Consider the following 101,464-nt stretch of genomic DNA (forward strand, 5'->3'; position numbering starts at 1 on the left):
GGTGTCGGATTGTGCGCCCGCGTTTCGCGGGCGCACAACGGAGGTTCGGGTAGTGCGGTTGCCGGCGAGCGTTTTCGGGTGGGTTCCACGGTGCGCTGTACCAGGCAACCGGTTGAGGTGACGGGGATCGCAGGTTGGGCCGTTCGTCGGGTCATCGCGTGCAATGGGGTGGCCGGCGGGTGGAGGTGCTGGTCGGCAGGGGGGTTGTACGGGCGGGGTACTCCGCTCGTTGGAGCGGGGGGCGTTGAAATCGTCTTGGGGGGCGACTCGGGGGGCGGGTCGCGTCCGAACAATGGGGGCATGGGCGACTTGACGGCGCTTGTGCGGCGCACGGCGGACGAGCTTGCGGCCGATCGGGCCGGTGTCGTGGTGGCCGGGGTGCGGGGTGGGGAGACCGCGTTCGCGGGTGCGGGGCGGGTGGGCGGGGACCATGCGGGGGACGACGTTCCCGGGCCGGACACGCTGTTCGAGATCGGGTCGATCACGAAGGTGTTCACCGCGCTGCTGTTCGCGCGGTTGGTCGGACGCAAGACGGTCGCGCTCGACGAAGCGCTCGCGGACGCGCTGCCCTCGGGCGCGCGTGTGCCCGAGCGCGGTGGGGTCCACATCACGCTGCAGCATCTGGCGACGCACCGCTCTGGCCTTCCCCGGCTGCCGAAAGGCATGCTGCTGAAGGCGCTGCTCAAGCCCAACACGCCGGATCCGTATGCGCACTGCACGGCCGACCACCTGATCGGCGGGCTAGCCCGCACCCGCCTCGGTGCCCCTCCCGGCCGGCGGTTCCGGTACTCGAACCTCGGCGGCGGGCTGCTCGGCATGGCGCTCGCGCACCGCGCGGGCACCGACTACGAGACGCTGGTCCTGCGGGAGATCGCCGCCCCGCTCGGCATGGTCGACACCGTGGTGGCCGTCGACGCGGCGCGGGCCAAGCGCACGGCCGCCGGGCACAGCCGCACGGGCGAGCCGGTCCCGTCGTGGCGGCTGATGGACCTGGTCGGCGCGGGCGGCCTGCGGTCGACGGCCGCGGACCTCACGCTGTTCGCGCGGGCGCACCTGGCGTTCGCGGAGGAGGGCCCGCTGGACACGGGTGAGCTGGCGGACGCCATGCGCCTCGCGCGTACCGTCGACGAGCCGATGCGCGGCCCGGCCCGCGTGCACCTGGGCTGGATGAGCCTGCCCGCGGGCGGCCCCGGCGGTCCGCGCATGTACTGGCACAACGGCGGCACTGGAGGCTTCTCCTCTTATATAGGGGTCGATCCCGCGCACGACGCCGCCGTCGTGGTCCTCAGCAGTTCGAGCCGCTCGGTGGACGCCCCCGCGACCGACCTGCTGCGCGGCCTCGCCTTCGACGATCGCTGACAAACCGTCAGAAAGATCCCCGTGCGCTCTGGAGATCGTTGGCCGATGCACGCATGATGCGGTCAGCGCGCCCCGGTCGGCGGGCGCCGGCGTCGCGGGTGAGGAGCACAGCGTGGAGATGGCGGAGCTGTTGGACGGTCACGACGCGGTCGGCCTCGCCGAGCTCGTGCGCACCGACCAGGTCAAGCCGGCCGAGCTGCTGGACGCCGTGGTCGCCCGCCTCGAGGAGCGCAACCCGGTGCTCAACGCGGTGGTGTCGACCCGCCTCGACGAGGCGTACCGCGACGTCGCCGCCGGCCTGCCGGAGGGTCCGCTGCGCGGTGTCCCGTTCGGGGTCAAGGACCTGGAGTGCGACGTCGCGGGGATGGCGTCGACGTACGGCAGCCGGCTGTTCGCGGACAACGTCGTCGACCGGGACGGCGTCCTGGCGTCCCGCTACCGCGCGGTCGGCCTGGTGCTGGTCGGGAAGACCAACACGCCGGAGTTCGGCAAGAACGCGAGCACCGAGCCGCTGCTCTTCGGCCCCGCCCGCAACCCGTGGAACACCGGCTACTCGACGGGTGGTTCGAGTGGCGGTTCGGCGGCGGCCGTGGCCGGCGGCATCCTCCCGGCCGGGCACGCGAACGACGGCGGCGGGTCGATCCGCATCCCGGCGGCGTGCTGCGGCCTGTTCGGGCTCAAGCCGTCGCGCGGACGCGTGCCGCACGACGGGGCCGACGGTGCCTTCGCGAGCCCGCTGTCGATAGCGAACGCGGTGACCCGCACGGTGCGCGACAGTGCCGCGCTGCTGGACGCGGTGGCCGGCCCGCTCCCGGGCGACCCGTCCCTCGTACCCGCGCCCGCGGGCTCGTTCCTCGCCGCGCTGGCCGAGCCGCCGGCCCGGCTGCGGATCGGCTTCGCGACGGTCAGCGCGGACGGTGTCGCCGCGCATCCCGCGGCGGTGGCCGCCGTCGAGCGCACGGCCGCACTGCTGGCGGAACTGGGGCACGACGTCTCCGAGTCCGCGCCCTCGTGGGACCCGGCCGTGGTCACGAACGCGCTGCGCGTCCTGATGGGCGCGGCGACCCGAGCCCGGATCGAGGACCGGCTGGCCGCCCTCGGGCGCGACGTCGCGGTCGACGACCTCGAGCCGATGCAGCGCTTCGCGTACGACGCGCTGGCCTCAGTGCCCGCGGCGGTGCTGACCCGCACGCTGCGCGAGACGGAACTGTTGGGCCGTCACATCGCCCCGTGGTTTGCCGAGTTCGACGTGTGGCTGACACCTACGCTCGGCATCGGGGTGCCGCAGCTGGGCTGGATGGACACCACGCGCGTGGAGACGATGGGGAACGCCGGCCAGATGACGTGGTTCACGTCGGTGTTCAACGCGACGGGCCTGCCCGCGGCGTCGGTGCCGGCCGGCTTCGACGGCCAAGGGCTGCCCGTGGGCGTGCAGTTGGTCGGGCGGATGGGTGCCGAGGCGACGCTGCTGCGGGTCGCGGCACAGCTCGAGGAGGCCGCGCCGTGGCCGTGGCAGGCGCCGTGGCCGGTGGCCGCGCGGGATTGACCGGGCACGGGACCGGGCACGGGACCGGGCACGGGACCGGCGCCGCCGGACCGGACAAGGGAACAGTCCGGCGGCGCCTCCCGGAGGCCAACCCCCGTGGCCCGCACCGGTGTCGACGGTGCAGGCCACGTGTCCTCCGGGGCCGGGAGCCGGCTAGGCGGCCTGGGCGCCGCCCTGCGGGACGGGGCTGATCGCCGTGCTGGAGCGCCCGTCCACGCCGACCGGCACGTCGCCGTCGACGGTGGTGCGGTGCAGGACGCGCTTCGCCGTGCCGAAGTCGGACACGGCGCGGTGCTGGGTGGCACGGTTGTCCCAGATCGCGACGTCGCCCGGCTGCCACGTCCAGCGCACGGTGTTCTCGATGCGCGTGACGTGGCCCTGCAACAGGTCGATGAGCAGCTTGGAGTCGTCGCGCGAGTAGCCGGCGATGCGCTGGACGAACCCGCCCAGCAGCAGCGTGCGTTCGCCGGTCACCGGGTGCACGCGCACGACCGGGTGCTCGGTCTCGTACTTCGTCGAGGCGAAGATCTCCTGGTAGCGCTTGAACGCCTCGGCGTCGCGGTCGGGGTTGACGCCCGCGTAGTCGTAGACGTTGGTGTGGACCGCGCGCAGCGAGTTCGCCAACTCCTTGAGTTCGGGGGTCAGTTCGTCGTACGCGGCAGCGGTGTTAGCCCACACGGTGTGGCCGCCCGCCTCGGGGATCTCGATGGCGCGCAGGATCGAGGCGAGCGGGTAGGCGGGGACGAAGGTGACGTCGGTGTGCCACTGGTCGGCGGCGCCGCCGTACTCGCTGGTGATCGGGAGGACCAGCTCGCCCTCGGTGTTGACCGTGGGGTGGCCGATCGGATCGCCGAGCAGGCGGGTGAAGTCGAGCTGGATCTCGTCGGTCAGGTGGTCCTGACCGCGGAAGAACACGACCTTGTGGGCGTGCAGGGCGTCGCGGACGGCGTCGACCGTGGCGGGGTCGAGGTCGCCCGAAAGGCGCACGTTGCCGATGACGGCGCCGATGCGTCCGGCGACCTTGGTGACGGTGATGCCCTCGATGGCGGTGGCGGTCACAGCTTTTCCTTCCGATGCATGGACATGGCGGTCCGCGCCCAGGCGTGTCGGAGCGGACGCCGAGAAGGGCGTCGGCATGCCGTACGGGCCTTGAGAGAACGAGAGAGAGGTCGCGCGACCGCCGCGCGAATCGGGCGCGGTCAGGACAGGCGGGAGAGGCGGCGCGCGTCGGTCAGCGACAGTGCGCGCCGGGCGGCACCGGCAGGTGCGTGATGCGGTGGAGAACCAGCATGCGCACGATTCTGGGGTGGGATAGGTGCAGGGGTCAACTATTAACGGATGACCATACTGCGACACACCCGGATGAGTGCGTCCAATTCCTCATCAGATGGTAAAGATCGCCGTACGGTGAAGGTCCGTCAGGCCGCCGCGGCGGCCTCCCACCCCTCCCGACGAGGTGAGTCGTGCGCTCAGCCCGTGCTGCAGCCGTGCTCGTGGTCGTCGCCGTCCTGGCCGCCGTGGGCTTCGTGTTCCTGGCCAAGGACACCGACACCGCCAAGAAGAAGTCCCCGACGGCCGGCTCGGGCGGCGGCACCGACAAGCGCGTCCAGGCCGCGCCGCCGCCCGCCGCACAGCCGCTCACACTGATCGGCGACGGCTCGACGTCCGTCACCCCCGGCACCCAGCCCAACCGGCACCCCGTCGACAAGCTGCAGCCCGGGCAGCAGCCGCCGCAGTTCGTGGTCTTCTCGTGGGACGGCGTCGGGGAGGACAACCAGAAGCTGTTCTCGCACTTCCGGCAGGTCGCCCGGGAGTCCAAGGCGAACATGACGCTGTTCCTCAGCGGCATCTACGTCCTGCCCGGCAGCCAGCGCGCGCAGTACCACGGGCCGAACAAGCCGGTCGGCCAGACCGACATCGGCTTCCTCGACGCCAACGAGGTGCACGACACCATCGAGCAGCTCGGCCTGGCGTGGCAGGACGGCCACGAGGTCGGCACGCACTTCAACGGGCACTTCTGCGGCCCGAGCGGCGGCGGCTCGTGGACGCCCGCGGACTGGGTCAACGAGACCGAGCAGGCGATCAAGTTCGTCCAGACATGGAAGACCACGACCGGCATCAACGACCTGCCGCCCCTGCCGTTCGACTACAAGAAGGAGCTGATCGGCGGCCGCGCGCCGTGCCTGGAGGGCCAGAAGGCGCTGCTCCAGGCCGCGCCGCAGCTGGGCTTCCGGTACGACTCCAGCTCGCCGGGCGCCCGCCAGGTGTGGCCGGCCAAGTCCAACGGCATCTGGGACTTCGGGCTGCAGTCGATCCCGCTGCCGGGCCACTCGTTCGAGGTCCTGTCGATGGACTACAACATCATGTTCAACCAGTCCCGCACGGTGAAGGGCGACCCGGCGAACTTCCCCGCGTGGGAGGAGCAGGCGTACCAGAGCTACACGGCGGGCTTCAACCGCGCGTACACCACCAACCGCGCGCCGATGATCATCGGCAACCACTTCGAGAGCTGGAACGGCGGCATCTACATGAAGGCCGTCGAGCGCACGATGCGCGAGGTGTGCGCCAAGGACGGCGTGCGCTGCGTGTCGTTCCACGAGCTCGCCGACTGGATGGACGCGCAGGACCCCGAGGTGCTCGCCAAGCTCCAGAAGCTGAACCTGTCCGAGAAGCCGGACTGGACGACCTACCTCGCCCCGGCTCCCGCGGCTCCCGCGGCACCGGCCGCCCCGGCCGCTCCCGCCGCTCCCCCGGCGGCACCCGCCGCCGCCCAGCCCGCGGCGCTGCCGCCGGCCCGGCAGGGGTCGTAACCGGCCCGGGTTCCCTCGAACCCGAACGCGGGGTGCCCGGCGGCTCCGAGCCGGGCACCCCGCGGTGCTTTCGCCAACAGCCCTACCGCGCCAGGTGTTCCCGCAGGAACCGCGCGGTGGCGTCGACCGCCTGGGTGACATACGGCTCGCCGTCGTACAGGTCGACGTGCAGCTTCGCGTCGAGCCACACGATCTCCTTCGGGTCGGCCATCCGCTCGTACGCCTCCTTCGCCCCCTCGGGCGAGCAGTACGCGTCCTCGACCCCGTGCACGATCAGCCCGGGCGTCGGCCCGAGGAAGTCCGCGCCCGCCATGTTGTCGACGGTGACCATCTCGCGCACCGACGCCCGCGTCACCCGGTTGCGCCAGTGCTCTGCCGCGCTGCGCTCCGTGCCGTAGTACGCGAACGGCTCGGCCCCGCCCATCGCCGCCTCGCCCTCCTCGGCGACCGCCGGCAGGTACTCGACGTCACCCCCGCCGTCCTGCCGCTCAAGCGTCTCGACGAAGCCGGCGAGCGCCTGCCGATAGCCCTCGGGCCCGAAGCCCGCGCGCATCGCGTACGGCGAGTTGTACGCCCCGGCGATACCCGCGAACGCCTTCACCCGCGGGTCGAACGCCGCGAACTTCAGCGCGTAGCCGCCGCCGAGGCAGATCCCGACCGCCCCGATCCGCGCCGCGTCCACCTCGGGCCGCGACCGCAGCAGGCTCACCGCCGCCCGCAGGTCCGCCAGCTTCCCCTGCGGGTCCTCATGCTGCCGCGGCGCCCCGCCCGACTCACCCCAGTTCCGGTGGTCGAACGCCAGCGTGGCGAACCCGAGCTCCGCCAGCCGCGCCGCGTACGTCCCGGTCACCTGCTCCTTCACCCCGGTGAACGGTCCCGTGAACACCAGACCGGCCACCGGCCCGGTGCCCCCTTCGGGCAGGCGCAGCACACCGGCGATCTCGATCCCTTCGACAAAAAAGGACACCCGCTCCACAGTCGTCATCCCCGCAGCAAACCACGCCCCCCACCCTGCCGCGCCGCCCCGCCCCCCGGCATTCCACCTGAATCCGGCACGGCCGCCCAGCATTCGAGACTCGAACACACTTTGTATGACAGCGAGTTCAGGCGCTAGGTTCACCTCCAACCAGTTTGTCACTTCGGGGGAAGACGGCACCCATGGCACCCGATCCAGGCGCTCCCAATCCGTATCCGAACCTCGGGTTCAATCCCGCCCCAGGCGCGATACCGACGATTTCCCACATGGTCGACATGCTGCGCGCCGCACAGCGGGCTCTCGACGACGCCAAGCAGTGCGTCACGACGATCTCCCAAAGCAACAGCGCCGTATGGAAGGGCGATGCCGGGGACGGGTTCCGCAAGGACATCAGCGAAAAGCTGCCCGGCCGCCTGACCAAGGCGGCCACCTCCATCAGCCAGGCCGCCGACCACCTGACGCAATGGCAGACCGACCTGGCCGGCTTCCAGGACGAGGCCAAACGCCTCGAAGGCGACGCGGCGGCAGCGAGGCAGAAGCGCGACACGGCCGCACAGAGCGAGCAACAGGCCTCGGGCAACGTCGACTTGCAACTTCTCAACCAGCGCTTCGACTCCGATGCGGCACTGACGAACGCGCAGCAGCGATACGACACGGCGGCGAAGTCCCTCATCGACGCCCGCACCGCGGCGAACAACGCGGTGGAGGAGTTCAACGCCATCATCAAGCGCGCCGAGGAACTGCAACACCGCCACGAGTCCGACGCGAAAGCCGTGGCGGGCAAACTGGACGACGCGGATGACATAGCCCCGCACAAGCCGAGTTTCTGGCAACGGCTGAAAAACCAGTTCACCGACCTGAAGAACCTCGGCGACATGCTGGCCTTCGTCGGAGCCGCGGCCGGCCTGGCGGCCTTGACGATCCTCAGCGGCGGCACCCTAGCCCCGTTCCTGCTCGCGGGTGCGGCGGCGCTGAGCGCGGGCGCACTGGCCGCACACCTCGCGGATGACGGCATGTGGAAGAAGGTTCTGACGGGGAAGGCCGGGTTCCAGGGCTACGTGTCCGTCATCGGCGACGCGATCGGTGCTGTGCCAGGAGCGTCGGCAGTCGTCATGGCCGGGCGCGCCAGCGTGCGAGCTGCGGTGGCAAGTTCGGCCCAGGCTGTCAGGTGGGGCGGACAGGCGGCCACCAAGAGCCAGTTGCTGGTCGAAGCAGCCAAAGACATGACCAGGACGTTGCCGGCGGCAAACGCCGCTGTATTCGGCGGTACGCAAGTAACCATCAACACCCTGGTCCAGGCGACCCGGGAGGGAACTGCGGCTGCTGTGGCGGCGATGCCTGCCGCGTCGACGGCGACCAAGGTGATCCAGGGCCTCACAACGGCCGGCACCGGCTACGACGTTGCCAGCAACCTCGGGCTGACCCCGAACATCGACCACTCCCCGGTGGACTTCCTGTTGACCGCCCCAGGGGCCAAGCCCGCGTTCGACGCCGGCAGGGCCGCCTTCCAGCGAATCCCGTGAGCGCCCAAGATGAACATCGACTTCAATCTGCCCGAGGGGTTTCTGGCCATCGACCTGGCCCCCGACCCCGACCGACTGAGGGTCCTTTGGGAACATGCCACGGGCGCCCTGACCGACGACGAGTTGCAGAGCGCCGCAGCATCATTCGCCACCATGTACGTGGTCCTGGACGAGTTGCGCAGTCGACAGACCGTGCACATATCCGTGGGCATACACCCCTATGGGGATGACTCATTCTCCCGTGCCCTGTTCACGGTCTCGCTGCGAGACAGCGAGATACCCGACAGCAGCCTCGCCCTCCACGCAGTACGGCGCGTCCTCGACGAACGGCCGAGCATGGAAACGGTCACCGATATCGACCTATGGAAGTCCGGACCGGCGATCCTGATGGACGGGGAGCACACGCCCGACCCGTCCCTGCCCGACGTCAAGCTGCGCCAGAGCCGACTGATCGTCCCGTTCCCGGACGGTGACTCTCGTCTCGCCGTGATGGACATGGCCACGCCGGACCTGCGCAGCGGGGACGACTACCGTGACCTGCTGATACTGATCGGCGAAACGCTGAGCTTCAGGGAGACCCGACAGGCCGCCCCCGAGCCTCCCGCACCCGCCGCGGGGCCAGGCCTGATCGCCTCTGTACTCGGTTGACGGGGAGGAGCAAGCATGCAGGTGGCGGGTAACGCACCGCCCAGCGGAGCCGAGTTCGAAGCAGCAGTGCGGCGCGCGGATCGGCGCAGAGCGTGGCGGATGGCTCCGTGGGTGGTGCTGATCATCATCGGAACGGTGCAGGCGAACGTCACTCGGCACCCGCACTTGGGGACAACGGTCGCTTTCGTCTCGGGTTTTGCGCTGTTCTTCCACGCCATCGTCTGGTCGGCACGTCGAGGCCTGTCCACCGAGGCGATGACCGTGATCCGGACGTACCCATGGACGCCGGTCACCCTTGCGACAGGCACTGGGCCTGGTGCTCCTTATGACGACACCCGGCTGATCGCGCCGGACGGCGGCGTTCTCGTGCTCATTTCCTCGCCGTTGAAGAAGCCCGAGGCCGGCAGCATGGCGGTCTGGTTCGCAGGAGACCTGCGTGTGGGCGGCTACTACGTGGTGCCAGGACAGGGTCTACGGCCGCGCCGCATCCAGGCCCTCGCGCCGGCCTTTCTCGAGCCGTCGTCGCCTGAGACGGATCGCAGGGCCGTCGAGACCGGCCTCGCCGAGCCCGGCGACTTCGTCGCCGGTGCGCAGCGCACTGACGTGGAGTTCGACGTCGTTCCGTCGTCGCAGACACCGACCCCGTCGGCCATCGAGCTGCCCCGGGTCTACAGCGGGATCACCGCGCCCGCTCGGTTCGACGAACAGGGCCGCGTCCGGCTCCCCCGCGTCGAGCGCGATCGCCTCGGTCAGACAACCGGCTTTTTTCGCGTGTCCGTGTCCGGGTTCGAAACCTCATGTGGCGGGAACGCCTTCAAGATCGCCTGGTCCGAGCTCACCCACGTCGTCCTACGCGACGGTCGGATCACCGGGGTGCACGGTGACGGTCCAGTGGTGCCCAGCTGGGATCCCATCAGCCTGCGCGCGCAGGGACAACTGCGCACTATCTGGCTGAGCGCTGAGGCGGAGCTCGGTTCGGTGCCCGGTGGGCTTCCCGCGGTGGCGGCGGCGTTGATCCACTATGCGCGTGAGTCCGGGGCCGGGACTCGGGTGCTGTTGGGTGTCGACCCGGCGTATGTCACCTCGCGCGGATGATCCTTGACATTGCTAAGGATCTGGACAGGGCCCGTCGGCGCACCTAGCATCGACCGACCTTCGGGCCCGGCGAACGCGAGGCGGCGCATTTCATGACACCGACACCTGAGCACACGTCACCCTCCGTCGAAGGCAAGGCGGTTCTCGTCACCGGCGGGTCTCGCGGGATCGGGCTCGCGATCGCGGAGGCGTTCGTCAGGGCCGGGGCCGACGTGTGTGTGACCGCGCGTAAGCAGAACGAGCTCGACGAGGCGTTGGGGCACCTGGCGAAGGTTGGAGGCGGGCGGGCGGTCGCCTATGCCGGGTCGGTCGGGGAGCCGGAGCAGGTCGAGGCGGCGGTCGCGTATGCGATGGCCGAGTTCGGGCGGGTCGACGTGTTGGTGAACAACGCGGCGACGAACCCGGCGTTCGGCCCGTTGATGGACGTGTCGATCGGTGCGTGGCGGAAAACGTTCCAGGTCAATCTGGAGGGCCCGCTGCTGTTCGCGCAGGCGTGCTGGCGCGCGTGGATGCGGGAGCATGGTGGCGTGATCCTCAACATCAGTACCGAGGGGACGTACGGCGTCGCGCCGATGATCGGGGCGTACGAGGCCGGCAAGGCGGCCCTCGCGCACCTCACACGCCAGCTGGCCGGCGAGCTCGCGCCGGGCGTACGGGTCAACTCGATCTCGCCGGGGCTGGTGAAGACACAGATGGCGCGGGCGATTTGGGAGCCCGACGAGGCGCGGGCCGCGTCCGGGATCCCGCTCGGGCGGATCGGGATGCCGGACGACATCGGGGCCGCCGCGCTGTGGCTGGCGTCCGACGCGGCGCAGTGGATCACCGGCGCCGACCTGATCGTGGACGGCGGTTCGCGGGTCCGCGCCGCCGCGACCGGCACCGGCGGCGCGTCGGACAAGGGCGGCATCGTCGCGAACCTGCGCGAGGCCGGCCGGTGAGCCCGCTCGTCGACGAGGCCGCGCTCGCCGCGTGGTTGGACGAGCGCGGCCTGGCCCCCGGGGCCCCGCTCGCCGTCGAGCCGTTGTCCGGGGGCAAGTCGAACGCGATGTTCACCGTCCGGCGCGGCGGTCAGGCGTGGGTACTGCGCCGCCCGGCCGGGGTCGCGATCGACCGCGCCGAGGACGGCCTGCGCCGCGAGTTCCGCATCCTCGACGCGCTGAACGCCACGGACGTCCCGCACCCCCGCGCGGTCGCGCTGTGCGACGAACGCACCGTCCTCGGCTCGGTGTTCTATCTGATGGAACGCGTCGACGGCGCCGCCCCGCTGCCGAACGCGCTCCCGGAGCCGCTCGCGGACGAGGCGGGCCGCCGCGCGATCGGGCTGGCCATGGTGGACGCGTTGGCCGACCTGCACGCCGTCGACCCGTACGCCGTCGGCCTCGGCGACCTCGGCCGCCCCGAGGGCTTCCACGAACGCCAGGTCGGCCGCTGGTTGAAGCAACTGCACGGCTACCCCGACCCGCACGCGCTCACGGGCATCGAGCGCGTCGCGGAGTGGCTGGCGACGCGTCTGCCACCGGACTTCACCCCCGTACTGATGCACGGGGACTACCACTTCGGCAACGTGCTCGTCGCCCCCGATGAGCCGGCGCGGGTCACGGCGATCGTCGACTGGGAGACGGCGACGCTCGGCGACCCGCTGCTCGACCTCGCGGGGTTCCTGCGCATCTGGTTCGAGACGGGCCCGCACGAGGGCACGTCGTGGGACGAGATGGCCGAGCGGTACGCCCGGCGCAGCGGCCGCGACCTGCCGGACCTGACGTACTACGTCACGCTGTCCCGCTTCCGCCTCGCGGTGCTGTTGGAGGGCATCCACCAGCGCTCGCTCTCCGATCCGAACCGCGAGCCCCAACGGGAACTCGGCGACTACGCACGCCGGTTGGTCGCCGACGCCGTGACCGCGCTGGACGACGGCTCGGCGGGCTAGCGCGCTACCTGGGCGTACTGGTGTGCGGTGAGGCGGTCCTGGCCGCCCCCGTCGGTCCGCCGGAGTGCGACGGAGGCGCGGCGGGACGGGTCTGCTTGCCCGTCGGCTTCGGGCTCGCGGGCAACCCGAGCTCGGTCCACGGGTTGCCGCAGGGCAGTTCGGCCAGGTCGGACATCCGCAGCGCGGACGGCGGGTTCTCCCGCTCGGTCATTCCCGCGGCGCTGTGGCAGTAGTCGGGGTCGGAGAGCCGGTCGGAGTGCGGCTCCTCCGCGGCGACGGCGCCGCCCAGCGGCGCACCCGACGCGTTGAACGCCTGCAGGGTCACCTTCTGCCGGCCCGACGCCGGGATCAGCGCCGTGAAGAACGAGATCTCGCTCGACGTGGCCGTCCGGACCGCCGGGACCACGACGGGCTCCGCGCCCGACTCCAGACTGACGCGAACGGTCGCCGCGTCGCGCGGGGCGATGCCGAAGACGCCGAACTCGTGCTCCTTGCCGTCCGCTTCGACGAACGGCTCGGTGGCCTGCCACTGCACCTGCTGCATGCCCACCTCCTGGTCGAAGCACACGCCGACCGCGTGGAGCAGGTAGTTGCGCGAGACGATGCAGGGGGCTCCGCCCTTGGTGCCCGCCCCCACCGATCCGGCGGCCCAGTCGACGTCCTTGTAGCGGCCGGACCCGATCGCGTACACCGGTGCGCCGGGCACCCTTTCGTACCCCGGGAGCGCCGAACCCGCCGGGATACGCGGCACGTTCAGGGCATCGGGCGACGCGTTCGCAGCGGACGGCACCCCGGCCGTGTTCGCCTCGCCGGCACCGCCCCCGTCACCCAGGCTCAGCGGCACCGCGATCGCCAGCGCCGCCACCGCCGCGACCCCGCCGGTCGCCATCGCGACGCGCCGCCTGCGCCGTGCCCTCGCCCCGGTGGCGATCCGGCGGTACGGGTCTTCGTGGGGCGCGTACTCGTCGGGAAGGCCGCCCACGGCGTCCTTCAGAAGGTCCGGAAAACCGGTCATGCGTCAGCTCTCCTCGTGGCAAACGTGACAAACGTGACAAAGAAGTACCTGGGATGCGGGTGCAGGGCGCGCCGGAGCCCCGTGGTCAGTTCGCGAACGCCGACCCGTGCGCGCGGGCGCCGCGCGGCGCCGGGCCGTCCTCCGCCTCGGCGCGGGCGAACGCCGGCAGCTTGCGCAGCCGGGCGAGGCCGCGCGAGGCCTGGGACTTCACGGTTCCGGCCGAGCAGCCCATGAGTTCGGCGACCTGCTGTTCGGACAGGTCCTCGACGTACCGCAGCAGCACGACGATCCGCTGCTTGTAAGGCAGTTGCGCGACGGCGCGGCGCAGCAGGTCGCGGTCGGCGGTCGCCGCGGCGGGGCCCTCGACCGCGTCGCGCGGCCGGTCGGCGATGTACGCGACGGCGGTCTCGCCCCACCATTTGCGGCGGCGCCAGGACATCGCGACGTTGACGAGCGTGCGGCGCGCGTACGCGTCGGGGTGTTCGAGCCGGACGCGCGGCCACACCCGCCACATCCGTATCAGCGCCTCCTGGACCAGGTCCTCGGCGCGGGCCTCGTCGAGCGCGAGCGTGCGGGCGAGCCGCATCAGCGGTGTCCAGCGGGCGCGCGCGAACTCGGCGAAGTCCTCCTCCTCGGTGGCATTCATGCCGTGCGTTCGTCCCCTCTCGTTCCGGGCGGTGCCGGCCGTCCGACGCGCTGCGGCGGATTCCGGCGCGGCCACCCTTCAAACGCAGCGGGGCACAGGAGAGGTTGAGAGGTGTTTTCCGGCCCGGTCAGCCGAGGAGCAGGTCGCGCTCCATGGCCTTGAGCAGCGGGGCGAGTTCGGCGTCCACCGCCGCCCACTCGGCGTCGGAGATCCGCAGCGAGCCGGGTTCGGCGGGCGTCTCGAGCAGCAGGCGGCGGCGCAGGTAGGTCGGCGGGTGGGAGGAGTCGACGGACGCGCCGGAGCGTTCGTCGAGGAGCCGCAGGCGCTCGCGCTCGTGGTCGGGCACGGCGTCGGCGTAGGCGCGCAGTTCGTCCCAGAGGTCGACCTTGCCCCGGCGGGCGGCCTGGCGCGAGACGAAGTTGTCGACGACTCCGACGAGGACCAACGTGTCCGTGAGCCTGGCGGTCGCGTCGGTGCCCGCGGCCTTGGCCGCGAGGCGGTCGGCGAGGTACTCGGCGCGCGGCTTGGTGGCGAACCACACGCGCTCGTGGAGTCGGCGCAGGCCGAGGAACGTCAGGTAGAACGGCAGGAGCATGACCGGGACGAGGAAGGCGGCCACCTGCATCACGAAGCCGACCTCGTCACCGCCACCGCCGCCGGTACCCCGCCATCCGCGCGGGTTGAGCAGGACCGCCCACTCGTCGAGGCTGCTCTGCGCGCTGGCCGCAAGCACGGTGTTCGTGCTGTCGCCGTTGACCTGGTGGGCGAGTTCGCGGCCGAGGAGCGCGACGCGCTGGTCGCCGGACAGGACGGTCCACAGCGGCACGCCGAGGATCATCACCTGCCTCTGCCGCAGGCCGCTGCGCGCGGTGCTCGCGTTGACGCGGGCGTTGAACGCGACCGCGTCCGGTGCCTGTGCGCCGACCGCGTCGGCGACCTTGTCGAGGACGCCGAAGAGTGCCGGGAGCTGCGCCCTGCGCAACCAGCCGCGTCCGCGCGGCGCCCGACCGACGCGGGGCCGCACCACCATGGCGATGACGAGACCGAGGGCACCGAGGAACCAGGCCACCGGGTTGCCGGGCGTGGTGGCGACCCAGGTCACGACACCGGCCACCATCAGCACGAAGGGTATGTGAACGGCGACGCTGAACACCGCGACCGCACGCCGTGTCCGGGCGTGCGGGCGCGGGTCGGCGCCCGCCTTGAGCTCTTCGAAGAGGGCCAGCGCGCGGGCGCTGTTGGCCTGTGCCTCGCGGGCCAGCCGGTCGCGGGCGCGGTCGGACAGTTCGGCGTCGGCGTCGGCCGGGGAGGGGTCGGCGCCGTGCCCGCAGCTGCGGCACCACGCCACGAACGCCGCGTCGAAGTCGCCGGTCCACCCGCAGTCGGGCTTCGGGCAGGTGTAGGAGCGCGGAGGCGCGGCAGGCGCGGGTGTCGTCGGCACCGCGACAGTGTGGGGTAACCGTCATGTTGGCGCAAGACGGATTCGGTGCCTGGGCGGAATCAGCCGCCTATCCCGCCTTCGGCTCCTCGCGCAGCGGCTTCGGCAGGTAGAGCGCCCCCGAGCCGAAGCGGGCCGCGGTGTCGTTCGGGTTGGAGATGGCGCAGCGCTGGAGGGAGAGGCAGCCGCAGCCGATGCACGAGTCGAGGCCGTCTCGGAGCGTGGTCAGCGCGGCGATCTCCGCGTCGAGCCGGGCCCGCCAGCCGCGTGAGATGCGCGCCCAGTCGGCCTTGGTGGGGGTACGGCCCGACGGCAGGGTCTCCAGCGCGTCGCGGATCTCGTCGAGGGACAGGCCCACGTGCCGGGCCGCGCGGATGAAGGCGAGGCGGCGCAGCACGTGCCGCTCGTAGCGGCGCTGCCCGCCGCTGGTCCGCTGGGCCGCGACCAGGCCCTCCCGCTCGTAGAAGCGCAGCGCGGACGCCGCGTAGCCGCTGCGTGTGGCGACCTCGGAGACCGTCAGCAGGTCGGTGTCCTTCATGGTCGCGGCCCCTTTCCCCGCCTCGAGCGGAAAGCTTGACCTCAAGTCAACTTTAAGTTGCAGCATAGGCGGTAGTGAAGGACTTTGACGACCCATCACAGCTCAAGGTCCCAGATTTTCAGGAAACGAGGATGATCCCGATGCCCGTCGCCCTCATCACCGGCGCGTCCCGCGGACTCGGACTGTCGCTCGCGCACGGCCTCGCCCAGCGCGGCTGGACGCTCGTCGTGACGGCCCGCGGCGAGGACGAGCTCGCCTGGGCGGCCGAGGACCTGCGCACCGACGGGGCCGAGGTCACCGCCCTCCCCGGCGACGTCGCCGACGCCGCGCACCGCCGCGAGCTGGCCGCCGCGGTCACCCGGGCAGGCGGGCTCGACCTGCTGGTCAACAACGCGGGCACGCTCGGCGTCAGCCCGCTGCCGCCGCTCGCCGAGTACCCGCCGGCCGCGCTCGAGGAGGTCTTCCGGATCAACACGGTCGCCCCGCTCGCGCTCGTCCAGCTGCTGCTGCCGACGCTCGCCGCGTCCGGCGGCACGGTCGTGAACGTGACGTCGGACGCCTCCGTCGAGTCGTACGAGGGCTGGGGCGGCTACGGCGCCTCCAAGGCCGCCCTGGACCACGTCACCGGGACGCTCGCCGCCGAGAACCCGGGCATCCGCTTCTACGCCGTCGACCCGGGCGACATGCGCACGGCGATGCACCAGGAGGCCTTCCCGGGCGAGGACATCTCCGACCGCCCGGAGCCGGGCACCGTCGTGCCGGCGCTGCTGGAACTGCTCGACCGGCAGCCGGTCAGCGGCAGGTACCGGGCCTCGGACTTCGCCGTGAAGACCGCCGTATGACCCCTGTGACCCCTGTGACCCCTATGACCCGGACGACACCGAAGCCGCCGCGGCCGGCCACGCCGCCCTCCCCTCCCCCGCCCGACGCCCGCACCGCTCGACCTTTCGCCTCGACACGAGGAGACCCCATGAACGTGCTGGACCTCGCCGCCGCCCGGACCCGGTTCATCCTGCCCGACACCCTGCACGCGTCCGAACCGCCCGAGGCCCGCGGAGTCCCGCGAGACGGCGTACGGCTCCTGGTCAGCGCCGGGGACCGGAACGGCGCCGAGGCCGACGCGGTGCGGCACGCGCACTTCCGCGACCTCGGCGCCTTCCTCCGGGCGGGCGACCTGCTGGTCGTGAACACGTCCGCGACGCTGCCCGCCGCCGTCGACGCGCAACGGGCGGACCGCCGTGGGGTCATCGTGCACTTCTCCACCGAACTCGACGACGGCCGCTGGCTCGTCGAGATGCGCCCCGAGGGCAACCCGGGCGGCCCCGTCCCGGACGGCCGGGTCGGCGAGACCGTCGACCTGCCGGGCGGCGTCGGCATGACGGTGGAGGAGGCCTACCCCGACCCGTCCGTGGTCGAGGGCAGCCGGCTGTGGGTGGTGCGGGTAGACGCCCCGGACGGCGTCGTGCCGTACCTCCTGGAGCACGGGCGCCCGATCACCTACGGCTACCTGCGCGGGCGTTGGCCGCTGTCGCACTACCAGACGGTGTTCGCTCGCGACCCCGGAAGCGCCGAAATGCCGAGTGCCGCACGGCCTTTCACCGAAGACCTGGTCCTCGGCCTGATCGCCCGAGGAGTCGTGGTCGCGCCGGTCACACTGCACACCGGGGTCTCCTCCCTGGAGGCCGGCGAGTTGCCGCTGCCCGAGCGGTACCGGGTCCCCGAGCAGACGGCGCGGCTGGTCGAGCTGACCAGGCGGAACGGCGGCCGGGTCATCGCCGTGGGCACGACCGCGACCCGCGCCCTGGAGAGCGCCGCGCTGCCGGACGGGACGGTGCTCCCGAGCGAGGGCTGGACCGAGCTGGTGCTGTCCCCGGCCCGCCCGGCGTACGCGGTGGACGGCCTGATCAGCGGCCTGCACGCCCCCGACGCCTCGCACTTGCTGCTGCTGGAGGCCGTCGCCGGGCCCGAGGTGGTCGGGAGGGCGTACGAGGCGGCGCTGGAAAAGGGCTACCTGTGGCACGAGTTCGGCGACTCGAGCCTGCTGATGCGGTGAGCGGCCGGCGTTCGCGGCGCGAACCCACTCGAGCCGGCCGATTAACGCGACGAGGGCGGGGCGGAACGACGGCCCCGCCCTCGCCCGCGCGCTGACGCAGGTGGGTTGCGGACCTGACCGTCACGACGCCCTAGGTGTATTGATCACGAGCGTTGTTGACGGTGATGGGTCTTGATCATGACGAAGACCTCCGGTGTGGTGGAGGTGTCTAGGCTTCACCGCACAACGGAGGTCTTCGTGTCCCACCGTAACGCCCGGCTGACCGTGCACGGACGTCGGATCCTGGTCGAACGCGTCGCGTCGGGTCGTCCGGTCGCGCATGTCGCCGCGGAGATGGGCGTCTCACGGGCGACCGCGCACAAGTGGGTGCGCCGCTGGCGCACCGAGGGCGAGTCGGGCCTGCACGACCGCTCGTCACGACCGCACGGCACCCCGCACCGCACCGACGCCGAGCTGGAGGCGCGGGTGTGTCGGCTGCGGGCCGAGCGCAAGCTCGGCCCGGCCCGCATCGGCCCGATCCTGGGGCTGCCGGCCTCAACCGTGCACCGCATACTCGTCCGCCACGCTCTGAACCGCCTTGCGTGGATGGACCGCCCCACCGGCCGGGTGATCCGCCGCTACGAACACGCCGCCCCAGGCGACCTGGTCCACATCGACGTCAAAAAGCTCGGCCGGATCCCCGACGGCGGCGGCCACAAGGCCCTCGGCCGCCAGGAGTCCCGCCCGACGAAGACCGGCGTCGGCTTCGACTACGTGCACTCCGCCGTCGACGACCACACCCGCCTGGCCTACAGCGAGATCCACCCGGACGAGAAGATCGCCACCTGCGCGGGCTTCCTCACCCGCGCCGCCGCGTTCTTCCACGCCCACGGCATCCCACGGGTCCGGCGGGTGCTGACCGACAACGCCTGGTCCTACCGCAAGGGCTTGGCCTGGAAAGCCGCACTGGCCGACCTCGGCGCCACCGGCAAACTCACCCGGCCCTACCGACCGCAGACCAACGGCAAAGTCGAACGCTTCAACCGCACCCTGCTCGACGAATGGGCCTACATCCGGCCCTACACCAGCAACCAGGAACGCGCCGAGGCACTCGGCGCGTTCCTCCACACCTACAACCACCACCGCTGCCACACCGCACTCGACGGCCACCCGCCGATCACCCGGCTAAACAACGCTGCGGGTCAATACACCTAGGGCGTGTCTGGCGGGTCTTTGCGCCGTTCGCGGTGTCTGGTGCCGTGCATCGCAAGGCGCAGGCCCGAAGCTCGTACTCGGTCGTACTCGCGAGGGCCTGCAACGCGGCGCTTGGGAGGGCCGCTAGGCCGCAGGAGGGCTTGGGAGGGCCGCCAGGCCCGGGACAAGGCCCGGCGTGCGGTGCCAGGTGCCGTGAGCGGTGTGAAGACCGCCCAGACACGCCCGAGGCCCCCGACCACCGCGTCCCATGCCATGAGAGCCTGACCCCGTGGCGCACGCGGGCGAACGTCGAGGCACGGGTCTCGGCTACGCACTGGGAAGCCAGGTCGTCTGGGGCGTCCAGCCGCTCTTCTGGCCGCTGTTGTCCGGCCTCGGCACGACGCTGACCATCGCGTACCGCATCGTCTGGTCGTGCCTCGCCGCGCTGGCGTTCGTCGCCGTCCGCCCCGTCGCACGACGGGAGTTGGCCGCGCTCCTGCACCGCCCGCGCGACCTGGTGTCGCTCGCCTGCACCGGGTTGCTGCTCGGCACGTCGTGGGCCGCTTACGTGTACGCGGTCGTGTCCGGCCGTGTCGTCGAGGCGAGCCTCGCGCTTCTGATCTCACCCTTGGCCGGCGCGCTCCTCGGGGTCACCGTGCTGCGCGAACGGCTGCGCCGCGCACAGTGGTTCGCCTGCGCGGTCGCAGCCGTCGCGCTGGTCGTCCTCGTGATCGGCTACGGCCGCGTCCCGTGGTCGGCCTGCACCATCGCGTCCACGGTGTCCGTCTACGGCCTCGTCCGCAAACGCCGTCCGCTGCCGGCCGCGGCGGGCACCGCGATCGAGCTGACCGCCGTGCTGCCGATCGGCGCCGCGGTCATCGTGTGGTCCGCGGCCGGAGGCCAAGCGGTCGACTACCACCCGGCCCTGCTGCTCCTGTTGCCCGCGGCCGGGCTGATCACCGCCGTCCCCAGCGCGCTGCGCTCCGCGGCGCTAAGCCGACTTCCGCTGTCCGTCTTCGGGTTGCTCATGTACATCAACCCGGCCCTGCAGTTCGCCATCGGCGTCGGCGTTCGGCACGAGCCGATGTCCGCGCTGAGTTGGACCGGCTTCGCGCTCGTCTGGGCCGCGCTGGCGGTCTTCGCCGCGGACGCCGTCAGCGCACGGGCTCCGGCCCGCGAGACGCGCCGCACGTCGCGCAGCACGCGCACGAACTCCGCGCCCTCGTCGACCCGATGACCGCGATCGCCGCGAACAGCGCGGCCAGCGGTATCTCCGCGAGGACGGCGCACGCCAGCGCGGTGTACCAGTCCGTGCCGGCCAGTGCCGTCATGACGTCGAACCAGGCGTCGACGCCGAACAGCACGGCGGTCGCCGCCGCCACGGGTGCGAGGTGGACCGAACGCGAGCGCAGCAGGAAGGCCGTCCCCAACAGGCCGAAGACCTCGGCGATGTCGAGCCCGATCCACGACGTCGACCAGTTCCGCACCTCGGCGTGACCGCTCGGCGCGGCACCCATCTGGAAGATCCAGACGACGAGGACCGCGGCGAGCGCGACGATCACCCAGCGCAGACGGCGCACGGTCTGGTCGCTCAACATGTCTGGGAGGCCTTTCCGTTCGCGGGGCGGGACACCTCGAGTGTTCCGCCTGCGGGTACGCCGGGTCCTCCTCCTCGGAGCCGGTCCGACCCTGGGGTCGATAGGGGGCGACCCTGACCTCCGGCCAGGGTGCGCCCGGCCGTTGCCTAGGGTTGGCCGCGGGACGATCTCCCCGACGAAAGGGCCACGGTCATGGGCACAACCCTGGCGGACATCCTCGACGGTGCGGCGCGCGGCGAATTCCCGCCGCCCGACGGGGCGGTGACGGTGGTGCCGCAGCCCTGCGCGCGGGACGCGGGCGTCATCGCGTTCACCGCGCACTCGGTGGTGTTCACCGACGAGGACCCCGCCTGGGTGCACGCCGCGCTCGCCGCACTCGACTGCGACGCGTTGGCCGCCACGATGAACGCCCGGTTCCTCACCGCGCTGCTCGACCGCACCGGCCGCCGCACGGACACGATCGACCTGCTCACCGTCGCCGACCCGCTGCCCGGCGAACCGCCCGTCCGGCTCCGGGAGGTCGAGGACCGCGGGCACCCGCGGGTGGTGACCGCGCAGCGCCGGCGGGACGAGGTCAGGGTGTGGGAGGCGGACGGCGGGGTGCTCGTCCTCGGCCGCGGCGTGGCCGGCCGGTGGGAGGCCGCGATCGAGGTGGACGAGGACGTCCGCCACCGGGGCCTCGGCCGCGAGCTGGCGCTCGCCGCCCGGCACCTCGTCCCGGACGGCGGCCCCATATGGGCGCAGCAGGCGACCGGCAACGCGCGCAGCATCCGCGTGTTCCAGGCCGCCGGGTACCGCCCCGTCGGCGCGGAGTCGCTCCTGATGCTGCGCTGAGCCTCTGGAGGGACGCCGCGCGAAACGCCGAGCGCCCACCACCCGCGGCTCGGGCCACGGCGGCGGGCGCTCGCACGGCGGCGGGCTCAGACGCCGTAGCCGCCGTCCACGTCCAGCTTCTGGCCGGTGATGAAGTTCGCCCGGTCGGAGGCCAGAAAGCACACCGCCTCGGCGATGTCCCGCGCGACGCCGAACCGGCGCAGCGGGATGTTGCCGCGCGCGACGTCGAGGGCACGCTCGTCAAGGTCGCCGTTGCCGATGAGTTCGGCGGCCATGCCGTCGGTCAGCATGCCGGGGCCGACGCAGTTCACCCGGACGCCGAAGCGCCCCTCCTCGGCGGCCAGCCCCCACGCGACCTGCTCGACGGCGCCCTTCGGCGCGGACGACAGCCCGTCGCGGACGGGGAACCGGCGGGTGGCGGCGGTGGTGACGGCGACGATGCCGCCCTTGGCGGCGCGCAGGTGCGGCAGCGCCGGGTGGACGAGGTTGAAGAACGCCACGGCGTCGTTGTCCATCTGGTACTTGAACTGCTCGGGGCTGACCCGGCTCAGGTGCACCATCGGGATGTGCGGCCCGGAGGCGTAGACGACGGTGTGGACGCCGCCGAACTCCTCCGCCGCGGCGTCGACGAACGCGGCGACGCCGGCCGCGTCGGTCAGGTCGACCTGCCACGTCTTGGCCCGGCGCCCGAGTGCCGCGGCCTCGGCGGCCAGCTCGTCCGCCGCGCCCGCGCGGCTGCGGTACGTCAGGGCCAGGTCGCTGCCGCGCTCCGCGAGGAGCCGTGCGATCGCCGCGCCGAGCCCGCCGCTGGCGCCGACCACGACCGCCGCCCCGGGCCTGCCGGTGAAGTCCTCCGCGAAGCCGGTCATGCGCCCACTCCTCACCCGCTCGTAGATCTGATTACCCGTCAGATCTACGCGGGACGGGCAAGCATGTCAATCGCCGGACGGCCGCCCGCCGGGACCGCCCGAGGCCGGTTTCGAAACCGAGGTTTATCCGGTGTGAAGCACCCCCACGGATCAGGTACTATTTTTCTCGCAGCAAGCGCCGCTAGCTCAGTTGGTTAGAGCAGCTGACTCTTAATCAGCGGGTCCGGGGTTCGAGTCCCTGGCGGCGCACTTCGCGACTAGGCGACCTGTGTCCACGGAAAGCGTGGACCCAGGTCGCTTCGTTGTTTTTGTGCGCGGCTTCGCCGCGTGGCGGGGGCTTCGCCACCCGCACCCCCCTGGGCCGCACTGTGGTGGGGCTGCGCGGCGGGCGGGGGCTGCGTCGGTCGCACTTCCGTTGAGCCGAACGGGTGTTGGCCCGGCGGGTGGGGCGTGAGCCACGACACATCAGGCCCTTTGTCGCGTTTTCAGCCATTGATGCGCTTCGAAGTGCGATGTCACGAACGCCCGCTGATGATGAGTGAGGCGCCGCGGGTCTCATGCGGTCACCGCCGTGTGCGCCCGCCGCGAGGCCGGTGTACGCGGCGGGCTCTTCGGGCACCCGCAGCCGGACCCTTCCGCGAGCCCCCGGAGCCGTCGTGACCAGTGCCGCGCCGCAGCCCGAACCGTCCGACGCGCCCGACCGGGCCCGGCCGGCCGAACCGGCCGAACCGGCCGAACCGGCGGAACCGGCGGAACCGTCCGAGCCCGCCGTCTCCACCGCGCCGGCCGCGCCCGCCGCCGACGCTCCGCGGTCGTCCGGCGCGCCCGAGGGTCACCCGTCCGGCCCCACGGACCCGCCCGGTCCGCCCGGCGCGGCGACCGCTGCCGGGCCGCCGGCCGGCGCGGACGAGCCTCCGCCCCCGCCGCCGGCTTCGGGCCCCGGCACCCGCACGCTGCTGATCGCCGCGCTGGTCGCGGTCCTCATCAGCGTGGGCCTCGTCTACGGCGCGCGCGCCGGCCTGGACGGCGCGCAGCGGCCGCCCGCGGAGGCCGCCCGCCCGATGGTCTCGGTCGCCCCGGCGACGCCCGGGTCGACCCCGGCGGACGCCGCGCAGCGCGCCGTCGCCGCGACGCTGCCGCCGTCCCCGCCGGTGCGCGTCACCATCCCGAAGATCGGTACCAACGCGCCCCTGGTCGGCCTGTCCCTGAAACCGTCCGGCGAGCTCACCGCCCCCGACCCGACCAACCGCAACCTGGCGGGCTGGTACAAGGGCGGTGTCACGCCCGGCTCGCCCGGCAGCGCGATCGTGGTCGCGCCCGTCGACACCAAGACCGGACCCGCGGCGTTCCACCGGCTCGGCGACCTGCGTCCCGGCGACATCGCGGAGGTCACCCGCGCGGACGGCATCGTGGCGACGTTCCGGGTCGAGTCGGTCGAGATCTTCGAGAAGAACGACTTCCCGAGCGCGCGCGTGTACGCCGACACACCCGACGCCGAGCTGCGCCTGGTCACCAGCGCCGGCGTGGACGACAAGGACGCGGGCGGCTACCCGTCCGGCGTGGTCGTGTTCGCCACGCTGGTCGCGACCCACAGGGCGTGAACCGCAGGGCGTGAGCCGCAGGGTCCGAACCGCAGACGAAGGGCCCGGCCGAGCGCGTCGCTCGGCCGGGCCTTCGCGTTGCTGTCCGCCGTCAGACCGCGATCGCGCCGGTCGCGTCAGGTGGGTTCCCCCGCGTCGCCCCGTTCGCCGTACGCCGCGGAGGTCTCGATCTGCTCCTCCATGTCGTCGAGCGTGGCCTGCGGCAGCCGTGTGTACGACAGCAGCCGGCCGCCCGCCTCGCGGATGCGCACCGCGACCTCGCGGGCCCACACGTTCTCGACGAAGATCACGACCACCAGTGAGTCGGCGGGCATGATCAGACCGATCTGCTCGACGTCGTTCTCCCCGGCCAGGCCCAGCATGCGGCGCGCCGCGACCTCGGCGGCCATGTCGCGCAGGTCGTCGTACTCGCTGATCTCGTGGTGGGTGATCTCGCCGTGCGCGTCCTTGACCACGATCAGCATGTCGATGACGCGGACGTCGCCGCGCGCCTCGACCTCGTCGACGGCCTCGAGGACCGCAGGCGTGAGGCGGTGCCCCGGGAACCCGAGCACGATCGCGTCGACGGGCCCCAGCTCGCCCATGTGCACTGTCTCTTCAACACCCGGCATGCAGTCCACGCTAAGCGGGTAAGCCCGGCGCCGCATGCGGAACGGGACCCGAGCGGACGCATCGGCGGACCGCCGTGGAACCGCGCTGGAACCGGTCTGGAACCGCGCGGAGGCACGATCGTCCAGATCTGATTCACCGTCAGCTCGCCGCGCGGCCGACTCCCCTCGACCGCCGGACCCGCCGCACGGAAGGCACCCCCATGCTCCGCTCCAGGATCGGCAAGGCCCTCGGAATGCTCGTCGCCGCCGTGGCCCTGATCGCCACGGCGCAGTCGCCGGCCTCGGCCGCGACCGTCGCGTGGAAGACCTCCAACCCCAACCTCGGCAACATCGTGTGCTCCGACCCCCGGGCGCTGACCACCGACTCGGGCGTCTTCGACTGCCTCACGTGGGGCGGCGGCAAGGTCCGCGCCTACGCGATGGTCTACAACACGAGCAACGACGCCCGGTACCTGCCCAACGTCACCCACGTCTCGGTCTACGACGGCACCCACGGCCAGGACAGCAGCGCCAACGCCTGTGCGGCCAGCAGCCTGCCCGGCCAGAGCACGCGGTACTGCTGGGGCCCCGAGCAGTACGTGACCTCCGGCTGCATCAACGTCTTCGGCCTGCTCAACTACTACTGGTACAGCAACCAGGTCATCTGGTCGCCGTCGAAGGTCGTCTGCGCCTGACCGACCCACCCCCCGACGCGGGGCCCGCCGCCCCGCACCCCCGGCCGGCCGGCCCCCCGGCACGAACCCCCCCGAGGCCCAGCGCGTGCACGCGCCGCGCCTCGGGGCCCGGCTCGATGCCGAGGCCGTCCACCAGCAGGGCCCGCAGCCGCTGGTACGTGTAGAGCGCGTCCGCGCGCCGCCCGCAGCCGTGCAGCGCCAGCATCAGGCGCGGCCACCACGGTTCGTGCAGCGGGTCGCGTTCGACGAGCCCCGCCAGTTCGTCGACGACGCCGCGGTGCCGCTCCAGGACGAGGTCCGCGTCGATCCGCGCCTCCAGGGCGCTGACCCGCAGCCGCGCCAACTGCGCGCTGTGGCAGGCCACCAGCCCGGCCGGGTCGCCGAACTCGACGCCGTCGTACGGCTCACCGCGCCACAGCGCGAGCGCCTCCCCGAGCAGCGCCGACGCCGCCTCCGGGTCGCCGCACGCGAGCCGGGCACGGCCCTGCTCGACCAGCAGCCCGGCGATCACGGCGTCCACCTCGACACCCGGGAGCCGCAGTTCGTACCCCTGCGGCCGGGTCGCGATCAACACGCCGTCCCGGTCGCCGAGCAGCCGCCGCAGCCGGTGCACCACTTGCGCGACCGCCTTGGCCCGCGTCGCCGGGGTCTCGCCCGGCCACACCTCGGACAGCAGCCGCTCCGTCAGGACCACGCGGCCGGCCGCGGCGGTCAGCCGGGCCAGCAGCGACCGGGGCCGCACACCGCTCACCGGCGCCCACGCGCCGTCGCCACCGCGCACTTCCAGCGGGCCGAGGACACCCACACCCGCACCGGGTAACCCGTCCGACGCCCCCACGACGCCCGTCCACCGCACCACCGCCGAACCTCCTCCCAGCCGTGTCCCCCCACGGCCGTGAGGGCAGGGTAGGCAAGGCGACACGTGACACCGGCGCGGGCTATCCCATACGCGCGACCGCCCTCGCCGCGCACGGCCGGTGTGCCTGCCCGCGCCCGTCGCGGCCCGGTGACCGAATCCCCTTAACCCGGTAGCGCGCGTGCCCCCGAATGTCCCAGGCTTGTCACGGTCGACAAATGTCCTCCCGGTGTGCGCGTCGCTCGGCCCAACGGACCGGGTGCTGGCATACAGTGCGGTCGAGTGGAGGACAAAGAGATAGCCCGGACGGGGCCGGGCCGAGCGGAGAGGGAGATGCCCATGGGCGCATTGCGCAAGGCCGGCTCCTGGCTCGGGCTCGGATCGGGGGACGAGGACGACGACATGTACCGCACCGGGAGCAGGGGCGCGTACGACACCGGGTCCTACGACGAGGACGACGACGTCGACGCGGGCTGGGTCTACGACGACGAACCCGAGGACCGCTCACGCCCGCTCGAGGGCAGCGTGGTGCCGGCCTCGGAGATCTTCGCGGCCCGCGCGGCCGCGGTCGCCGAGATGGTGAAGCCCACCTCGCGGATCGCCGTCGTGCATCCGAAGAGCTACCACGAGGCGCGCGCCATAGGCGAGTACTTCCGGCAGGACATCCCGGTCATCATCGACCTGACCGCGATGGACGAGTCGGACGCCAAGCGCGTCGTCGACTTCGCGTCGGGCCTCACCTTCGGCCGCCGCGGCACCATCGAGCGGCTCGCGAAGCGGGTGTTCCTGCTGCTGCCGGGCGAGGTCGCGCTGCTGACCGGCGACCCGGGCAGCAACAACCACGACGGGTTCTTCAACCAGGCGTAGCGTCGACCAGGCGCAGGTTCGATCAGGCACAGCGCTACCGGAACGCGGAACGGGCCGGGCGGAGGAATCCGCCCGGCCCGTTCGCCGTTTCCGCGTACGCGCGCCCGCCCGGGTCAGCGCCCGACGGTGCCGCGCTGGGCGCCGCCCGTCGGGGTCGGCGTCGGCGTGTCGAGGCGCGAGTCCGGGGTGTCGCCCTGGTCCTTGCTGTCCGGCTGGCCCGGGTCGCGGCTGTCCGGCTTGCCGCTGCCGTTCGCCGGGTTGTCCTTCGGGTTCTGCTTCTCCATGGCGCTCTCCGGCAGGCCCTTCACGTTCGGGTAGTACGCGAGCTCGGTCTTGGAGCCCGGCGTGCTCTGGACCGCGGCGCGCAGCTCCCGGTAGATGCTCGGAGTGAAGACGACGATCCGGAGCGGCTCCTTGTTCTGCTTGATGAGGTAGACGAGGTTGCCGGTCCAGTCCCACGTGACCGCGTCCATCTCACCCCACTCCAGCTCCTTGCCCGCGAACTTCTGCGGCTGCGACTTCACCATGTCCATGGCGGTCGTGTAGAGCCAGCCGAGGTCGTGGTTCTGGATCGAGTACTGGATGCTCATGAGGCCGTTGGACCAACCGGAGTCGGACACCGCGGCCAGCGTGCGCTTGTGGTCGTTCATCGTGCCGGTGTTGTACAGCGGCGGAACCCACTCGGCGATCGTGGTCTGGAACTTGCCCCACGCGTACATGCGGGCCCACGTGGTGTCCGGGCCGGGGCGGCCGGTCGCGTAGGTCGGGGTGCCCCAGGCCAGGCCGCCGGCCATCACCAGCGCGAGGCCCGCGGCCAGGCCGTTCACGCCGACCGTGCGCAGGCGTCCCGACCAGCCCTGGCTGCGGACCTTCGCGGCCCCGGTGCGGTCACCGCGGAACATGAGTCCGACGACGCCCGTGCCCATGAGCACGACGATCACCCAGCCGTGCAGCGCCTTCTCGAAGTAGTACCCGGTGTGGCCGATGACGCGCCACTGGTACATCGCCAGGCCGAACAGGACCACGGTCGCCGCGACGAGCTGCCCGCCCATCGCGACCATCGCCGTCGAGCGGCGGGTGGCGCGGCGCAGCGCGTAAGCGACCAGGATGGCGATCACGACGCCGATGAGCACGGTGCGCGGGTAGCGGCGGAAGAAGCCGTCCAGTGCGAACTGGTTGCCCTCGGCGAGCGCGCTGTTCAGGAGGTGCGGGATGACCACGGGGAACAACGCGATCGGCGCGGCCAGCACCACGATCGTCGCCATGCCGCGCCACTTGGGCAGCAGCCGCTTGCGGTAGACCCACAGCGAGACGAGGGCGCCGGCGGCGAGCGTCGGCACGAAGAGCTGGTAGGTGAACGCGACGATGATCATCGCGGACATGACGGCCAGCGTCTGCTCCAGCGGCCGGTTCGGGAACCGGGCGAGCACCGCGATGCCGTACGCGAGGCCGGCGAGGCCGAGCACCTCGGAGTCGAAGCCGTCGAAGGCCAGGTGCATCATCATGCCGGTCGACAGGTACACGCCGACCGCGGTCAGGATCAGCGTGCGCTTCCAGCCGCGCAGCACGGGGCCGGCGATCCAGCGGGCGCCCCAGACGACGAACAGCACCAGCAGGCCGTAGCCGAGGAAGGTCAGCCAGGCGTAGCGCTGGTACTCGGCGACGCCTCCGCCGCCGTTGGTGTTCGAGCGCAGGAAGATGTCGAAGAAGCCGTAGAAGAAGCTCGCGCCGTTCGGGTACTGGTCGGCGAAGTCGGGCGCCAGGAACTTCTCGGCGTGCGACACGTCGAAGTACGTGTAGCCGCCCACCTGGTGGATGGCGTCGAACATCGTGAAGTGCCGCTGCCGGTCACCCGTGTGGTTCGTCAGGAAGAACTGCAGCCTGCGCGCGGTCGACGCGCCCAGCACCGGGTAGGCCAGCATGAACCAGCCGAGGAAGCCCGAGCCCAGCACGACGAGGTCGCTGCCGACCACCTTGCGCGGCAGCTTGGGGCGGCGGTTGGAGATGTAGCCGATCGCGATCAGCGCCGTGAAGAGGGTGCCGGCCACCGGGATCGGGTGCAGGCCCCACGGCCACAGCGAGAACAGCAGCCCGCCGGTGAGGATGCCGGCCATCGAGATACCCAGCGCGACCATCATGCGGTCGAGGAGGGTGCCTCCGGTGCGGAGCAGCGACGCGACACCGGCCCAGAACAGCGCGAGCAGAAGGATGTCGAGCTTGACCAGGTGGGTGAGGATCGGCAGCACCCACGCGGCGGCGAGCAGCAGGAGTACACGTACCGGTTTGGGTCGCGCGCCGCCGGATGGATTGTTGGGCGCTCCCGACGCGTCCACCCGAGACTGAACCAGCGTCGCCATCCAGCGCACTCCCTATCCGCATGCCGTGAGGTCGTCGTATGGATTGACGTCACCGTCCGCAGTAGCTTCCCGCTGCTGTGAGACGTCACACAAAGCGCACGGCGTTCGAGTCGCACGGAGGATGCCGCCGGTGGCGGGGGACCCCCCGAGCCTCTTCACCCGGTACCGCGCGGCGGCCCGACGTGTGAGCGCGCCCAGCGAACTCTAACAGCCAAGTTGATCCCATTATCGCTGAGGCAAGGCCCCCCGGCGCGGGCCTCCACGGCCTGTTCACACCGACCCAAACCTTTAGTTCATCCGGGGTGGCGATGCATCCGGCTATTTCGGACCTCTTGCGGTTCGCGGGCTCTCACCCCAGAATGCCCCCGCCTCAGCGCAGCCGCAGGGCCAGGAAGAAGTCCACTTTGTCCTCAAGCCGGGACAGGTCGCGGTTGGTCAGCTCCTCGATGCGCCCGATCCGGTAGCGCAACGTGTTGACGTGCACGTGCAGCCGCGCCGCACAGCGCGTCCACGAGCCGTCGCAGTCCAGGAACGCCTCCAGCGTCGTGACCAGCTCGGCCTGGTGCTTCGCGTCGTACGCCGTCAGCGGGCTGAGCAGCCGGTCGCGGAAGCCGCGCCGCACGCCCTCGGGCGCGGCCGCCAGCAGCAGCACGTGCGAGGCGAGCTCCTCGTGGCCCACCACCTCGAACGCGCCGGGCCGGCCGTCCGCGATGCGCGCCGCGTGCCAGGCCTCCTCCAGACCGCCGCGCAGCCCGTCGGCGCGGGCGACGGGCGCGCTGACGCCGAGGCCCAGGCGGACCCCCTCCCCCGCGGCGCTCTCCAATCCGCCGAGCCGGGCCTTCAGCAGGCCCGCCACGTCGTCGGCCGGCCCGGGGATGAGCGCGACCGCGCCCTCCCCCGCGGTGCCGACCAGCGCGGGAACCGGCAGGTCGGCGAGCGCCTCCTCCAACAACGCGCGCGCCATACGGCCGACCGCGGGACCGGCCTGACCCGGGACCGCGACACCGGCCGCGGCGAGCTGCCACGTCACCTCGCCGCCGCCGTCGGGCTCGGCGACCCGCAGCCGCGCGGCGATCTCACCGGGGTCCGCCCCGGAGACCACCAGCTGCAGGACGTCCTCGGCCAGTCGGCGGCCGAGCCGGCGGGCGTCCTCGACCCGGTCGGCCTCGACGGCGATCAGCCGGGCCAGCTCGTCGAGCAGCGCGCGCCGCTGGTCGGGCCAGTCGGCGACGTCCTCCTCGACGACCAGGCACCACTCGCTCCACACCGCCTGCTCGGCCGCGGCGCCGCCCGCGCCGCCGGAGTCCCGGTCGATCGGCAGCATCGAGAACACCCGGCCGCCGACCCGCTCGCGGAACGGGGGCCGGGCGCGGCGGGCGCGCGCGGCCAGGTGGCCGCGGGCCAGGATGGTGCGCAGGTCGGCGTCCAGCGGCCCGGCGCCGGCCGCGACCTGCCGGCCGGTCAGCGACAGCACCCAGCAGCGGATGTCGATGTCGGACGCGACCAGGCCGAGCACGCCGTCCAGTCCCGCCCCGCCGGTCGCCGCCTGCACCAGGCGCCGGTGCCGGTCGACCACCGCGGTCAGGTCCGAGGCCCGCTCGGTGGAGACCCGGCGCACCACGAACTCGGTCAGCCGGGCGAAGGACATCTCCTCGTCGACCATGAACAGCGGCAGCCGGTGCCGCGCGCACGCCTCGACCAGGTCCGGCGGCACCGGTCCGACCTCGGTGATGCCGGCCGCGAGACCCGACGCGCCGGCCCCGACCAGGACCCGGACGAAACTCTCGGAGTCCTCGGGGCGGGTCCGCCACAGCATGCCGGTGAGCACCAGCTCGCCGCCTGTCAGGTAACGGCTGGGGTCGTTGAGGTCCGTGGTCATGACCCCGCGCACGCCACGGTCGAGCTCGTCCTCGCCGGTCAGCAGCCGGATCCCCGGCACTCCCGCCTCGAGCAGCGCCCGCAACCGCACGTTCTCGCCTCCCGCCGCTCCTGCCCTAACCATGATCCCCTACGTCCGCACGCCGTGACCTGTTCCGAACTGTCATATCGGCAGAGGGGCCTGGTGAACATCTGTAGAAACCTACGGGAACAGGCGGACGATCCGGCGCGTCGCTTCATGGTTTCCGTGGCTACTGCGAAGGTGTTTCCGCTGTGTGTACTGAGTCACATCGTCGGTAAAAGACCCAGCGGCACAGCGGCGACGTCCGGAGCAGGTGCACAGCACGGCGCCCCCTCCCCCCAACGCAGCACCCAGGCACAACCCAGGAGGAGACCCCCCGTTATGGAGTTCCTGCGCCCCTCCACGTGGGACGAGGCACTCGCCGCGAAGGCGGAGTACCCGTCCGCGGTACCGATCGCGGGTGGCACGGACGTCATGGTCGAGCTCAACTTCGACCGGCACCGGCCCGAGGCCCTGATCGACCTGAACCGCGTCCCTGAGCTGCACACCTGGGAGATCGACGACGACGTCGTCCGTTTGGGTGCGTCCGTCCCGTACACGCGCATCATCGACCACCTGACCGACCGGCTGCCCGGCCTCTCGCTGGCCGCGCACACCGTCGGCTCGCCGCAGATCCGCAACCGCGGCAGCGTCGGCGGCAACCTCGGCGCGGCGTCGCCCGCGGGCGACGCGCACCCGGCGCTGCTGGCGTCCGGGGGCCGGGTCGAGGTGGCCTCGGTGCGCGGCACCCGGATGATCCCGATCGACGACTTCTACCTGGGCGTGAAGCGCAACGCGCTGGAGGAGGACGAGCTGATCCTGGCCGTCCACATCCCGTCCGCAACCGCGCCGCAGCAGTTCTCGAAGATCGGCACCCGCAACGCGATGGTGATCGCGGTGTGCTCGTTCGGCATCGGCCTGCACCCGGAAACCGGAACGGTCCGCACCGGCATCGGCTCGGCCGCGCCGACCCCGCGCCGGGCGACCGACGCGGAGGAGTTCATCGCCGCCGAGCTGGCCGACGCCGGCCTGTGGGCGTCGCGCGGGGAGCTGGCCGCGTCGACCGCGCAGCGCTTCGGCGAGCTGGTCGCGCAGGCCGCGTCGCCGATCGACGACGTCCGCGGTTCCGCGGCGTACCGGCGCCACGCGCTGTCGGTGATGGCCAGGCGCACGCTGACCTGGACCTGGAACGAGTACCGCACGGCCGGGAGGGCAGCGGCATGAGGATCACGTTCACCTGCAACGGCCGGCTGACCGAGGCCGACGGCGTCTGGGAGGGCGAGAGCCTCCTGTACGTACTCCGCGAGCGGGTCGGCCTGCCCGGCTCGAAGAACGCCTGCGAACAGGGCGAGTGCGGCAGCTGCACGGTCTACCTCGACGGCGACCCGGTGTGCTCGTGCCTCGTGGCGGCCGGCCAGGTGCAGGGCCGCGAGGTCCGCACCGTCGAGGGCCTCGCCGACGGCGACGAGCTCGACCCGGTCCAGCAGGCGTTCGTGGAGGCGGGGGCTGTGCAGTGCGGCTTCTGCACGCCCGGCCTGCTCGTCCAGACCCACGACCTGCTCGAGCGCCAGGCGCAGCCGAGCGACGCGGAGATCCGCGAGGCGCTCTCCGGCAACCTGTGCCGCTGCACGGGCTACGAGAAGATCATGGACGCGGTGCGGTTGGCCGCGGCCCGCAGAGCCGAGTCGGCGGAGCGGGTGAACTGACATGGCCGACCCCTATATAGCGACGCAGTGGCTGCGCGTCGAAATGGTCGCGGCGATCCCCGACGTCCCGCCGATGCGCAGCGACGCACGAGAACTCACCGACCCGCCCGAGCCGTACGGCACGCGCGGTGTCGGAGATCCGGTACGACCGGAACACCCCACCGGGACCTGACGGCCACCAGCCGCGCACTTCCCGATCTGCAGTACCGCGTCCATGCATAAACGCGGCTGAATCGCGCCCCCGAACGCACAAGGCCCGCACCGTACGGGCACGCCGAGCTTCGGTGTGCCCGCACGGAGCCGGTCGCACCACCCCAACAACACCTCAGACACTTGGGAGTGGTCCATGAGCCAGATATCTGTGCACTCGGACTCAGAGCAAGGCCCCAGAGACACCGACCGCGTGACCCCGCCCGCCCCGCCGGGCGGCAAGGCCGGACTCCTGGACGCGTACTTCAAGATCAGTGCGCGCGGCAGCACCGTCGGCCGTGAAGTACGCGGCGGCCTGACGACCTTCATGGCGATGGCCTACATCCTGCTGCTCAACCCCATCATGTTGGGCGGCGCGGACTCCAAGGGCCACCACCTGGACCCCACGCAGGTCACCACGATGACGGCGCTCGCGGCGTTCATCACGACCGTCGCGATGGGCCTGATCGGCAACGCGCCGCTCGCGCTGGCGGCCGGCCTGAGCGTGTCCGGCACGCTCGGCACCGGTGTGATCGCGAAGATGACCTGGCCGCAAGCCATGGGCATGTGCGTGATCTACGGCGCGATCATCGTGCTCATGGTGGTCTCCGGGCTCCGCGAGACGATCATGAACTCGATCCCGATGGCTGTGAAGCACGCGATCACCATCGGCATCGGCCTGTTCGTGTGCTTCATCGGCCTCATGGACGCCGGTTTCGTGCACGAGAACCCGGCGCCCGGCGGCGGTCCGGTCACCCTCGGCCCGGAGGGCGAGCTGGCCGGCTGGCCGGTCATCGTGTTCGCGGTCACCGCGTTGACCATCTTCATGCTGATGGCCCGAAAGGTGCGCGGCGCGATCCTGATCGGCCTGCTGTTCGGCACGCTGGTCGCGCTGGTCGTCAACGCGGTCGTGGACATCCCCGCCAAGGCGTGGGGCGGTGGCATCCCCGAGCTGCCGGACAAGATCGTCGAGACCCCCGACTTCGGCCTGTTCGGCGACGTCGACGTGTTCGGCGGGTTCAGCTCGGCGGGCGGCATCAGCGCGTCTGTCCTGCTGTTCACACTGGTCTTCGCCGGCTTCTTCGACGCGATGGCGACCATCATCGGCATCGGCTCCGAGGCCAACCTGGTCGACGAGAAGGGCCGCATGCCGGGCCTCAACCGTGCGCTCGCGGTGGACGGCGCGGGCGGCATCGTCGGCGGTGTCGCCGGCGCGTCCGGACAGACGGTCTTCGTCGAGTCGGCGACCGGCGTCGGCGACGGCGCGCGTACCGGCCTGTCCAGCGTCATCACCGGCGCGGTGTTCGGCCTGATGCTGTTCTTCACGCCGATCGCCGGCATGGTGCCCAGCCAGGTCGCCGCGGCGGCGCTCGTGGTCATCGGCTCGATGATGATCACGCAGGTGCGGCACATCGACTGGGAGGACATCTCCTCGTCGGTCCCCGCCTTCCTCACTATCGTGATCATGCCGTTCACCTACTCGATCACCGCAGGTGTCGCGGCGGGTGTGATCAGTTACACACTGATCAAAACGGCACAGGGCAAATGGCGGGACCCGGGTCTGCTGATGTGGATCCTGAGCGTCGCCTTCGTGGCGTGGTTCGCCCTGCATCCGATCAAGGAAGGACTCGGGGTCAGCTGACCGAGCGGAGGCTCGGGTGCTTGATCCACGGGGGATTCCGAGTCACCGTTGGGAGATGACGATGTTCGACATCGTGTCCGAGCTCACCGCTTGGCGGGCCGAAGGCAGGTCCTTCGCGCTGGCCACGGTCGTCGACGTCTCCGGCAGCGCGCCCCGGCTCCCCGGGGCGGCGCTGGCCGTCAGCGCGGACGGCGAAGCTGTCGGCAGCATCTCCGGCGGGTGCGTGGAAGGCGCCGTGTACGAGCTGTGCCGCGAGGCGCTGGAGACCGGTGAACCGGTGCTCCAGCGCTTCGGGTACAGCGACGAGGACGCCTTCGCCGTGGGGCTCACCTGCGGCGGCGTCATCGACGTGTTCGTGCAGCCCCGTCCCCCGGTCGGCGACGCGCTCGGCGCGATCGCCGACCGCGAACCGGTCGCCGTCGCCCGCGTGGTGGCGGGGCCGGGGCACCGCATGGGCGACACCCTCGTGGTCACGCAGACCCGCGGCACCGGCCCCGGGGATCCGGCCCGCCCGGTGTTCGCCGGCGGCCTGGGCGGCACGCCCGTGTTCGAGGAGGCGGTGCGGCTGGAGACCGCCGCCATGCTCGACTCCGGACGGGGCGGCATGCTCACGTTCGGCCCCGACGGGCGGCGCTGCGCGGCGGGCCCGGACACCGCGACGGTGTTCGTCGAGGCCTACACGCCGCCGCCCCGCATGATCGTCTTCGGCGCGGTCGACTTCGCCGGCGCGGTCGTCAAGGTCGGCAAGTTCCTCGGCTACAAGGTCGTGGTGTGCGACGCCCGCGAGGTCTTCGCGACCCGCCGCCGCTTCCCCGACGCCGACGAGGTCGTCGTCGACTGGCCGCACCGCTACCTCGACTCGATCGAGGTCGACGGCCGCACCGTGCTGTGTGTGCTGACGCACGACGCCAAGTTCGACATCCCGCTGCTCGAGCGGGCCCTGCGGCTCCCGGTCGCGTACGTCGGCGCGATGGGCTCGCGCCGCACCCACGAGTCGCGGCTCCAGAAGCTGCGCGACGTCGGCATGACCGAGGTCGAACTCTCCCGTCTCCGCTCCCCGATCGGCCTCGACATCGGCGCCCGCACCCCGGAGGAGACCGCGATCGCCGTCGCCGCCGAAATCGTCGCCCACCGCCGCGGCGGCTCAGGCGTCCCCCTGTCGACCACCGCCGGCCCGATCCACCACGACGGCACAGGCTCGATCCCCCCGTTCGCCACCGGCCACCACGCGGCCTGACCCGCGTTCCGCTCCGAGCGAGGGTGCCCCGCCGCCACACCGGGGGTGTGACGACGACCGTCGACGGCTAGGAGCAGATGTCGGCCGTGCACGCCGCCATGATCCGTCTGCGCCGCGAATCCCCTGACGTGTGGGACGAGTACGTTCGCGAGGGCGAGGCGTGGCCGGCGTTGGACGATCTTGTGGGCGCGTGGGACGAGTGCCCGGAGTACAGCCCCCCGTTCGGACACCTCACAGCGCTCCGGCGTCGCGGGCTGTCCACAGGGTGGGGAAAAGGGGGCGGTAGCCGAGGTCGTCGCGGAGGCGGCGGTTGGTGACGACGCCGTACCAGGGGTCGGGGTCGACGCGGGCCGCGGCCTCGGCGGGGGGCTCGACGCCGTTGGCCTCGTGGAGCTCGTATGCCGTCACGGGCGCGTCGTCGGCGACGTTGTAGGCGCGGCCGGCCACGTCCGGCGCGGTCAGGAGCCGCCACAGGGCCTGGCAGACGTCGGCGTGGTGCACGAGTTGCAGCCGCTGGTGCGCGGCCCAGTGGCCCGCCCAGCGCATTGAGTCGGCCAGGTGCGAGTCGCCCTCGCCGTAGACGAACGCCAGGCGCGCAATGCGCACGTCGAAGCCGTGCTCGTGGTGCAGCGCCAGCAGGTCGCGGTCGGCGGCGGCCTTCGACGCGGGGTAGGCGCCCCACAGCATGCCGCCGGGCGCCGACGGGTCGTCCTCGCTCGCGGGACGTCCGCGGCCCGCACCGTAGGTGAGGTTGGTGCTCACCTGCACGAAACGGCGAACCCCCCTCTCCAGCGCGGCAGTTCCCAGCGCGACCGCGGCGGTGTGGTTGACCGCCCACGCCTCCTCGTCGGGCACGCCGCGGAACGCCGCGGCGATGTTGACGACCGCGTCGACGCCGCCGAGGGCCTTCACCACCGAGCCCCCGTCGCGCAGTTCGCCGACCGCCACCTGCGCGCCCAGCGCCGCGAACCGCGCGCCGCGCTCCTCGTCCCGCACCAGCACGCGCACGTCGGTGCCGCGCTGCAGCAGCCGGGGCACGAACCGCCGGCCGACCTCACCCGTCGCTCCCGTCACCAGAACCGTCATCGCCGTCTCCCTTTTCCCGCAGGTCTCTTCGGTGACTTCAGCTTCGTTCCGCGGTGTCGGGGCCGGGAGAGACGCGTGTATCCAGGGACTCGGCATCCCTGGATACCGGCCCGTCGGGCCAGGATGATGAGGGGGTGGACAGGGACGAACTCGCCAAATTCCTCCGTCGGTGCCGCACCCGCATAGAACCGTCGGACGTCGGCCTGCCGAGCGGCGCGCGCCGCCGCACGCCCGGGTTGCGGCGCGAGGAGGTCGCGCAGTTGACCGGCATGTCGGTCGACTACTACACGCGCCTGGAACAGGCCCGAGGCTCACACCCCTCACGTCAGATGCTCACCGCGCTCGCACGAGCGCTGCGCCTGGACGGCGACGAGCGCGACCACCTCTTCCACCTCGCGGGCGAGGAGCCGCCGCGCGACGTGCACGGGGCGTCGACGCATGTACGGCCTGGGCTGCTGCTGATCCTCGACCGGCTGCACGACCTGCCCGCACAGGTGCTCACCGACTGGGGCGAGGTGCTCGCGCAGAACGCGATGGCCGCGGCGCTGGCCGGTGAAGTGGGCGGCGGGCGGAACGTGATCCGGCGGTTCTTCCTCGACCGGGCGGGCCGCGCGCTGTTCCCGCACGAGGACCACGACCACCTCGCGCGCGCCCACGTCGCGCAGTTGCGTTCCGTCGTCGCGGCCCGCCCCAAGGACCGCCGACCGGCTGATCTCGTCCATGAACTGCTGGCCAAGAGCCGCGAGTTCGCCGGGCTGTGGGACGAACACGAGGTCGCGGTGCGGCGGTCCGACACCAAGCATTTCCTGCACCCGGTGGTGGGCCTGCTGGCGTTGGACTGCGAGGTCCTGTTGAGCGCCGAGCAGGGGCAGTTCCTGATCGTCCACAGCGCCCGCCCGGGGACCGAGGCCCATGAGCGGCTGCGGTTGCTGAAGGCGGTGGGCGTCCAGGAGTTGGCCGGCGGCCGCTGAGCCGGGGTGCGGCGGCCGCCGGGCGCGGGTCCGGTCAGGCGTCGAGCGCCTTGCCGACCGTGCTGTGCACGTGTGCGGGGACGTCGCCGTCGTGGCGGTCGCCGGTCGTCGGCGTGCCGGTGGGCTCGAACATGAGGATCGAGCCGCCCGGCGACGACGGCTTGTGCTCGGTGCCGCGCGGGACGACGAACGTGTCGCCGCGGTGCAGTTCGACGACCCGTTCGCCGCCGTCGGCGTCGCGCAGCGCGATGTCGAAGCGTCCGTCGAGGACGAGGAAGAACTCGTCGGTGTCCTCGTGCACGTGCCACACGTGCTCGCCCAGGGTGTGGGCGACGCGCACGTCGTAGTCGTTGACCCGGGCCACGATGCGCGGGCTGTAGACCTCGTCGAAGGAGGCCAGGGCGGTCGTCAGGTTGACCGGCGCGCGGTCGTCGGTGTTCGTCATGCCACCAGCCTCGCCGGGTCGCGCGCCGCACGCTTGGACGATCCTGACCTGCCGCGCGTCAACTTTGGTTGACAGGGTCGCGGCGTCAACGTAAGTTGACAGCATGACCAACGCAACCGACCTCGCCACCCAGGCCGGCGACCGCGATCCGCGGGTCGGCCTGCGAGCGGTCGCCGCATTGCGCCGCCTGCTCGAGCAACTCGAATCCGTCCAGGTCCGCAGCGCGCGGAACCACGGCTGGTCGTGGCAGGAGATCGCCACCGAGCTCGGCGTCAGCCGACAGGCCGTCCACAAGAAGCACGGGAGGCACTGATGTTCGAACGGTTCACCGCGTCCGCACGGGCGGTGGTCCGCGGGAGCGCCGCCGTCGCGCGGAGCTCCGGCACCGACCGGATCGGCGAGGAGCAACTGCTCCTCTCGCTGCTCGACCAGCCGGAGGGCGGCGCCGCGACGGTACTGGCCGCGCTCGGCGTCGAGGGCGGGCAACGCGACGCGATCGCGCGCGACCTGGCCGACGCCCGGCGGCGCGGCGGCTTCACCGCGGCCGACACCGAGGCCCTCGCGTCGCTCGGGATCGATCTGGACGCCGTCATCGAGCGCATCGAACAGGACCACGGCAAGGGCGCGTTCGTCGGCGCCGGAGCCGGAGCCGGAGCCGACGGTGAACGCCGCGGGCTGTTCGGCCGGGGCACGTCGACCCGCCCGGTCCGCATGACCGGCGGCGCCAAGCACGTGTTGGAGCGCGCGCTGCGCGAGTCGCTCAAGCGCGGCGACAAGTCGCTGGGGACCGAGCACCTGCTGCTGGCGTTCGTGGCCCTGCCGGGCGTCGTGCGCGACACGCTCGGGCGGTACGGCGTCACCGAGGCCGGCGTCACCGCGTCCCTGGCGTAGCGGACTGCGACCGCCCGAGAACGGATACCCCTGGCATACCTTTGGTATACTCCGAGTATGACCACGACCATAAAGGTCTCCTCGGCGACCCGCGACCGACTGCGCCGCTGGGCCGACCGCCACGACGCCAAGACGCTGGACGACGCGCTGCTCGCCTGCCTCGACGCCGCTGAAGCGCAAGAACAGATGCAGGCGGTCGACGCAGCGATGGCCCGCATGCGCCGCGAGGATCCGGACGCCTGGGCCGAGTACGTTCGCGAGCGCGACGTCTGGGACGCGGTCGTCGACGGGCCGGCCGGCGCGCGCGACGACTACCCGGAGTACAACGCGTGAAGGACGATCTGTACCCGGGGGACATTGTCCTCGTGAACCTGGAGCCGTCGGTCTTCGGCGAACAGGGCGGCACGCGGCCCGCGCTCGTGCTGTCCGCGTCGGCGTTCAACCGCTGGCCGGTCGGGCTCGTCGTGATCGTGCCGATCACCAGTAGGGCCACGGGGTTTCCGCACCACGTGCGCATCGAGCACGACGGCGGCCTGGACCGCGAAAGCTGGGCGATGCCGGAGTACCTCCGCGCGATCACACAGCGCCGGATCTCGCGACGCATCGCGCAGGCCGAGGAGTCGACGATCGAAGCCGTCCAGGGCTGGGTCGACCGCATCCTCGGCCGGTGACCGGTGCCCAGGATCTCGACGTAGGGCCGCGCGGCGTCGCCTGAGGCCGCCTGCTAGTCGCCGCTGTGCCGGCGGACGCACAGCTCCGCGGCGCCGAGCAGCGCGGCGGGCGGGCCGAACACCCACACCGGCCAGAAGTACACCGGCCCGTGGGTGATCAGGACCAGGAACCAGATGGCGACGTTGACGACGGTCACCGCGAACGTCGCCGTCCACAGCGCGCGCAGGAGCGCGGCCGCGCCGGGCCCGCGGTACGGCTCCTCCGGTGCCGGCTCGACGACCGGGCGGCGCGGCACGGGACGGGGTTCCGGACGGTACGCGGCGGGCGGCGCGTGCAGCGGCAGCCCGTACCCCGCCTCGGCGCGCGACGCCGCGGCGCGGATCACCTCGACCTCGTGGACGAGGTGCGCGGGCGGCGGCAAGTCCCGAAGCAGCACGGCCAGTTCCCCGAGGGTGACGGCCGAGTACGCGGTTCCGATCCGGTCGCTGAACTCGTCCAGGGTCAGGCGGCCGGCGGCGTGGTGGTTGCGCAGCAGCTCCACGGCCGCCTCACGGTCGACGTCCGAGGCGCGCATTGCCGGTTGGCTAAGCATGCTCCGAGGCTAGGCAGCCTCCGGAAGGCGCGGGATGGGGCTAGCCCCACTCTTTCCGGTGGGCGCCCGGCTACTCCTCGACGCCCCACGTGAAGTGCGGCGCGCGGCGCTCGGTGAACGCCGCCAGCCCCTCGCGCACGTCGGACGACTCGCGCGAGCGCCGCTCCCAGGCGCGCACCCGCTCCGGGTCGACGGTGTCCGAACCGAGCAGGTCCTTCGCGGCGCGCACGGTCAGCTGCGAGCGCGAGGCGATGGTGCGGGCGAACGCGTACACCTTCTCCTCGGCCTCCTGCGGCATGTACACGTCCTCGACGAGGCCGACCCGCAGCGCCTTCTGACTGTCGATCAGCTCCGCGGAGAACAACAGGTACTTGGCCGTCGGGACGCCGACGACGCGGGCCAGCCGGTGCGCGGAGCCCGCGTCGTACACGATGCCGAGCTTGGCGGGCGTCACGCCGAAGCGCGCGTTGGCGTCGGCGAACCGCAGGTCGCAGGCGACCGCGAGCTGGCATCCGCCGCCGACGCAGGGGCCCTGCACGAGCGCGATCGTCGGCTTCGGGAAGGCGGCGAGCGCGCGCTCGGCGGCCGCGTTCAGCGCGTGGTACGCGTCCGCGGACTCGGCGGTGGCGTAGTGCCCCCGCAGCTCGCGGATGTCGGCGCCGGCCGAGAACACGCCGTCGGTACCGGTGAGGACGAGCACGCGCACCTCGGGGTCGTGCGCCAGGCCGTCCAGGATGGCCGGGATCGCCGCCCACATCGCCGCGGTCAGCGCGCCCTTGGCCTCGGGGCGGTCGATGCGTAGCGTCGCCACACCGTCGTCCGCGACGCCGAGCACCAGCCCGGCCGTTCCGGTGTCCACCTGCCGCGCGCCCATGCAGACCACCACGCCTTTCGTCCGTGCTTCGGCCCGCCGGTCCGCGGTGCCGTGCCGCGACCACGGTACGACCCCAGGGACCGCCCCGACCGACCGGCCGCCACGTGACGGTGCGGCCGCGCCGCCTGACCCGCGCCCGGAGGCCCGACGCGCCGGAAATCCCCGCGCGCGGCCACCGTCCAACCGTCCATACTCGGACCCCGTCTCACGACCGAACGGGGACCAGATGCCCGCCGCGCCCGAGTCCGTGCCCGCGCCGCCGCGCCTGTCGCTGGCCGCGCTGCTCCCGCCCGAAGAACTCGCCGCCGAGGTGGCCGCCGGGCGGGTGCGGCGCACCCGGCACCCGGACCCCGCGCTGCCGCTGTCGGTCTACGCCTACGGCCCGCAGTGCGTGTTCGCGAACCACTGGACGCCGGTGACCCGGCGGGCGCGGGGCCTCGTCGTCGACGACGAGTCCGGCGAGGTCGTCGCGCTGACGTTCCCGAAGTTCTTCAACTACGACCAGCACCAGGCGGGTTCGCCGTTCGCCCCGGAACTGCCGCACGGCGAGCCGTTCGAGGTGTTCGACAAGCTCGACGGCAGCCTGGGCATCGTCTTCCACTACGGCGGCCGCTGGCACGCCGCGACGAAGTCGGCGTTCGCGTCCGAGCAGGCCCTCTGGGCGCAGGCGTGGCTGGCGGCCCGGGACACCGCCGGGCTCACACCCGGCACGACCTACCTCGCCGAGATCATCTACCCGCGCAACCGCATCGTGGTCGACAACGGCGACCGCAAGGGGCTGGTGCTGCTGGGCGCGTTCGCGGCCGACGGGACCGAACTCCCGCTCTCCAGCTGCGCGGACGCGTGGCGGTCGCTCGGCGGCGACGTCGTCGCGGCGCATCCGGCGCCGCCGCTCGACACGCTGGTCCGGCACGCGCGCGCCGACCTCGGGCTGGACGGGCGGCCGGTGTCCGGCACCGAGGCCGAGGGCTGGGTGGTGCGGTTCGCCTCCGGGCTGCGCGTGAAGGTCAAGTCGGCCGACTACGTCCGGCTCCACGGCGCGATGAGCCGCACCACCGAGCGCGGCGTGTGGGAGGTACTGTCCGCCGGCGACGACCCGGCCGTGTTGTTCGACCGCATGCCCGACGAGTTCCGCGCGTGGATCCTCGACACCGCGAACCGCCTGCGGGCCGCCCATCAGGCGTGGACCGCCGCGGCCGAGGCGGCGTACGCGCAGGTGCTCGCCGCCGAGGCGGAAACCGGCACCGACGCCCGCCCCGACCGCCCGGCGTTCGCGCGCCTCGCCGCGGCGCATCCGCGCGAGGTCCGCAGTGCGCTGTTCCTCCTGTACGACGGCCGGCCGATCGACGCGCTGGCGTGGCGGCACATCAAACCGGCGGCCGGTGCGCCGTTCATCACCGCTGATGCGGGGTGACACCAGTGCTCACCAGCGCGTCTCCCCCTGTAGGGAGATGCCGCAGGGCGGGCTGAGCGTGCAATATATTGCGCATGGCGCGCAACGGTGTAATGCTCGAGGGATGCTCGACACGCTGTACGACCTCCCCCGCGCCCACGCCGTGGTCGCGCGGCATCTGGCGCCGACCCCGTTGGTCGCGACCTCGCTGGTGCCCGGGCATCCGGACGCGTTGCTGAAGCTGGAGACCGCTCAGCCCGTCGGCGCGTTCAAGGTGCGGGGTGCGTTGGCCGCGCTCGATGGGCTGCCGGTCGGGGTGCGGGCCGTGACGGCGAGTGCCGGGAACCATGCGCTCGGCATGGCGTATGCGGCCGGGCTCACCGGACGTTGCGTCACTGTCGTGGTGGCGTGCGACGCGTCCCCTGCCAAGATCGCGGCGTTGCGTGACGCACCCGTCGAACTCGTCGTGCACGGCGCTGGATTCGACGAGGCCGAGGCTCACGCGCTGAAGCTCGCCGAGGCACCCGGCACGGCGTACGTCTCGGCGTATGCGCATCCCGACGTCATCGCCGGGCAGTCCAGCATCGGCGCCGAGCTCGACGCCGCGTTGGGCGCGGGCCCGTTGACCGTCGTGTGCGGGGTGGGTGGGGGCGGGCTGGCCGCGGGGCTCGCGTTGTGGGCCCGGAGCCGTCCCGGTGCCCGGGTCGTGGGTGTCGAGGCCGAGGTGTCGCGTGCGGTGTCGACCGCCGTGGCGGCCGGGCGCGTGCTGCCCTGCGAGATCGGCGACAGCCTCGCCGACGGCCTGCTCGGCAACATCGAGCAGGACTGCCCGACCCCCGGCGTGCTGCGCGACGCGGAACGCGGCGGCGTCGTGCACCTCACCTACGCCGCCGAGCCCGAGATCGAGGCGGCCATGCGCGCGCTGTTCACCCGGCACGGGCTGGTCGTCGAAGGCGCGGCCGCCGTCGGCCTGGCCGCGCTCCGGGCCGGCCGGGTTCCCGTGCACGGCCGAGTCGTCGTCGTCCTCACCGGCCGGAACATCGCCCCGGCCGCCTATGCGGAGGTGCTCACCCGTGGCTGACCTGCCCGTCCCCGTCGTCGTCCCCGAGGCCGAGGTCCGGTCGCTGGTCACCGCCGAGGCTGCGTTGCGCGTCACGCGCGAGGCGCTCGTCGCCCAGGCGGCGGGCGCGGTGAGCCAGCCGGAGCCGTGGCACCTGGAAGTCCCGTCCGCGCAGGGCGAGGTGCACATCAAGGGCGCGCACATCCACGGCGCGACGCACTTCGCCGCCAAGTACGCGACGGGCTTCTACCGCAACAAAGAGCTCGGCCTGCCCACCGGTTCGGGCCTCAGCATCGTCGCGGACGCCGAGACCGGCTTCCCGGTCGCCATCGCGCTCGACAACGGCTACCTGACGGACGTCCGTACCGGCGCCGCGGGTGCCGCCGCGGCCGCCGCGTTGGCGCGACCCGACGCGGACGCGGTCGGCCTGATCGGCATCGGCGTCCAGGCCGGGTACCAGATCGAAGCCCTGCTCCAAGTCCGCAATCCGTCAAGGCTGTTCGTGTACGGCCGGGACCGCGCGGCGGCCGATGCCTTCGCCGAGCGCATGCGCACGCTCCACCCGTGGTCCGTCGCGGTGGTCGACAGCGCCGAGGCCGCCGTCCGCCCCGCCGACATCGTCGTCACCGTCACCCCGTCCCGCGACGCGATCGTGCAGGGCGCGTGGCTGCGGCCGGGCGCGCACGTGACGGCCGTCGGCGCGGACATGGAGGGCAAGCGGGAGCTGGCGCTGGACGTGCTCACCCGCGCGGACGTCGTCGCCGCCGACGACGTGGCGCAGTGCCTGCGGGTCGGCGAGCTGCAGTACGCGGCCGCCGCGGGCGTCGTCGAACGGCTGCGCCTGGTGGCCCTCGGCGACGTGATCGCGGGGCGTGCCGCCGGGCGGACGTCGCCCGACCAGATCACCGTCGCGGACCTGACGGGCATCGGCGCCGAGGACGCCGCGATCGGCTCGGCGCTCGTGGAGGCCCTTGCCGCACAGGCCTCCTGACGCACGGTCACGCAGCCTGCGGCACCCCGGGGTTCAGCTGGTCGGCAGCGGCGCCGGCAGCGTGTTGCGGGCGAACCGCACGGGCGCGTCCGAGGTGTTGAGGTAGGCGTAGCGCTGGTCGGACGGGAACCGCGCCGCCTCGCCGGCCGCGAGCGCCTGACGCGCGCCGCCCGCGAAGTCCAGCACGAGGACCCCTTCGGCGACGAGGACCAACTCCTCGGTGCCGAAGGGGTCCTCGACGGCTTCGTACCGGTCGCCCGGCATCAGCAGCCAGTCCCACAGTTCGGTGCGGTGCAGCCCGGACCCGGTGACGGCCATGCGCCCGTAGCCCCCCTCGGGCGACGTCCACAGCGTGACCATGGTGCGGGGCGTGCTGACGTGGTGCGCCGCGCCGGTGCGCGCGCCGACGAGGTCGGCGAAGTCCGCGCCGATCGCGCGCCCGATGCGCTCGACCGTGCCCAGGCTCGGGTTGGCCTGCCCCTGTTCGATGAGGGTGAGCATGCGGCGGCTGACGCCGGAGCGTTCGGCGAGTTCCGCCACGGTCATCCCGCGTTCGGTGCGCCGCGCGCGGATGTTGCGGGCGACGACCGCCCCTACCGACGGTGCGTCCGAACCCCCCTCGGACGCCTCCGGAGCGGCCCCCGCCTCTGGGGCGGGGTCAGCGGGGGCGGGCGTCGTCTTGCGCGGCATACCCGCAATCTAAGCGATCGCGGGCGCCGCGTCGTGTCACAGGCTCTCGGTCGGCAGCCCGGCCTCGACCCAGTCCTGGATGCCCTCCTTGTACTTGCGCACGTCCGTGTAGCCGAGCCGGGTGAGCGCGTCGGCGACCTGGCCGCTGTTGGGGCACGCGGGGTTGGAGCAGTAGGTGACGATCGTGGCGGTGCGGTCGGGCAGGACCTCCGTGGCCCGCGCGGCGACCTCGCCCGGGTGCAGCGGGACGGCGCCGGGAAGGTGCTGCTTCGCGTAGTACTCGCCGGCGAGCGCGTCGACGACGGTGACGTTGCCCGCGTCGATCGCGACGCGCAGCTCCTCACGGGTGATGAGAGCGGTCATGGCTGGACTCCTTCAAATGAAGTGGACTATGGTCCGGTTGTGCCCGACAAAATTAACGGACCGCAGTCCGCTTCGTCAACACCGCTCTCGATCGGTGCCGCGCCACCGCGCCGCGAGCGTGCCGACGCCGTGCGCAACCGGCGGCGGATCCTCGACGCCGCCGCCGCGCTGTTCGCCGAACACGGCGTCGAACAGGTGTCGATGGACGCCATCGCGGCCGCCGCCGGGGTCGGGAAGGGCACGCTCTTCCGGCGCTTCGGCGACCGGTCGGGGCTCGCAGTCGCACTGCTGCACGAGCGCGAGACCGAGCTGCAGGAGGCGATCCTGAGCGGCCCTCCCCCGCTCGGCCCCGGCACCGCGGACGACCCCGCCGAACCGGCTGCGCGGGCCGCCGCGTTCACCCGCGCCTACCTCGAATACGCCCTCGCCAACCTGGAGTTGGTACGCGCCTCGGAGACCGCCTCACCCGGCGCGCGCTACCGCATCGGCGCCTACCGGTTCTGGGCCCGGCACCTCACCGTGCTGCTCACCGAGGCCGGCCACGCCGAGCCGGCCGCCGGGGTGCTGGCCGAGGCGCTGCTGGCCCCGCTGGCCGCCGAACACGTGGCGGCACTGCGCGACGCGGGCCACGAACCGGCCGAGATCGCCGACGCGTTGGCGTGGCAGGCCGCGACGGTGGCGGCGTCGGCCCGGGGCTAGTCCTCCGCGTGCCGGACCGCCACGTCGCCCTCCAGCGGCGGGGCGCCGACCGCGCAGCACGTCTTGCAGCACGGCTCGGCGTGCGGCGCCGTCTCGGGCGTCTGCTCGAGGGCGTCGGAGCGCACGGTCAGCCACGCCAGGAGGGCGCCCAGGGCAAGCAGCGCCGCGCAGATCCACATCGCCTGGTCGAACGCCGAGTCGACGGTCGACGGGACGCGGTACCCGTCGCCGGTCAGGCCCACGATGGCGGGCAGACCCGCCACGGCCAACAGGCCGGCCGCACGCGCCGCAGCGTTGTTGACGCCGCTCGCGACGCCCGCGCGCGCGACCTCGACGGACGCCAGCACGGTCGCGGTCAGCGGCGCGACCGTCACCGACAGGCCCAGGCCCAGCAGCGCCACGCCTGGCAGCACATCCGCGACGTACGAGGCGTCGGCGCCGATGCGGAGCATCAGCAGCAGCCCGCCCGCGCACAGCAGCGGCCCGACGGTCATGGGCACGCGCGGCCCGATCCGCTTGGCGACGGCACCCGCCCGCGCGGACAGCAGCAGCATCAGCACGGTGATCGGCAGCGTCGCCAGACCTGAGTTCTGCGGCGAGTAGCCGGACACCGTCTGGAGCTGCAGCACCAGGAAGAACAGCACGGCGCTGAGCGCCGCGTACACGCACAGGGTCACGACGTTGACGGCGGTGAACTGCCGTGACTTGAAGATCGCGAGCGGGAGCATCGGCTCACGCACCCGCCGCTCGGTCCACACGAACGCGACCGCGGCCAGCACACCGGCGATCCCCGCGACGGCCGCCAGCGCCGGCGACGTCGGCGCGCTGATCAGCGACCACGTCACGCCCGCCAGCGCGAGCGCGGCCAGCGCCGCGCCCGTCACGTCGAACCGCCCGGTGGCACCCGCGTCGAAGGTCTCCGGGACGTGCTTGAGGGCCACCACAATGGTGACCACCGCGAGCGGCAGGTTGATCAGGAAGATCCAGCGCCAGCTGGCGGCGTCCACCAGCCAGCCGCCGAGGAACGGGCCGATCGCGGTCGCCACACCGCCGAGGCCGGACCAGGCGCCGACCGCACGGGGCCGGTCGTCCGCGTCGAACGTCGCCTGGATGATGGCCAGCGACCCCGGCGTCAGCAGCGCGCCGCCGACGCCCTGCAGTGCGCGCGCGAAGATCAGCAGCCCGGCGTTCGGCGCGAGCCCGCACAGCAGCGAGGCGACCGCGAACCAGGCGACGCCGATGACGAAGACCCGCCTGCGGCCGTACCGGTCCCCCAGCGCGCCGCCGAGCAGGATCAGCCCGGCGAGGCTGAGGGTGTACGCGTTGACGATCCACTGCAGCGCGGCCGTGGACGTGTTGAGGTCGCGGCCGATGGTCGGCAGCGCCACGTTGACGACCGTGCTGTCCAGCAGGACGATCCCGGAGCCGAGCACCGTGGTCAGCAGCACCCAGCGCCCGGCGGCCGAGCCGTACCGGATGCCGCCGGCGCCGCTTCCCTGCGCGACCTGCCCGGAGTCCGCCATACCCCGATCATGCGGGGTTCGGACGCGAAAAGCGCGCGGGGCGGACGCCCTCGCGCGCTTTTTCGGAAGGTCGGAAGGCTAGCGGACCGGCACCCGCGGGGCGGGGATTATCCGGACCAGCTTCGCGTGCGGCGACCGGTCGGGGAACGGGACGATCAGCATCGCCACCGCCAGCAGCAGCGACGCGACGAACGCGTCCAGCCAGTAGTGGTTCGCGGTGACCACGACGACCAGCAGCGTTATGGCCGGGTGCAGCCAGATCAGCCGGCTTCCGGCCCGGCGCAGCGGGTCGCGGTTGCACCACACCGCCATCACGCCGATGGCGACCACGAGGGCCCAGCCGAAGTGCAGCGACGGCATCGCGGCGTACTGGTTGGCGATCTTGGCCCCGGCCCCGGCGTACGGGGAGGAGCCGTCCAGCATGCCGGTGTCGACGAAGCCGTAGTCCTTCATCAGCCGCGGCGGCGCGAGCGGCACGAGGATGTGGATGACCAGCGCGATGCCGGTCATGATCGCCAGCAGGTTGCGTATCCACTTGTAGTGGTCGCGGTGCCGGATCCACAGCCACAGCAGGAACGCGACGGTCACCGGGAAGTGCACCCACGCGTAGTACTTGTTCGCGGCCGAGATCAGGACGTCCGACTGCGTGAACCAGTGCTGGATGACCTGTTCGTCGGGCAGCCGCAGGTCCTGCTGGAGGGTGAGGATCTCGCGGGCGTTGTGGATCGCCTTCGAGTCCTCGCCGCCCGCGAGGCCGCGGCCGAGCTTGTAGACCAGGAACAGCGCGGCGACGAGCAGCAGCTCGCGGAGCGCGTCGCGGGTGGTGCGGAGCCTGCGCGCGCGCCGCTCCTCGGCGGTCTCCTCGACCGGTGCCGCGGCCGACTCCGCGACGGTCCCTTCGACGGACGTGGCGGGGGCGGGAATGGTCGCCGAGGCACCCGCGGAGTCCGTCGTGGAGGACGTCCGAGGGGGTCTCGTTTTCAGCCTGTCGCGCACCGTTCCCCCTCGCTCGCCGTTCTGACGCATCGTCAGATCTGCACTCTTCGTGATCACTTGGCCCCGCTGGGTCACATCATCCGAACCCGGGCCGCAGGCCAGCCTAAGCCCACCGTCAACCCGCAACGTCCACCCGCTGGAGGAGATCACGTCAGCCGGAAGTCGAACTCCCGCCATCACCAGGACACTCCGCCGACACGCACGGTTCCGCGCCCGTCACACTGCTACGGACTTGTGACGCAACTCCGCGAACCCGCATACGCGCAGGCCCCGCCGCTCCGTACGCTGCCGTCCATGACCGACCACGCGCCCGTGTCCCCGCCCCTGCCCGCCCAGCCCCAACGCGGTTCCGGCGCGGGCCCCGGCGAACAGCGGCTCGTCCTGGTCGTGGAGGACGAACCGACCATCGGCGAGGCGGTCGCGGCCCGACTGCGCGCCGAGGGCTTCACGACACTGATGGCGACCGACGGCCCCACCGCGGTCGCGCTGGCCGAGCAGTCCCGCCCCGACATCGTCGTCCTGGACGTCATGCTCCCCGGCCTCGACGGCCTGGAGGTGTGCCGCCGCATCCACACCGTGCACCCCGCCGTGCCGGTGCTCATGCTGACCGCGCGCGACGACGAGACCGACCTGCTGGTCGGACTGGCGGTCGGCGCCGACGACTACATGACCAAGCCGTTCTCGATGCGCGAGCTGGTCGCGCGCGTGCACGTCCTGCTGCGCCGCATGGAGCGCGCCGCGGCCGCCGCGCGCGAGAGCGTCCCCGAGACGGTGCGGATAGGCGGGCTGCGCGTGGACCGCACCCAGCGCCGCGTGCACCTGGACGGCGCCGAGGTGCACCTGACGCCGACCGAGTTCGACCTGCTGGTGTGCCTGGCCTCGCGGCCGCGCGCGGTGCTGTCCCGTGAGCAGCTGCTCGCCGAGGTGTGGGACTGGGTCGACGCGTCCGGCACCCGCACCGTCGACAGCCACATCAAGGCGCTGCGCCGCAAGCTGGGCGCCGAGTGGATCCGCACCGTGCACGGCGTCGGCTACGCCCTGGAGACGCCGGCCCAGCAGGGTCGGCCGGGCCCGCTCGAAGGGTGACCGCCATGCTCCGCCCCGCCTGGATGGCCAGACCGCTGGACCCGCTGCGCTCGATCAAGATCAAGCTCGGCGTCCTGGTGGTCACGTCGGTGTTCGTGTCGACGCTCCTGATGATCCTGGGGCTGCGGGCCGAGGTGCAGTTCCGCTACACGTTCGTCGTCACCTCGCTGGCCAGCCTTGCGGTGACGCTGCTGCTGGCGCACGGCATGACGTCGCCGCTGCGCGAGATGACCGCGGCGGCCCGCGCGATGGCGCGTGGCGACTACTCGCGCCGGGTGCGGGCCACCTCGCGCGACGAGGTCGGCCAGTTGGCGTCGGCGTTCAACCGCATGGCGTCCGACCTGGAGCAGGTCGACCGGCACCGGCGCGAGCTGGTCGCGAACGTGTCGCACGAGCTGCGCACGCCGATCGCCGGGCTGCAGGCGCTGCTCGAGAACATGGTCGACGGCGTGTGGGAGCCGGACAAGGAGCGCCTGGAGCAGGCGCTGACGCAGACCGAGCGGCTCGGCCGGCTGGTCGCCGACCTGCTGGACCTGTCCCGGCTCGACGCCGGCGTGGTGCCGCTGCACGCGCGCGAGTTCGCGGTGCGGCCGTTCCTGGAGTCGGTGCTGCGTGAGGCGGAGTCGCTGGGCCACGACGTGGTCTTCGTCGTCGACGTCGAGCCGGCCGCCCTGACCGCGGTCGCCGACACCGAGCGGCTGCACCAGGTGGTGACGAACCTGCTGGCGAACGCGTGCCGGCACAGCCCGCCGGGCGGCCGGGTGAGCCTGCACGCGCACCGCGCGCACGACGCGGCGTCCGGCAGCCTGCGACTCGAGGTGCAGGACCAGGGGCCGGGCATCCCCCGCGAGGAGCGCACCCGGGTGTTCGAGCGCTTCATCCGCGGCGGCGACCGGTCCGGGCCCGGCGGCGGTGCCGCGTCGGGATACCCGGGAGGGCGGCGGCGGGAGGGCGGCGGGACGGGCCTCGGGCTGGCGATCGCGCGGTGGGCGGTGGACCTGCACGGTGGCGAGATCGCGGTGGCGGAGTCGGCGTACGGCTGCCGCATCCGCGTCGTGCTGCCGGGCGACACACGCGACGCCCGCTCGTGACCGTCGGTGAGACCGACAAACCTCACAAGACGCCGCTTCGCACAGTTGTACTGACGCGCCGCTGGTGGACGCGCGTCAAGCCGGCACGCAAGGACATGCTCGGACGGAATGTGACGCTCCGGTTATGACATACCGTCACATAGAATGTGTCCGAAAGGGACAAATCTCCGCCACTCGGTCATCTCTCTGTGATCTACGCGACGCGTAGGACGTAGGGCCTGCGCACCATGGCCGAAAGGGCGTAGCCTTGTTTCCCGCTGTCCACCACCCCAGGAAGCGGAAGAGGGCGGTTGCCGCCGTGTCGTCACAGTCCCCTAGCAACCCGATGGCCAGCTTCGGCCCCAACGAGTGGCTTGTCGACGAGATCTACCAGCAGTACCTACAGGACCCCAATTCTGTAGATCGCGCATGGTGGGATTTCTTCGCCGACTACAAGCCCAGCAGCGCGGATGCGGCACCGGCCGCAGCCACCGCGGACTCGTCCAACCGGAGCGCAGCCATCACCACCAGCACCCCGAGTGCGCCCGGCTCCGCCGGCTCCGCGCCCGTCTCGAACCAGGTTCCAGCGCCCGCCCCGACCGGCCCTGCCGCGACGACACCCGGCCCGGCGTCCAGCCACCCGATGGTGACCTCCGGCGTCTCCAACAACGCCGCCGTCGCCAAGCCCACCCCCGCGGACCCCCCGCCCGCCAAGCCGAAGGCCGCCACCCCTGTGCAGGCCTCCGTCAACGGCCCGGAGACGGTCCAGCTCAAGGGCCCCGCGGCCCGCGTCGTGGCCAACATGGACGCGAGCCTCACGATCCCGACCGCGACCAGCGTGCGCGCCGTGCCGGCGAAGCTGCTGATCGACAACCGGATCGTCATCAACAACCACCTCAAGCGCGCCCGCGGCGGCAAGGTCTCGTTCACGCACCTCATCGGCTACGCGCTCGTCCAGGCGATCAAGTCGATGCCCGCGATGAACCAGGGCTACCAAGAGGTCGACGGCAAGCCCTTCCTGGTCAAGCCCGAGCACATCAACCTCGGCCTCGCGATCGACCTGACCAAGCCCAACGGCGACCGCCAGCTCGTCGTCGCGGCCATCAAGAAGTCCGAGGACCTGGACTTCTTCGGCTTCTGGCAGGCCTACGAGGACATCGTCCGCCGTGCCCGCGCGAACAAGCTGACCGTCGACGACTTCGCCGGCGTCACCGTGTCGCTGACCAACCCCGGCGGCATCGGCACCGTCCACTCGGTCCCGCGCCTGATGCCCGGACAGGGCACCATCGTCGGCGTCGGCGCCATGGAGTACCCGGCCGAGTTCCAGGGCGCGTCCTCGGACACGATGGCCCGCCTCGCGGTCAGCAAGATCCTCACGCTGACCAGCACCTACGACCACCGGATCATCCAGGGTGCGCAGTCGGGCGAGTTCCTGCGTCGCATGCACCAGCTCCTCCTCGGCGAGGGCGGGTTCTACGACGAGATCTTCGCCTCCCTGCGCATCCCGTACGAGCCGGTGCGCTGGGTGCAGGACATCTCCGCCAGCCACGAGGACGACGTCAACAAGACCGCCCGCGTGCAGGAGCTCATCCACTCCTACCGGGTGCGCGGCCACCTCATGGCCGACACCGACCCGCTGGAGTACAAGCAGCGCCGCCACCCCGACCTCGACGTGGTCGAGCACGGGCTGACGCTGTGGGACCTGGAGCGCGAGTTCGCGGTGGGCGGCTTCGCCGGCCAGTCGATGATGACGCTGCGCGAGGTGCTCGGCGTGCTGCGCGACTCGTACTGCCGCACCGTCGGCGTCGAGTACATGCACATCCAGGACCCGCAGCAGCGCCGCTGGATCCAGGAGCGCGTCGAGGTCCCGCACAGCAAGCCGGACCGCCAGGACCAGCTCCGCGTGCTGCGCAAGCTCAACGCCGCCGAGGCGTTCGAGACCTTCCTGGCCACCAAGTACGTCGGCCAGAAGCGCTTCTCGCTCGAGGGCGGCGAGTCGACCATCCCGCTGCTGGACGCGATCATCCAGTCGGCCGCCGAGGCGGGCCTCGACGAGGTCGCGATCGGCATGGCGCACCGCGGCCGGCTCAACATCCTGACGAACATCGTCGGCAAGAGCTACGCGCAGGTGTTCCGCGAGTTCGAGGGCAACATCGACCCCAAGTCGATGCACGGCTCGGGCGACGTGAAGTACCACCTGGGCGCCGAGGGCACCTTCACCTCGGACGACGGCGCGCAGGTCAAGGTGTCGCTGGTCGCCAACCCGTCGCACCTCGAGGCGGTCGACCCGGTCCTCGAGGGCGTCGTGCGCGCCAAGCAGGACATCATCGACATGGCCGGCGCGGGCTTCACGGTGCTGCCGCTGCTGCTGCACGGCGACGCCGCGTTCGCCGGCCAGGGCGTGGTCGCCGAGACGCTCAACATGTCGCAGCTGCGCGGCTACCGCACCGGCGGCTCGGTGCACGTGGTCATCAACAACCAGGTCGGCTTCACCGCCGCCCCGGCGTCGTCGCGCTCCTCGATGTACGCGACCGACGTCGCGCGCATGATCGAGGCGCCGATCTTCCACGTGAACGGCGACGACCCCGAGGCGTGCGTGCGCGTCGCGGAGCTGGCCTTCGAGTACCGGCAGGCGTTCCACAAGGACGTCGTGATCGACCTGATCTGCTACCGGCGCCGGGGCCACAACGAGGCCGACAACCCGTCGTTCACCCAGCCGCTGATGTACGACCTGATCGACAAGAAGCGCTCGGTGCGCAAGCTGTACACCGAGGCGCTCATCGGCCGCGGCGACATCACGGTCGAAGAGGCCGAGCAGGCCCTGAAGGACTACCAGGACCAGCTCGAGAAGGTCTTCGCCGAGGTCCGCGAGGCGACCACGGCGCAGCTGCCGGCGCACGCCGAGCCGCAGCCGCTGCCGGAGTTCCCGGCGCCGGTCGGCAGCGCGATCGCCACCGAGACGGTCAAGCGGATCGTCGAGTCGCAGATCTCGCTGCCCGACGGCTTCACCGTGCACCCGCGCCTGCAGCCGCAGCTGCAGCGCCGCGCGGCGATGGTCGAGGACGGCACGATCGACTGGGCGATGGGCGAGACGCTCGCGTTCGGCTCGCTGCTGATGGAGGGCCACCCGGTCCGGCTCGCCGGCCAGGACTCCCGCCGCGGCACCTTCGGCCAGCGCCACGCGGTGCTGGTGGACCGCGAGTCGGGCGGTGAGTGGACGCCGCTGGCGAACCTCACGCCCGAGCAGGCCAAGTTCACCGTGTACGACTCGCTGCTGAGCGAGTTCGCCGCGATGGGCTTCGAGTACGGCTACTCGCTGGCCCGCCCGAACGCGCTGGTGCTGTGGGAGGCGCAGTTCGGCGACTTCGCCAACGGCGCGCAGACCATCATGGACGAGTTCATCTCCTCCGCCGAGCAGAAGTGGGGCCAGCACTCCGGTGTCACGCTGCTGCTCCCGCACGGCTTCGAGGGCCAGGGCCCGGACCACAGCTCGGCGCGCATCGAGCGCTACCTGCAGCTGTGCGCCCAGAACAACATGACGGTCGCGGCGCCGACGCTGCCGAGCAACTACTTCCACCTGCTGCGCTGGCAGGTGCACAACCCGCACCACAAGCCGCTGGTGGTGTTCACCCCGAAGTCGATGCTGCGCCTGAAGGCCGCCGCGTCGCGCATCGAGGAGTTCACCACGGGCGAGTTCCGGCCGGTCATCGGGGACACCACGGTGGACCCGAAGCAGGTGCGGCGCGTGGTCATGACGTCCGGCAAGTTCTACTACGACCTCGAGGCGGCGCGCACCAGGTCCGGTGCCACCGACGTCGCGCTGGTCCGGGTCGAGCGGCTCTACCCGCTGCCGATCGAGGAGATGCGGGCCGAGCTGACCCGGTACGGCATGGAGCGGTACGGCAACGGCCTGGAGCTCGTGTGGGCCCAGGAGGAGCCGGCCAACCAGGGCGCGTGGCCGTTCATCGCGCTCAACCTGGTCGAGGCGGGGCTGCCGACGCCGCGCCGCATCGCCCGCTCGGCGGCGTCGTCGCCGGCGGTCGGCTCGGCCAAGCGGCACGAGGCGGAGCAGCAGGACCTGGTGGCGCAGGCGTTCGCGTAAGGCGGGCGCCGGTCCCCACCGGCGGGTTTTCCCGGGTTCGCCCCGGCGCATACGATGCGCCGGGGCGAACCCCTTTGGATTCCGGGCCCGAAGAGGGCCCTGTGCGAGTGGGAGCGAGCGTGTACTTCACCGACCGCGGCATCGAAGAGCTGGAGAGCCGGCGCGGAGAAGAAGAGGTCAGCTTCGCGTGGCTGGCCGAGCAGCTGCGCACGTTCGTGGACCTCAACCCCGAGTTCGAGACCCCGGTCGAGCGCCTCGCGACGTGGCTCGCGCGGCTGGACGACGAGGAGGAGTAGGCCTCCCGGCCGGTCAGGCGGTACGCGCGGCGTTCGCGGTGTGCACGGCCCAGCCCACGGCGTACAGCAGCACGGCGAGCGCCGCGCCCTGGCCGAAGCCGATGGTCAGCTCGACGGCGAGGGCCTGGTGGTCGCCGCGCAGCCAGTCGGGCTGCGGGCTCGTGCGGCGGATCGCGGCGAGCGTGCCGGCGAGCGCGACCGCGGCGACGACGGTGGCGCGGGCGCGCACGGCGAGCCGACGGGGGGCGTCGTGCGGCAGCGGGCGGGCCGGCAGCCGCCGGACCCACCAGGCGAGGGCGGCGAGGCCGACCACCGAGCTGATGTTCTGCAGGACCTGGCACCACGCGGGGCCGAACGGGCTGGCGTCGAGCAGCCACGGCGCGACCTCGCGGGCGCCGGCGTCCCCGGCGTGCGTCCAGGTGTCCCAGCCGACGTGGGTGAGCCCGCCGATCCACGCGGAGACCACGAACCATCCGGCGACGCCGACGAGTTCCCGGACCCAGGGGCGGCCCTCGCGGCGTGCGGCGGCGATCCGCCCGGGCAGCACCGGGGTGAGCGGTTCCGCGAGCCGGGCGCGCAGCGCGTCGGGCAGCAGCGCGAGTGTCGGGCGCAGGAGCAGGAAGTGCCACACCCCGACGGCCACGGCGGTGAACACGAGGTCGACGATGAGGACACCGGGCACCAGGCCGTGCGTGACCGTCCGGTCCGGGTGCAGCGGCAGGGACCGCAGGTCGACGAACAGCACGACGTCGGGCGTCATGGTGCCGATCGCCAGCGCCGAGGCCACCAGCGGCCCGCGCCGCTCCCCCACCCCTGTGCGGGTGCCGGAGCGCATCGGCAGGGCGGCGGCCATATGGCTGGCGGTGAACGGCATCCGGTGGTTCCTCCACATTGTCTGCGGCGCGGGCCCCGCACCGTCCGGCGCGGACGGCCCCGCGCGTTCGGTGCGGGTAGTCCCTCATCGGATTCCCGCGTTGCCGGGGTAGCGATCGCGCCATCCTGGCGGTTGTATGACTCGCGGGAACAGCCGGTGGTTCCCGACCCCTTGACGCGCGGTCAACGCGATATATCGTGGATGACAGGGCACACGATATATCGCGTATCACGCCCCGAAGGGGAGGGGGATTCATGTCTCGATGGACCGTCGCCGATCCTCAGGCGTTCGACGTCGAGCCCGTCCATGTGGTGCGCGTCCGCGCCGTCGCCGGTCTGGTCGACGTCGTCGGCACCGACGGGCCGACCCGGCTCGAGGTCACCGGCGTCGAGGGCCCGCCGCTGGAGGTCGGTCACGACCCGGCGTCGGGCGAGCTCACCGTCGGATACGACGACCTGAGCTGGAAGAGCCCCAAGGCGTGGCTCGACCGCCAGGTGCACGGCCGCAGCTGCCGCGTGGCGCTCGCCGTGCCGTGGGACTGCACGATCGACATCGCGGTCATGTCCGCGCACGCGACGGTCTCCGGCGTGCACGGCTGCGTCGCGGTGCGCAGCGTCGCGGGCGGCATCACCCTCTTCGGGCTGACCGGCGCGGTGGACGCCGCGACGGTCGCCGGGACCGTCGAGGCCGAGTCGCTCGCGGGCGACTTCCAGGTCGCCACGGTGTCGGGCGACCTGACGCTGGTCGAGGGCACGGGGGGCCGTGTGCGGGCGCACTCGGTGTCGGGCGCGATGGTGCTGGACCTCGACGCGTTCGGGCGCAACGACGTCCAGCTGTCGACGGTTTCGGGCGCGCTCACGGTGCGGCTGCCGCACGACGGCGACGTCGATGTCGACGTGCGCTCGTCCGGCGGTACCGTCGGTTCGGCGTTCGAAGGGCTGACCGCGCGGACCGGATTCGGAACATCCCGGTTGGTCGGCACGTTGGGCGGGGGGACGGGGCGCTTGAGGATCACCTCGGTGTCGGGCGACGTGGCTCTGCTGCGCCGGGCTCCGGAAGGAAAGGTAAACGCATGACCCCCGTCTTCGGGCACGGCCGCCTGCGGCTGTACCTGCTCAAGCTGCTCGACGAAAGCCCCCGCCACGGCTACGAGATCATCCGGCTGCTGCAGGACCGCTTCCTCGGCCTGTACGCGCCGTCCGCCGGCACCGTCTACCCCCGGCTCGCCAAGCTCGAGCAGGAGGGCCTCGTCGCCCATTCGGTCGAAGGCGGCCGCAAGGTCTACCGCATCACCGACGCCGGACGCGCCGAGCTCACCGCCCGCCAGGCCGAGTTGGACGCGCTCGAGGCGGAGATCCGCGAGTCGGTGTACGAGCGCGCCCGCGAGATCCGCGACGAGGTCCGCACCTCCGCGCGCAACCTGCGCGAGGAACTGCGGCAGGCCGCGCAGGACGTCCACGAGACGCCGCGTCCCCGGGCGTCGTCGTCCGCCAAGGGCTGGGGCGGCGCCGGCGCGGGCGGCCGCGAGGACCCGGTCTCGGCGTGGGCCAAGAACCTCGGGCCCGCGCTGTCCCAGAAGATGGTGGACCTCGCCGAGGGCCTCGCACAGGGCCTCGCCGGGCTGACCGAACAGCGCACGCAGCGGCTCGAGGACGAGATCCTCAAGCACTTCGGGCCCGACCCGCTGGCCACCGAGCGGCCGGACGTGTGGGGCGCCGAGACAGACGCCGAGGGCGCGGCGAAGGACACGACGAGCGGGTCGGACCACATCCGCGGGGCCGCGGCGAAGTCCCGCCTGGCCGACGAGGACGTCGAAGTGCCGGTCACGTCCCGCCCGGCCCGCGAGAAGTCCCGGCGCGCGCGCCCGGGCGCCGAGGAACTCGGCGCACTGTTCGACCGCTTCCGCCACGAGATCGACGCGGTCGCGGCCCGCGCCGGCCTGACCCCTACGCAGGTCGACCGGGCACGCGACGTCGTCGTGCAGGCGTGTGCGGACCTGAAGGACATCCTGAACGAGCGCCACTGACCCGTTGACCGACGAGCCCCCGCCGCCCGCGCGAAGCGGGCGACGGGGGCGTCGCGTTACCGGGGCCCGGAGCCACGAGCCCGGCACGGTGACCCGACGGCCCGACCCGTGTGGGTCGGGCCGGACCGCCGGTGTCCGGTACCGCCGCGACTAGGGGTAGATCGCGATGGTGTACTTGGCGCTGTCGCTCTGCTGGTTGCCCAGTTCGAGCGTCTGTGTGCCGGTGGTGGGCAGCGCGTAGCCGGTGATGCTGCGCTGTCCGGTCGGGTTGGGCGGTGTGCTGGGCCGCGGGAGCCCGCCCACCGCGGCGAGCGTGCTGTAGTAGGGCGGGTTGTACGGATTCCAGAACGCGGCGCTGCCCGAGCACAGGCCCGGCCCGAACGTGCAGGCCGGCCCGATGTTGGCGGCGTCCACGTTGATCTTCTGCCCGGCGGTACCGGGGAAGGTGATCTGGGCCCGGCGGCCCCAGGTGGACATGTCCACCGTGGTGACGCTGCCGTTGGGCGTCGCCGCAGCCTTCACGACCGTGCTCAGCACGCGCAGTTCGTACGGGAAGGGAGCGTCCGTGGGGTCGAAGGGCGTCGGCCTGATGTCCACGGCGTAGTCGCCGGTTCCCGCGCTGGTCAGCACGCGCCCGATGTCGTGCCGCTTGGTGCCGTTGGTCATGTACTCGAGCCAGCTGTCGACCGGGTAGTACGGAACCTGCTGGGTCTCGTACACGCTGTGGACGGCCGACGAACCCGCGAGGTAGAACGTCTGGCCCACCGGCACGGAGAAGCGCAGCTTGGCACGCTGGCCCCACTTGGTGGTCGCCACCGTCACCGGAGCGCCCTCCACGACGGCGGTCGCGGTGGGGATCGTGTTCACGTCGAGCGCGCGCAGCGAGACGTCGAGTTGCCCCGTGGTCGACGGCACTGCTTCGAGGTACACCACGCCCGGGCTGGCTCCGAGGGTGTAGAACCCGGTCTTGTAGGCGCCGGTGAAGAGTTCGTTGACCATGCCGCCGTAGGCGGTGCCGCTGCCCATCTTCGATCCCCAGGGTGCGCGCAGCGTGACGTTGGCGTCGTACTTGCCCCGGCTCGCGACGTAGAAGGTCTGGTTCGCCGCGACCGGCACGGTGAACCAGGCGTGCAGGCCCGGGACGCTGCTGACGACCGCGCCGGGGTCGCCGTCGACGGTCAGCGGCGAGACGACGTCCTGGGTGACGCTGGCGTTCCAGCCGAACGAGAGCTTGTTGTTCACCGCGTCGGACGGCTCCGCGACCAGGTCGACACGGGCGACGACGAGGGTCGCCACCATCGACGGGTCGGAGACGCGCACATACGCGTTACCCGAAGCGTCCAACGAGTACGTCTCGTTGATCGCCGGGTACAGCGCCCCGGTGGTGCTGCCGCTGCCACGCCAGGTGACGACCGAGTAGCGCAGGTTCGGCTTCGGGTCCACGTGCACCTGGAGGACGCCCTGGTCGCCGATCTTGCCCTTCTGGAAACCGGTCATCAGGTCGACGTAGAAGGCGCCGCCGGGCTGGAGTTCGGCCGTCAGGTTGCCCGTGTTCCACGTGGGGGCGAGCCCGCCGAGGACGGCGGTTCCGTGCGCGGGGCGGCCTCCGGCATACGAGTCCGTGCCGACATTGCCGTCCGCGAGGATTCCGCGCCACGTCGTGGACGCCTGCGGGTCGGTGTAGCCCGGGGCGGTGACCCATGCCTGCGTCTGCGGCGACCAGGCCGAGACCGGGTTGCTCAGCCGGTAGTTCGCCACCGCGAAGTCCAGCATCGCCGCGTTGGCGTCGAGTCCGTACCCGGACATCACGGCCTTGATGGCGTCGAGGCTCTTGCCGCCGGCGGTCGAGTAGACCTCCCACGTCAGCCGCACGAAGCGGTTGTCGGTCCGCTCGGTCAGGTACTCGGCGAGCGGGTTCACCGAGTACTGCCGCGAATTCCCGAACCCGTCCCACGCGTTGATGGCACGGCCCGGCGAGCCCAGGAACTTGGCGAGGTTGCGGGCGTAGTACTCGTTCTCGCGGGCCTCACCGTCGTACGACGGGTCGGCCTCGAAGCTCTTGTGCGTGGCCCACTCCGCGCTGGCTTCCATCCACCAGTTCGTCGCGCCGAGGTTGAACACGAAGTCGGCGTTGGGCATGTAGTGGTACTGGAAGCAGTGGAACAGCTCGTGGCGCGGCAGGTAGTTGAACTGGAAGTTGATCGGCACGGGGTTGCCCGCGCCGACCGCCATGTCCTGCGGCAGCAGGATCGTCGGGTTGTGGCCCGCGCCGGGGAACTCGAACGGGAAGGCCACACCGGCCCCGTCCTTGGCGGAGGAATGGCCGACCCAGACGTCGAGCGGTCCCGCCGGGAGCGAGATGACGAAGCCCATCGCCTGGTACGTCTTCCAGGCGGACTCCAGGCCCTCGGCCATCTTGTAGACGGCGTCGGGGGTGTCGCTGCTGCGGTTGAACTCGGGCTTGAGCCCGGGCTCGACGTAGCCGCCGTGGTCCGGATCGCCGACCGTGCGCTCGATGTTGTAGTAGATGTTCGCGTGCTCGGTCACGTACAGGCACTGGAACTGGTCGGCCAGGTAGATCGTGACCGTGCCGCACGCGTTCTTCGGGTCGTCCGGCAGGTCGGCCGCGAGGGACGTGGCCGCGGTCGTGGCCGTCGCCGTCTTCGCGCCGGCCTTCTTGACGGAGAAGAGGTCGTTGACCCACGCCTTCGTCTGCGGGGTCGCGGACGTCAGGTGCTCGAACAGGAAGGCCTGGTAGCCGGCGGCCTCTTCGCCGAGCGCCTTGTCGGGCCTGAACTCGGCCGGCAGGTCCTTGGACCCGATGAGGTTCTGGACGCCGTACCGGACCAGCTGGTCGTCGTTGATCCGGTGCTGGGACCACGCCGGGACGACCTTGTCACCCGGGCCGAAGTCCGGTGCCGGGTTCGGGTTTCCGGACTTGCCACTCGCGGCCGACCGGGCCTTGAGGGCGGCCGCCGCGGAGGCGGTCCGGGCGGCGTTGTAGGCGGGGGCGGCGGCGCTGACCGGTGGCGGTGAGCCATGGGGGTCCGGTTCGCCCGCGGCCGGCGAACCGTCCGGGGACGACACTTCGGCCGCTCCCGGAGCCGGCTGCGACGCGGGGCTTCCCGGTGGGGGTGGGGTGGAGCCGAATGCGGAGGGCATCGGCGCGGCGAGGAGTGCCAGTGCCGCGACCGCTGTTGCGACGCGTTTCAAAGGGGGGAGCCTCCGATCGATCGACGAGCACGTTGGGGGGCGTGCATGACCGACGGCCCGGCCCGCGTGAACAGGGCCGGACCGTCGGTGTCCGGGGGTGCGCTAGGCCGCGGTGGTCGCGGTCACCTTTCGCCCGGCGCGGCGGGCGGCGTGCGGCGCGGGTGCCTCGATCGGGTCGACCGGCGGCGGGGAACCACAAGGGTTCGGTTCACCCGCCGCCGGTGCCGCCGACGGCCTGTCTGGGGACGACACTTCGACGAGTCCCGGCTTGGGGCGCAAGACCGGGCCACCTGGGGGAGGTGGTGTGGAGTCGAGAGCGGACGGCGTCGGCGAGTTGGGGAGCGCCAGTGCCGCGTTCGCTGTTGCGACGCGTTTCAAGGAGCCTCCGTTCGATGCAGCCGCGATCACGGCCAGACGGGATTCTGGCAGCGGAGATCGCGAAGTCGGAGGCTCGGAGCGGCACACCGGACCCGGGGCAACCGGGTGCGGTTCTCACCGTGCGGGGGTCAACCGCCGTGCGGGCAGAGCGGCTTCGGGAGAGGGCGGGGTCGGTTCCGGGTCAGCGGCGGGCGGCGGCGTCGAGCACGCGGGTGGCGAGCCACAGGTCGCGTTGGACGACGGGGTTGCCGAGGCCGTCGGTGCGGAGGCGTTCGGAGAGCCGGGCGAGCCGTTTGCGCAGGCCGGGGCCCGATATGCCGAGGACGTACGCGGCGGCGCGGGCCTGGCAGTCGTAGTCGAGCCAGACCCGCAGGGTGACGGCGTCGGTGGAGTCGGGCTCGTCGAGGACGTCGCGCAGCACCGCGCGGGCCCAGCCGCGGGCGAGCGGCTGGGTGAGGACGGCGCCGAAGTCGACCCGTCGGGGCGTGTCCAGCGGGCGGGGGCGCGGGAGTTCGTCGAGGGCCAGGGCGAGGCAGAGGGTGGCCTGGGAGCCGACCGTGGCCAGGTCCAGGCGCAGGAGTCGGCCGACCAGCCGGAGCCGGGACGCGACGGTGTTGCGGTGCAGGTAGAGCCGGGCGGCGGCTTCGCGGCCGAAGACGAGCCACATGCGGGCGGTGGTCATCAGGTCGTCGGGCAGCGGGTCCTGGGGCCTGGCGGGCTCGTGCGCGCGGATCGGGGCGAGGAAGCCGGCCGCCCACTGCCGCCCCAACTCGCCGGTGAGCGGCGCGAATCCGTTGCCGGGGCTGGGTACGGCCGGTCCGTCGGAGGCGCGTCGGCCGGGGGCCATGAGCCCGGCGAGTGCCTGGCCGTACGCGAACACGACGTCCTGCAGCGGCAGCGCCAGACTGGCGGCGATGCGGCAGCGGCCGCCCATCGCGGCGCGGACGGCGGCCGCGTAGCCGACGGCGTCGCCGGGCGCGAGGACGAGGACGTGCAGCGCGTGGTCGGGGCAGCGCCGCACCCACACCTCGGTGCCGGTCTCCGCGCCGACGCGGACGCAGGCATCGGCGGCACGGTCGCGTTCACCGGCCCGCGCCTGGACGACGAACGCCCGTACCGGGTCCGGGAGTCCGCCACCGGCCAGGGCGGCGATCCGCCGGGCGGGCTCCAGGCGCCCGGACATCACGAGTTCGACGACGCTCTCGCGCAGCGCGGTCTCGGCGGCGTGCAGCCGCCGGACGCGGTCGTCGAGGTCCGCGCGTTCGCGGGCCAGCGCGGTCAGCCAGACGGCCGTCGCGAAGTCCGTCCCGGTGTCCGCGGTGTCCTGGCGCTCCGCCACCTCATCCCCCGGCGTGTCCGACCGTCGTACGGTCCCCCGGGCGGGAACGCGGCCGCGCCGCCGCCTCGGTGATCATCGTCGATCGCCCACAGGCCGCGCAACGGCGCCCCGGGGCCACCGGTGCGCGGGAACGCCGCAGCGGGCCCCGCGCGGCCCGAACGGGGCCCGCTGCGGGCCCGCGGACGGCTCCGCCGCCGTCGGGTGGAGCCGCCGGGCGGCGCGGTGATCTGAGCAGCACCATGTCACGCACCCCGCCGCCCGGCGGTGTTCCGACACCGGGGGACGCCTCGCGTCGCGAGCCACCCCGCTCGCGGTGGACGGCGTCCCCCGGTCGTTCTTCCTTCTTCTTCCTTCTTCTTCCTTCTTCCTGCGGTCGCCAGCTAGTTGGCGGCGTCGCGCAGCTCGCGCACGGCCTGCTCCAGGCGGCGGCCGTACTCGGGGTCGGCCGCGTGGAAGTGCGGCAGCACCCGCTCGACGATGTCGTCGCGCTGCACCTGCGCGATGAACCCGGCGAGGTTGGCGATGAGGCGGGACTTCTCGTCGGCGCTCATGAGGCGGTAGAGCTCGCCGGCCTGGAAGAAGTCGTCGTCCTTGACGTGCTGCGGCGCCTCGTGGGTGCCGGTGAAGCCGACCACGGCCGACGGGGCGGCCAGCGCCTCGCCGGTCTGGAACGGGCCGCCGAAGCTGTTCGGCTCGTAGTTCTTCGCGCGCCCCGCGGCGTTGGTCGCCATCGCGCCGTCGCGGCCGTGGTTGTTCGCCGCCGTGGCGTGCGGGGCGTTGACCGCCAGCTGGGTGTGGTTGACGCCCAGGCGGTACCGGTGCGCGTCCGCGTAGGCGAACAGCCGTCCCTGGAGCATCTTGTCGGGCGACGGACCGATGCCCGGAACGAAGTTGTTCGGCGAGAACGCCGCCTGCTCGACCTCCGCGAACACGTTCTCCGGGTTGCGGTTCAGCACCAGGCGGCCGACCTTGATCAGCGGGTAGTCGCTGTGCGGCCACACCTTGGTCAGGTCGAACGGGTTGAAGCGGTACTTGGCCGCGTCCGCCGCCGGCATGACCTGGACGTGCACGGTCCAGGACGGGAACACCCCGCGCTCGATGGCCTGGTGCAGGTCGCGCTGGTGCGAGTCCGCGTCGGCGCCGGCGAGTTCGGCGGCCTGCTCGTTGGTGAGCGAGCGGACGCCCTGGTTCGTCTTGAAGTGGTACTTCACCCAGAACGCCTCGCCCTGGGCGTTGACCCACTGGTAGGTGTGCGAGCCGTACCCGTTCATGTGCCGGTACGACGCGGGGATGCCGCGGTCGCCGAACAGCCAGGTGACCTGGTGGGTCGCCTCGGGGGCGTACGACCAGAAGTCCCACACGTTCTCGGCCTCGGTGCTGCCGGTGTAGGGGTCGCGCTTCTGCGAGTGGATGAAGTCCGGGAACTTGATCGGGTCCTTGATGAAGAACACCGGGGTGTTGTTGCCGACCAGGTCGTAGTTGCCCTGCTCGGTGTAGAACTTCACGGCGAACCCGCGCGGGTCGCGCACCGCGTCGGAGGCGCCCAGGTTGCCCGCCACCGTCGAGAAGCGGAGGAACACCTCGGTCTTGCGGCCGACCTCGCCGAGGAAGTGCGCCCGGGTGTACGGGGTCACGTCGTCGGTGACCTCGAAGAACCCGTAGGCGCCGGAGCCGCGGGCGTGCACGATGCGCTCCGGGATGCGCTCGCGGTTGAACCGGGCGAGCTTCTCCAGCAGGTACTGGTCCTGGATGAGCACGGGGCCGCCGACGCCGGCCTGCGCGGAGTTCTGGTTGTCCGCGACGGGCGCGCCCGACTCGGTCGTCAATATCTGGTCGGTCATGGGGTGCTGACTCCCTATCAGTTACGCGGTGGAGCGGTTCGTGGTCAGTCGGCGTCGAGTTCGGCCGTGCGGCGGCGCAGCTCGGCGAGGCCGGCGTCGGTGACCCGGCCGAGGAGCCGCAGGCGGGCGACGCCGCCGCAGGGGTACACCTCGACGCGCACGTGGGTCGCGGAACGGCCGGGCGCGACCCGGAACCGGTGGCGGGTGTCGGGCTGGACGCGGGTGCGCGGGAGGATCTCGTACCAGGACGCCTCGTCCTCGGGCGTGCCGTCGGTGGCGACCAGGCGGATCCAGCCGGGCGCGTTGCCCTTGTAGTGGTCCGTGTCGATCTCGACGGCGGCGATGTCGGCGGGGCCCGCGAGCTTGATCCGCACCCAGTCGTGGCCGTCGTCGCGGCGCCGCCGGGTCTCCCAGCCCTCGCCCATCACCCGCGAGCGGCCAGGGGCGTTGATGTTGTGCGGCGACGAGAAGAACCGGTCGCTGGCCGCCTCGGCGACGCCGCCGAGGTCGGCGGCGGCGACGTCGACCATGAGCCCGTCGAGGTAGTCGGCGTCGGGCACGACCTCGCCGTGCACGCGGAGCCGGGCCACGCCGCCGTCCGGGAAGATGTTGAGCCGCACGTGGGTGAAGCGCTTCTCGACGGCGACGTCGAAGCGGTGCGCGGTGTCGCCCTTCAGCGGGCTGCGCGGCACGATCTCGGTCCACGCGACGTCGTCGGCGAGCACGTCGGCCAGGTCCGGGTGGCCGGGGAGGTAGGCGGCCTCGACGGAGGCGTACGGCGGGTAGTTGCCGACGAAGTGCGCGGTGTCGACGACGACGCCGCGGACGACGCCGGCCGCGCCGAGCCGGACGACCGCCCAGTCGTGGTCGTCGGGGCGTACGTGCGGTTCCTCGGCGCTGACGCCGCGCCGCCGCCGGGTCTCCCAGCCGTCCATGATCTGGCCCTTGGGGCCGAACGTGTGCGGCTGGAACACCGGTGTCTCGGCGAGCAGCAGGTTCTCCTTGTCGGCGAACCACTCGTCGTTGGCGGCGACGACCCCGGCGCCCAGCGGGCGGGCGGCCAGGTTGGGGAGTTCGGTGAAGTCGGTGGTGTTGTGTCCGGCGTTTTCGGGCGTGCTCATCTACGACTCCGGTCTCGTTGCGGGGGCGCTGACGACGGTTCAGAAACCGGGGGGCGGTGGCGCGTGGCCGCGGTGGCGGCGCAGGGCTGCGGTGATCACGACGGCTCGCGCTCCAGGAGCTCGCCGCGCGGGGTGCCGTCGACGTCGACGACCTCGCCGCGCAGCCACGTGGTCCTTACGACGCCGGTGAGTTCGCGGCCGGTGTAGGGCGTGACCGGGTTGCGGTGGTGCAGGGTGCCCGGGTCGACGACGAACGCGGCGTCCGGGTCGAACGCGACCAGGTCGGCGTCCCGGCCGGGGGCGATGACGCCCTTGCGGCGCAGACCGGCGAACCGCGCGGGGCCGGTGGCCATCCAGCCGACGACGTCGGCGAGCGTGTGGCCGCGGCGGCGCGCCTCGGTCCAGATCGCCGGCAGGCCCAGCTGCAGCGACGCGATGCCGCCCCAGGCGAGCGCGAAGTCGCCTTCTTCGAGGCGCTTGAGGTCCACGGTGCACGGCGAGTGGTCGGAGACGACCGCGACGAACTCGCCCTCGCCGAGCGCCTCCCACAGCCGGTCGCGGTTGGCCTCGGAGCGGATCGGAGGACAGCACTTGAAGGCGGTGTCGCCGGCGGGCACCTGCTCGGCGGCGAGCGTGAGGTAGTGCGGGCAGGTCTCGGCGGTCGCGCGTACCCCGTTGGCGCGGGCCTTCGCCAGCAGCGGGAGCACCTCGGCGGACGACACGTGCAACACGTGCACGCGCGCGCCGGTCTCCCTCGCGGCCTCGAACAGGCCCGCCACGGCGACCGCTTCGGCCGAGTCGGGGCGGGACGCGAGGAAGTCGGCGTAGTCGCGGCCGGCCCGCTGCGGTGCGGCGTCGAGCTCCTCGGGGGCCTCGGCGTGGATGATCGCGAGCGCGTCGAAGCTCGCCAGCTCGGCGAGCGTCTCGTCGAGCTGCTCGCGGGACAGGTGCGGAAACTCGTCGACCCCGGACGGTGACAGGAACGCCTTGAAGCCGAAGACCCCGGCGCGGTACAGCGCTTCGAGGTCGTTGAGGTTGCCCGGCACGGCGCCGCCCCAGAACCCGACGTCGACGTGCACGCGTCCGCGCGCCGCGTCCTGCTTGGCGTGCAGCGCGCCGACGGTGGTGGTCGGCGGGATCGAGTTGAGCGGCATGTCGATGAGCGTGGTCACGCCGCCGGCCGCGGCGGCGCGGGTCGCGGACGCGAAGCCCTCCCACGCCGTGCGGCCGGGCTCGTTGACGTGCACGTGGGTGTCCACGAGGCCGGGCAGCAGCGCGACGTCGCCCAGGTCCTGCACGCCGCCGACGGCGGTGGTGACGCTGCCGTACGGCGCGACGTCGGTGATGCGGCCGCCGGCCACGACGACGTCCGCGGCGATCTCGCCCGCGGGGGTGACGACCCGCCGGGACCGCAGGACGCGGGCGAGGGTGCTGGTCGTCGTGGTCACTGGGCGGCCTCCATCTCCTGGGCGATCTCCTGAAGCAGGTCCTTGGCCAGCCTCACGCCGGCCTCCTCCGCGAAGTCCCCTGCCTGGGTGAGCGGGTCGCCGCCGTCGGCGGCCAACTCCTCGAGCGGGTACGCGCGGACGATCCCGGCCGTCTGAAGCTGCATCCCCGTCAGCTCCAGACGGCCGCAGACGGCCACGACCGGGACCCCGGCGCGCGCCGCGGCGGCGGCGACACCCGCGGGCGCCTTTCCGTGCAGGGTCTGCCGGTCGAGCCGGCCCTCGCCGGTGACGACGAGCGCGGCTCCTGCCAGAACCGGCTCGAAGCCGACGAGGTCGAGCAGCAGGTCGATGCCCGGGCGGAGGGACGCGCCGAGGTAGGCGAGGGCGCCGAAGCCCACCCCGCCGGCGGCACCCGAACCGGGTCGGCCGGCGACCCGGCCCCCCGGCACGTCCCGGCCCGTGACCTCGGCCCAGCGGGCGAGGGCGGCCTCGAGGACCGGCACGTCCTCGGGTCCGGCGCCCTTCTGCGGGCCGTACACCGCCGCGGCCCCGGTGGGGCCGAGCAGCGGGTTGTCGACGTCGGAGGCGATGACCACCTCGATGCCGTCGAAGCGCCGCAGGAGGTCGGTCGCCTCGACGCGGTCCAGGTCGCGCAGCGCGGCTCCGCCGGGCGGCAGCTCGACGCCTTGGGCGTCGAGCAGCCGCCCGCCGAGCGCCTGCACCATGCCGGCTCCGCCGTCGGTGCAGGCGCTCCCGCCGAGACCGAGGACGATGCGACGCGCCCCCACGCGCACCGCCTCGGCGATCAGTTGGCCGACGCCGTAGCTGCTGGCGGTCAGCGGCGCCGGAATGCCGGCGGGAAGCAGGACGAGGCCGGAGGCCTGCGCGAGTTCGACGACGGCGGTGCCGCCGCGCAGCGCGAAGTCGGCGTCGACGGCGGGCCCGGTGGGCCCGGCGACGCGGGTGCGGACCCGGCGGAAGCCGGCCGCGACGGCGGCGTCCACGGTGCCGTCGCCGCCGTCGGCCACCGGCAGGCGGCGCACGTCGGCGGCGGGCAGGACGCGCAGGATGCCTTCCGCGATGCGTCCGGCGGCCTCGGCCGCGGTGAGTGTGCCCTTGAACTTGTCGGGGGCGACGACGATCTTCGGGGCTGCCACGGTCGCTCCTCTCCGGACGGTCGGCGGGACGGACGGTTGCGGGGACAGTAGGCCACGGCGGGTGCGGTGGCGGCTATTGGACATACGTACCGCCACCGTGTCCCTACCCGGGTCCGGTTCTGTCTGTTCTGTTGATTCCACTGATCTGTTGATTCCACCCGGCGGCACGGCCGCGACACCGGTTCAGGTGCCGCCGGGTGGGGTCGGGGGGTTTCGGCACCCGCCCCGGTCCGGTCGGTGGACCGGGGGCGGGCGCCGGGCGGCCGAGAGGATCGGCAGCCGTAAGCGAAGACCGGAGGGAAGACGGTCCAGGTCGGCACCGGCCTCCGCTTGTCTGTAGGTCAGCCCTGCGGAAGCGGCTCGAACTCGCGGACGGCGTCGATGGCGGGGCCGTGCGGCGTGTTCGCCTCGCGCTCGATCATGATCTCGACGAGCACGGGGCGGGAGGTGTTCTGCGCCTCCTTGCGGGCCCATTCCAGGGTCTCGCGGATGTCGCCCGGCTCGAAGACGCGGCGGCCGGAGCAGCCGTACGCCTCCATGATCTTGACGTTGTCGGCGCCGTAGTCGTCGTAGTGGATGTCCACCTGGTAGTTCATGTCGTACGGCAGCGACGCCTGGCGGATCAGGCCCAGGTACTCGTTGTTGAGCATGATGATCACGAACGGCACGTTGTACTGCGCCGCGACCGCGAGCTCCTCGACGAGGTACTGGAAGCCGTAGTCGCCGACGATGCCCACGACCTCGGCGTCCGGCTCGCTGTTCTTCAGCGCCTTCTTGACGCCGATCGCGGCCGGGATCTCCCAGCCGAGCGGGCCGGCCTGGCCGCAGATCTGGTAGTGCCGCGGCAGGTACGCCTTCTGGTGCTGGCCGCCCCAGATCTGGTACAGGCCGATCGCCGTGACGAAGTAGGTGTTCGCGTCGAAGACCTCGTTGATCTCCTTGTAGGCGCGGGGCGCCTTCACGGGGACCGCGTCGAAGTCCTCGCGGCGGGTCAGCGTGGCGCGCAGCTCCTGGACGCGGGCCACCCACTCCCCCGCCTCGCGGCGCAGGCCGCGCTCCTTGGCGGCCGCGAGGATCGCCTGGAGGAACAGCCGGGTGTCGGACACGATGCCGAGGTCGGGCTGGAACACCTTGCCGATCTGGGTCGGCTCGATGTCGACGTGGATGAACTTGCGCTCACCGCGGTACACGTCGAGCGTGCCGGTGTGGCGGTCGCCGAAGCGGGCGCCGAGCGCGAGGACGAGGTCGGACTCCAGGAACGACGCGTTGCCGTAGCGCTGCGAGGTCTGGATGCCGGTCATGCCGCTGTAGAGCGCGTGGTTCTCGTCGATCGAGCCCTTGCCCATGAGGGTGACCTGGACCGGGATCTGGAGCAGCTCGGCGAGCTCGAGCAGTTCCTCGTGCGCCTCGCCGATGATGACGCCGCCGCCGGACAGCAACAGCGGGCGCTCGGCGGCGAGCAGCATGTCGAGGGCGGCCTCGACGCGCGGCGGGTGGGGGTGGACCTCGGCGACCGGCAGCGGCGCGTCGAGCTCGGGGTCCCACAGGATCTTCTGCTGCTGGACGTCCAGCGGCAGGTCGATCAGGACCGGGCCCGGGCGGCCCGAGCGGGCGATGCGGAACGCCTCACGGAAGATCCAGGGGGCCTGCGCGGCCTCCTTGACCTGCACGGCCCACTTGGTGACCGGCTTGGCGATCTCGACGATGTCGACCGCCTGGAAGGCCTCCTGGTGCAGCTTGGAGGAGACCGCCTGGCCGGTGATGCAGATCATCGGGATCGAGTCGGCGATCGCCGTGTACAGGCCGGTGATCATGTTGGTGCCGGCCGGGCCCGAGGTGCCGATCGCGATACCGACGTTGCCGTTGGTACGCGCCCAGCCGTCGGCCATGTGCGTCGCGCCCTCTTCGTGGCGGACGATGAGGTGCTCGATCGTGCCGTCGGCCTCGAGCGCCTTGTAGAGCGGGAGGATCGCGGCGCCCGGGCAGCCGAACGCGGTGTCCACGCCCTCGGACTTGAGGACCTGGACGACGGCGTCCATGACGGGCATCAGACGGGGAGCCATCAGGCGTTACCTCCTGCCGAACGCGGGCTGTCGGCCAGGCCGTTGAGGCGCTCGAGGCCGAGCAGCAGACCGCTGTGGTCGAGGTCGCCGTCGCCCTGTGCGCGGAGCGCGGCGACGAGCGAGGTGGCCAGTGCGCCGAACGGCAGCACGAGGCCGAGTTCACGGGCCGCCTCGGAGACGATGCCCATGTCCTTGTGGTGCAGGTCGATGCGGAAGCCCGGCTTGAACTGGCGGGCGCGCATCGAGTCGCCCTTGCGGGCCATCACGGTGCTGCCGGCGAGGCCGCCGCCGAGCACCTCGAGGCCGGCCTCGGTGTCGACGCCGGCGCGCTCGAGGAAGAGCAGCGCCTCGGCGACGAGCTGGATGTTGCCGGCCACGATGAGCTGGTTGGCGGCCTTGACGGTCTGGCCGGCGCCGTACGGGCCGACGCGCACGATCGTCTTGCCGAGCGCCTCGAACAGCGGGAGCGCCGAGGCGAAGTCCTCCTCCGCGCCGCCGACCATGATCGACAGCACCGCCTCGATGGCGCCCGCCTCGCCGCCGCTGACCGGGGCGTCCAGGACGCGCAGGCCGAGCTCGCCGCCCCTGGCCGCGACGCCGATCGACGTGCTGGGCTTGATCGAGCTCATGTCGATCACCAGCGTGCCGGGGCGGACGTTCTCCAGGACCCCGTCCGGGCCGTACATGACCTGCTCGACGTGCGGGTCGGCGGGCACCATCGTGATGACGGCGTCGGCGTCGCGTACGGCGTCGGCGATCGAGGTGGCGCCCTTGCCGCCGGCCGCGACGAGCGCGTCGATGGGCGGCTGGGTGAGGTTGAACCCGGTGACGGTGTACCCGGCCTTGACCAGGTTGGCGGCCATCGGGCCGCCCATGATGCCGAGGCCGATGAAGGCCACCGAGCCGATCTTCGCGTTGCTCATCAGGCGTTTCCCTTCCCGTCACGGCGGTCGCGCGGCAGCCATGCGAAGCTGTCGGCGCTCGGGCCCACGGGCTTGTACTCGAGGCCGACGCGGCCGTCGTAACCGACGGCGGCCAGGCGGCCGAACAGGTCGTCGAAGTCGAGGTCGCCGGTGCCGGGCTGACCGCGCCCGGGGCTGTCGGCGATCTGGACGTGGCCGATGCGGTCCGCGTAAGCGTCGATCACCGCCGGCAGGTCCTCGCCCATCGTGGCGAGGTGGTACAGGTCGCACAGGAACTTCGTGTTGCCGAGGCCGGTGGCCGCGTTGACCGCGTCCACCACGTCGACCGCGGCCTTGGCCGAGTCCAGCTGGTACAGCGGGTTCTCGACGGTGTTGACCGCCTCGACCAGCACGACGGCGCCCTCGCGGTGCGCCGCCTGGGCGGCCAGGGCCAGGTTGGCCAGGCCGAGTTCGGCCTGCTCCTGGCGGGACACGCCGTCGACGCGGTTGCCGTACAGCGCGTTCAGCACCCGGCACCCGACGCGGGCGGCGAAACCGACCGCCACGTCGATGTTGGCGCGGAACCGGTCGGAGTCGGCCGGCCGCGACACCAGGCCGCGGTCGCCGCCGGGCATGTTGCCGGCGTCGAAGTTCAGGCCCACCAGCGACACACCGGCGTTGCCGAGTGCGCGCTCCAGGGCGTCGAGGTCCGCATCGGCCGGTGTCGGCCCGTCGAACGGCCACCACAGCTCGACCTCGGTGAAGCCGGCCTGCGCGGCGGCGTCGAAACGCTCCAGCAGGGGCAGCTCGGTGAACAGGATCGAAAGGTTGACATCGAAGCGCAGTGCGGCGCTCACGCGACTCACCTCTTCCACGGGGGCTCTAGGTAAATTCCACGATGCGGAAGCAGGATTCTGCTTAACGGAATGATGCCACCATGCTTCAACAGTTTGTCAATGCCGCGCGTCGATGAATCCTGGATTAGTCGATACGTCCTGACTAGGGTTCAGGCCGTGCGATTGAAGATGGAGTTCACGACAGAGCCGTTCGAGATGCCGGACTTCCCGCCCCACGCCGTCACGGCGCGGCGGATCGTCGACGAGGCCGGGCTCGACGTCGAGGTCGGCCCGTTCGGCACTCTCGCGGTGGGCGACGCGGAGACCGTCCTGGCGGTCGTCGACCGGCTCTTCCGGGAGACCTTCGAGGTCGGCGCCACGCGCATCTCCGTGCAGGTCACGGCCGTGCCGGACGCGGAGGACGCCCGATGAGCGAGCAGGCCCACCCGCTGGTCGACGCCGTCAAGCCGCTCGTCGACGCGCTCGGCGCGGACCTCGTGCCGACCACCGACGCGAAGCCCGAGGACGTCGTCCTCGCGTGGGACGGCGAGCCGGTGGTCGCCGTCCGGCTGCCCCACCTGGGCGCCGCGCTCGACCGGCTGCTGGCCGAAATGGTGCGCCAGTTCGGCGGACCGCTCGCGGACCTGGGCCGCGAGGACAAGCAGCGCGTGGTGCGCGTCCTGGAGGAGCGCGGCGCGTTCACCATCCGGCACGGCGTCGAGTCGGTCGCGGCCGCGCTGGGCGTCAGCCGCTTCACCGTCTACAACTACCTGAACCGCGAGCAGGGCGGGCAGTAGCCCCCGACCGCCCCTGGCCGCCGCGGGCCCGTCCGCCGGGCCGGGGCTCGTGCGAACCTCCAAAATCCGCCGTTCGCCCACCGGACTGATCCACTTCAACAAACTGTTGACGGGGTGTCATCCGCCGACCTACCGTCCTAGCTGAGCGCGGTTCCGATGATCCGGACGCGATGACAGACGCTCTGCTCCAGGAGGTCCGGCGTGGCCGATCTACCGGAACCCACTGATTCCCCCGGCGGTCCCGGGCTCGCGCGGCTCAACGCCGCCGACCCGGCCGACACCGTCAAACTGCTCGGCGAGGTGTGCGCGAGCCGCGGCTGGATCGACGCGGTCGCGGCCCGCCGCCCGTACCGCGACCTCGACGAGCTGTACGCCGCGTCGGACCTCGCGATGTCCGGCCTCACCAGCCCCGACCTCGACGAGGCGATGGCCGGGCACGCGGTCATCGGCCGCCCCCGCGCCAACGACGAGCAGTCCGAACGCGAACAGGCCGGCGTACGCGGCGCGGACGACGGCGTGCTCACCGAACTCGCCGACGCCAACCAGGAGTACTTCGACCGCTTCGGTCACGTGTTCCTGATCTGCGCCACCGGCCGCGGCGCCGCCGAGATGCTCGACGCGCTGCGCGTCCGGCTCGGCAACGACGCGGCCACCGAGCGGGAGAACGCCCGCGAGGAACTCCGCAAGATCAACCGGATCCGTCTCGAAAAGCTGGTGCAGGCATGACCGCCGTCTCGACCCACGTCCTCGACACCAGCGCCGGCGACCCGGCGCGCGACGTCCCCGTGGAGCTCGCCGTCCTCGACCAGGACGGCGGCTGGCAGGTCCTCGGCACCTCGGCGACCAACGCCGACGGCCGCTGCCCCGACCTTCCCCAGGTCTCCTCCCCGGTCGACGGGACCCCGGCCACGGTGCGGCTGCGTTTCGACGTCGCCGCGTACCGGGCCGCCCGGGGCGAGGACGCCTTCTTCCCCGAGGTTCAGGTGGTCTTCACCACCGACCCGGCGCGCCCCCACTACCACGTTCCACTCCTGCTCAACCCGTACGGATACTCCGTTTACCGAGGGAGCTAGACCATGCCGATGGTGCTCGGCCAGAACCAGTATGGAAAAGCGGAGAACCGGATCGTCCGGGTTCGCCGCGACGGCAATCGGCACGAGGTCAAGGACCTCAACGTCAGCGTCGCCCTCTCCGGAGACCTCGCGGACACGCACGTCACCGGCGGCAACGCCGCGGTGCTGCCGACCGACACGACCAAGAACACCGTGTACGCCTTCGCGCAGGAGCACGGCGTCACCTCCGCCGAGGACTTCGGCGTGCTGCTGGCACGGCACTTCGTCGACTCGCAGCCGACCATCCACCGCGCGCGCATCCGGGTCGAGGAGTACACCTGGAACCGGATCGCCACGCCGGACAGCCGCAACCGGTTCATCGGCGCCGACGAGGTGCAGCACTCCTTCGTCCGCGACGGCGCGGAGACCCGCACCGCCGAGATCGTCTACGACGGCACGTCGTTCCAGGTGATCTCGGGCCTCAAGGGCCTGGTGGTCATGAACACCACCGCCTCGGAGTTCTGGGGCTACATCAAGGACCGCTACACCACGCTCAAGGAGGCGTACGACCGCATCCTGGCGACCGAGGTGAACGCGCGCTGGAAGTTCGGCTGGTCGGGCGACGAGCTCGCGCCGGTCAACTTCGAGCGCTCGTACGCCCAGGTACGGCGGCACCTGCTCGAGGCGTTCGCGGAGACCTACTCCTACTCGCTGCAGCAGACGCTGTTCGCAATGGGCAACCGGGTGCTCAACAACCGCCCCGAGGTGGACGAGGTACGCCTGTCCCTCCCGAACAAGCACCACTTCCTGGTCGACCTCGAGCCGTTCGGGCAGAAGAACGACAACGAGGTGTACTTCGCCGCCGACCGCCCCTACGGGCTGATCGAGGGCACCGTGCACCGTGAAGGCGTCACCCCCGTCATCCCGGTCGACTGAGGAGGGACCAGGTGGGCAACGCAGCGGACCGCGGCGCAGACGGCGCCGAGCGGATCGTCATCGAGAACGCGTACGTCGCCACGGTCGACGCGGCGGACACCGAGCACGCCTCCGGCCACGTCGTGGTGGCGGGAAACCGCATCGAGTCGGTCGGCGCGGGCCCCGCGCCCGCCGTTGAGAACGTCGCACGCCGCATAGACGCGGGCGGTCACCTGGTCACCCCCGGCCTCGTCAACACCCACCACCACTTCTACCAGTGGATCACCCGGGGCCTCGCGCAGGACTCCATCCTGTTCGACTGGCTGGTGGAGCTCTACCCGACGTGGGCGCAGATCACCGACGAGCTGTGCCACGCCGCGGCGCAGGGTTCGGCGGCCGCGCTGATGCTGTCCGGCTGCAGCACCGCGATGGACCACGCGTACGTGTTCCCCCGCGGCGCCGGCGACATCCTCGGCGCCGAGATCGAGGCCGTCGCCGAGCTCGGCATGCGGTTCCAGCCGACCCGCGGGTCGATGGACCGCAGCCGCAAGGACGGCGGCCTGCCGCCGGACAACGCGGTCGAGGACACCGACGAGGCGCTCGCCGCCACCGAGGCGGCGATCGACCGGTGGCACGACCCGTCGTTCGACTCGATGCTGCGCATCACCGCGGCGCCGTGCTCGCCCTTCTCGGTGTCCACCGAACTCATGCGCGAGGCCGCGGTACTGGCCCGGCGCAAGGGCGTGCGGCTGCACACCCACGGGTCGGAGACGGTCGAGGAGGAGAAGTTCTGCCACGAGTTGTTCGGCATGGGCCCGACCGACTACTTCGAGTCGGTGGGCTGGCTGGGCGACGACGTGTGGATGGCGCACAGCGTCCACATGAACGACTCCGACATCACGAAGTTCGCGGCGACCGGCACCGGCGTCGCCACCTGCCCGTCGTCCAACGCGCGGCTGGCCGCGGGCGTGGCCCGGGTGCCGGACATGCTCCGCCACGGCGTGCCGGTCGGGCTCGGCGTCGACGGCACGGCGTCCAACGAGTCCGGCGAACTGGGCACCGAACTGCGCAACCTGCTGCTGTTCAACCGGGTCCAGTGGGGCGCGGACGCGCTCACCGCCCGCCAGGCGCTGCGCGTCGGCACCGTCGGCGGCGCCCGCGTCCTGGGCCGCGAACGGGAGATCGGCAGCATCGAGCCCGGCAAGCTCGCCGACCTCGCGGTCTGGAAGATGGACGGCGTCCTGCACTCCGGGATCGCCGACAAGGTCGCCGCCCTCGTCCTGGGCGCGGCGGCGCCTTTGTCGCTGCTCCTGGTCAACGGCGTCCCTGTCGTCGAGCACGGCCACCTCACCCGCGTCGACGAGACCACCATCGCCGCCAACGTGGCCGCCGCCTCCACAACCCTCGCGCGGCGCGCAGGCTTGGCATAACCCGCACGCCAAGCCCCACCGCCCCCGCGAGCAGGGGCCCGACGGACTCACCGGACCGCCGGGCCCTTTCGCGTACCCGCGTGGGAACGCGCCGCCGCCGACGCGAGGTTCGGGCGACGGCGGGCGACGTGGCTCAGTCCGCGGTGAAGTACGCCCGGCTGACGCGCAGCGCGACGACGCAGTCCACACCCGAACCGCGCAGCGCCTCCACGCCCTTCAGATCCGCTCCGTGGTGCTCGGCCGCGACGTAGTCGCCCGCGAACCAAGGACGTTCGTTGCCGAACAGCACGTCGGCGTCCCGTTCGGTGAACGCCGCCGCCAGTGCGGGCCTCGACGCATCCCGCAGCACCGCGGTGCACCCGGGCGTCGAGGTCTGCACCGTATGGTCGGGCAGTTCCACCCTGACCGGCACTTCGGGCACACAGACGCCTCCACTGAGCCCGGTGGACGACGTGGGGACGTCCAGCCAGCCACTCGCGTGCAGAGCCCGGAGCACCGCGGCGGACGCGGCGACGCGGTCGCCCGGCACCACGTAGTAGCGCGTGGTCTCGCGCAGGCACTCCAACTGCCGCACGCCCCTGGGTTCCGTGGCGCCGATGCCCAGATCGCGGTACCCGCAGTCGTCGGCGACGGCCGCGCCCAGCGCGGCGACCGCGCCCGTCCCGGCGGCCTCGAACGCGCCGAACACCGCGTCGGTGTCGCGCACCGCCGCGGCCCGGCCGTCCGCAATCCCGGCCGCCGAGCGGTCGACCTGTTCCTTGACCGTCGGCGACCGCTCCTCTCTTACCGCCGCTCGGAGTTCGTGCAGACCGAGCACGAGCAGTGCGAGCAGTGCCGCGCCCAGGGCGGTGAGCACGGTCGTGCGGGTGCGGACCCGTCCCCCGAACGTCATGTCGGTCATGATCTCGGCGCCCCGCGGGTCGGCGCGTCGGCCTCGGGTCGGATGGCTGTCCGACTCCAGGGGTACACACGAACCGCGGTTGCGCGTGTGTGCGATACACAGGAGACCTGAGTACAAACACTCATGTACGGCGCACCGGCCGCGACCACCATGGCCACGTCGACGTTCGTCGGCAGGCCCGCAAGAGGGTTCTCCCTCCGATCTCCCCGTCGGAGCAGGAGAGTCGCGGTGCCGAGCCGATTCCGCCCGGATGGTCGCACCCCCTTCCGTGCCGTGAAAGGAGTGCCGAAACGATGGTCCCCTCCGAGTCCCCTCCGCGGTTCCGCGACGACCTGTCCACGATCTACGACTTCATGGACGAGATCCTCATCCGATGCCCGAAGTGCCAGGCGCTCGCACGGGTCGTGGCGTATCCGCGGCGGGAGCTGTTGTCGCCGTTCCAGTCGCGGAGGCTGGTATGCGCGGCGTGCGGGCACACGCGGGACAAGGACAGCGGCGTGTACTCGATGCCGAGCGCACGCGCCACGCACATGTACGACCCGTACTTCTATCTGCCGCTGTGGCTGCAGACGTCCACGCGGCACGGGCTGCTGTGGGCGTACAACCTCAACCACCTCGCGCTGATCCGCCGTTACGTGGCGGCGGAGCTGCGGGAGGACGCGTGGACGGAGGAGGGGATCAGGATGACGCTGGTCTCCAGGCTCCCGGCGTGGATCACCGCGGGCGACAACCGCGCCGAGGTGCTGCGCCTGATCGCGCGGTTGCAGGAGACGGTCATCTCCCGCTGAGCTGACCGCCCTTGCAGGCCGTGCATGCGGCGGCCCGCGAACGGGTATCCGCGTGCATCGGTGTCCCGCACTCCTCCCCGGGTGCGGGACACCGGCATGTCGGGACGGGTGCGGTTCAGCGCAGTTCGAAGCGCATCTCGGGGTAGGCGTCCGACGTGCCGTCGAACAGCCGGGTGTGCCGGCCGCGCAGGTGCAGGTCGAAGAACGCCATGACGTACGCGCGCAGCGCCGCGACCGCGCGGTCGGGCCGGATCGTGCCGAGCATCGGCTCGGTGGACTCGGGCGGCTGCCCGAGCGCGGCGGCGATCTGCGGCATCAGCACCTCGACGTCGGTGAGCGACACGTGCCGGGACTTCTCCAGCACGTACATCCGGCGCCAGCCGCGCAGGTTGGGCCAGAACTGCTGCCACGTCTCGTCATACTTCATGGCCTCGTGCTCGGCGGACTCCAGGAGGAGATGGGGCCGGTCGAGGCCGCCGGCGACGACGGGCCCGAAGACGGCGCCGTCGAGGTTCACGCCGGCTTTGAAGCGGGGGTCGGCGTACATCGCGGACGCGGCGGTGGCGGCGCCCCGGGAGTGGCCGAAGATGCCGACGCGGCGCAGGTCGAGCGCGCCGCACAGGCCGGCCGGGAGGCGCCGGCGGGCGGCGTCGGGGTTGCCGCCGCGGTCGAGGATCGTGAGTTGGTCGATCAGGAACCGCACGTCGGCGGTGCGGATTTCGACGGGGATCTCGGCTTCGTCGGGGTGGGTGCCGTAGTAGGCGCGGCCGTCGGGGAACTCGACGACGACGGCGTCGCCAGGGTGGTCGACGGCGGCCACGATGTAGCCGTGCGAGGCGAGTTCCTCGGCCTGGGTGGTGCCGAAGGCGCGCGGTTCCTCGTATCCCGGCGAGTAGACGACCACGGGCGCGCGGCCGGCGTCGTGCGCGTACGGCGCGGTGTCGCGGGCGTGGGTGAGCGGGAGGCGTACGGCGTCGGCCGGGATCCCGTTGGCGGCCATCAGGACATGGCCGCTCAACTCGGGTATCCACGGCGTGAATTCGCTGCCGCCATGCGGGGCCGCGGGGTAGAACAGGCTGACCATGAGCTCGCGCCGCGAGGCGGGCTGGTACGGGTCGGCACGGTTCTGGTCGACCAGGTGGAGGTCCACGCGGCCGACCGGGTAGCGGCCGGTGGGGACGGGCAGCGTCAGGCGCGGCGGAACGGCGGTGCCGGGTGCGGTGGCCGCCGTGGATGCGGGCGCGGTCCTGGAGTCGGCGGGCGGTCCGGTCGCGGCGTGGGCGTTGCCGGTGCGCAGGGCTCCGATCACGCCGACGGCCGCGACGGCCCCGAGGCCGGTGGTGAGCCCCCGACGGCTGATCTGGTGTGGTGACGACATGTGACCCCTTCCGATCGGCGTTGACCCGATCCTAGTGAATGGATTCACAAGACCAACAGATGGGGTTCCCTTTACCTGGTGTGTGTTCGCGCACAGCCGAACGCCCCGCACCCGTGCGCGTGTTCACGGGTGCGGGGCGTTCGGATGTCCGCGGCGGGAACGACCGTCGCGGTCCGCGGGCGGCGGCAGCGGGTAGCCGCCGCCCGCGAGTCGGTGGGCCTCAGGCCTCGCGGCCGAGCGTCCCGAGGTAGGCGCGCCAGCCGCCGAACTCGGTGATCTCCTTGTGCTTTCCGCTCTCCAGCTCGCCGTTGCGCAGGATCATCGAGAAGGACGCGGAGCCGTCCTCGAGCTTGATGATGCCGAACTCCAGCTCGGCCGGCTCCGTGGGCAGGAGTTCGTCGCGCAGGACCTCCTCGGGCACGTCGTACACCTCGCCCTCGATCTGCGCGTCGGTGCCGGGCGCCGGGAGCAGGCCGGGGCAGCGGTCGCCGATCGAGAAGAAGCGGTAGCCGGGGGCGGTGCGGGTCTTCATGACCAGCGGCGCGCCCTTGAGGTGGTGGTGGAAGGGGCCGCCTTCCATCGCCTGGCCGTTGAGGAACATGCGTGCCATGCGGGTCTCCTGATCGCGTGTCGGAAAGCGGGAGTGCGGAAAGTAGGTGTGCGGAAAGCGAGTTCGGAAAACGGAAGTGCTGAAGAGGGTGCGGAACGGCCGGGAGCGTCGGCGGGACGCGCCCCCGCGACCGTCGGGCGCCGCCCGGCCGTTCCGCGTTCTGGGGCCCGGCGCGCTAGTCGAGCAGCGCGTAGCCGGGGAGGGTGAGGAAGTCGGCGAACTCGTCGGCGAGGGCCACCTGGAGGAACAGGTCGCGGGCCTGGGTCCAGCGCCCGCCTTCGAACGCGGTGTCGCCCAACTCCTCGCGCAGGTGTCCGAGTTCCTCGGTGACGAGGCGGCGCACCAGGTCGGGGGTGACCTTCTCGCCGGTGTCTGCCAGCACGACGCCGTTGTTCACCCACTGCCACACCTGCGAGCGGGAGATCTCGGCGGTGGCGACGTCCTCCATGAGGCCGAACACCCCGACGGCGCCGTGGCCGCGCAGCCACGCCTCCAGGTAGCGCAGGCCGACGCCGACCGCGTTGTGCAGGCCGTTCGAGGTCTCGGTGCCGCCCGCCGACGCGACGTCCAGGAGCTGGTCGGCGGTCACCGACACCTCCTCGCGCAGCCGGTCGAGCTGGTTGTCCCGGCCGGCCAGGACGGCGTCGAACGCCTCGCGGCAGACCGGCACCAGGTCGGGGTGCGCGACCCACGAGCCGTCGAAGCCGTCGCCGGCCTCGCGGTCCTTGTCGTCGCGGACCTTGGCGAGCGCGGCGGCGTTGGCGGCGGCGTCGCGGCGGGACGGGATGACCGCGGCCATACCGCCTATGGCGTAGGCGCCGCGCCGGTGGCAGGTCTTGACCAGCAGTTCGGTGTAGGCGCGCATGAACGGCGCGGTCATGGTGACCTGGTTGCGGTCCGGGAGGATGAACGCCTGGCCGCCGTCGCGGAAGTTCTTGACGATGGAGAACAGGTAGTCCCAGCGGCCCGCGTTCAGGCCCGAGGCGTGCTCGCGCAGTTCGTAGAGGATCTCGTCCATCTCGAACGCGGCGGTGATGGTCTCGATGAGCACGGTGGCGCGGATGGTGCCGCGCGGGATGCCGAGCACGTCCTGCGCGTGCACGAACACGTCGTTCCACAGCCGGGCTTCGAGGTGCGACTCGGTCTTCGGCAGGTAGAAGTACGGGCCCGAGCCGCGCGCGAGGAGGCGGGCGGCGTTGTGGAAGAAGTAGAGGCCGAAGTCGAACAGGGCGCCGGCGACGGGGACTCCGTCGACCAGCACATGGCGCTCGTCCAGGTGCCAGCCGCGCGGGCGCATGACCACGGTGGCCAGCTCGTCGTCGGGCTTGAGGGTGTAGGCCTTGCCCTCGGCGGTGGTGAAGTCGACGCGGCGCTCGTACGCGTCGACCAGGTTGCGCTGGTGCGCGATGACGTTGTGCCAGGTCGGCGCGGACGCGTCCTCGAAGTCCGCGAGCCACACCTTGGCACCGGAGTTGAGCGCGTTGATGGTCATCTTGCGGTCGGCGGGGCCGGTGATCTCGACGCGGCGGTCACGCAGCTTCGGCGGCGCCTCGGCGACCCGCCATTCCGACTCGCGGATCTCGCGGGTCTCGGGCAGGAAGTCCAGACGCCCGGTGCGCGCGATCTCGGCGCGCTTCTCCTGGCGCTTGGCCAGCAGTTCGTTGCGGCGGCCGCCGAAGCGGCGCTGGAGGTCGGCGACGAAGCGCAGCGCCTCGGTGGTGAGGATTTCCTCCCCGCGCGGCACGGGGCCGCCGGTCACGGTGACGACCGGTGCGGTCATGTGGCACTCCTTAACGCGGAACGGACGCTTCTCAGCTAACAGCAGGTCAGGCCTGGTGGGCGCACGCCGCGCGCACGGCGGACGCGACCGCTCCCGCGACCTCGGGGTCGAACACGCTGGGCACGATGTAGCCGGCGTTGAGCTGTTCGGGTGCGACCCGGTCGGCGATCGCCCCGGCGGCGGCGCGGAGCAGTTCGTCGGTGATCGCGGAGGCCCCCGCGTCCAGCAGGCCGCGGAAGATGCCGGGGAAGGCGAGCACGTTGTTGATCTGGTTGGGCAGGTCGCTGCGGCCGGTGGCGACGACCGCGGCGTGCCGGCCGGCGGCGGCCGGGTCGACCTCGGGGTCGGGGTTGGACAGCGCGAAGACGATCGCGCGGTCCGCCATGGCGGCGATGTCGGCCTCGTCGAGCAGGTTGGGCGCGGAGACGCCGATGAAGACGTCGGCGTCGACGACGGCCTGCTTGAGGGTGCCGAAGAAGCCCTCGTCGTTGGTGTTGTCGGCGACCCACTGACGGTCGGCGTCCAGGCCCTCCTGGGCACGGTGCACGGCGCCGTTGCGGCCGCACGCGATGATGCTCTCGGGGCCGAGCGGCAGCAGCAGGCGGATGATCGCGTTGCCGGCCGCGCCGACGCCGGAGAGCACGATGCGGCAGTCGCGGATGTCCTTGTCGACGACCTTGAGCGCGTTGTAGAGCGCCGCGAGGACGACGACGGCGGTGCCGTGCTGGTCGTCGTGGAAGACCGGGATGTCGAGCGTCTCGCGCAGCCGCCGCTCGATCTCGAAGCAGCGCGGCGCCGAGATGTCCTCGAGGTTGACGCCGCCGTAGACCGGGGCGATCAGCTCGACGGTGCGGACGATCTCGTCGACGTCCTGGCTGTCGATGCACACCGGCCACGCGTCCACGCCGGCGAACTGCTTGAACAGCGCGGCCTTGCCCTCCATGACGGGCAGCGCGGCGCCGGGCCCGATGTCGCCGAGGCCGAGCACGGCGGAGCCGTCGGTGACGACCGCGACGGTGTTCCGCTTGACGGTCAGGCGCCGCACGTCTTCGGGGTGCTCCGCGATCGCGGTGCAGACGCGGGCGACGCCGGGGGTGTAGGCGCGGGACAGGTCGTCGCGGTGACGCAGCGCGACCTTGGGGACGATCTCCAGCTTGCCGCCGAGGTGCATGAGGAAGGTGCGGTCGCTGATCTTGTGGACGGTGACGCCCTCGACCTCGCCGAGCGCCTTGCCCACCGCCTCTGCGTGCGCGGCGTCGATCGTGTCGCAGGTGAGGTCCACGATCACCCGGTCCGGGCCCGAGTCGACGACGTCGAGCGCGGTCAGCACCGCACCGGCCTCGCCGACACGGGTGGTGAGCAGGCCGGCCGCGCCGATCGAGACGGGAGCCTCGACGCGCAGCGTGATGGAGCATCCAGGGCTGGGGGCCGGCATGGGGTGACCTCGTTCCTTTTCCTCGATCCCGAGACGGGCGAGTTCTGTAGAGTGGAGGTTAGTTTCTGGCATACGGAATTTCAACAAGTTGTTGAGATGTGCGGAACCGTGACCTTCGGAGGATCGAGGATGGCCGAGCGGGCGTCCGGCGGCGTGCAGTCCCTGGAGCGGGCCTTCGACCTGCTCGAAGTCCTCGCGGACGCCGGCGGCGTACTCGGGCTGAGCGACCTGGCGTCCCGGTCCGGGCTGCCGATGCCGACCATCCACCGGCTCGTGCAGACGCTCGTGCGCATGGGATATCTCCGGCAGGACGCCTCCCGGCGGTACACGCTCGGGCCGCGGCTCATCCGGCTGGGCGAGACCGCGGGCCGGCTGCTGGGCGGCTGGGCGCGGCCGTACCTCGCCGAGCTGATGGAGTCGACGGGCGAGACCGCGAACCTCGCGGTGCTGGAGTCCGGCGAGGTCGTCTACGTGGGGCAGGTGCCGTCACGGCACTCGATGCGCATGTTCACCGAGGTCGGGCGGCGCGTACAGCCGCACTGCACGGCGGTCGGCAAGGCGCTGCTGGCGCAGTTGCCGGACGACGTGGCCGCGCGCGCCATCGGCCCCGGCCCGCTGACCGCGCACACCGCGTTCACCGTCGTCGACCCGGCGGAGCTGCTGCGGCAGTTCGCCGTGATCCGCGAGCAGGGCTACGCCGTCGACGACCAGGAGCAGGAACTGGGCGTGCGGTGCATCGCGGTCGTCGTCCCGGGAGCGCCGACCGCGACCGCACTGTCGGTGTCCGGCCCCGAGGGGCGGATCAGGGCCATCGACGAGAAGGAACTCGTGGCGACGGCCCAGGAGATCGCGGGACGCCTGGGCAAGGCCCTCGGCGGAGGCGACGAGACCGAGTAAGGCGAAGCACGCGCGGCCACGAGGGCTTCGCCCTGCGGCCGCGCGGTGCTGATGCGGTCAGGCCACGTCGATGCCGAACCGCGTGACCAGCTCCTCGAGTCCGCCGCGGTAGCCCTGGCCGCCCACCACGAACTTCCAGTCGCCGTTGGCGCGGCGGCGGAACGAGCCGAGCACGAGGGCGGTCTCGCCGGGGCGGCCGTCCGACACGTCCAGCTCGTCGAGCACGGTGCCGCGGGCGTCCGACAGCCGGATGCACGCGTCCGTGAAGCCGGTCAGGTCGGCATTCGGGTTGACGTCGGGGTCGATCGCGGCGACCAGCACGACCCGGTCGGCACGCGCGGGCAGCGCGTCGAAGCGCACGGCCACGGCCGCCTTGTCGCCGCCCGACGCGGGGACCGTGCGCACTGTCCCGTCCGGCGTGGTGTTGTTGTTGAAGAACACGAAGTAGTCGTCGGACAGCACGCGTTCGCCTTCGCAGACGAGCGTGCACACGTCGAGCGCGACGCCGCCCGACCACGACATGCCCAGCACGTTCGCGTCCGCCGCGGGGGCCGCGGAGGCGGGGAGCGTCCCGGCGGGGGCGGCGTTCGCCGAGGGGGACGACGCAGCGTCGGCGCGCTGACCGGGCACCCCCGCGCCGGACGACGGCGCCGAACCGCGGCCCGAGCCGCCGCGCGTCCCACCGCCCTCGCCCAACCGGCCGCTCAGCCCCGCCTGTTGCAGCAGCTCGACCAGCTCGGTCCCGTTGACCAGCGTGAGCGGCTTGCCGCGTACGAACGTGTACGAGCCGGGCCCGAACCCGGAGGTCGTGACGAGCACGCCCTTGTTCGCCCCGACGTCGTGCACCGTGCCGTACAGGTCGCGCACCGCCGTCGGCGGCACCGTGTGCCGGTAGCGCTTGACCTGCACGATGATCCGCCCGCCGCTCAGCGGATCGGGGTCGTGCGCCTCGACGTCGACCCCGCCGTCGCCCGACCGCACGGTCGTCAGCGCCTGCAGGCCGCGTGCCCGGAACAGCTCCGCGACCAGTTGCTCGAACGCGATCGGGTCCATCTCGAACAGGTCCGGCGCGTCGTCGTCGCCGTGCGACACCACGCTCGACCCGACCTCGGACGGCCGCCGCGCGGCCCGCACCGAGGCGCGCTGGTCGGGCTTCGCCGACAGCTGGCCCTGCAGCGCCTCGGACAGGCACTCGACGGCGCTGACCTGCGCGAGGTTGAGCCGCTCGTACGCGCTGCGCTGCACGGTCGCCGACGCCAGCACCAGCTTGGCCTGCCGGCCGGTCGCCGGGTCGTGGTCGTCGACGAAGCCGTTCACGACGACGGCGTCCAGCAGCCCGAACTCGTCGGCGGCGAACATGTCGCGCACGACCAGCAGCACGCTCTGGGCGAGCACGTCGCGGTAGACCACGCGGCGCTGCGTGACCGGGCGCGCCGTCTCCTTGTCCTGGTCGGCGCTCGGCATGTACCGCACCGACTTGGTCTCGGGGACGATGTCGAACCCGGGCAGCTGCCAGTCGAGCACCAGTTCGCGCGCGCCGCGGTCGTAGGCGGCGGCCACCTGGCGCGGGAAGTCCTGCGGCCACACCGACGAGGCGTACAGCGCGGCCGAGAAGTACTGCACGACGGCCTCGGGGTCGCCGCCGCGCAGCGTCGCGCCGAGGTCGCGCACGCCCGCGTTGTGGCGGCGGATGTCGGCGAGGCGGGCGTCCGCCCACTGCTGGTACTGGCGGCGGTACGCCTCCAACTGCTGGACGCGCTGCGCCTCGGCGGCCTGCGCCGTGTACCAGTCGCGCTCGAACCGGGCGCGCGCCTCCTGCTGCGCGTTGCCGCCCCAGCCGCTTTGCGCGGGCTGGTAGTTCGCCTGGTTCGGCATCGGGATCGGCACGGCGAGCGCGCCGGGCGAGAACGGTTCGAGCTGTTCGGACAGCGTCATCGACCCGGCGCGGAACGCGGGGGCGCGGCAGCCGGCGGCCAGAAGCCCCGTCAGTTCGTCGACCCGTGCGTCGAGTTCGTCGGTGCGGCGGCGCGCGTCGGCCTCGCGGCTCTGCCGGTAGGCAGCCTGCTGCTCGCGGTGCGTCCGGGCGGCGTCCCGCTCGGCGGTGCGCTGGGCCCGCTGCTGGTCGCGCTGCTGCTGCTCGGTCGCCCGCCGCCGCGCGTCCTCACGCCGTTGATGCTGCCGCTGTGCCTCGGCCCAGACTCCGATGAGGCCGTCACTGCGCCGAGTCATGCGGGTGGACGCTCCCTAGGTCGCGCGGGGGGACGGACAGGGCCGCCGACAGCCGGTTCACCAGGCGACTTTACCTCTCACGAGGGACAGCGGCGCAGCGAGTGCCGAAGGTCGCCGGAGGGGTTTCGGCTCCCCGTCGGTCAGGTGCTGACCGGGGCCCAGGACGGCCATTCGGCCGGGGGCGCGGCCTGGGTCGGGACGCCGCGCAGCAGCGCCTCGGCGACCGCGCGGCCGTGGCGGTCGCCGTCTGCGGTGAGCAACTCGAAGGCTTCCAGCGCGGATTCGTGGGCTCCGGTCGGGTCGCCCGCAGCGTGGCGGGCCTCGGCGAGGGTGACGAGCGTCCAGCCGACGCGGCGCGGCAGGCCGCCGGAGCGCAGGAGGTCCAGGGCCGCCGTGTAGTGCTCGACGGCGCGTTCGGCCTCTCCCGTGCGCAGCGCGACCATGCCGAGCGTGGCGTGGGCACCGGCGTTGAGGGCGGTCGCGTCGTCGCCGGTGCGGTCGACGTCGAGCACGCGTGCTGCGGCGTGGGCCGCTTCGGCGAAGCGGTCGGCGCGGGCCAGACCGTCGGCGAGTGCGAGCAGCCCCTGCGCGACGGCCACACGGTCGCCGGTCTCCTCCCACAGCCACAGCGCCGTGGTCAGCGCGTCGATGCCCTGGTCGTGGTGGGCGACCTGGCCGAAGCAGGTGCCGAGCGCGGTGTGCACCTGGGCGAGCAGCGGGCGCGGTACGTCGACGCGGCCGCACAGTTCGCGGGCGCGCAGCAGTTCGGCGACCGCGGAGGTATGCGAGCCGACGTCCAGCAGCAGTCGGCCGAGCACGAGCCGGGTGCGGGCCTCAGCGGCCTCGTCCCCGACGCGGCAGGCGGCGCGCAGCAGTGCGTTGGCGGCCCAGCCGAGGCTTCGGGCGGCCTGCCCGGTCTCGCACAACGCCCGGAACCCGAGCAGGAGTTCGGCGCAGTCGCCGACCCGGATCCCGGCCTCGCCGCACTGCGCGACGACGGCACCGATCGCGCTGTAGTGGGTGCGCGCCCAGTCCGGACCCGCCGCCGAACCGGCCTCGGCCTCGTCGGACCCGGGCGGGCGTACCCCGTTGCGGACCGCCTGCGGGCCCAACGCGCCGACGGTGACCGCCAGATAGTGGTCGACGAGCCGTTCCAGGATCGGCCCGATCGCCGGGACACCGACGCTCTCCGCCTTGCCGCCGCCGCCCGACGCGCGCCGCGCGAACACCCGCAGCAGGTCGTGGAAGCGGTAGCGGCCGGGCGCGGACGTCTCCAGCATCGAGCAGTCGACGAGCGACTCGGCGAGGTCCTCGGCGTCCGGCTCCGGCAGGTCGAGGACGGCGGCCGCGGCGGGCAGCGTCAGCTCCGGCAGGTCCGGTACGGCGAGCGCGCGCAGCGCCTTGGCCTGACGTCGGGTCAACTGGTCGTAGCCGAACCGGAACGCGGCCTCGACGGTCAGGTCCCCGGCGCGCAGTTCGTCGAGCCTGCGGCGCTCGTCGGCGAGCCGTTCGACGAGCGAGGCGATCGTCCAGCGCGGTCGGAACGCCAGCCGCGCCGCGAGGATCCGCACCGCGAGCGGCAGGTGCCCGCACGCCTCGACGGCCTGGGCCGCGGCGTCCGGTTCGGCGGCGACGCGTTCCGCCCCGACCACTCCGGTGAACAGGTCGAGCGCCTCGTCGGGCGTGAACACGGACAGGTCGGCGAAGTGCGCGCCGGACAGTCCGGCAAGCCGGGCGCGGCCCGTCACCAGCACCGCGCAGCCGGGCGCGCCGGGCAGCAGCGGGCGGACCTGTTCGGCGTCGCGCGCGTTGTCGAGGAGGATCAGCACGCGCCGGTCGTGCAGCACCGAGCGGAACAACGCGGTGCGTTCGGCGGCCGCGGCGGGGATGGTGTCGGCGGGCAGGCCGAGGGCGCGCAGGAACGCGCCGAGCGGCTCCTCGGGATCGGCCGCGCGACCGTCGGCGCCGTGCAGGTCGGCGTACAGCTGCCCGTCGGGGAAGTCCGCGACCAGGCCGTGCGCCACGTGCACGGCGAGGGCGGTTTTGCCGACACCGCCGAGGCCGGACACGGCCGCCACGGGCATCGCGGTGCGGGTGCCGGCGTCGGCACGCAGCACCCGGCGGAGATCGTCGGCGACCGTCTGACGGCCCGTGAAGTCAACGACATCGGCCGGGAGTTGCGTCGGTCGCGGAGGCGTGACGGAGCCGCCGGGCACCACACGCGGATATCCGACGGGACCGGCGTGCGGTTCGGCGGCGCGGACGTCGGTTCCGCCCGAAGCGGTCGCGTGGCCGCCGTCGTGCGCCGCGTCGTCGTACGCGTCCACACCGGCGGGAGGTGTCGCGTGAACGCCGGGCCCGGCGTGGGTCGTGGACCGAGGGTCCGCGCCGTTCCCGGGGTGTGGTTCCCCGGCCGGAGCACGGGAGCGGACGTCGACGGCGCCGGAGACCGGGGCGAAACCGCCGTCATGGGCGGCCGGCACACCAGCGGATCCGTGCGCAGAGGCGGCGCCCGCGTCGCCCCTCCGCTCGCCGGGCGCGAGCCCGCCGACCGACGGAACGCGCTGCGCCGGCCCAGGTATCACCCCGTGCGGCGCAGAGCCCGACCGCACCGGCTCCGCCACCCGCGGCGGCACGGCCAGCCCCGGGTCGGCGTTGAGCACGCGTCGTTGCAGGTCGCACAGGGCGGGCCCGGGCGCGACGCCGATCTCCTCGTCCAGCACGCGGCGCGCGGCGGCGAACGCCTCGAGCGCCTCGGCCTGGCGGCCCGCCCGGTACAGCGCGAGCATGCGCAGTTCGGTCAGGTGCTCGCGCAACGGGTGCTCGGCGGCCAGCGCGGCGAGTTCGGCGATCAGTTCGGTGTGCCGGCCGCATTCGAGGTCGGCGGCGCAGCGGGCCTCCAGAACGGCGAGGCGGCGTTCGGCGAGTCGTGCGCGCTGCACGTCGGCGTACGGGCCGGGCAGTCCGGACAGCGGTTCGCCGTGCCACAGGGCGAGGGCGGCGGCGTACGCGTCGGCGGCGTCCCCCACCTGTCCGGTCGCGGCGAGGCGGCGGCCCTCGGCGGCGTGCGCCTCGAACGCCACGACGTCGAGGCGAGCGGGGTCCAGACGCAGCGCGTAGCCGCCGGCCACCGAGGCGAGCGCGTCGTGGCCGAGCACGCGGCGCAGCCGGAACGCGTACGTGCGCACGGTCGCGAGCGCCTGCTGCGGCGGCTCCTCGCCCCACAGGCCGTCGATGAGTTCGTTCGCGGAGACGGTGCGGCCTTCGCGCAGGAGCAGGGCGGCGAGCATGCCGCGCTGCTGCGGTGAGCCGAGCGGCAGTTCGGTGCCGTCGCGCCACGCCCGGATGGGTCCGAGCACGGAAAAGCGCATGCCGAGGTCGACGCCGGGTGCTTCCACGCCCTATCGCCCCTCGCTGTCCGCTGTTCGTCGTCGGCGTGCCGGCGGTGGTCCCGCCTGCCGCGTACCGCCCGCCGCGCGGTCCCCGGGCCTGGTTCGCAGGCTCTCGCACCGGACGGCAGCAAGCAGGATAGGCATACGACAGTCCGTCCGGTGCGCAGGTCCACCGACCGAACCGCCCCGGGTCTACACGCGGTGATTCTTGACCTGGCACACTTCCGTCCGCCGGTGCTCTCGGGGGAGGGAGCCGGTGCCTCCCGGCGGTTCGGGGGCGGCACGGTCAGCGGCGCGGGCGGAAGTCCGCAGGGCACGGCGCATACACGGGGCGGGAGCATGTGGGGTACGGGCACGGTCTTCGGGGGCCGATATCGGCTTCTCCGACACCTCGGCAGCGGTTCGATGGGCGAGGTCTGGCTCGCCGAGGACCCGGTGCTCGAACGACGGGTGGCCATCAAGGTTCTGATACCGGCGCTGCTCGACGACCCGGGCTTCGCCGAGCGGTTCCGCGCGGAGGCGCGGACGCTCGCACGGCTGGCGCACCCCAACGTGGTGGCGGTCCACGACTTCGGCGACGGCTCGCACGGCGGGCGGCCGGTGGCGTACCTGGTGATGGAGTACGTCGAAGGCGACACGCTGGCGCGGCTGCTCGCCCGCACCGGCCCGCTGGACGCCGTCGCCGCGCTGGAGTTGGCGGCCGGGGTGCTGGACGCGCTCGGCGAGGCGCACGCGGCCGGGATCGTGCACCGGGACATCAAACCGGCCAACCTGATGCTGTGTGAGGACCGGGTCGTGGTCACCGACTTCGGGATCGCCGCGGCCGAGGAGGGCGGCGGTCGGCTGACCCGCACCTCCGTGGCGATGGGGACGGTGCCGTATCAGGCGCCGGAGCAGGCCGCGCGGGGCGACGTCACAGCATCGGCCGACCTGTACGCGCTCGGGGTCGTTCTGTACGAGTGCCTGACGGGTCGTCTGCCGTTCGACGGGGCCACGGCGTTCGAGGTGACGCTCAAGCACCTGACCGAGACCGCCCCGCCGTTGCCGGACGCGGTACCCGGGCCGGTGCGGGCGCTGGTCGCCCGCGCTCTGGCGAAGGACCGCGCCGCGCGCTGGGCCGACGCGGCGGAGATGGCCGCCGCGGCACGGGAGGCCGCCGCCGGACTCGCACCGGGAGGGCTGTCGTTGCGGGCGACCGTGGCGGCTGCGGACGCAGCGGCCACCGCGGCGGTGGCCGCACCCGCGTCCACGGAGCCGAAGTCACCGCAAGCCGAGGCGGCGTCATCGAACGGACCGGCGGCGCCCGCGACGGACACCGGTCCGCGGACGAGCGCCGCCCGCCCGGCCAAAGCCGACGCCTCCCCGCAGCGCCCCTCCTTCATCGGCCGCCGGGCGCGGTCGGTGGCGCGCGGCATGCACCGCCACCGCGTCATGCTGTCGTCGGCCGTCGCCCTCATGCTGATCACGGGCCTGTCCACGGCGCTCGCGGTGGTGGCCGGACGCCCGCAGCCGACGGTGGTCGGCAACGCCGCCGCCGAGTCACCGCTGGGCGGCCCCGGGCAGGGTTCAGCTGCGGGCGCGAACGGCGCTGCGGCGAAAGGCGGTTCGCAAACCGCTCAGCCGTCAAGCAGCCCCAGCGCTCCGAGCGGGACGACCGGCGGCTCGGATGTGGCCGGCCCTCCCTCGGCCTCACCGACGACCACTCCGACCACCGGTACACCGACGCCGAAGCCGCCCGCGGCCACCAGCACGCCGACCGGTGGCCCGTACGCGCGCCCGCCGGGCGGCACTCCGAACGGCGGCGGCCCCGCCGACGGCACCCCGACGACCGCTCCCCCGACCACCCAGCCCCCGAACGACGGTGACCACGGCGGCGGTTCGCCCGACCCCGACCCGCCGCACCCGAAGCCCACGCCGACCGGGCCGGTCGTCCCGCCGACGGCGGTGCTCGTGAGCGTGCCGACCGGGCTGGCGCTCGACAACGCGGAAAGCGCCTCGGACAACGGGACGGGCGTCGGCACGTACACCGACAACGGCACGTCCGCGCAGCAGTGGAGCATCAAGCGCCAGGACGACGGCTACCTGATCCGGTCGGGCCCGTCCGGGTTCACGAAGGCGCTGGAGATGAACACCCTCCCGTCGCTGTGGAACGGCGCCACGATCACCCAGATCTGGAGCAACACCGGTACGACGAACCAGCGTTGGGACATCCAGGAGCACGGCACGCCGGGCCGCTTCCGCCTGGTCAACAAGTCCAACGGCCAGTGCCTGACCGCCAACGGGATGGCGGTGTACGCCGACGTCGAGCCGTGCAACGACACCGACACACAGCTGTGGACGCTCCGGCCGATCGCGACCGTCGAAGCGAACCCGCCGGGAGAGACGGCACCGCAGCCGCTGTCGGCGGGAGACACCCCGAGCGCTCTCGCAGCCACCCGCACCGAGCCGACCCGCTGACAGCGCCGAGACACCGGCAGCGGGCAGCGGGCAGCGCATCCGCTCACTCGAGCCGCTTGAGGTCCTCCGGCGTGTCGATGTCGTACGCCTCCGCCACATCCCCGCACTCGACCAGCCGCAGCTGCTCGCTGTGCGCGGCCAGGAACACGCGGGCGCCCGCGTCGCCCTGTGCGCTTGCGTCGATTTCCGGCCACCAGCGGGCGGCGAACAGCACGGGGTGGCTGCGTTTGCCGTCGTACGTCGCCGCGGCCAGGTCGGCGCCGTCGCCCACATGCGCGGCGATCAGCCGGGCCACGGCCGGTGCGCCGACGCCGGGCATGTCGACCAGTGTTACCACAGCCGCATCGCAGTCGGCGGGCAGCGCCGCCAGCCCGGCGCGCAGCGAAGAACCCATGCCGGTCGCCCAGTCCGGGTTGTCGACCACCCGGAATCCGGACAAATCCGCGGTGGCGCGCACCTGTTCGGCGGACGCGCCGAGGACGACGGTCACGTCGTCGCAGCCGCCGTCGCGCAGCACCCGCACGGCGTGCTCGACGAGCGGGCGGCCCCGGTACGGCAGCAGCGCCTTGGGCCGGCCCCCGAGGCGGCTGCCTCCCCCGGCGGCCAGCAGCAGGCCCGCGACGCGGGCGGGCCGCTCCGGGCCGCCGTGCGCGCCCGCTGGGCCGTCCTCGGCTCCCGCCGGGCCCGCCGAATCCGCCGCGCCCGCGTCGGCCGCCAAGCCCGCGTCGTCCGCCGTCATGCCGCCTCCTGTTCTCGAATACGCAGCGTAGGCGACGCGCCTCGCCCGCCCCGTGCGCGTGGCCGGAAAGCCGCTGAGCGCGCAAAAACCAGGTGACCGGTCGGGATGCCGTCCGTACGGTCGAGGATCATGGCCGACCCATTGCCTTCCGCGTCGACGCCGTCCACAAGACACCGCACCCCGACGCTGCGTACTCTCCTTCGGCTGCGCCCGTTCGTCCGCCCGGCGCGCACCAGGCTCCTGCTCAGCGTGCTCTCGGCACTGCTCATGGGCGTCGCCGGACTGATGATCCCTCTCGTGGTCGCACACGTGATCGACGGCCCGGTGGCCGACCACGACACCGGCGCGCTCTGGCCGTGGGCGCTGGTCCTGCTCGCGCTCGGCGTGGCGGAGACCGCGTTCTTCGGGATACGCCGCATGCTGACGGCACGCCCGCTCGCCCGCGTCGAGGAATCGATGCGCAACCGCCTCTACGAGCACCTGCAGTCGCGGCCCGTCGCGTTCCTCGACCGCTGGCAGTCCGGCCAGCTGCTGTCGAGGGCCACGCAGGACCTGGGCCACCTGCGCATGTTCCTGTCCTTCGTACTGGTGTTCCTCGTCGTCAACGCGGCGGTGTTCGTGATCGGCACGACGATCCTGTTCGTGCTGAACCCGCTGCTCGCGGCGGTGATGAGCGCGGCCGTGGTGCCGCTGGTGCTGATCAGCGTCTGGTTCGAGAAGCGCTACCAGGCGCTGACGCGCCGGTCGCAGGACCAGATCGGGGACATCGCCACGGTCATGGAGGAGTCGGTGCTCGGCATCCGCGTCCTCAAGGCGTTCGGCCGACACCGGGCGATGGAGCGGCGGTTCTCCGAACTCGCGGGCGAGCTGCGCAAGACCGAGCTGCGCAAGGCCCGCATGGTCGGGTGGATCTGGGCCGGGCTGATCCTGCTCCCGGAGACCTCGATCGCCGTCGCGCTGTACCTCGGCGTGCGGCAGGTCGCCGACCACGCGATCACCACGGGCGAACTGGTGGCGTTCTTCACCGTGTCGCTGTACATGCGGTGGCCGATCGAGTCGTTCGGCTGGCTGATCGCGGCGACAACGGATGCCGGCACGGCCGCGGCCCGCTACTTCGAGGTGCTCGACGCGGACGGCGCGCTGCCCGAGCCCGAACAGCCGGTCGAGCTCGAACAGGTGACCGGTGCGCTGGCGTTCGAGGGCGTGCGCTTCCGGTTCCCGGACGCCCCGCCCGACAGCCCCGACCTGCTGCGCGGCGTCGACCTCGCGGTGCGGCCCGGCGAGACGATCGCCCTGGTCGGCGCGACCGGCTCGGGCAAGACGGCGATGACCGCCCTCGTCCCGCGGCTGTACGACGTGACGGGCGGGCGGATCGCGCTGGACGGCGTCGACATCCGCGACCTGGCGCTGGTTCGGCTGCGCGGCATCGTGTCGGTGGCGTTCGAGGAGCCGGTGCTGTTCTCGATGAGCGTGCGCGAGAACGTGCTGCTGGGCTTCCCCGACGGCACGGACGCGGACGTCGAGCGGGCACTGGCCGTCGCGCAGGCGGACTTCGTGGCCGGCCTCCCCTGGGGGCTCGACACGCGGATCGGCGAGGAGGGCCTCGACCTGTCGGGCGGCCAACGCCAACGCCTCGCCCTGGCACGCGCCGTCGTGTCGCGGCCGGCCGTCCTGGTGCTCGACGACCCGCTGTCGGCGCTCGACGTCCACACCGAGGCGCAGGTCGAAAAGGCGCTGCGCAGCGTCCTGTCGACGACCACGGCCCTCGTCGTGGCGCACCGGCCCAGCACCGTGCAGCTGGCCGACCGGGTGGCGCTGCTCTCCGGCGGCCGGATCACCGCCGTCGGCACGCACGACGAACTACTCGAGAGCAGCGCCGAGTACCGGCACCTCATGGCTTCCGAGGAACCGCGCCTCGACGCGGACGACCTCGCATATTCCGCCGAGGAGGCGGTGTGACCACCCAGCCCGGCTCGCCCGAGCCCTCCCGTAGCGACATCGAGGAGTCGATGTCCTGGCGCGGCATCAGCTCCCGTGCCTCGGACACCGATTCGGACGACCTGTCCGAGGCCGACGCCGAGCAGGCCGGCGGCGAGGTCGGTGGCGCGACCCTCGGCAACGCCCGCGCGGGCGACGCGCGCCGCCTCCTCGCCTCGCTGCTCGCGCCGCACCGCATGCTGCTCGCCCTGGTGGTGCTGATCGTCGTCGTCGAGCAGGCCTGCCTGCTCGCCGGGCCGTTCCTGATCGGCCTGGCGATCGACGAGGCGCTGCCGGACGCCGTCGACGGCGACCAGTCGACGCTGATCGCCGTGGTCGTCGCGTACGTCCTGTGCGGGGTCGTCATGGGCGCCTCGAAGGTCGGCATGTTCTACGCGATGGGACGGATCAGCCAGGGACTGCTGCTGGACCTGCGCACCCGGATCTTCGACCACGCCCAGCGCCTCAGCCTGGACTTCCACGAGAAGTACACGTCGGGCCGGATCGTGTCGCGGTCCACGGGCGACGTCGACGCCGTCCGCGAGCTGCTCGAAGAGGGCATGAACGGACTGACGTCAGCAGCCCTGACGTTCGTCTGTTCACTCGTCTTCCTGTTCTTCCTCGACGTTCCGCTCGCCCTGATCGTGCTGGCGGGCGTCGTCCCGCTCGCCGTCTCCGCCGTCTGGTACAAGCGCCGCGCGGTGCGGATCTATCGGCGTCGGAGCACCACCATCGCGGCGGCGATCACGCAGTACATCGAGACGTTCAACGGCATCCGCGCCGTCCAGGCCTTCCGGCGCGAGCCGCGCAACGCCCGGATCTTCCGCACCCTGAACCGCCGGTACACCGACGCCAACGAGGACAGCCTGCTGCTGTTCGGGTACTTCTCGCCGGTCCTGTGGCTGATCGGCAACCTGACGCTGGTCGCCGTGCTGATGACGGGCGCGTACCGGATCGCCGACGGTGGGCTCGAACTCGGCGTGCTCACCGCCTTCGTGCTCTACATCCGACGCATGTACGAGCCGCTGGACGAGGTCGCGCTGTTCCTGAACACCTATCAGTCGGCGGCCGCCGGCCTGGAGAAGGTCGCGGGCCTGCTGGCCCACCAGCCGGGCATCGCCGAACCCGAGCACCCCGCGGACCTGCCGGCCCGACGCGGCCACGCCCGCAAGATCACCTTCGACGACGTCGAGTTCGGGTACCAGGACGACGTCACGATCCTGCCCCGCTTCGACCTGGAGATCCCCCGAGGCCAGACCGTCGCGATCGTCGGCCCCACCGGCGCGGGCAAGTCCACCCTGGCGAAGCTCCTGGCCAGGTTCTACGATCCGACCTCCGGCGCCGTGCGCCTGGACGACATGGACCTGCGCGCCATGACGACCGCGCAGCTCCGCGGCGAACTCACCATGATCACCCAGGAGTCGTTCCTGTTCTCGGGCTCGGTCGCCGACAACATCGCCATCGGCCGCCCCCACGCCACCCGCTCCGAGATCGAAGACGCCGCCCGGGCCATCGGCGCCTACGAGTTCATCGCCGAACTCCCCGACGGCTTCGACACCGACGTCCGCAAGCGCGGCGCGCGCCTGTCCGCGGGCCAACGCCAACTCGTCGCCTTCGCCCGAGCCCTGCTCGCCGACCCGGCCGTCCTGATCCTCGACGAGGCCACCTCGTCCCTCGACCTCCCCGGCGAAAGGGCCGTCCAACACGCCCTGGCCACAGTGCTGGAAGGCCGCACCGCCGTGATCATCGCCCACCGCCTCTCCACGGTCGAGATCGCCGACCGAGTCCTGGTGGTGGACGGAGGCCGCATCGTCGAAGACGGCTCCCCCAACGAACTCATGACCGGCCGAGGCCGCTTCAGCGCCCTCCACCACGCCTGGCGGGAGTCCCTGGTGTGAGCTGCCCAAGAAACACGCCCCACGCCTCCGGACCGAAGGTGACGTAGGCACTCTCAGGCCGCTTGCTGTCGCGGAGATCCGCCGCGGCCCCAAGGCTGCGGCGGGCCTCGACGCATTCGCCGTTCTGACGCTGATCATCGGCTGGCCCGACGCGCCCACCCTGAATGATCGCGGTCGCAGAGCCGCTTCCTGTTGCCCAGTGAGCGCCGAACGCGACCGTCACGTCTCGCCCGCGAAGCGGCGTAGGCGTACGTCAACGGGTCACGTCCGGTCTCCGCGGAGTCGCCGCACGGCGTACGCCGCGAGGGTCGTGAGCGAGATTCCCACGGCGACGACCGCGAAGAACGCGGCCAGCCATACGTGCTTGGCCAGTTCGTAGTAGCCGTCGCCCCACACGGCGACGAGACAGGTGAGCAGCGCCAGACCGGCGGCTGCCGAGGCCAGGAGCAGCGGACCGTCGACCGGTCCGATGCCCGGCCGCACCGGGCCGCGGCGCCGTCGCTTGGCCGCGTACGCCGTCGGGCCGACCAGGCAGACGGCCAGAAGGGACGTCAGCCCGACCGTGCCGCCGCCCGTCGTATCGACCGCACCGACCACCGCGTACGGCTTGTCGAGCACGTCCCGCACCGGGCTCTCGGAAGGCTTCCGGCCGACCTCGTTGGGGGCCAGATACGGTATTCGCACACCGTCCGTCGCCGCGATCGCCCTGGTCACGAGCGTGTAGGCGAGGCCGGGATCGCGCATGACGACCCCGGCCGCGCGCCGCCGGCTGTCTGCGCCGCCCTCAGTGAAGTAGTGGACCCAGTCCGGCTGCACCATGCGGGACGGCGGAGGCCAGGTGTCCATGCCCACCAGGTCCTGCAGGGACTCCGGCAGTCCGAGGTCGGCGAGCGAGCCACCGCGGCGCTCGAGTTCAGGGGCGACCGCGCCGAGGACGAAGTCGGCGTCGGTCCGTTCCTTGAGCCGCAGTTCCTCCGCCCAGGTGGTGCCGGCCCGGTACCAGGAGCACACGGGCACGACCAGAGCGGCGCACAGGCAGGCGGAGACCAGGCGCGGCAGCGCGCGCCCGACCAGGATGCGTCCGCGCGTGCTCTGCCCGGGTTCGTACTGCTGTGGCTCCCACGGCTTGGCGAGCAGGAGCACGAGTGCCGCGACCGCGGCCAGCGGCACGTAGGCCTGCTTGGCCAGGCCCCCGTAGAGGCCACCGCACAGCACGAGGGCCAGGGACGCGACCCGTTCCGCCCGCGCACGGACGGGATTGGCCAGCACCCCGGCCACACCGACCAACACCAGGACCGCGCCGACCAGCCCGGCGGACTCGGAGTACGGCGAGACGAAGAAGCGCGCCATGACCGGCGCCACGGCGGCGACCGCCACCACGGCGAGCGCGGCCATCCCCGCGGCACCCCAGCGACGCAGGAGCAGGACACCGCAGCCGACGGCGACACCGAGGAACGACGACTCGACGGCCGCAAGGGTGCGCAGGCTGAACACCCCCTCGTCGGGAGTCAGCGCATTGAGCAGGAGCCTCCGCGTCGTCGGGTACACGGGGAGACCGGCGCAGCCCGGGTATTCCGCTACCCGGTAGTTGACGACGACACCGCCCTGCCAGGCGGTCCGTTGCGACGGAGTGTCAGCAGCCAGCCGCGCCGGACAGGTCAACCGGGTCCCGTCGCCGTTGTCGTCCGCGCCGTACACCGCCCCGAACACACCGGTCACCAACCACGCCGCGGCCACCGTCGCCACCGCCGCCAGGACAGCGGCAACCTTCCATCCGCGGGACGCCTTGTCGCCGGGCCCTGCCTCGGAAGGCGCCGCCCGCGCGAGCACAACGCCGCCGGCGCCCTCCGGCGACATCGTTCTCGACTCGAACGCGCCGCACAGCTTGGGCATCCGTGAACCTCGCAAAGCGTCTCATTGCAGGCACAGATCGCAGCAAACCAGCGGATTCCCCCCAGAAAATCCAACCAGTTGTTCTAAGTCCATGCCCGTATTTGGTGCGCGACCACCCCCGCGCCCGCAGGGCATCGGCAATGACCGCACGTCCGTCGAGGCTTAAAAGACTCGAACCCCCCAGGAGGTTGCTCGACGACAACACTCGATCGAGAAGGCAGCCACAGAGGCACCTCGCGCCCGACCGGACACCGCACAGCGGGACAACGCCAGAACCGACCGGCAGCCGAGTCAGGCCCCAGGCTCAGACACTCGGGGAACCCGCCCCACGCCTCCCCACAGGCCGCGACGGAACCGCCCTGTTCGCCCAGTGAATGTCGAAAGTACGCGGCGCATCCACCGCGCCGCGCCGACCACGCGCGGCGCGGAACCCTCAGCAAGGGGCAACCGCAACAGCCTTTCCCAGCACGGGTCTTAGAACGCGACGCGGCCCACGGCCGCACCACGCCGACCGTCCAACCCGCGCCACAGAGGAGTGGCTGTAAGGCAGTTTGGGTTCTGGCACAACTTCTGTGGACCTGGACCGGCGTCGCAGGGCATGCGCTGGACAAGCTCGCAGGTCGGCTGCGGTACCGACGGGATTTGAACCCGCGGACAGATAGGGGCAGGCCCGCCCCGTCTCCGTCAGTCGCCGTGGGCGGGGCCTCGCCCACGTCGATCGCAATTGACCGCTCTGCCACGGCACCGCAGCCTGCGAGAATGCGCGCCATCCCGCTCCGGCTCACGGTAGCGGAGCGTCCTCTGCACAGCGAGCCTTTAGTCCGTGCCAGCAACCGTTGCAGTAGGTCCACAGAAGTTGTGCCAGAGCCGCAGTTTGGAAGGCAGATGTCCGCGAGCTCGGGAGGCGGCGAGGGGCTGTCCGCAGCCCAAATGTTCACTGCATTCGAAGGCACGTTGCATGCCCGATGGTCTCGCTGAGCCGCTCACCGGCGTGACGGATCATCAGCGCCATGCCTGACACGGTCACGCCAAGTCTGGGCGCAACCGCCGCCGGTTCGTGTCGTCGGTCGGGTTGAAGCAGGGGACATGCGGAGCTAGGGAGGCAACGGTGTCGTGCAGGGCTCGCAGTTCGTGTGCAGGCCCGATCCAGATGGTGACCGTCCCGGAGACGGGGAGGCCGACCGTCTTGTCGAGCCAACGGTCGAATCGCGTGCGGCCCAGCCCCTTGCGTCGGCGGTGGGCTTCAGACGCCGCAACGCCGACCCAGTAGTTGCTCTTGCCTTTCCAGGTGACGAAGGCTTCGACGTCTTCCCAGGCGATCACGTCGTAGTGCGTTCGGCTGCGCCAGCGTCCTCGGGTGAACCCCACGCCCGAGGCATCAACACGCAGACGCGTAGCCGGGCCGTGGAACGCCGCAGTGCCCGCGAAGACGAGGAGCACTCCAAGGGCGGTTGCAAGGGCAACCGCGCCGATGCCCTGTCCGGTCTCCAACGCTTCCACCGCGACAACACCCCACCCGGCACCGCACAGCAGTCCGACACCGGCGAGAGCCATGACGCCATCTGTCCACGTCCAGTGGACCCGAAGTTCATAGCTCGCATTACGTGAGAATCGCATGGCCAGATGGTCCCAGCCGACTGGTCTGCAGCGAACGGCGCCCTCATCGGCGCGGCGCGGAACTCCACACGCTGAGCACACCCCGCCCCGCGCCCGGAACGTCCAGCACGACCCCGCCCTACGGGCGGCGCGGCCAACGGCCGCGCCACCTGCCGTACCACCACCGAAACAACTCCAGCTCGCGTGCCGACCGACGTTCCCGGCCAATCCCCGTTCAGACAAGTGCTTTTGGCGCAGCGCGGCCCTGGGCCGCGCCGCGCAACCGTCCAACCTGCGCCACACCGAACGAACCCTCGCGCGGGAGCGTCACGCCTCACGCGCGAAGCGTCGTGGGCGTACGCGAGCGCCAGTCCGCCGCGTTCGGGGTACTAGGCGCACCGCGGCCGACGGGCGCGGCGCGGCTCGCGGCCGCGTCGCGCAACCGTCCGCCAGGGCCCGATCCAGTCGAGCAGCAACAGCGAACCCACACGGCTCACGCGCGAAGCGTCGTGGCCGTACCCCGTGCACCCGCACGACTGGGGTTCTTGGCCGCGCCGCGCCCCCCCGCGCGGCGC

At 72.3% G+C, this 101,464-nt stretch carries 88 protein-coding genes and 2 tRNA genes; 48 read left to right on the top strand and 42 right to left on the bottom strand.

From position 1 onward, the window contains the following. Nucleotides 1-300: 300 nt before the first annotated feature. Together QI554_RS35515 and QI554_RS35520 are read left to right on the top strand one after the other, a co-directional pair. Nucleotides 301-1,359: a serine hydrolase domain-containing protein gene (locus tag QI554_RS35515; protein ID WP_281476248.1), complete on the top strand. Its 1,059-nt coding sequence runs from the start codon at nucleotides 301-303 to the stop codon at nucleotides 1,357-1,359. 118 nt (nucleotides 1,360-1,477) lie between these two features. Further along, the gene (locus QI554_RS35520) at nucleotides 1,478-2,905 is read left to right on the top strand and encodes an amidase (protein ID WP_281476395.1); all 1,428 of its coding nucleotides are present in this window, start codon (nucleotides 1,478-1,480) and stop codon (nucleotides 2,903-2,905) included. A gap of 153 nt (nucleotides 2,906-3,058) precedes the next feature. On the opposite strand, the gene QI554_RS35525 is transcribed toward QI554_RS35520, so the two are convergent. Continuing rightward, nucleotides 3,059-3,964, bottom strand: coding sequence for a TauD/TfdA dioxygenase family protein (locus QI554_RS35525; protein WP_281476250.1), 906 nt, complete (start codon nucleotides 3,962-3,964; stop codon nucleotides 3,059-3,061). A 404-nt stretch (nucleotides 3,965-4,368) separates the two neighbouring features. Here QI554_RS35525 and QI554_RS35530 point away from each other — a divergent pair, with 404 nt between their 5' ends. Further along, entirely contained in the window at nucleotides 4,369-5,715 is a 1,347-nt protein-coding gene (locus QI554_RS35530) for a polysaccharide deacetylase family protein (RefSeq protein WP_281476253.1), read from the top strand. An 82-nt stretch (nucleotides 5,716-5,797) separates the two neighbouring features. On the opposite strand, the gene QI554_RS35535 is transcribed toward QI554_RS35530, so the two are convergent. Further along, nucleotides 5,798-6,700, bottom strand: coding sequence for an alpha/beta hydrolase (locus QI554_RS35535; protein WP_281476255.1), 903 nt, complete (start codon nucleotides 6,698-6,700; stop codon nucleotides 5,798-5,800). A 257-nt stretch (nucleotides 6,701-6,957) separates the two neighbouring features. Between QI554_RS35535 and QI554_RS35540 the strand changes: the two genes are divergently transcribed. The 5 genes from QI554_RS35540 to QI554_RS35560 all read left to right on the top strand — a co-directional run bounded on the left by QI554_RS35540 (nucleotide 6,958) and on the right by QI554_RS35560 (nucleotide 11,884). Then, nucleotides 6,958-8,214 (top strand): hypothetical protein, encoded by a 1,257-nt coding sequence (locus QI554_RS35540; RefSeq protein ID WP_281476256.1) that lies wholly within the window; start codon nucleotides 6,958-6,960, stop codon nucleotides 8,212-8,214. A 9-nt stretch (nucleotides 8,215-8,223) separates the two neighbouring features. After that, nucleotides 8,224-8,862 carry a hypothetical protein gene (locus QI554_RS35545; protein WP_281476258.1) on the top strand — a complete coding sequence of 213 codons (639 nt, stop codon included), beginning with the start codon at nucleotides 8,224-8,226 and terminating at the stop codon, nucleotides 8,860-8,862. A 111-nt stretch (nucleotides 8,863-8,973) separates the two neighbouring features. Next, complete coding sequence (locus QI554_RS35550) at nucleotides 8,974-9,957, top strand: hypothetical protein (protein ID WP_281476260.1); 984 nt, start codon at nucleotides 8,974-8,976, stop codon at nucleotides 9,955-9,957. Nucleotides 9,958-10,049: 92 nt separating this feature from the next. Beyond that, a complete protein-coding gene (locus QI554_RS35555) occupies nucleotides 10,050-10,895 on the top strand; it encodes an SDR family oxidoreductase (protein WP_281476262.1) in 846 nt (281 codons plus the stop codon). Beyond that, entirely contained in the window at nucleotides 10,892-11,884 is a 993-nt protein-coding gene (locus QI554_RS35560; RefSeq protein WP_281476264.1) for a phosphotransferase family protein, read from the top strand. Before QI554_RS35555 ends, QI554_RS35560 begins: the two co-directional genes overlap by 4 nt. A gap of 4 nt (nucleotides 11,885-11,888) precedes the next feature. Here the strand turns inward: QI554_RS35560 and QI554_RS35565 are convergent, their stop codons facing one another. The 4 genes from QI554_RS35565 to soxR form a co-directional block, all read right to left on the bottom strand. Next, a complete protein-coding gene (locus tag QI554_RS35565; protein ID WP_281476265.1) occupies nucleotides 11,889-12,899 on the bottom strand; it encodes a hypothetical protein in 1,011 nt (336 codons plus the stop codon). An 85-nt stretch (nucleotides 12,900-12,984) separates the two neighbouring features. Next, the gene (locus QI554_RS35570) at nucleotides 12,985-13,545 is read right to left on the bottom strand and encodes a SigE family RNA polymerase sigma factor (RefSeq protein WP_281476267.1); all 561 of its coding nucleotides are present in this window, start codon (nucleotides 13,543-13,545) and stop codon (nucleotides 12,985-12,987) included. Between the two features lie 127 nt (nucleotides 13,546-13,672). Then, the gene (locus QI554_RS35575) at nucleotides 13,673-14,986 is read right to left on the bottom strand and encodes a M48 family metalloprotease (protein ID WP_281476269.1); all 1,314 of its coding nucleotides are present in this window, start codon (nucleotides 14,984-14,986) and stop codon (nucleotides 13,673-13,675) included. A 67-nt stretch (nucleotides 14,987-15,053) separates the two neighbouring features. After that, nucleotides 15,054-15,521: a redox-sensitive transcriptional activator SoxR gene (gene soxR, locus QI554_RS35580; RefSeq protein WP_281476270.1), complete on the bottom strand. Its 468-nt coding sequence runs from the start codon at nucleotides 15,519-15,521 to the stop codon at nucleotides 15,054-15,056. A gap of 140 nt (nucleotides 15,522-15,661) precedes the next feature. Here soxR and QI554_RS35585 point away from each other — a divergent pair, with 140 nt between their 5' ends. The 4 genes from QI554_RS35585 (at nucleotide 15,662) to rarD (ending at nucleotide 19,984) form a co-directional block, all read left to right on the top strand. Further along, nucleotides 15,662-16,363: an SDR family NAD(P)-dependent oxidoreductase gene (locus QI554_RS35585; protein WP_281476271.1), complete on the top strand. Its 702-nt coding sequence runs from the start codon at nucleotides 15,662-15,664 to the stop codon at nucleotides 16,361-16,363. A gap of 128 nt (nucleotides 16,364-16,491) precedes the next feature. Next, complete coding sequence (locus QI554_RS35590; protein ID WP_281476273.1) at nucleotides 16,492-17,574, top strand: S-adenosylmethionine:tRNA ribosyltransferase-isomerase; 1,083 nt, start codon at nucleotides 16,492-16,494, stop codon at nucleotides 17,572-17,574. 237 nt (nucleotides 17,575-17,811) lie between these two features. Then, the gene (locus QI554_RS35595) at nucleotides 17,812-18,768 is read left to right on the top strand and encodes an IS481 family transposase (protein ID WP_281476275.1); all 957 of its coding nucleotides are present in this window, start codon (nucleotides 17,812-17,814) and stop codon (nucleotides 18,766-18,768) included. A gap of 268 nt (nucleotides 18,769-19,036) precedes the next feature. Beyond that, nucleotides 19,037-19,984, top strand: a complete 948-nt coding sequence (gene rarD / locus QI554_RS35600; RefSeq protein ID WP_281476278.1) for an EamA family transporter RarD — start codon at nucleotides 19,037-19,039, stop codon at nucleotides 19,982-19,984. Here the strand turns inward: rarD and QI554_RS35605 are convergent. Then, nucleotides 19,902-20,345, bottom strand: a complete 444-nt coding sequence (locus tag QI554_RS35605) for a hypothetical protein (RefSeq protein WP_281476280.1) — start codon at nucleotides 20,343-20,345, stop codon at nucleotides 19,902-19,904. The genes rarD and QI554_RS35605 overlap by 83 nt on opposite strands. Before the next feature lie 192 nt (nucleotides 20,346-20,537). On the opposite strand from QI554_RS35605, the gene QI554_RS35610 reads away from it, so the two are divergent. Continuing rightward, nucleotides 20,538-21,179, top strand: coding sequence for a GNAT family N-acetyltransferase (locus QI554_RS35610; protein WP_281476281.1), 642 nt, complete (start codon nucleotides 20,538-20,540; stop codon nucleotides 21,177-21,179). 86 nt (nucleotides 21,180-21,265) lie between these two features. Here QI554_RS35610 and QI554_RS35615 read toward each other — a convergent pair whose 3' ends face one another. Next, nucleotides 21,266-22,048, bottom strand: a complete 783-nt coding sequence (locus tag QI554_RS35615) for an SDR family NAD(P)-dependent oxidoreductase (RefSeq protein ID WP_281476283.1) — start codon at nucleotides 22,046-22,048, stop codon at nucleotides 21,266-21,268. A 175-nt stretch (nucleotides 22,049-22,223) separates the two neighbouring features. On the opposite strand from QI554_RS35615, the gene QI554_RS35620 reads away from it, so the two are divergent. Then, nucleotides 22,224-22,297 (top strand) — tRNA-Lys (locus tag QI554_RS35620). Between the two features lie 407 nt (nucleotides 22,298-22,704). Continuing rightward, on the top strand, nucleotides 22,705-23,649 hold the full coding sequence (locus tag QI554_RS35625; protein ID WP_281476285.1) for a class F sortase: 945 nt from the start codon (nucleotides 22,705-22,707) through the stop codon (nucleotides 23,647-23,649). A 116-nt stretch (nucleotides 23,650-23,765) separates the two neighbouring features. Here QI554_RS35625 and QI554_RS35630 read toward each other — a convergent pair whose 3' ends face one another. Continuing rightward, complete coding sequence (locus tag QI554_RS35630; RefSeq protein WP_281476287.1) at nucleotides 23,766-24,260, bottom strand: DUF6325 family protein; 495 nt, start codon at nucleotides 24,258-24,260, stop codon at nucleotides 23,766-23,768. Between the two features lie 200 nt (nucleotides 24,261-24,460). Between QI554_RS35630 and QI554_RS35635 the strand changes: the two genes are divergently transcribed. Continuing rightward, nucleotides 24,461-24,934, top strand: a complete 474-nt coding sequence (locus QI554_RS35635; RefSeq protein ID WP_281476289.1) for a hypothetical protein — start codon at nucleotides 24,461-24,463, stop codon at nucleotides 24,932-24,934. Here QI554_RS35635 and QI554_RS35640 read toward each other — a convergent pair. Beyond that, complete coding sequence (locus QI554_RS35640) at nucleotides 24,900-25,793, bottom strand: AfsR/SARP family transcriptional regulator (protein ID WP_281476291.1); 894 nt, start codon at nucleotides 25,791-25,793, stop codon at nucleotides 24,900-24,902. The genes QI554_RS35635 and QI554_RS35640 overlap by 35 nt on opposite strands. A gap of 336 nt (nucleotides 25,794-26,129) precedes the next feature. Between QI554_RS35640 and QI554_RS35645 the strand changes: the two genes are divergently transcribed. Continuing rightward, nucleotides 26,130-26,657: a cell division protein SepF gene (locus QI554_RS35645; protein ID WP_281476292.1), complete on the top strand. Its 528-nt coding sequence runs from the start codon at nucleotides 26,130-26,132 to the stop codon at nucleotides 26,655-26,657. A 113-nt stretch (nucleotides 26,658-26,770) separates the two neighbouring features. Here the strand turns inward: QI554_RS35645 and QI554_RS35650 are convergent, their stop codons facing one another. Then, nucleotides 26,771-29,014, bottom strand: a complete 2,244-nt coding sequence (locus QI554_RS35650; protein WP_281476294.1) for a hypothetical protein — start codon at nucleotides 29,012-29,014, stop codon at nucleotides 26,771-26,773. A 370-nt stretch (nucleotides 29,015-29,384) separates the two neighbouring features. Next, nucleotides 29,385-30,983, bottom strand: coding sequence for a PucR family transcriptional regulator (locus QI554_RS35655; protein ID WP_281476397.1), 1,599 nt, complete (start codon nucleotides 30,981-30,983; stop codon nucleotides 29,385-29,387). A gap of 312 nt (nucleotides 30,984-31,295) precedes the next feature. On the opposite strand from QI554_RS35655, the gene QI554_RS35660 reads away from it, so the two are divergent. The 5 genes from QI554_RS35660 to QI554_RS35680 all read left to right on the top strand — a co-directional run bounded on the left by QI554_RS35660 (nucleotide 31,296) and on the right by QI554_RS35680 (nucleotide 35,727). Continuing rightward, complete coding sequence (locus tag QI554_RS35660) at nucleotides 31,296-32,177, top strand: FAD binding domain-containing protein (RefSeq protein WP_281476296.1); 882 nt, start codon at nucleotides 31,296-31,298, stop codon at nucleotides 32,175-32,177. After that, complete coding sequence (locus QI554_RS35665; protein ID WP_281476298.1) at nucleotides 32,174-32,659, top strand: (2Fe-2S)-binding protein; 486 nt, start codon at nucleotides 32,174-32,176, stop codon at nucleotides 32,657-32,659. The genes QI554_RS35660 and QI554_RS35665 overlap by 4 nt, the downstream gene beginning before the upstream one ends. A gap of 1 nt (nucleotide 32,660) precedes the next feature. Then, nucleotides 32,661-32,831 carry a hypothetical protein gene (locus tag QI554_RS35670; protein WP_281476300.1) on the top strand — a complete coding sequence of 57 codons (171 nt, stop codon included), beginning with the start codon at nucleotides 32,661-32,663 and terminating at the stop codon, nucleotides 32,829-32,831. Between the two features lie 174 nt (nucleotides 32,832-33,005). Continuing rightward, nucleotides 33,006-34,490 (top strand): NCS2 family permease, encoded by a 1,485-nt coding sequence (locus QI554_RS35675; protein WP_281476302.1) that lies wholly within the window; start codon nucleotides 33,006-33,008, stop codon nucleotides 34,488-34,490. Nucleotides 34,491-34,551: 61 nt separating this feature from the next. Beyond that, nucleotides 34,552-35,727, top strand: coding sequence for an XdhC family protein (locus tag QI554_RS35680; protein ID WP_281476399.1), 1,176 nt, complete (start codon nucleotides 34,552-34,554; stop codon nucleotides 35,725-35,727). A gap of 231 nt (nucleotides 35,728-35,958) precedes the next feature. Here the strand turns inward: QI554_RS35680 and QI554_RS35685 are convergent, their stop codons facing one another. Continuing rightward, nucleotides 35,959-36,813, bottom strand: a complete 855-nt coding sequence (locus QI554_RS35685; RefSeq protein WP_281476303.1) for an NAD-dependent epimerase/dehydratase family protein — start codon at nucleotides 36,811-36,813, stop codon at nucleotides 35,959-35,961. A 134-nt stretch (nucleotides 36,814-36,947) separates the two neighbouring features. On the opposite strand from QI554_RS35685, the gene QI554_RS35690 reads away from it, so the two are divergent. Further along, complete coding sequence (locus tag QI554_RS35690) at nucleotides 36,948-37,784, top strand: helix-turn-helix transcriptional regulator (RefSeq protein ID WP_281476305.1); 837 nt, start codon at nucleotides 36,948-36,950, stop codon at nucleotides 37,782-37,784. A 34-nt stretch (nucleotides 37,785-37,818) separates the two neighbouring features. On the opposite strand, the gene QI554_RS35695 is transcribed toward QI554_RS35690, so the two are convergent. Next, nucleotides 37,819-38,229, bottom strand: a complete 411-nt coding sequence (locus tag QI554_RS35695) for a cupin domain-containing protein (protein ID WP_281476307.1) — start codon at nucleotides 38,227-38,229, stop codon at nucleotides 37,819-37,821. Nucleotides 38,230-38,332: 103 nt separating this feature from the next. Between QI554_RS35695 and QI554_RS35700 the strand changes: the two genes are divergently transcribed. The 4 genes from QI554_RS35700 to QI554_RS35715 are packed head-to-tail and all read left to right on the top strand — an operon-like array spanning nucleotide 38,333 to nucleotide 39,791. After that, complete coding sequence (locus QI554_RS35700) at nucleotides 38,333-38,542, top strand: RNA polymerase sigma factor sigma-70 region 4 domain-containing protein (protein WP_281476309.1); 210 nt, start codon at nucleotides 38,333-38,335, stop codon at nucleotides 38,540-38,542. Then, on the top strand, nucleotides 38,542-39,120 hold the full coding sequence (locus QI554_RS35705; RefSeq protein ID WP_281476311.1) for a Clp protease N-terminal domain-containing protein: 579 nt from the start codon (nucleotides 38,542-38,544) through the stop codon (nucleotides 39,118-39,120). Before QI554_RS35700 ends, QI554_RS35705 begins: the two co-directional genes overlap by 1 nt. A 57-nt stretch (nucleotides 39,121-39,177) precedes the next feature. Further along, a complete protein-coding gene (locus tag QI554_RS35710; RefSeq protein ID WP_281476313.1) occupies nucleotides 39,178-39,453 on the top strand; it encodes a hypothetical protein in 276 nt (91 codons plus the stop codon). Beyond that, nucleotides 39,450-39,791 carry a type II toxin-antitoxin system PemK/MazF family toxin gene (locus QI554_RS35715; RefSeq protein WP_281476315.1) on the top strand — a complete coding sequence of 114 codons (342 nt, stop codon included), beginning with the start codon at nucleotides 39,450-39,452 and terminating at the stop codon, nucleotides 39,789-39,791. The genes QI554_RS35710 and QI554_RS35715 overlap by 4 nt, the downstream gene beginning before the upstream one ends. Before the next feature lie 53 nt (nucleotides 39,792-39,844). Here the strand turns inward: QI554_RS35715 and QI554_RS35720 are convergent, their stop codons facing one another. Both QI554_RS35720 and QI554_RS35725 read right to left on the bottom strand, forming a co-directional pair. Beyond that, nucleotides 39,845-40,384 carry a DUF1707 SHOCT-like domain-containing protein gene (locus tag QI554_RS35720; protein WP_281476317.1) on the bottom strand — a complete coding sequence of 180 codons (540 nt, stop codon included), beginning with the start codon at nucleotides 40,382-40,384 and terminating at the stop codon, nucleotides 39,845-39,847. A 70-nt stretch (nucleotides 40,385-40,454) separates the two neighbouring features. Next, nucleotides 40,455-41,258 (bottom strand): enoyl-CoA hydratase/isomerase family protein, encoded by an 804-nt coding sequence (locus QI554_RS35725; RefSeq protein WP_281476319.1) that lies wholly within the window; start codon nucleotides 41,256-41,258, stop codon nucleotides 40,455-40,457. 226 nt (nucleotides 41,259-41,484) lie between these two features. Here QI554_RS35725 and QI554_RS35730 point away from each other — a divergent pair, with 226 nt between their 5' ends. The 3 genes from QI554_RS35730 (at nucleotide 41,485) to QI554_RS35740 (ending at nucleotide 44,702) form a co-directional block, all read left to right on the top strand. Then, nucleotides 41,485-42,672 (top strand): RNA ligase, encoded by a 1,188-nt coding sequence (locus QI554_RS35730; RefSeq protein ID WP_281476321.1) that lies wholly within the window; start codon nucleotides 41,485-41,487, stop codon nucleotides 42,670-42,672. A gap of 103 nt (nucleotides 42,673-42,775) precedes the next feature. Beyond that, a complete protein-coding gene (locus QI554_RS35735; RefSeq protein WP_281476322.1) occupies nucleotides 42,776-43,732 on the top strand; it encodes a pyridoxal-phosphate dependent enzyme in 957 nt (318 codons plus the stop codon). Beyond that, nucleotides 43,725-44,702, top strand: coding sequence for a hypothetical protein (locus QI554_RS35740; protein ID WP_281476324.1), 978 nt, complete (start codon nucleotides 43,725-43,727; stop codon nucleotides 44,700-44,702). Before QI554_RS35735 ends, QI554_RS35740 begins: the two co-directional genes overlap by 8 nt. Nucleotides 44,703-44,735: 33 nt before the next feature. Here QI554_RS35740 and QI554_RS35745 read toward each other — a convergent pair whose 3' ends face one another. After that, nucleotides 44,736-45,392, bottom strand: coding sequence for a helix-turn-helix domain-containing protein (locus QI554_RS35745; protein ID WP_281476326.1), 657 nt, complete (start codon nucleotides 45,390-45,392; stop codon nucleotides 44,736-44,738). Nucleotides 45,393-45,428: 36 nt separating this feature from the next. Beyond that, on the bottom strand, nucleotides 45,429-45,755 hold the full coding sequence (locus QI554_RS35750; protein ID WP_281476327.1) for a rhodanese-like domain-containing protein: 327 nt from the start codon (nucleotides 45,753-45,755) through the stop codon (nucleotides 45,429-45,431). A 39-nt stretch (nucleotides 45,756-45,794) separates the two neighbouring features. On the opposite strand from QI554_RS35750, the gene QI554_RS35755 reads away from it, so the two are divergent. Beyond that, a complete protein-coding gene (locus tag QI554_RS35755) occupies nucleotides 45,795-46,454 on the top strand; it encodes a TetR/AcrR family transcriptional regulator (RefSeq protein WP_281476328.1) in 660 nt (219 codons plus the stop codon). On the opposite strand, the gene QI554_RS35760 is transcribed toward QI554_RS35755, so the two are convergent. After that, a complete protein-coding gene (locus QI554_RS35760) occupies nucleotides 46,451-47,977 on the bottom strand; it encodes an MFS transporter (RefSeq protein WP_281476330.1) in 1,527 nt (508 codons plus the stop codon). The genes QI554_RS35755 and QI554_RS35760 overlap by 4 nt on opposite strands. 78 nt (nucleotides 47,978-48,055) lie before the next feature. Further along, a complete protein-coding gene (locus QI554_RS35765; protein WP_281476332.1) occupies nucleotides 48,056-48,973 on the bottom strand; it encodes a phosphatase PAP2 family protein in 918 nt (305 codons plus the stop codon). A 294-nt stretch (nucleotides 48,974-49,267) separates the two neighbouring features. On the opposite strand from QI554_RS35765, the gene QI554_RS35770 reads away from it, so the two are divergent. The 4 genes from QI554_RS35770 (at nucleotide 49,268) to QI554_RS35785 (ending at nucleotide 55,527) form a co-directional block, all read left to right on the top strand. Then, on the top strand, nucleotides 49,268-50,059 hold the full coding sequence (locus QI554_RS35770; RefSeq protein WP_281476334.1) for a response regulator transcription factor: 792 nt from the start codon (nucleotides 49,268-49,270) through the stop codon (nucleotides 50,057-50,059). 5 nt (nucleotides 50,060-50,064) lie between these two features. Continuing rightward, entirely contained in the window at nucleotides 50,065-51,150 is a 1,086-nt protein-coding gene (locus QI554_RS35775; protein WP_281476336.1) for a HAMP domain-containing sensor histidine kinase, read from the top strand. Between the two features lie 325 nt (nucleotides 51,151-51,475). Then, nucleotides 51,476-55,231, top strand: a complete 3,756-nt coding sequence (locus QI554_RS35780) for a multifunctional oxoglutarate decarboxylase/oxoglutarate dehydrogenase thiamine pyrophosphate-binding subunit/dihydrolipoyllysine-residue succinyltransferase subunit (RefSeq protein WP_281476338.1) — start codon at nucleotides 51,476-51,478, stop codon at nucleotides 55,229-55,231. Between the two features lie 119 nt (nucleotides 55,232-55,350). Then, nucleotides 55,351-55,527: a DUF6104 family protein gene (locus QI554_RS35785; protein ID WP_281476339.1), complete on the top strand. Its 177-nt coding sequence runs from the start codon at nucleotides 55,351-55,353 to the stop codon at nucleotides 55,525-55,527. A gap of 13 nt (nucleotides 55,528-55,540) precedes the next feature. Here the strand turns inward: QI554_RS35785 and QI554_RS35790 are convergent, their stop codons facing one another. Beyond that, a complete protein-coding gene (locus QI554_RS35790) occupies nucleotides 55,541-56,401 on the bottom strand; it encodes a DUF4184 family protein (RefSeq protein ID WP_281476341.1) in 861 nt (286 codons plus the stop codon). 254 nt (nucleotides 56,402-56,655) lie between these two features. Here QI554_RS35790 and QI554_RS35795 point away from each other — a divergent pair, with 254 nt between their 5' ends. Together QI554_RS35795 and QI554_RS35800 are read left to right on the top strand one after the other, a co-directional pair. Further along, nucleotides 56,656-57,477, top strand: coding sequence for a DUF4097 family beta strand repeat-containing protein (locus tag QI554_RS35795; RefSeq protein WP_281476343.1), 822 nt, complete (start codon nucleotides 56,656-56,658; stop codon nucleotides 57,475-57,477). Next, nucleotides 57,474-58,427 (top strand): PadR family transcriptional regulator, encoded by a 954-nt coding sequence (locus QI554_RS35800; protein WP_281476345.1) that lies wholly within the window; start codon nucleotides 57,474-57,476, stop codon nucleotides 58,425-58,427. The genes QI554_RS35795 and QI554_RS35800 overlap by 4 nt, the downstream gene beginning before the upstream one ends. A 150-nt stretch (nucleotides 58,428-58,577) precedes the next feature. On the opposite strand, the gene QI554_RS35805 is transcribed toward QI554_RS35800, so the two are convergent. From QI554_RS35805 to QI554_RS35845, 9 genes are all read right to left on the bottom strand, one after another. Beyond that, on the bottom strand, nucleotides 58,578-61,514 hold the full coding sequence (locus QI554_RS35805) for a hypothetical protein (protein ID WP_281476347.1): 2,937 nt from the start codon (nucleotides 61,512-61,514) through the stop codon (nucleotides 58,578-58,580). 685 nt (nucleotides 61,515-62,199) lie between these two features. Further along, on the bottom strand, nucleotides 62,200-63,357 hold the full coding sequence (locus QI554_RS35810) for a helix-turn-helix domain-containing protein (protein WP_281476349.1): 1,158 nt from the start codon (nucleotides 63,355-63,357) through the stop codon (nucleotides 62,200-62,202). 380 nt (nucleotides 63,358-63,737) lie between these two features. Continuing rightward, nucleotides 63,738-65,198: a catalase gene (locus QI554_RS35815; RefSeq protein WP_281476350.1), complete on the bottom strand. Its 1,461-nt coding sequence runs from the start codon at nucleotides 65,196-65,198 to the stop codon at nucleotides 63,738-63,740. 44 nt (nucleotides 65,199-65,242) lie between these two features. After that, nucleotides 65,243-66,319 carry an allantoicase gene (gene alc / locus QI554_RS35820; RefSeq protein ID WP_281476351.1) on the bottom strand — a complete coding sequence of 359 codons (1,077 nt, stop codon included), beginning with the start codon at nucleotides 66,317-66,319 and terminating at the stop codon, nucleotides 65,243-65,245. A gap of 95 nt (nucleotides 66,320-66,414) precedes the next feature. Further along, complete coding sequence (gene allB / locus QI554_RS35825; protein WP_281476353.1) at nucleotides 66,415-67,767, bottom strand: allantoinase AllB; 1,353 nt, start codon at nucleotides 67,765-67,767, stop codon at nucleotides 66,415-66,417. Next, nucleotides 67,764-68,924 (bottom strand): glycerate kinase, encoded by a 1,161-nt coding sequence (locus QI554_RS35830; protein WP_281476355.1) that lies wholly within the window; start codon nucleotides 68,922-68,924, stop codon nucleotides 67,764-67,766. The genes allB and QI554_RS35830 overlap by 4 nt, the downstream gene beginning before the upstream one ends. Nucleotides 68,925-69,265: 341 nt before the next feature. After that, nucleotides 69,266-70,987, bottom strand: coding sequence for a glyoxylate carboligase (gene gcl / locus QI554_RS35835; RefSeq protein WP_281476357.1), 1,722 nt, complete (start codon nucleotides 70,985-70,987; stop codon nucleotides 69,266-69,268). Further along, on the bottom strand, nucleotides 70,987-71,910 hold the full coding sequence (locus QI554_RS35840; RefSeq protein WP_281476358.1) for a 2-hydroxy-3-oxopropionate reductase: 924 nt from the start codon (nucleotides 71,908-71,910) through the stop codon (nucleotides 70,987-70,989). The genes gcl and QI554_RS35840 overlap by 1 nt, the downstream gene beginning before the upstream one ends. Next, the gene (locus tag QI554_RS35845; RefSeq protein WP_281476360.1) at nucleotides 71,910-72,746 is read right to left on the bottom strand and encodes a hydroxypyruvate isomerase family protein; all 837 of its coding nucleotides are present in this window, start codon (nucleotides 72,744-72,746) and stop codon (nucleotides 71,910-71,912) included. Before QI554_RS35845 ends, QI554_RS35840 begins: the two co-directional genes overlap by 1 nt. 156 nt (nucleotides 72,747-72,902) lie before the next feature. Here QI554_RS35845 and QI554_RS35850 point away from each other — a divergent pair, with 156 nt between their 5' ends. The 6 genes from QI554_RS35850 to QI554_RS35875 all read left to right on the top strand — a co-directional run bounded on the left by QI554_RS35850 (nucleotide 72,903) and on the right by QI554_RS35875 (nucleotide 76,919). Further along, on the top strand, nucleotides 72,903-73,157 hold the full coding sequence (locus tag QI554_RS35850; RefSeq protein ID WP_281476362.1) for a thiamine-binding protein: 255 nt from the start codon (nucleotides 72,903-72,905) through the stop codon (nucleotides 73,155-73,157). Then, on the top strand, nucleotides 73,154-73,522 hold the full coding sequence (locus tag QI554_RS35855) for a helix-turn-helix domain-containing protein (protein WP_281476364.1): 369 nt from the start codon (nucleotides 73,154-73,156) through the stop codon (nucleotides 73,520-73,522). Before QI554_RS35850 ends, QI554_RS35855 begins: the two co-directional genes overlap by 4 nt. Before the next feature lie 201 nt (nucleotides 73,523-73,723). Continuing rightward, nucleotides 73,724-74,248, top strand: a complete 525-nt coding sequence (gene uraD, locus QI554_RS35860) for a 2-oxo-4-hydroxy-4-carboxy-5-ureidoimidazoline decarboxylase (RefSeq protein ID WP_281476365.1) — start codon at nucleotides 73,724-73,726, stop codon at nucleotides 74,246-74,248. Then, a complete protein-coding gene (gene uraH, locus QI554_RS35865; protein WP_281476367.1) occupies nucleotides 74,245-74,595 on the top strand; it encodes a hydroxyisourate hydrolase in 351 nt (116 codons plus the stop codon). The genes uraD and uraH overlap by 4 nt, the downstream gene beginning before the upstream one ends. A gap of 3 nt (nucleotides 74,596-74,598) precedes the next feature. Continuing rightward, on the top strand, nucleotides 74,599-75,510 hold the full coding sequence (gene pucL / locus QI554_RS35870) for a factor-independent urate hydroxylase (protein WP_281476368.1): 912 nt from the start codon (nucleotides 74,599-74,601) through the stop codon (nucleotides 75,508-75,510). An 11-nt stretch (nucleotides 75,511-75,521) separates the two neighbouring features. Further along, complete coding sequence (locus QI554_RS35875) at nucleotides 75,522-76,919, top strand: 8-oxoguanine deaminase (RefSeq protein ID WP_281476369.1); 1,398 nt, start codon at nucleotides 75,522-75,524, stop codon at nucleotides 76,917-76,919. 133 nt (nucleotides 76,920-77,052) lie between these two features. On the opposite strand, the gene QI554_RS35880 is transcribed toward QI554_RS35875, so the two are convergent. Then, nucleotides 77,053-77,811: a hypothetical protein gene (locus QI554_RS35880; RefSeq protein WP_281476370.1), complete on the bottom strand. Its 759-nt coding sequence runs from the start codon at nucleotides 77,809-77,811 to the stop codon at nucleotides 77,053-77,055. Nucleotides 77,812-78,113: 302 nt separating this feature from the next. Here QI554_RS35880 and QI554_RS35885 point away from each other — a divergent pair, with 302 nt between their 5' ends. Further along, a complete protein-coding gene (locus tag QI554_RS35885; RefSeq protein ID WP_281476371.1) occupies nucleotides 78,114-78,608 on the top strand; it encodes a hypothetical protein in 495 nt (164 codons plus the stop codon). 115 nt (nucleotides 78,609-78,723) lie between these two features. Here the strand turns inward: QI554_RS35885 and QI554_RS35890 are convergent, their stop codons facing one another. The 4 genes from QI554_RS35890 to QI554_RS35905 all read right to left on the bottom strand — a co-directional run bounded on the left by QI554_RS35890 (nucleotide 78,724) and on the right by QI554_RS35905 (nucleotide 83,811). Further along, on the bottom strand, nucleotides 78,724-79,800 hold the full coding sequence (locus QI554_RS35890) for an alpha/beta hydrolase family protein (RefSeq protein ID WP_425528114.1): 1,077 nt from the start codon (nucleotides 79,798-79,800) through the stop codon (nucleotides 78,724-78,726). Nucleotides 79,801-80,206: 406 nt separating this feature from the next. Further along, nucleotides 80,207-80,596, bottom strand: a complete 390-nt coding sequence (locus tag QI554_RS35895; protein ID WP_281476373.1) for an allophanate hydrolase-related protein — start codon at nucleotides 80,594-80,596, stop codon at nucleotides 80,207-80,209. Nucleotides 80,597-80,771: 175 nt separating this feature from the next. After that, nucleotides 80,772-82,376 (bottom strand): malate synthase A, encoded by a 1,605-nt coding sequence (gene aceB, locus QI554_RS35900; protein WP_281476375.1) that lies wholly within the window; start codon nucleotides 82,374-82,376, stop codon nucleotides 80,772-80,774. A gap of 46 nt (nucleotides 82,377-82,422) precedes the next feature. After that, nucleotides 82,423-83,811, bottom strand: a complete 1,389-nt coding sequence (locus tag QI554_RS35905) for an NAD-dependent malic enzyme (RefSeq protein ID WP_281476377.1) — start codon at nucleotides 83,809-83,811, stop codon at nucleotides 82,423-82,425. A gap of 129 nt (nucleotides 83,812-83,940) precedes the next feature. Between QI554_RS35905 and QI554_RS35910 the strand changes: the two genes are divergently transcribed. Continuing rightward, nucleotides 83,941-84,708, top strand: a complete 768-nt coding sequence (locus tag QI554_RS35910) for an IclR family transcriptional regulator (RefSeq protein ID WP_281476379.1) — start codon at nucleotides 83,941-83,943, stop codon at nucleotides 84,706-84,708. Nucleotides 84,709-84,765: 57 nt separating this feature from the next. Here the strand turns inward: QI554_RS35910 and QI554_RS35915 are convergent, their stop codons facing one another. Together QI554_RS35915 and QI554_RS35920 are read right to left on the bottom strand one after the other, a co-directional pair. Further along, nucleotides 84,766-86,937 carry a restriction endonuclease gene (locus QI554_RS35915; RefSeq protein ID WP_281476380.1) on the bottom strand — a complete coding sequence of 724 codons (2,172 nt, stop codon included), beginning with the start codon at nucleotides 86,935-86,937 and terminating at the stop codon, nucleotides 84,766-84,768. Nucleotides 86,938-87,077: 140 nt separating this feature from the next. Continuing rightward, nucleotides 87,078-90,335: an AfsR/SARP family transcriptional regulator gene (locus QI554_RS35920; protein WP_281476382.1), complete on the bottom strand. Its 3,258-nt coding sequence runs from the start codon at nucleotides 90,333-90,335 to the stop codon at nucleotides 87,078-87,080. A gap of 333 nt (nucleotides 90,336-90,668) precedes the next feature. Here QI554_RS35920 and QI554_RS35925 point away from each other — a divergent pair, with 333 nt between their 5' ends. Continuing rightward, complete coding sequence (locus tag QI554_RS35925; protein ID WP_281476383.1) at nucleotides 90,669-92,786, top strand: serine/threonine protein kinase; 2,118 nt, start codon at nucleotides 90,669-90,671, stop codon at nucleotides 92,784-92,786. A 43-nt stretch (nucleotides 92,787-92,829) separates the two neighbouring features. Here the strand turns inward: QI554_RS35925 and QI554_RS35930 are convergent, their stop codons facing one another. Then, nucleotides 92,830-93,525, bottom strand: a complete 696-nt coding sequence (locus tag QI554_RS35930; RefSeq protein ID WP_281476384.1) for a nucleotidyltransferase family protein — start codon at nucleotides 93,523-93,525, stop codon at nucleotides 92,830-92,832. A 129-nt stretch (nucleotides 93,526-93,654) separates the two neighbouring features. Between QI554_RS35930 and QI554_RS35935 the strand changes: the two genes are divergently transcribed. Together QI554_RS35935 and QI554_RS35940 are read left to right on the top strand one after the other, a co-directional pair. Further along, nucleotides 93,655-95,484 (top strand): ABC transporter ATP-binding protein, encoded by a 1,830-nt coding sequence (locus QI554_RS35935; RefSeq protein ID WP_281476386.1) that lies wholly within the window; start codon nucleotides 93,655-93,657, stop codon nucleotides 95,482-95,484. Nucleotides 95,485-95,534: 50 nt separating this feature from the next. Beyond that, nucleotides 95,535-97,400: an ABC transporter ATP-binding protein gene (locus QI554_RS35940; protein WP_425528115.1), complete on the top strand. Its 1,866-nt coding sequence runs from the start codon at nucleotides 95,535-95,537 to the stop codon at nucleotides 97,398-97,400. Here the strand turns inward: QI554_RS35940 and QI554_RS35945 are convergent. From QI554_RS35945 to QI554_RS35960, 4 genes are all read right to left on the bottom strand, one after another. Next, nucleotides 97,360-97,623 carry a DUF397 domain-containing protein gene (locus QI554_RS35945; RefSeq protein ID WP_281476389.1) on the bottom strand — a complete coding sequence of 88 codons (264 nt, stop codon included), beginning with the start codon at nucleotides 97,621-97,623 and terminating at the stop codon, nucleotides 97,360-97,362. The genes QI554_RS35940 and QI554_RS35945 overlap by 41 nt on opposite strands. A gap of 38 nt (nucleotides 97,624-97,661) precedes the next feature. Then, nucleotides 97,662-99,293 carry a glycan biosynthesis hexose transferase WsfD gene (wsfD, locus tag QI554_RS35950; RefSeq protein WP_281476391.1) on the bottom strand — a complete coding sequence of 544 codons (1,632 nt, stop codon included), beginning with the start codon at nucleotides 99,291-99,293 and terminating at the stop codon, nucleotides 97,662-97,664. Between the two features lie 627 nt (nucleotides 99,294-99,920). Next, nucleotides 99,921-100,039, bottom strand: a tRNA-Arg gene (locus QI554_RS35955). A 277-nt stretch (nucleotides 100,040-100,316) separates the two neighbouring features. Next, on the bottom strand, nucleotides 100,317-100,847 hold the full coding sequence (locus QI554_RS35960; protein WP_281476393.1) for a hypothetical protein: 531 nt from the start codon (nucleotides 100,845-100,847) through the stop codon (nucleotides 100,317-100,319). Between the last annotated feature and the right edge of the window lie 617 nt (nucleotides 100,848-101,464).

Origin of the sequence: Yinghuangia seranimata (genome assembly GCF_029953285.1) — a bacterium.
GTDB classification, from domain to species: Bacteria; Actinomycetota; Actinomycetes; order Streptomycetales; family Streptomycetaceae; genus Yinghuangia; species Yinghuangia seranimata.

Excerpts from the sequence above, each read along its gene's own strand:
- QI554_RS35515 (WP_281476248.1), top strand. The coding sequence starts at position 301 with ATGGGCGACTTGACGGCGCTTGTGCGGCGCACGGCGGACGAGCTTGCG.
- QI554_RS35520 (WP_281476395.1), top strand. The coding sequence starts at position 1,478 with ATGGCGGAGCTGTTGGACGGTCACGACGCGGTCGGCCTCGCCGAGCTC.
- QI554_RS35535 (WP_281476255.1), bottom strand. The coding sequence starts at position 6,700 with ATGACGACTGTGGAGCGGGTGTCCTTTTTTGTCGAAGGGATCGAGATC.
- QI554_RS35540 (WP_281476256.1), top strand. The coding sequence starts at position 6,958 with ATGGTCGACATGCTGCGCGCCGCACAGCGGGCTCTCGACGACGCCAAG.
- QI554_RS35545 (WP_281476258.1), top strand. The coding sequence starts at position 8,224 with ATGAACATCGACTTCAATCTGCCCGAGGGGTTTCTGGCCATCGACCTG.
- QI554_RS35555 (WP_281476262.1), top strand. The coding sequence starts at position 10,050 with ATGACACCGACACCTGAGCACACGTCACCCTCCGTCGAAGGCAAGGCG.
- QI554_RS35565 (WP_281476265.1), bottom strand. The coding sequence starts at position 12,899 with ATGACCGGTTTTCCGGACCTTCTGAAGGACGCCGTGGGCGGCCTTCCC.
- QI554_RS35570 (WP_281476267.1), bottom strand. The coding sequence starts at position 13,545 with ATGAATGCCACCGAGGAGGAGGACTTCGCCGAGTTCGCGCGCGCCCGC.
- soxR (WP_281476270.1), bottom strand. The coding sequence starts at position 15,521 with ATGAAGGACACCGACCTGCTGACGGTCTCCGAGGTCGCCACACGCAGC.
- QI554_RS35585 (WP_281476271.1), top strand. The coding sequence starts at position 15,662 with ATGCCCGTCGCCCTCATCACCGGCGCGTCCCGCGGACTCGGACTGTCG.
- QI554_RS35590 (WP_281476273.1), top strand. The coding sequence starts at position 16,492 with ATGAACGTGCTGGACCTCGCCGCCGCCCGGACCCGGTTCATCCTGCCC.
- QI554_RS35605 (WP_281476280.1), bottom strand. The coding sequence starts at position 20,345 with ATGTTGAGCGACCAGACCGTGCGCCGTCTGCGCTGGGTGATCGTCGCG.
- QI554_RS35610 (WP_281476281.1), top strand. The coding sequence starts at position 20,538 with ATGGGCACAACCCTGGCGGACATCCTCGACGGTGCGGCGCGCGGCGAA.
- QI554_RS35615 (WP_281476283.1), bottom strand. The coding sequence starts at position 22,048 with ATGACCGGCTTCGCGGAGGACTTCACCGGCAGGCCCGGGGCGGCGGTC.
- QI554_RS35630 (WP_281476287.1), bottom strand. The coding sequence starts at position 24,260 with ATGCCGGGTGTTGAAGAGACAGTGCACATGGGCGAGCTGGGGCCCGTC.
- QI554_RS35635 (WP_281476289.1), top strand. The coding sequence starts at position 24,461 with ATGCTCCGCTCCAGGATCGGCAAGGCCCTCGGAATGCTCGTCGCCGCC.
- QI554_RS35645 (WP_281476292.1), top strand. The coding sequence starts at position 26,130 with ATGGGCGCATTGCGCAAGGCCGGCTCCTGGCTCGGGCTCGGATCGGGG.
- QI554_RS35650 (WP_281476294.1), bottom strand. The coding sequence starts at position 29,014 with ATGGCGACGCTGGTTCAGTCTCGGGTGGACGCGTCGGGAGCGCCCAAC.
- QI554_RS35660 (WP_281476296.1), top strand. The coding sequence starts at position 31,296 with ATGGAGTTCCTGCGCCCCTCCACGTGGGACGAGGCACTCGCCGCGAAG.
- QI554_RS35665 (WP_281476298.1), top strand. The coding sequence starts at position 32,174 with ATGAGGATCACGTTCACCTGCAACGGCCGGCTGACCGAGGCCGACGGC.
- QI554_RS35670 (WP_281476300.1), top strand. The coding sequence starts at position 32,661 with ATGGCCGACCCCTATATAGCGACGCAGTGGCTGCGCGTCGAAATGGTC.
- QI554_RS35675 (WP_281476302.1), top strand. The coding sequence starts at position 33,006 with ATGAGCCAGATATCTGTGCACTCGGACTCAGAGCAAGGCCCCAGAGAC.
- QI554_RS35680 (WP_281476399.1), top strand. The coding sequence starts at position 34,552 with ATGTTCGACATCGTGTCCGAGCTCACCGCTTGGCGGGCCGAAGGCAGG.
- QI554_RS35685 (WP_281476303.1), bottom strand. The coding sequence starts at position 36,813 with ATGACGGTTCTGGTGACGGGAGCGACGGGTGAGGTCGGCCGGCGGTTC.
- QI554_RS35695 (WP_281476307.1), bottom strand. The coding sequence starts at position 38,229 with ATGACGAACACCGACGACCGCGCGCCGGTCAACCTGACGACCGCCCTG.
- QI554_RS35700 (WP_281476309.1), top strand. The coding sequence starts at position 38,333 with ATGACCAACGCAACCGACCTCGCCACCCAGGCCGGCGACCGCGATCCG.
- QI554_RS35705 (WP_281476311.1), top strand. The coding sequence starts at position 38,542 with ATGTTCGAACGGTTCACCGCGTCCGCACGGGCGGTGGTCCGCGGGAGC.
- QI554_RS35710 (WP_281476313.1), top strand. The coding sequence starts at position 39,178 with ATGACCACGACCATAAAGGTCTCCTCGGCGACCCGCGACCGACTGCGC.
- QI554_RS35720 (WP_281476317.1), bottom strand. The coding sequence starts at position 40,384 with ATGCTTAGCCAACCGGCAATGCGCGCCTCGGACGTCGACCGTGAGGCG.
- QI554_RS35725 (WP_281476319.1), bottom strand. The coding sequence starts at position 41,258 with ATGGGCGCGCGGCAGGTGGACACCGGAACGGCCGGGCTGGTGCTCGGC.
- QI554_RS35730 (WP_281476321.1), top strand. The coding sequence starts at position 41,485 with ATGCCCGCCGCGCCCGAGTCCGTGCCCGCGCCGCCGCGCCTGTCGCTG.
- QI554_RS35735 (WP_281476322.1), top strand. The coding sequence starts at position 42,776 with ATGCTCGACACGCTGTACGACCTCCCCCGCGCCCACGCCGTGGTCGCG.
- QI554_RS35745 (WP_281476326.1), bottom strand. The coding sequence starts at position 45,392 with ATGCCGCGCAAGACGACGCCCGCCCCCGCTGACCCCGCCCCAGAGGCG.
- QI554_RS35750 (WP_281476327.1), bottom strand. The coding sequence starts at position 45,755 with ATGACCGCTCTCATCACCCGTGAGGAGCTGCGCGTCGCGATCGACGCG.
- QI554_RS35760 (WP_281476330.1), bottom strand. The coding sequence starts at position 47,977 with ATGGCGGACTCCGGGCAGGTCGCGCAGGGAAGCGGCGCCGGCGGCATC.
- QI554_RS35770 (WP_281476334.1), top strand. The coding sequence starts at position 49,268 with ATGACCGACCACGCGCCCGTGTCCCCGCCCCTGCCCGCCCAGCCCCAA.
- QI554_RS35775 (WP_281476336.1), top strand. The coding sequence starts at position 50,065 with ATGCTCCGCCCCGCCTGGATGGCCAGACCGCTGGACCCGCTGCGCTCG.
- QI554_RS35780 (WP_281476338.1), top strand. The coding sequence starts at position 51,476 with ATGGCCAGCTTCGGCCCCAACGAGTGGCTTGTCGACGAGATCTACCAG.
- QI554_RS35790 (WP_281476341.1), bottom strand. The coding sequence starts at position 56,401 with ATGCCGTTCACCGCCAGCCATATGGCCGCCGCCCTGCCGATGCGCTCC.
- QI554_RS35795 (WP_281476343.1), top strand. The coding sequence starts at position 56,656 with ATGTCTCGATGGACCGTCGCCGATCCTCAGGCGTTCGACGTCGAGCCC.
- QI554_RS35800 (WP_281476345.1), top strand. The coding sequence starts at position 57,474 with ATGACCCCCGTCTTCGGGCACGGCCGCCTGCGGCTGTACCTGCTCAAG.
- QI554_RS35815 (WP_281476350.1), bottom strand. The coding sequence starts at position 65,198 with ATGACCGACCAGATATTGACGACCGAGTCGGGCGCGCCCGTCGCGGAC.
- alc (WP_281476351.1), bottom strand. The coding sequence starts at position 66,319 with ATGAGCACGCCCGAAAACGCCGGACACAACACCACCGACTTCACCGAA.
- gcl (WP_281476357.1), bottom strand. The coding sequence starts at position 70,987 with ATGGCTCCCCGTCTGATGCCCGTCATGGACGCCGTCGTCCAGGTCCTC.
- QI554_RS35840 (WP_281476358.1), bottom strand. The coding sequence starts at position 71,910 with ATGAGCAACGCGAAGATCGGCTCGGTGGCCTTCATCGGCCTCGGCATC.
- QI554_RS35855 (WP_281476364.1), top strand. The coding sequence starts at position 73,154 with ATGAGCGAGCAGGCCCACCCGCTGGTCGACGCCGTCAAGCCGCTCGTC.
- uraH (WP_281476367.1), top strand. The coding sequence starts at position 74,245 with ATGACCGCCGTCTCGACCCACGTCCTCGACACCAGCGCCGGCGACCCG.
- pucL (WP_281476368.1), top strand. The coding sequence starts at position 74,599 with ATGCCGATGGTGCTCGGCCAGAACCAGTATGGAAAAGCGGAGAACCGG.
- QI554_RS35880 (WP_281476370.1), bottom strand. The coding sequence starts at position 77,811 with ATGACGTTCGGGGGACGGGTCCGCACCCGCACGACCGTGCTCACCGCC.
- QI554_RS35885 (WP_281476371.1), top strand. The coding sequence starts at position 78,114 with ATGGTCCCCTCCGAGTCCCCTCCGCGGTTCCGCGACGACCTGTCCACG.
- QI554_RS35895 (WP_281476373.1), bottom strand. The coding sequence starts at position 80,596 with ATGGCACGCATGTTCCTCAACGGCCAGGCGATGGAAGGCGGCCCCTTC.
- aceB (WP_281476375.1), bottom strand. The coding sequence starts at position 82,376 with ATGACCGCACCGGTCGTCACCGTGACCGGCGGCCCCGTGCCGCGCGGG.
- QI554_RS35905 (WP_281476377.1), bottom strand. The coding sequence starts at position 83,811 with ATGCCGGCCCCCAGCCCTGGATGCTCCATCACGCTGCGCGTCGAGGCT.
- QI554_RS35910 (WP_281476379.1), top strand. The coding sequence starts at position 83,941 with ATGGCCGAGCGGGCGTCCGGCGGCGTGCAGTCCCTGGAGCGGGCCTTC.
- QI554_RS35915 (WP_281476380.1), bottom strand. The coding sequence starts at position 86,937 with ATGACTCGGCGCAGTGACGGCCTCATCGGAGTCTGGGCCGAGGCACAG.
- QI554_RS35925 (WP_281476383.1), top strand. The coding sequence starts at position 90,669 with ATGTGGGGTACGGGCACGGTCTTCGGGGGCCGATATCGGCTTCTCCGA.
- QI554_RS35930 (WP_281476384.1), bottom strand. The coding sequence starts at position 93,525 with ATGACGGCGGACGACGCGGGCTTGGCGGCCGACGCGGGCGCGGCGGAT.
- QI554_RS35935 (WP_281476386.1), top strand. The coding sequence starts at position 93,655 with ATGGCCGACCCATTGCCTTCCGCGTCGACGCCGTCCACAAGACACCGC.
- QI554_RS35940 (WP_425528115.1), top strand. The coding sequence starts at position 95,535 with ATGTCCTGGCGCGGCATCAGCTCCCGTGCCTCGGACACCGATTCGGAC.
- wsfD (WP_281476391.1), bottom strand. The coding sequence starts at position 99,293 with ATGCCCAAGCTGTGCGGCGCGTTCGAGTCGAGAACGATGTCGCCGGAG.
- QI554_RS35960 (WP_281476393.1), bottom strand. The coding sequence starts at position 100,847 with ATGGCTCTCGCCGGTGTCGGACTGCTGTGCGGTGCCGGGTGGGGTGTT.